Annotated in this window: 120 protein-coding genes, 1 tRNA gene and 2 pseudogenes (2 of these 123 only partly in view); 66 read left to right on the top strand and 57 right to left on the bottom strand. The window is 61.7% G+C overall.

Annotated elements, in window-relative coordinates:
• From NKJ01_RS05510 to NKJ01_RS05500, 3 genes are all read left to right on the top strand, one after another.
• Positions 1-153, top strand: the 3' end of a protein-coding gene (locus NKJ01_RS05510) for an LVIVD repeat-containing protein (RefSeq protein ID WP_352726685.1). Its footprint begins 1104 nt before the window's first position; only the last 153 of its 1257 coding nucleotides appear in the window; its start codon lies off the left edge, out of view; it ends in the stop codon at positions 151-153.
• A 71-nt stretch (positions 154-224) separates the two neighbouring features.
• On the top strand, positions 225-1754 hold the full coding sequence (locus tag NKJ01_RS05505) for a sugar ABC transporter ATP-binding protein (protein ID WP_352726683.1): 1530 nt from the start codon (positions 225-227) through the stop codon (positions 1752-1754).
• A complete protein-coding gene (locus tag NKJ01_RS05500; protein WP_352726681.1) occupies positions 1751-2767 on the top strand; it encodes an ABC transporter permease in 1017 nt (338 codons plus the stop codon). Before NKJ01_RS05505 ends, NKJ01_RS05500 begins: the two co-directional genes overlap by 4 nt.
• A 62-nt stretch (positions 2768-2829) precedes the next feature.
• Here NKJ01_RS05500 and NKJ01_RS05495 read toward each other — a convergent pair whose 3' ends face one another.
• A complete protein-coding gene (locus tag NKJ01_RS05495) occupies positions 2830-3864 on the bottom strand; it encodes a substrate-binding domain-containing protein (protein ID WP_352726679.1) in 1035 nt (344 codons plus the stop codon).
• A gap of 570 nt (positions 3865-4434) precedes the next feature.
• Here NKJ01_RS05495 and NKJ01_RS05490 point away from each other — a divergent pair.
• From NKJ01_RS05490 to NKJ01_RS05475, 4 genes are all read left to right on the top strand, one after another.
• On the top strand, positions 4435-5067 hold the full coding sequence (locus NKJ01_RS05490) for a PAS domain-containing protein (RefSeq protein ID WP_352726678.1): 633 nt from the start codon (positions 4435-4437) through the stop codon (positions 5065-5067).
• Positions 5068-5249: 182 nt separating this feature from the next.
• A complete protein-coding gene (locus NKJ01_RS05485; RefSeq protein WP_352602538.1) occupies positions 5250-5867 on the top strand; it encodes a PilZ domain-containing protein in 618 nt (205 codons plus the stop codon).
• A gap of 280 nt (positions 5868-6147) precedes the next feature.
• Positions 6148-6756 (top strand): transglutaminase-like cysteine peptidase, encoded by a 609-nt coding sequence (locus tag NKJ01_RS05480; protein WP_352726676.1) that lies wholly within the window; start codon positions 6148-6150, stop codon positions 6754-6756.
• Positions 6757-7010: 254 nt separating this feature from the next.
• Positions 7011-7571: an ankyrin repeat domain-containing protein gene (locus NKJ01_RS05475; RefSeq protein WP_352726675.1), complete on the top strand. Its 561-nt coding sequence runs from the start codon at positions 7011-7013 to the stop codon at positions 7569-7571.
• A 29-nt stretch (positions 7572-7600) separates the two neighbouring features.
• Here NKJ01_RS05475 and NKJ01_RS05470 read toward each other — a convergent pair whose 3' ends face one another.
• Positions 7601-8128 carry a gamma carbonic anhydrase family protein gene (locus NKJ01_RS05470; RefSeq protein WP_352602546.1) on the bottom strand — a complete coding sequence of 176 codons (528 nt, stop codon included), beginning with the start codon at positions 8126-8128 and terminating at the stop codon, positions 7601-7603.
• Between the two features lie 20 nt (positions 8129-8148).
• A complete protein-coding gene (locus NKJ01_RS05465) occupies positions 8149-8490 on the bottom strand; it encodes a DUF6949 family protein (protein ID WP_352726673.1) in 342 nt (113 codons plus the stop codon).
• Positions 8491-8606: 116 nt separating this feature from the next.
• Here NKJ01_RS05465 and NKJ01_RS05460 point away from each other — a divergent pair, with 116 nt between their 5' ends.
• A complete protein-coding gene (locus tag NKJ01_RS05460; RefSeq protein WP_352726671.1) occupies positions 8607-9332 on the top strand; it encodes a hypothetical protein in 726 nt (241 codons plus the stop codon).
• A gap of 68 nt (positions 9333-9400) precedes the next feature.
• On the opposite strand, the gene NKJ01_RS05455 is transcribed toward NKJ01_RS05460, so the two are convergent.
• Positions 9401-9604 carry a DUF3126 family protein gene (locus tag NKJ01_RS05455; RefSeq protein ID WP_006200852.1) on the bottom strand — a complete coding sequence of 68 codons (204 nt, stop codon included), beginning with the start codon at positions 9602-9604 and terminating at the stop codon, positions 9401-9403.
• Positions 9605-9754: 150 nt separating this feature from the next.
• Entirely contained in the window at positions 9755-10603 is an 849-nt protein-coding gene (cysE, locus tag NKJ01_RS05450; protein ID WP_352726670.1) for a serine O-acetyltransferase, read from the bottom strand.
• On the opposite strand from cysE, the gene NKJ01_RS05445 reads away from it, so the two are divergent.
• Together NKJ01_RS05445 and NKJ01_RS05440 are read left to right on the top strand one after the other, a co-directional pair.
• Entirely contained in the window at positions 10593-10769 is a 177-nt protein-coding gene (locus NKJ01_RS05445) for a hypothetical protein (protein WP_352726669.1), read from the top strand. The two genes, cysE and NKJ01_RS05445, sit on opposite strands and share 11 nt — an antisense overlap.
• Complete coding sequence (locus NKJ01_RS05440) at positions 10751-11353, top strand: HD domain-containing protein (RefSeq protein WP_352726667.1); 603 nt, start codon at positions 10751-10753, stop codon at positions 11351-11353. Before NKJ01_RS05445 ends, NKJ01_RS05440 begins: the two co-directional genes overlap by 19 nt.
• 33 nt (positions 11354-11386) lie before the next feature.
• Here the strand turns inward: NKJ01_RS05440 and NKJ01_RS05435 are convergent, their stop codons facing one another.
• The 3 genes from NKJ01_RS05435 to NKJ01_RS05425 are packed head-to-tail and all read right to left on the bottom strand — an operon-like array spanning position 11387 to position 13360.
• Positions 11387-12154 (bottom strand): alpha/beta fold hydrolase, encoded by a 768-nt coding sequence (locus NKJ01_RS05435; RefSeq protein WP_352726666.1) that lies wholly within the window; start codon positions 12152-12154, stop codon positions 11387-11389.
• A 20-nt stretch (positions 12155-12174) separates the two neighbouring features.
• On the bottom strand, positions 12175-12738 hold the full coding sequence (locus NKJ01_RS05430; protein ID WP_352726664.1) for a DUF192 domain-containing protein: 564 nt from the start codon (positions 12736-12738) through the stop codon (positions 12175-12177).
• A gap of 25 nt (positions 12739-12763) precedes the next feature.
• Positions 12764-13360 carry a cold-shock protein gene (locus NKJ01_RS05425; RefSeq protein WP_032907472.1) on the bottom strand — a complete coding sequence of 199 codons (597 nt, stop codon included), beginning with the start codon at positions 13358-13360 and terminating at the stop codon, positions 12764-12766.
• 218 nt (positions 13361-13578) lie between these two features.
• Between NKJ01_RS05425 and gloA the strand changes: the two genes are divergently transcribed.
• Positions 13579-14019: a lactoylglutathione lyase gene (gene gloA / locus NKJ01_RS05420; RefSeq protein WP_023759421.1), complete on the top strand. Its 441-nt coding sequence runs from the start codon at positions 13579-13581 to the stop codon at positions 14017-14019.
• A 131-nt stretch (positions 14020-14150) separates the two neighbouring features.
• Positions 14151-14444, top strand: coding sequence for a DUF2218 domain-containing protein (locus NKJ01_RS05415; RefSeq protein WP_352602558.1), 294 nt, complete (start codon positions 14151-14153; stop codon positions 14442-14444).
• Positions 14445-14502: 58 nt separating this feature from the next.
• Here NKJ01_RS05415 and NKJ01_RS05410 read toward each other — a convergent pair.
• Together NKJ01_RS05410 and ilvA are read right to left on the bottom strand one after the other, a co-directional pair.
• A pseudogene (locus tag NKJ01_RS05410) lies at positions 14503-15062 on the bottom strand (DUF1697 domain-containing protein).
• Positions 15059-16315, bottom strand: coding sequence for a threonine ammonia-lyase IlvA (gene ilvA, locus NKJ01_RS05405; protein ID WP_352726662.1), 1257 nt, complete (start codon positions 16313-16315; stop codon positions 15059-15061). The pseudogene NKJ01_RS05410 and the gene ilvA overlap by 4 nt, the downstream one beginning before the upstream one ends.
• A gap of 450 nt (positions 16316-16765) precedes the next feature.
• Here ilvA and NKJ01_RS05400 point away from each other — a divergent pair, with 450 nt between their 5' ends.
• Together NKJ01_RS05400 and NKJ01_RS05395 are read left to right on the top strand one after the other, a co-directional pair.
• The gene (locus NKJ01_RS05400; RefSeq protein WP_023759425.1) at positions 16766-17839 is read left to right on the top strand and encodes an alpha/beta hydrolase; all 1074 of its coding nucleotides are present in this window, start codon (positions 16766-16768) and stop codon (positions 17837-17839) included.
• A 142-nt stretch (positions 17840-17981) separates the two neighbouring features.
• The gene (locus NKJ01_RS05395; protein WP_023759426.1) at positions 17982-19145 is read left to right on the top strand and encodes an alpha/beta hydrolase; all 1164 of its coding nucleotides are present in this window, start codon (positions 17982-17984) and stop codon (positions 19143-19145) included.
• 155 nt (positions 19146-19300) lie between these two features.
• Here NKJ01_RS05395 and ade read toward each other — a convergent pair whose 3' ends face one another.
• A complete protein-coding gene (gene ade, locus NKJ01_RS05390) occupies positions 19301-21121 on the bottom strand; it encodes an adenine deaminase (protein WP_352485700.1) in 1821 nt (606 codons plus the stop codon).
• 196 nt (positions 21122-21317) lie between these two features.
• On the opposite strand from ade, the gene NKJ01_RS05385 reads away from it, so the two are divergent.
• The 4 genes from NKJ01_RS05385 (at position 21318) to NKJ01_RS05370 (ending at position 23464) form a co-directional block, all read left to right on the top strand.
• Positions 21318-21983: an outer membrane protein gene (locus NKJ01_RS05385; RefSeq protein ID WP_023759427.1), complete on the top strand. Its 666-nt coding sequence runs from the start codon at positions 21318-21320 to the stop codon at positions 21981-21983.
• Between the two features lie 234 nt (positions 21984-22217).
• Positions 22218-22303, top strand: a tRNA-Leu gene (locus tag NKJ01_RS05380).
• A gap of 245 nt (positions 22304-22548) precedes the next feature.
• Entirely contained in the window at positions 22549-22743 is a 195-nt protein-coding gene (locus NKJ01_RS05375; protein ID WP_050589529.1) for a hypothetical protein, read from the top strand.
• A gap of 418 nt (positions 22744-23161) precedes the next feature.
• A complete protein-coding gene (locus NKJ01_RS05370; protein ID WP_352726659.1) occupies positions 23162-23464 on the top strand; it encodes a helix-turn-helix domain-containing protein in 303 nt (100 codons plus the stop codon).
• Between the two features lie 547 nt (positions 23465-24011).
• Here NKJ01_RS05370 and NKJ01_RS05365 read toward each other — a convergent pair.
• Positions 24012-24248, bottom strand: coding sequence for a PilZ domain-containing protein (locus tag NKJ01_RS05365; protein WP_352726734.1), 237 nt, complete (start codon positions 24246-24248; stop codon positions 24012-24014).
• A 254-nt stretch (positions 24249-24502) separates the two neighbouring features.
• On the bottom strand, positions 24503-25081 hold the full coding sequence (locus NKJ01_RS05360; protein WP_352726657.1) for an NUDIX domain-containing protein: 579 nt from the start codon (positions 25079-25081) through the stop codon (positions 24503-24505).
• Positions 25082-25236: 155 nt separating this feature from the next.
• On the opposite strand from NKJ01_RS05360, the gene NKJ01_RS05355 reads away from it, so the two are divergent.
• The 4 genes from NKJ01_RS05355 (at position 25237) to NKJ01_RS05340 (ending at position 27470) form a co-directional block, all read left to right on the top strand.
• On the top strand, positions 25237-26340 hold the full coding sequence (locus NKJ01_RS05355; RefSeq protein WP_352726655.1) for an NADH:flavin oxidoreductase/NADH oxidase: 1104 nt from the start codon (positions 25237-25239) through the stop codon (positions 26338-26340).
• A gap of 123 nt (positions 26341-26463) precedes the next feature.
• Entirely contained in the window at positions 26464-26781 is a 318-nt protein-coding gene (locus tag NKJ01_RS05350; RefSeq protein ID WP_352726653.1) for an SH3 domain-containing protein, read from the top strand.
• Positions 26782-26922: 141 nt separating this feature from the next.
• A complete protein-coding gene (locus tag NKJ01_RS05345; RefSeq protein ID WP_032907483.1) occupies positions 26923-27201 on the top strand; it encodes a DUF982 domain-containing protein in 279 nt (92 codons plus the stop codon).
• A 29-nt stretch (positions 27202-27230) separates the two neighbouring features.
• On the top strand, positions 27231-27470 hold the full coding sequence (locus NKJ01_RS05340) for a DUF2188 domain-containing protein (RefSeq protein ID WP_023759465.1): 240 nt from the start codon (positions 27231-27233) through the stop codon (positions 27468-27470).
• A gap of 92 nt (positions 27471-27562) precedes the next feature.
• Here the strand turns inward: NKJ01_RS05340 and NKJ01_RS05335 are convergent, their stop codons facing one another.
• Together NKJ01_RS05335 and NKJ01_RS05330 are read right to left on the bottom strand one after the other, a co-directional pair.
• Positions 27563-27844, bottom strand: coding sequence for a hypothetical protein (locus tag NKJ01_RS05335; RefSeq protein ID WP_023759466.1), 282 nt, complete (start codon positions 27842-27844; stop codon positions 27563-27565).
• A 52-nt stretch (positions 27845-27896) separates the two neighbouring features.
• On the bottom strand, positions 27897-28910 hold the full coding sequence (locus NKJ01_RS05330) for an alpha/beta fold hydrolase (protein WP_352726650.1): 1014 nt from the start codon (positions 28908-28910) through the stop codon (positions 27897-27899).
• Between the two features lie 241 nt (positions 28911-29151).
• Between NKJ01_RS05330 and NKJ01_RS05325 the strand changes: the two genes are divergently transcribed.
• The 7 genes from NKJ01_RS05325 to NKJ01_RS05295 all read left to right on the top strand — a co-directional run bounded on the left by NKJ01_RS05325 (position 29152) and on the right by NKJ01_RS05295 (position 38119).
• Complete coding sequence (locus NKJ01_RS05325; RefSeq protein ID WP_352726648.1) at positions 29152-29895, top strand: competence/damage-inducible protein A; 744 nt, start codon at positions 29152-29154, stop codon at positions 29893-29895.
• 80 nt (positions 29896-29975) lie between these two features.
• Positions 29976-30809 (top strand): universal stress protein, encoded by an 834-nt coding sequence (locus NKJ01_RS05320; protein ID WP_023759469.1) that lies wholly within the window; start codon positions 29976-29978, stop codon positions 30807-30809.
• A 234-nt stretch (positions 30810-31043) separates the two neighbouring features.
• Positions 31044-31544 (top strand): xanthine phosphoribosyltransferase, encoded by a 501-nt coding sequence (gpt, locus tag NKJ01_RS05315; RefSeq protein WP_352726646.1) that lies wholly within the window; start codon positions 31044-31046, stop codon positions 31542-31544.
• 211 nt (positions 31545-31755) lie between these two features.
• Positions 31756-32244, top strand: a complete 489-nt coding sequence (locus NKJ01_RS05310) for an NUDIX hydrolase (RefSeq protein WP_352726644.1) — start codon at positions 31756-31758, stop codon at positions 32242-32244.
• Positions 32245-32337: 93 nt separating this feature from the next.
• Positions 32338-32643, top strand: coding sequence for a PilZ domain-containing protein (locus tag NKJ01_RS05305; protein WP_352726643.1), 306 nt, complete (start codon positions 32338-32340; stop codon positions 32641-32643).
• A gap of 685 nt (positions 32644-33328) precedes the next feature.
• Positions 33329-37105, top strand: coding sequence for a vitamin B12-dependent ribonucleotide reductase (locus NKJ01_RS05300; RefSeq protein ID WP_352726641.1), 3777 nt, complete (start codon positions 33329-33331; stop codon positions 37103-37105).
• Positions 37106-37111: 6 nt separating this feature from the next.
• Entirely contained in the window at positions 37112-38119 is a 1008-nt protein-coding gene (locus tag NKJ01_RS05295) for a DUF4238 domain-containing protein (RefSeq protein WP_352726640.1), read from the top strand.
• 16 nt (positions 38120-38135) lie between these two features.
• Here the strand turns inward: NKJ01_RS05295 and NKJ01_RS05290 are convergent, their stop codons facing one another.
• Positions 38136-38756 carry a hypothetical protein gene (locus NKJ01_RS05290; protein ID WP_352726639.1) on the bottom strand — a complete coding sequence of 207 codons (621 nt, stop codon included), beginning with the start codon at positions 38754-38756 and terminating at the stop codon, positions 38136-38138.
• A complete protein-coding gene (locus tag NKJ01_RS05285; protein ID WP_352726638.1) occupies positions 38749-39270 on the bottom strand; it encodes a hypothetical protein in 522 nt (173 codons plus the stop codon). The genes NKJ01_RS05290 and NKJ01_RS05285 overlap by 8 nt, the downstream gene beginning before the upstream one ends.
• 175 nt (positions 39271-39445) lie before the next feature.
• Here NKJ01_RS05285 and NKJ01_RS05280 point away from each other — a divergent pair, with 175 nt between their 5' ends.
• Complete coding sequence (locus tag NKJ01_RS05280; protein WP_352726637.1) at positions 39446-39805, top strand: hypothetical protein; 360 nt, start codon at positions 39446-39448, stop codon at positions 39803-39805.
• A 15-nt stretch (positions 39806-39820) separates the two neighbouring features.
• Here the strand turns inward: NKJ01_RS05280 and NKJ01_RS05275 are convergent, their stop codons facing one another.
• From NKJ01_RS05275 to NKJ01_RS05245, 7 genes are all read right to left on the bottom strand, one after another.
• Entirely contained in the window at positions 39821-40786 is a 966-nt protein-coding gene (locus NKJ01_RS05275; protein WP_352726635.1) for a DUF3592 domain-containing protein, read from the bottom strand.
• 506 nt (positions 40787-41292) lie between these two features.
• Positions 41293-42357 carry a glycoside hydrolase family 25 protein gene (locus NKJ01_RS05270; RefSeq protein ID WP_352726634.1) on the bottom strand — a complete coding sequence of 355 codons (1065 nt, stop codon included), beginning with the start codon at positions 42355-42357 and terminating at the stop codon, positions 41293-41295.
• A gap of 181 nt (positions 42358-42538) precedes the next feature.
• Positions 42539-43327 (bottom strand): phosphodiester glycosidase family protein, encoded by a 789-nt coding sequence (locus NKJ01_RS05265; protein ID WP_352726632.1) that lies wholly within the window; start codon positions 43325-43327, stop codon positions 42539-42541.
• A 71-nt stretch (positions 43328-43398) separates the two neighbouring features.
• Positions 43399-44271, bottom strand: a complete 873-nt coding sequence (gene uppP / locus NKJ01_RS05260) for an undecaprenyl-diphosphatase UppP (RefSeq protein ID WP_023759484.1) — start codon at positions 44269-44271, stop codon at positions 43399-43401.
• A gap of 182 nt (positions 44272-44453) precedes the next feature.
• Positions 44454-44651, bottom strand: a complete 198-nt coding sequence (locus tag NKJ01_RS05255; protein ID WP_023759485.1) for a hypothetical protein — start codon at positions 44649-44651, stop codon at positions 44454-44456.
• A 145-nt stretch (positions 44652-44796) separates the two neighbouring features.
• A complete protein-coding gene (locus tag NKJ01_RS05250; protein ID WP_352726630.1) occupies positions 44797-45195 on the bottom strand; it encodes a GFA family protein in 399 nt (132 codons plus the stop codon).
• Between the two features lie 263 nt (positions 45196-45458).
• Positions 45459-45707 carry a ParB N-terminal domain-containing protein gene (locus NKJ01_RS05245; RefSeq protein WP_013532091.1) on the bottom strand — a complete coding sequence of 83 codons (249 nt, stop codon included), beginning with the start codon at positions 45705-45707 and terminating at the stop codon, positions 45459-45461.
• A gap of 156 nt (positions 45708-45863) precedes the next feature.
• Here NKJ01_RS05245 and NKJ01_RS05240 point away from each other — a divergent pair, with 156 nt between their 5' ends.
• The 5 genes from NKJ01_RS05240 to NKJ01_RS05220 all read left to right on the top strand — a co-directional run bounded on the left by NKJ01_RS05240 (position 45864) and on the right by NKJ01_RS05220 (position 51569).
• Positions 45864-47504: a N,N-dimethylformamidase beta subunit family domain-containing protein gene (locus NKJ01_RS05240; RefSeq protein ID WP_352726629.1), complete on the top strand. Its 1641-nt coding sequence runs from the start codon at positions 45864-45866 to the stop codon at positions 47502-47504.
• Between the two features lies 1 nt (position 47505).
• Positions 47506-48885: an aminotransferase family protein gene (locus NKJ01_RS05235; protein WP_352726628.1), complete on the top strand. Its 1380-nt coding sequence runs from the start codon at positions 47506-47508 to the stop codon at positions 48883-48885.
• Between the two features lie 10 nt (positions 48886-48895).
• Positions 48896-49825 (top strand): 3,5-dioxohexanoate:acetyl-CoA acetone transferase, encoded by a 930-nt coding sequence (kce, locus tag NKJ01_RS05230; protein WP_352726627.1) that lies wholly within the window; start codon positions 48896-48898, stop codon positions 49823-49825.
• A gap of 206 nt (positions 49826-50031) precedes the next feature.
• Positions 50032-50544 (top strand): GNAT family N-acetyltransferase, encoded by a 513-nt coding sequence (locus tag NKJ01_RS05225; RefSeq protein ID WP_352726625.1) that lies wholly within the window; start codon positions 50032-50034, stop codon positions 50542-50544.
• Entirely contained in the window at positions 50541-51569 is a 1029-nt protein-coding gene (locus tag NKJ01_RS05220) for a histone deacetylase family protein (protein ID WP_352726623.1), read from the top strand. Before NKJ01_RS05225 ends, NKJ01_RS05220 begins: the two co-directional genes overlap by 4 nt.
• Before the next feature lie 18 nt (positions 51570-51587).
• On the opposite strand, the gene NKJ01_RS05215 is transcribed toward NKJ01_RS05220, so the two are convergent.
• From NKJ01_RS05215 to NKJ01_RS05205, 3 genes are all read right to left on the bottom strand, one after another.
• Positions 51588-52853 carry a cysteine desulfurase-like protein gene (locus NKJ01_RS05215; protein ID WP_352726622.1) on the bottom strand — a complete coding sequence of 422 codons (1266 nt, stop codon included), beginning with the start codon at positions 52851-52853 and terminating at the stop codon, positions 51588-51590.
• Positions 52854-52904: 51 nt separating this feature from the next.
• A complete protein-coding gene (locus NKJ01_RS05210; RefSeq protein ID WP_352726621.1) occupies positions 52905-53972 on the bottom strand; it encodes an aldo/keto reductase in 1068 nt (355 codons plus the stop codon).
• A gap of 116 nt (positions 53973-54088) precedes the next feature.
• Positions 54089-54550 (bottom strand): hypothetical protein, encoded by a 462-nt coding sequence (locus NKJ01_RS05205; RefSeq protein WP_352726620.1) that lies wholly within the window; start codon positions 54548-54550, stop codon positions 54089-54091.
• Positions 54551-54945: 395 nt separating this feature from the next.
• Between NKJ01_RS05205 and NKJ01_RS05200 the strand changes: the two genes are divergently transcribed.
• Positions 54946-55110, top strand: coding sequence for a hypothetical protein (locus NKJ01_RS05200; RefSeq protein ID WP_352726619.1), 165 nt, complete (start codon positions 54946-54948; stop codon positions 55108-55110).
• A gap of 57 nt (positions 55111-55167) precedes the next feature.
• Here the strand turns inward: NKJ01_RS05200 and NKJ01_RS05195 are convergent, their stop codons facing one another.
• Positions 55168-55674, bottom strand: a complete 507-nt coding sequence (locus NKJ01_RS05195; RefSeq protein WP_352726617.1) for a DUF1993 domain-containing protein — start codon at positions 55672-55674, stop codon at positions 55168-55170.
• 134 nt (positions 55675-55808) lie between these two features.
• On the opposite strand from NKJ01_RS05195, the gene NKJ01_RS05190 reads away from it, so the two are divergent.
• Positions 55809-56861: a DUF1176 domain-containing protein gene (locus tag NKJ01_RS05190; RefSeq protein WP_352726616.1), complete on the top strand. Its 1053-nt coding sequence runs from the start codon at positions 55809-55811 to the stop codon at positions 56859-56861.
• Positions 56862-56892: 31 nt separating this feature from the next.
• Here NKJ01_RS05190 and NKJ01_RS05185 read toward each other — a convergent pair whose 3' ends face one another.
• The 8 genes from NKJ01_RS05185 to NKJ01_RS05150 all read right to left on the bottom strand — a co-directional run bounded on the left by NKJ01_RS05185 (position 56893) and on the right by NKJ01_RS05150 (position 64762).
• A complete protein-coding gene (locus NKJ01_RS05185) occupies positions 56893-58065 on the bottom strand; it encodes an epoxide hydrolase family protein (RefSeq protein ID WP_352726615.1) in 1173 nt (390 codons plus the stop codon).
• A 100-nt stretch (positions 58066-58165) separates the two neighbouring features.
• On the bottom strand, positions 58166-59023 hold the full coding sequence (locus NKJ01_RS05180) for an alpha/beta hydrolase (protein WP_352726614.1): 858 nt from the start codon (positions 59021-59023) through the stop codon (positions 58166-58168).
• Between the two features lie 239 nt (positions 59024-59262).
• The gene (locus NKJ01_RS05175) at positions 59263-60873 is read right to left on the bottom strand and encodes an NTP transferase domain-containing protein (protein WP_352726613.1); all 1611 of its coding nucleotides are present in this window, start codon (positions 60871-60873) and stop codon (positions 59263-59265) included.
• A 66-nt stretch (positions 60874-60939) separates the two neighbouring features.
• Positions 60940-61677, bottom strand: a complete 738-nt coding sequence (locus NKJ01_RS05170; RefSeq protein ID WP_352726612.1) for an XdhC family protein — start codon at positions 61675-61677, stop codon at positions 60940-60942.
• A 6-nt stretch (positions 61678-61683) separates the two neighbouring features.
• Positions 61684-62022 (bottom strand): XdhC family protein, encoded by a 339-nt coding sequence (locus tag NKJ01_RS05165; RefSeq protein ID WP_352726611.1) that lies wholly within the window; start codon positions 62020-62022, stop codon positions 61684-61686.
• A 38-nt stretch (positions 62023-62060) separates the two neighbouring features.
• The gene (locus tag NKJ01_RS05160) at positions 62061-63305 is read right to left on the bottom strand and encodes a vWA domain-containing protein (protein WP_352726610.1); all 1245 of its coding nucleotides are present in this window, start codon (positions 63303-63305) and stop codon (positions 62061-62063) included.
• A 3-nt stretch (positions 63306-63308) separates the two neighbouring features.
• Complete coding sequence (locus tag NKJ01_RS05155) at positions 63309-64238, bottom strand: AAA family ATPase (protein ID WP_352602640.1); 930 nt, start codon at positions 64236-64238, stop codon at positions 63309-63311.
• A complete protein-coding gene (locus NKJ01_RS05150) occupies positions 64235-64762 on the bottom strand; it encodes a flavin reductase (protein ID WP_352726608.1) in 528 nt (175 codons plus the stop codon). Before NKJ01_RS05150 ends, NKJ01_RS05155 begins: the two co-directional genes overlap by 4 nt.
• Before the next feature lie 181 nt (positions 64763-64943).
• Here NKJ01_RS05150 and NKJ01_RS05145 point away from each other — a divergent pair, with 181 nt between their 5' ends.
• Positions 64944-66017: a branched-chain amino acid ABC transporter substrate-binding protein gene (locus tag NKJ01_RS05145; RefSeq protein WP_352726606.1), complete on the top strand. Its 1074-nt coding sequence runs from the start codon at positions 64944-64946 to the stop codon at positions 66015-66017.
• Entirely contained in the window at positions 66017-67042 is a 1026-nt protein-coding gene (locus NKJ01_RS05140; RefSeq protein ID WP_352726604.1) for a P1 family peptidase, read from the top strand. Before NKJ01_RS05145 ends, NKJ01_RS05140 begins: the two co-directional genes overlap by 1 nt.
• A gap of 14 nt (positions 67043-67056) precedes the next feature.
• Here the strand turns inward: NKJ01_RS05140 and NKJ01_RS05135 are convergent, their stop codons facing one another.
• The gene (locus NKJ01_RS05135; RefSeq protein ID WP_352629121.1) at positions 67057-67311 is read right to left on the bottom strand and encodes a DUF2171 domain-containing protein; all 255 of its coding nucleotides are present in this window, start codon (positions 67309-67311) and stop codon (positions 67057-67059) included.
• 134 nt (positions 67312-67445) lie between these two features.
• Here NKJ01_RS05135 and NKJ01_RS05130 point away from each other — a divergent pair, with 134 nt between their 5' ends.
• From NKJ01_RS05130 to purB, 3 genes are read left to right on the top strand one after another with little or no spacing between them, the layout of a single operon-like run.
• The gene (locus NKJ01_RS05130; protein WP_352726602.1) at positions 67446-68171 is read left to right on the top strand and encodes a DUF2259 domain-containing protein; all 726 of its coding nucleotides are present in this window, start codon (positions 67446-67448) and stop codon (positions 68169-68171) included.
• 56 nt (positions 68172-68227) lie between these two features.
• Positions 68228-68692, top strand: coding sequence for a hypothetical protein (locus NKJ01_RS05125; protein WP_352726732.1), 465 nt, complete (start codon positions 68228-68230; stop codon positions 68690-68692).
• Positions 68693-68751: 59 nt separating this feature from the next.
• Positions 68752-70059: an adenylosuccinate lyase gene (gene purB / locus NKJ01_RS05120; RefSeq protein ID WP_352726601.1), complete on the top strand. Its 1308-nt coding sequence runs from the start codon at positions 68752-68754 to the stop codon at positions 70057-70059.
• A 56-nt stretch (positions 70060-70115) separates the two neighbouring features.
• Here the strand turns inward: purB and NKJ01_RS05115 are convergent, their stop codons facing one another.
• Positions 70116-70928 carry a VOC family protein gene (locus NKJ01_RS05115; protein ID WP_352726599.1) on the bottom strand — a complete coding sequence of 271 codons (813 nt, stop codon included), beginning with the start codon at positions 70926-70928 and terminating at the stop codon, positions 70116-70118.
• Between the two features lie 250 nt (positions 70929-71178).
• Between NKJ01_RS05115 and NKJ01_RS05110 the strand changes: the two genes are divergently transcribed.
• On the top strand, positions 71179-71727 hold the full coding sequence (locus NKJ01_RS05110; protein WP_352726598.1) for an RBBP9/YdeN family alpha/beta hydrolase: 549 nt from the start codon (positions 71179-71181) through the stop codon (positions 71725-71727).
• 242 nt (positions 71728-71969) lie between these two features.
• On the top strand, positions 71970-73076 hold the full coding sequence (locus tag NKJ01_RS05105; protein WP_502905859.1) for an acyltransferase family protein: 1107 nt from the start codon (positions 71970-71972) through the stop codon (positions 73074-73076).
• A gap of 73 nt (positions 73077-73149) precedes the next feature.
• On the opposite strand, the gene NKJ01_RS05100 is transcribed toward NKJ01_RS05105, so the two are convergent.
• On the bottom strand, positions 73150-73923 hold the full coding sequence (locus NKJ01_RS05100) for an HpcH/HpaI aldolase family protein (RefSeq protein ID WP_352726595.1): 774 nt from the start codon (positions 73921-73923) through the stop codon (positions 73150-73152).
• Positions 73924-74093: 170 nt separating this feature from the next.
• Positions 74094-74414 (bottom strand): DUF1476 domain-containing protein, encoded by a 321-nt coding sequence (locus tag NKJ01_RS05095; RefSeq protein WP_023759518.1) that lies wholly within the window; start codon positions 74412-74414, stop codon positions 74094-74096.
• A 274-nt stretch (positions 74415-74688) separates the two neighbouring features.
• On the opposite strand from NKJ01_RS05095, the gene purC reads away from it, so the two are divergent.
• The 7 genes from purC to NKJ01_RS05060 all read left to right on the top strand — a co-directional run bounded on the left by purC (position 74689) and on the right by NKJ01_RS05060 (position 78509).
• A complete protein-coding gene (gene purC, locus NKJ01_RS05090) occupies positions 74689-75483 on the top strand; it encodes a phosphoribosylaminoimidazolesuccinocarboxamide synthase (protein ID WP_023759520.1) in 795 nt (264 codons plus the stop codon).
• 44 nt (positions 75484-75527) lie between these two features.
• Positions 75528-75770, top strand: a complete 243-nt coding sequence (gene purS, locus NKJ01_RS05085) for a phosphoribosylformylglycinamidine synthase subunit PurS (RefSeq protein WP_023759521.1) — start codon at positions 75528-75530, stop codon at positions 75768-75770.
• Between the two features lie 62 nt (positions 75771-75832).
• Positions 75833-76042: a hypothetical protein gene (locus NKJ01_RS05080; RefSeq protein ID WP_502905858.1), complete on the top strand. Its 210-nt coding sequence runs from the start codon at positions 75833-75835 to the stop codon at positions 76040-76042.
• Positions 76039-76707, top strand: coding sequence for a phosphoribosylformylglycinamidine synthase subunit PurQ (gene purQ / locus NKJ01_RS05075; protein ID WP_023759523.1), 669 nt, complete (start codon positions 76039-76041; stop codon positions 76705-76707). Before NKJ01_RS05080 ends, purQ begins: the two co-directional genes overlap by 4 nt.
• An 87-nt stretch (positions 76708-76794) precedes the next feature.
• Entirely contained in the window at positions 76795-77460 is a 666-nt protein-coding gene (locus NKJ01_RS05070) for a glutathione S-transferase family protein (protein ID WP_023759524.1), read from the top strand.
• A complete protein-coding gene (locus tag NKJ01_RS05065) occupies positions 77457-77864 on the top strand; it encodes a hypothetical protein (RefSeq protein ID WP_023759525.1) in 408 nt (135 codons plus the stop codon). The genes NKJ01_RS05070 and NKJ01_RS05065 overlap by 4 nt, the downstream gene beginning before the upstream one ends.
• 3 nt (positions 77865-77867) lie before the next feature.
• Entirely contained in the window at positions 77868-78509 is a 642-nt protein-coding gene (locus NKJ01_RS05060) for a Pr6Pr family membrane protein (protein ID WP_352726593.1), read from the top strand.
• Between the two features lie 67 nt (positions 78510-78576).
• Here NKJ01_RS05060 and NKJ01_RS05055 read toward each other — a convergent pair whose 3' ends face one another.
• A complete protein-coding gene (locus tag NKJ01_RS05055) occupies positions 78577-78828 on the bottom strand; it encodes a DUF1127 domain-containing protein (protein ID WP_352726591.1) in 252 nt (83 codons plus the stop codon).
• A 94-nt stretch (positions 78829-78922) separates the two neighbouring features.
• Between NKJ01_RS05055 and NKJ01_RS05050 the strand changes: the two genes are divergently transcribed.
• The 7 genes and pseudogenes from NKJ01_RS05050 to NKJ01_RS05020 all read left to right on the top strand — a co-directional run bounded on the left by NKJ01_RS05050 (position 78923) and on the right by NKJ01_RS05020 (position 86313).
• Positions 78923-80341, top strand: a complete 1419-nt coding sequence (locus NKJ01_RS05050) for an aminotransferase-like domain-containing protein (RefSeq protein WP_352726590.1) — start codon at positions 78923-78925, stop codon at positions 80339-80341.
• Between the two features lie 120 nt (positions 80342-80461).
• The gene (gene purL, locus NKJ01_RS05045; protein ID WP_352726589.1) at positions 80462-82693 is read left to right on the top strand and encodes a phosphoribosylformylglycinamidine synthase subunit PurL; all 2232 of its coding nucleotides are present in this window, start codon (positions 80462-80464) and stop codon (positions 82691-82693) included.
• Between the two features lie 7 nt (positions 82694-82700).
• Positions 82701-83260, top strand: a pseudogene (locus tag NKJ01_RS05040) (hypothetical protein).
• Between the two features lie 133 nt (positions 83261-83393).
• Entirely contained in the window at positions 83394-83627 is a 234-nt protein-coding gene (locus NKJ01_RS05035) for a BolA/IbaG family iron-sulfur metabolism protein (RefSeq protein WP_023759532.1), read from the top strand.
• Positions 83628-83653: 26 nt separating this feature from the next.
• Positions 83654-84388, top strand: coding sequence for a class I SAM-dependent DNA methyltransferase (locus NKJ01_RS05030; protein ID WP_352726588.1), 735 nt, complete (start codon positions 83654-83656; stop codon positions 84386-84388).
• A gap of 167 nt (positions 84389-84555) precedes the next feature.
• Positions 84556-84891 (top strand): Grx4 family monothiol glutaredoxin, encoded by a 336-nt coding sequence (gene grxD, locus NKJ01_RS05025; RefSeq protein WP_013532137.1) that lies wholly within the window; start codon positions 84556-84558, stop codon positions 84889-84891.
• A gap of 153 nt (positions 84892-85044) precedes the next feature.
• Positions 85045-86313 carry a multidrug effflux MFS transporter gene (locus NKJ01_RS05020; protein WP_352726586.1) on the top strand — a complete coding sequence of 423 codons (1269 nt, stop codon included), beginning with the start codon at positions 85045-85047 and terminating at the stop codon, positions 86311-86313.
• On the opposite strand, the gene NKJ01_RS05015 is transcribed toward NKJ01_RS05020, so the two are convergent.
• From NKJ01_RS05015 to rpsD, 4 genes are all read right to left on the bottom strand, one after another.
• Positions 86310-86717 carry a UCP034077 family protein gene (locus NKJ01_RS05015; RefSeq protein ID WP_352602681.1) on the bottom strand — a complete coding sequence of 136 codons (408 nt, stop codon included), beginning with the start codon at positions 86715-86717 and terminating at the stop codon, positions 86310-86312. The genes NKJ01_RS05020 and NKJ01_RS05015 overlap by 4 nt on opposite strands.
• 83 nt (positions 86718-86800) lie before the next feature.
• Complete coding sequence (locus NKJ01_RS05010; RefSeq protein WP_352726584.1) at positions 86801-87628, bottom strand: inositol monophosphatase family protein; 828 nt, start codon at positions 87626-87628, stop codon at positions 86801-86803.
• Positions 87618-88505: a tRNA 2-thiocytidine(32) synthetase TtcA gene (ttcA, locus tag NKJ01_RS05005; RefSeq protein WP_352726583.1), complete on the bottom strand. Its 888-nt coding sequence runs from the start codon at positions 88503-88505 to the stop codon at positions 87618-87620. Before ttcA ends, NKJ01_RS05010 begins: the two co-directional genes overlap by 11 nt.
• A 167-nt stretch (positions 88506-88672) precedes the next feature.
• Entirely contained in the window at positions 88673-89290 is a 618-nt protein-coding gene (gene rpsD, locus NKJ01_RS05000) for a 30S ribosomal protein S4 (protein WP_224664054.1), read from the bottom strand.
• Between the two features lie 376 nt (positions 89291-89666).
• On the opposite strand from rpsD, the gene NKJ01_RS04995 reads away from it, so the two are divergent.
• Positions 89667-89876: a hypothetical protein gene (locus tag NKJ01_RS04995; protein WP_352602687.1), complete on the top strand. Its 210-nt coding sequence runs from the start codon at positions 89667-89669 to the stop codon at positions 89874-89876.
• A 132-nt stretch (positions 89877-90008) separates the two neighbouring features.
• On the opposite strand, the gene NKJ01_RS04990 is transcribed toward NKJ01_RS04995, so the two are convergent.
• The 4 genes from NKJ01_RS04990 to NKJ01_RS04975 are packed head-to-tail and all read right to left on the bottom strand — an operon-like array spanning position 90009 to position 92321.
• The gene (locus NKJ01_RS04990; RefSeq protein ID WP_023759541.1) at positions 90009-90197 is read right to left on the bottom strand and encodes a DUF3008 family protein; all 189 of its coding nucleotides are present in this window, start codon (positions 90195-90197) and stop codon (positions 90009-90011) included.
• A gap of 60 nt (positions 90198-90257) precedes the next feature.
• Positions 90258-91046 (bottom strand): glutamate racemase, encoded by a 789-nt coding sequence (gene murI, locus NKJ01_RS04985; RefSeq protein WP_352602689.1) that lies wholly within the window; start codon positions 91044-91046, stop codon positions 90258-90260.
• Entirely contained in the window at positions 91039-91953 is a 915-nt protein-coding gene (locus NKJ01_RS04980) for an RNA methyltransferase (RefSeq protein ID WP_352726581.1), read from the bottom strand. The genes murI and NKJ01_RS04980 overlap by 8 nt, the downstream gene beginning before the upstream one ends.
• Entirely contained in the window at positions 91920-92321 is a 402-nt protein-coding gene (locus NKJ01_RS04975) for a hypothetical protein (RefSeq protein ID WP_352726579.1), read from the bottom strand. Before NKJ01_RS04975 ends, NKJ01_RS04980 begins: the two co-directional genes overlap by 34 nt.
• A gap of 238 nt (positions 92322-92559) precedes the next feature.
• Between NKJ01_RS04975 and NKJ01_RS04970 the strand changes: the two genes are divergently transcribed.
• From NKJ01_RS04970 to NKJ01_RS04955, 4 genes are all read left to right on the top strand, one after another.
• Complete coding sequence (locus tag NKJ01_RS04970) at positions 92560-93327, top strand: right-handed parallel beta-helix repeat-containing protein (RefSeq protein WP_352726577.1); 768 nt, start codon at positions 92560-92562, stop codon at positions 93325-93327.
• A gap of 80 nt (positions 93328-93407) precedes the next feature.
• Positions 93408-95792, top strand: coding sequence for a capsular polysaccharide synthesis protein (locus NKJ01_RS04965; RefSeq protein ID WP_352726575.1), 2385 nt, complete (start codon positions 93408-93410; stop codon positions 95790-95792).
• Positions 95793-96150: 358 nt separating this feature from the next.
• A complete protein-coding gene (locus tag NKJ01_RS04960) occupies positions 96151-97362 on the top strand; it encodes an NADP-dependent isocitrate dehydrogenase (RefSeq protein WP_352726574.1) in 1212 nt (403 codons plus the stop codon).
• 25 nt (positions 97363-97387) lie between these two features.
• Complete coding sequence (locus NKJ01_RS04955; RefSeq protein WP_352726572.1) at positions 97388-98014, top strand: glutathione S-transferase family protein; 627 nt, start codon at positions 97388-97390, stop codon at positions 98012-98014.
• 477 nt (positions 98015-98491) lie between these two features.
• Here NKJ01_RS04955 and alaS read toward each other — a convergent pair whose 3' ends face one another.
• On the bottom strand, positions 98492-101158 hold the full coding sequence (gene alaS / locus NKJ01_RS04950; RefSeq protein ID WP_352726571.1) for an alanine--tRNA ligase: 2667 nt from the start codon (positions 101156-101158) through the stop codon (positions 98492-98494).
• 294 nt (positions 101159-101452) lie between these two features.
• Positions 101453-102550, bottom strand: a complete 1098-nt coding sequence (recA, locus tag NKJ01_RS04945; RefSeq protein ID WP_057145834.1) for a recombinase RecA — start codon at positions 102548-102550, stop codon at positions 101453-101455.
• A gap of 284 nt (positions 102551-102834) precedes the next feature.
• Between recA and NKJ01_RS04940 the strand changes: the two genes are divergently transcribed.
• Together NKJ01_RS04940 and NKJ01_RS04935 are read left to right on the top strand one after the other, a co-directional pair.
• Entirely contained in the window at positions 102835-103779 is a 945-nt protein-coding gene (locus tag NKJ01_RS04940) for a carbohydrate kinase family protein (protein ID WP_352726569.1), read from the top strand.
• A gap of 76 nt (positions 103780-103855) precedes the next feature.
• Positions 103856-104773 carry a pseudouridine-5'-phosphate glycosidase gene (locus NKJ01_RS04935; RefSeq protein WP_352726567.1) on the top strand — a complete coding sequence of 306 codons (918 nt, stop codon included), beginning with the start codon at positions 103856-103858 and terminating at the stop codon, positions 104771-104773.
• A 210-nt stretch (positions 104774-104983) separates the two neighbouring features.
• On the opposite strand, the gene NKJ01_RS04930 is transcribed toward NKJ01_RS04935, so the two are convergent.
• Positions 104984-105307, bottom strand: coding sequence for a TfoX/Sxy family protein (locus NKJ01_RS04930; protein ID WP_352726566.1), 324 nt, complete (start codon positions 105305-105307; stop codon positions 104984-104986).
• Between the two features lie 90 nt (positions 105308-105397).
• Here NKJ01_RS04930 and NKJ01_RS04925 point away from each other — a divergent pair, with 90 nt between their 5' ends.
• On the top strand, positions 105398-105895 hold the full coding sequence (locus NKJ01_RS04925; protein ID WP_352726564.1) for a GFA family protein: 498 nt from the start codon (positions 105398-105400) through the stop codon (positions 105893-105895).
• A 33-nt stretch (positions 105896-105928) separates the two neighbouring features.
• Here NKJ01_RS04925 and sufA read toward each other — a convergent pair whose 3' ends face one another.
• The 5 genes from sufA to sufC form a co-directional block, all read right to left on the bottom strand.
• Positions 105929-106309, bottom strand: coding sequence for a Fe-S cluster assembly scaffold SufA (sufA, locus tag NKJ01_RS04920; protein WP_013532156.1), 381 nt, complete (start codon positions 106307-106309; stop codon positions 105929-105931).
• Positions 106310-106409: 100 nt separating this feature from the next.
• Positions 106410-106802 carry an SUF system Fe-S cluster assembly protein gene (locus NKJ01_RS04915; protein WP_352485723.1) on the bottom strand — a complete coding sequence of 131 codons (393 nt, stop codon included), beginning with the start codon at positions 106800-106802 and terminating at the stop codon, positions 106410-106412.
• Between the two features lie 21 nt (positions 106803-106823).
• Entirely contained in the window at positions 106824-108068 is a 1245-nt protein-coding gene (locus NKJ01_RS04910; RefSeq protein ID WP_352726563.1) for a cysteine desulfurase, read from the bottom strand.
• A 4-nt stretch (positions 108069-108072) separates the two neighbouring features.
• Positions 108073-109341, bottom strand: coding sequence for a Fe-S cluster assembly protein SufD (gene sufD, locus NKJ01_RS04905; RefSeq protein ID WP_352726561.1), 1269 nt, complete (start codon positions 109339-109341; stop codon positions 108073-108075).
• A gap of 19 nt (positions 109342-109360) precedes the next feature.
• Positions 109361-109586 carry the 3' portion of a Fe-S cluster assembly ATPase SufC gene (gene sufC, locus NKJ01_RS04900; RefSeq protein ID WP_023759796.1) on the bottom strand. 530 nt of this gene lie beyond the right edge of the window, so the window shows 226 of its 756 coding nt (coding positions 531-756); its start codon lies off the right edge, out of view; its stop codon occupies positions 109361-109363.

The following is a 109586-nucleotide window of genomic DNA, read 5'->3' as shown; positions in this document are numbered from 1 at the left end:
GCGCTGGTACCGCCGGCTCCCAGCCGCATGGTCGACAAGCGTCCGAACCGGCCACGAGTGATCCAGTCGACCGACGTGTTCGTCGACGCCAATGGCATCATCTATTCGCTCGATTACAATGCCGGGCTGGCAATCATGGAATATGGCGGTTGACAGGCGCGACCGTGCCCGTTGGCTTGCCTGCCTTTCTCAGTTCTCACCCAATCCATAACCGGCTGAACCACTTGTCCCTCACCGCCGCCCCCATTGCCGTCGCTGTCGCCGGGATCGAGAAATCTTTTGGGCCGACGCGCGCGCTCGCCGGAGCCGATCTTGCCGTCGCGGCCGGGGAGGTGGTGGCGCTGATGGGCGCCAACGGCGCCGGCAAGTCGACGCTGGTGAAAATCCTTTCGGGCTCACATGTGCCCGACGCGGGAACGATCACGCTTGGCGGCAGGTTCGTCGCCTTCGCCTCGCCCAGCGCCGCCAAGGCTGCCGGCATCGCGACCGTCCATCAGGCGACGGACCAGGCCGGCGCCGCTGGATTGACGGTCGCCGAGAATCTTCTGCTCGATGAACTTTGCCAGCCCGGCGGGCGCTTCTTCGTCTCGGCCGCGTCGATCCGCAGGCGTGCGCGCGCCATCGCGGCGCTGATCGATCTCGACCTGCCGCTCGACCGCGACTTCGTCGATCTGCGGCCGGCGGAACGGCAATTGGTCGCCATCGCCCGCGCCGTAGCGGCCAAGGCCTCGGTCCTCATTCTCGACGAGCCTACATCCAGCCTCTCGGCCACGGAAGCGGACCGGCTCTTCGCCATCATCCGGCGGCTGCGGGCCGGCGGCATGGCAATCCTCTACATCTCGCACAGGCTTGGCGACCTTGCCGCCATCGCCGACCGCGCCGTCGTCATGCGCGGCGGCCGCATCGTCGGCGCTTTTGCTAAGCCGATCGATTTCCCTGCCGCCGTTGCGGCCATGATCGGCCGAACATTGGAAGCCGCTATCCACGACGGCAAAACATCGACGGCCCCGATCGTCGCCTCCATCAAGGGCGCGCGGCTGATTCCCGGTGCGCGGCCTTTCGATCTCGACCTGCGCTCCGGCGAGGTCGTCGCGCTGACCGGCACGCTCGGCTCGGGCAAGAGCCGGCTGCTGCGCGCGCTTTTCGGCCTGGAAATGCTGGCGCAGGGCAGCTTCGTGCTCGATGGGAAACCGTGGCTTTCGAACGGACCGGCGCGATCGATCGAAAACGGCGTCTTCATGGTCGCCGAAGATCGCTGGGCATCGTCGCTTTTGCCAGCCGAGATTCCGGGCGCCTCGATTGCCGGCACGATCGCCCTGCCGCATCTGCGGCGTTGGTTTCCCAGCGGTCTGCTGCGGGCCGCGCGCGAGCGCAAGGTCGCCTCCGAGGCGATCGCCCGGCTCGGCATCAAGGCGCGCGGACCCGACGACACACTCGATGAGCTTTCCGGCGGCAACCAGCAGAAGGTCGTGCTCGCCCGCTGGCAAGCGGCACCTTGCCGGCTGCTGTTGCTCGACGAGCCTTTCCAAGGCGTCGACGTCGGCGCGCGTGCCGACCTGATCGCCGCTATCCGCAACAGCCAGAGCGATTCCGCCACGCTGATCGCGACAAGCGACACCGAAGAGGCACTGGAGGTTGCCGACCGCATCCTCGTCATGCGCGATCATTCACTTCACGAGGCCGGTGACGGCCATGGCTCGCTGACAGACCAGATCGGCAAGGTCGAGAGCGAAAAGGCCGGAGATCATCGATGACGAACCTGACGACCGAGCAACCGGCCGCCCCGCGCACATCGTTCTTTCGGGAGACGCGCCGCTACGCGCTCTTCGTGCTGCTGGCACTGATGGTGATCGGCTTCTGGTATGCACAGCCCGCCTTCATCCGCTCGGCCAACCTGTTCTCGATCCTGCAGGCGGTTTCTGTCGTGGCGATCCTCGGCGTCGGGGTCTCGATCACAATGTCGGCCGACGGCTTCGATCTCTCGGTAGGCAGTATCGCCGCCTCGTCAGTGATGGCGGCGAGCTACGCCATGGTCGTCTGGCAGCTGGACGCGGCTGAGACCATGGTGCTGGTCCTGCTGATGGGCGCCTTCATAGGCCTCTTGAACGGGCTGCTGATCGTGCGTGTCGGCGTCCCCGATCTTCTCGCCACGCTGGCGACCATGTTCCTGCTCGCCGGCCTGCAGCTGATCCCGACAGGCGGCCGCTCGATCACCGCCGGGATGGTGCTTCCCGACGGCTCATCGGTCACTGGCGCTTACGATCCAGCCTTCCTGATCCTCGGCCGGTCGCGGCTCTTCGACACGATCCCCTTGTCTGTCGTGGTCATGGCGGTCGTCGCCGTCCTCGCCTGGTTTCTGATGGAGCGTACGCGCTGGGGCCGCGTCTTCTATGCGATCGGCGGCAACGAAACGGCCGCGCATCTATCCGGCGCGCCGACCAAGGCATACCGGCTCTGGGCCTATATCCTGTCCGGCACTCTTGCTTCGCTGGGAGGTCTGATCGTCGCTTCGCGTGTCGGCCGAGGCGATGTCTCAGCCGGCAACTCGCTCCTGCTCGATGCGGTGGCCGCCTCGCTGATCGGATATGCCGTGCTCGACAAGCGTCGCCCGCATGTGATCGGCACTGTGGCCGGCGCAATCTTCGTCGGCGTCCTCCTGAACGGCCTCACCATGCTGAACGCGCCCTATTACACGCAAGATTTCGTCAAGGGCGTCGTGCTGGTTGGCGCTCTGGCGCTGACGTTCGGCCTGGGAAAGAAACGATAGTTCACGCCGGCACAGGCGTTATCTCCCCTCCTTCGCGGCGAAACGAGGGAGGGGAGAAAAGGTCAGTTGGTGGGGATCCAGCTTGCGGTCGCTGCGTCGCTCTGACCAAAAGCGGGCAACTTGGCATCGAGATCCTCGATCGTCTTGATGCCGTTCTTGCGCAGCTCCTCCTGTGTCAGCAGGACCGGCCTGACGACGATGTTGTGGCCGGGATCCTCTCCCGCGATCAGCTTTGCCGCCGCCCGCACCGAAACGGCGCCTACGACGGCCGGGTTGGTGGCCGCGGTGGCGACCCATGGACTGCCTTCCGCGGTGATCTCGGTGATATCGGCGGTCGACACATCGGCCGAATAGATCTTCACCTTGTTCGAGATGCCGAGCTCATCGGTGGCGAGTTTCACGCCGCGCGCGAACTCGTCATAGGGGGCAAAGACGACGCTGATGTCGGTATTGGCCTGGAACGCCGCCTTGGTCTGGTCGGCGGTCGACACCGCGGTCGTATCATTGACCGTTCCCCAGCGGGCTTTCTCGACGATCCCGGGATTGGCCTTCTTGGTCTCCTCCCAGATTTCATTGCGACGGTCGAGCGGCGCGAAACCGGCGACGTAGACATAACCCGCCTGGAATGAGGTGCCGTTGTCCTTGAGGGCCTGGCCGAGGGACGCCTTGGCCAACTCGTGATCGGATTGTTCGACTTGCGGGATTTTCGGATTGCCGAGATCGACGTCGAAAGCCACAACCTTGATGCCGGCGTCGAGGGCCTTCTGCGCGACATCCTTTAAAGCTTCCGGCTGGCCATGGTCGATGATGATCGCCTGGACGCCGAGATTGATCGCCTGTTCGATCTGGTCACGTTGTGCCGCCGCATCCTGCCGGCCGGAAAAGACCGTGAGATCGATGTCGAGCGCTTTCGCCTGTTTCGTCGCACCGGCCTGGTAGGCCTGAAAGAAATCGCCGGCGGAGATGAAGGTGACGAGTGCCACCTTCACGCCGCCCTTGTCGAAGGGCGCCGGCGCTCCGGCCAACCCGGCGGCCCCGGCCGGAATGGCACAGGCGAGCAGGCTGGCGGTGATCAGTCCAAGAACGGAAGTCTTCATGAAGGTCCCCAGAAAATAACGCCGACAAGGCGCGTCTCCGACCGCGGGATCGCCGCCGTCGCGCCTCAAGGAGCGAATGCGCAAGAGTACAGCGGCAATCGAGCCGTTCGGAACGCAGATTTTTCTCTTTCGAAGCGCGTGATTGGCAAATGTTGCCGTTGCTTGTCGCAGGCTTGGGCGATGCCGCGTTGTCGATCGTCGGGATTGTTCCAGCATCGCGGCGAGCGGAAATCTCAGCCCGCCGTTAACCCCGAATCGCTGGGCGCGAATCAAAAAAGAAGCCGTTCAAGGTTTCCCCTGAACGGCTGGTCGAGCCCCCTGCTCCCCTAAAACTCTGACTGAAGTGCTGCCGATCGTCGCGAAACGACCGCTTCTGGAGTGGTTTTTGTGTGCCACGGGGCTTGCTTCGATGCAACGTAAACCACTTGTTAACCTTAACGGCCCCGACCCGTGAACAAGTGTTAACGACGCTGGCACGCTTCCTGCTCCGCAACGCATGTAGGTCATCGGAGGGCGCCCTTCTGTTCACCGATGGGACATCAGACGACAGATTGCGCGGAGCAGCATAATATGAACCAGAATGGATCGATCACGCTGTTCCACTATTGGAATCGCCTGCGTGACGGACGCCCTGCCCCGAAGCGTTCGGAGGTCGAGCCGGCCGATATCAAGTCGCTGCTGGCCGACACCTTTATCCTGGAACGGGACACGCGCGGGCAAGCCGTGTTCCGGCTGGCCGGCACCAGGCTTTGCGCCTGCTATGGCCGCGAACTCAAGGGGTTTTCCTTTCCATCGCTGTGGCGCGAGAAGGATCAGCGGCTCGTCTCGCGGCTGATCCATGGTGTCTTCGAGCAGAAGTCGGTCGTGCTCATCACCTATGAGGGCTTCAGCCGCAACGGGCGCTCCAACAAGTTCGAGCTGCTCGCTTTGCCGCTTGACGGCGGCGTCGAAAATCCGCGCTGCCTGGGCGTCGTCAGTGCCGTGGAGAAGCCCTTCTGGCTGGGCGCCGACCCGATCACCGACGCGCTGATCGATTCGATCCGCGTCATCGACCCGGAGAAGGAGCTCCTGAACAACCGTCCGGCGATCGATGTTCCCTCGCTCGTTCCCAATGACCTCGGGGCACCCGAGACGATCTCGGCGCTCGGCCGGGCGCGCCGCATCCGTCATCTCGTCGTCTTCGATGGCGGGCGCGAGGAATAATCCGCAGTTTCGCGTCTCGGTAATGTCGCCCAAAAGTGCGCAGCGGTCTTGGAACAACGACATACATACAAGGGGACGAGCCTAAAAGCGCCCGCTTTTCCCCTTTGTTAACCTGCTTTGTTGTACTTCTTTGATGAAGTTCTCGCATGGACGCGTGGGACGCAAACAGGGTGAAGGCAGTCATGAGGTCAGCGGCGATCGACTATGCGCCGTCCCAAGCTGAAAGGCGTAACTTTCAGCGCGTCCGCGTCAAGATTTACGGGCGCTTCATGCTGGAAGACCGCACCGAGCACCCCTGCCAGGTCGTCGACATGTCGCCGGGCAATGTAGCATTTCGCACCGACCGCATCGGCATGCCCGGCGAAAAAGTCATCGCCTACATCGATCATATCGGCCGCATCGAAGGTGTCGTCACGCGCACCTTGCAGGACGGTTTCGCAATGACCGTCATCGCGTCGGATCGCAAGAAGGACAAGCTTGCCGCGCAATTGACCTGGCTTGCCAACAAGCATGAACTCGACCTGCCGGAAGACCGTCGCCACGAGCGCGTCGCGCCGCGCAATCCGACCAGCGTTCTGCAGCTCACCGATGGCCGCCAGTACCAGTGCCGTATCATCGACCTGTCGCTTTCCGGCGCCGCGGTCGAGATCGACGTCAAGCCGGCAATCGGCATCCAGGTCATGCTGGGCACCATGCGCGGGCAGGTCGTCCGCCACTTCGAGGATGGCGTCGCCATCGAATTCGCCGTCATCCAGCGTCCCGAAACGCTCGATTCCGAATTCAACGCGCCGCGCGTCTGACAAGACCAGCAACGCTTAATGAAGCCGGCCCTTTGCGGCCGGTTTTTGCGTTCGCGACATCGCCGATTGAGATGTTTCAGCCAGGCTCGAGGCCGTTGCCTGCAAGGCCTGCATGACATCGAGCCCGAGGACCAGCTTCGAAAGCCCAAATGATTTAATACTCAAATGATTCAAATTTTATGTTTATTCTACTGGCGTTTTACTCAATATCTACTTCGTGCTTTTGCCTCAAATAAATCCACATGTGGCAATGTCTCCTTCGAACGGGGAGACTACAACAATGAAGAAAACGAGGCGCAAGCTGTTGCTGGTGGCAATGGCGATGCAGCTTTCCGCTTGGGGATCAGCATATGCCGCGGGACCGGCCTATATGCACACCGGCGGACGTACCACGCAGCCTGTTGGCCATTATGAGTTCTGCCAGCGCATAGCTGGCGAATGCAGCGAAAGGACCGCCAAGGGCGCGCCGGTCGAGCTGACCCGCAAGCTGTGGGCGACGATCGTCAACGTCAACAATTCCGTCAACACCCGCATCAAGCCGCGCACCGACATGGAGAACTACGGTGTCGAGGAATACTGGGCCTATCCGGATAATGGCTATGGCGATTGTGAGGATTACGCGCTGGAGAAGCGTCGCGAATTGATGGATGCGGGCGTGCCCGCCGGCAATCTGCTGATGACCGTCGCGCGCCAGCCGAATGGCGACGGTCACGCGGTGCTGACCGTGCGCACCAGCCTGGGAGAATTCATCCTCGACAATCTGGAGACCAAGGTCCTGTCCTGGACGGACACCGACTACACCTATCTCAAGCGCCAGTCCGACCAGAATTCCGGCGTTTGGGTGACGATCAACGACGGCCGCTCCGACGCGGTCGCGAGCGTCCGCTAGATATCACAGATCAAGCGCGCCGCATGAGTGCGAAGCGCCTAAGGAGAAACCCGGTCGAGTCCCCACCCTCCCCGTCCCCAACGACCGGGTGAAAGGAGCCGGCCCCGTCCCCGGGCCGGCTCCGCCATTTCTGGCGATGACCGTTCGCAGACAGGCTGGAATATCTCAATCTCATTCAGTCGAATCGTCCCGCCTTTCCACCGGCAGGAGAACGGCGCACTGTAGGCCGTCAGTTCCACCTCTGGATCACCGCGATGTTGGAAATCCCGGAAGATCGCTGCGAGCGCCATCGCCTGTACAAGGCCATCGACGATGCCTTCAAGGCGGGCGATTTCGATGGCCTCGGCATGGCTTTGGGTGGCTCGCCCCGCTGGTTCGACGAGCGAATGCCGTTTGAGCTCGGGCTCGGGCATCCGCTGGAATATGCGATCTATTGGAGCCCGGTCGGCTTCATCTCGACCTTGCTGGATGCGGGCTCGGATCCGAATTATCAGGATCACGGCGGGTTTCCGTCTTTCATCGCGGCGCTGTCCACCGACCGGACCGACAGGCTGGACATCTTGCGGGTATTGATCGAGGGCGGTGCCGACCCCAACATGCGGGGTGTGAACGACTGGACGCCGCTTCACTATTCGGTGGCCATCGGCAGCGTCGATGCGATCCGCCTGCTTTTGGCGGCCGGCGCCGACCAGACGCTCGAAACCCGCATCGATCACTACAGGACAGCCATAGAGGAGGCCGACATTGCCGGCTTTGACGCCGGTGCGTCCTTGCTGCGCGATGCGATAGCCGGGCCCGGCTCCAACCGCCGGTGAGTTAGGCCGCGATGAAAGCCAAACTGGCCTCAGGCCTCCTTCAAGCCCGCCTTGAAGCGCTTGCCATTGGCAACGTAGTGTGCGGCCGAGCCGCGCAACTTCGCCACGGCCGCGTCGTCCAGCACCCTGATTGCCTTGGCAGGCGAGCCGACGATCAGCGAATTGTCCGGGAATTCCTTGCCTTCGGTGACCAGCGCACCCGCACCGACCAACGAATTCCTGCCGATTTTCGCGCCGTTCAGCACGATGGCGCCCATACCGATCAGACTGTTGTCGCCGATCGTGCAGCCATGCAGCAAGGCGCGATGGCCGATCGTGCAGCCCTCCCCGATCGTCAGCGGAAAGCCGGGATCGGTGTGCATGACCGTATGTTCCTGCACATTGGTGTCGGCGCCGATGACGATGGGCTCATTGTCGCCGCGAATGACGGCGCCGAACCAGAAGCCGGCATTGCGGCCGACCCGAACGTCGCCGATCAGCGTCGCATCGGGCGCGATCCAGTTGGTCTGCACATCCGCGAAACTGGGCCCCGTTCCATCGATCGCGTAGAGCGGCATGTCTTGGTCTCCGAATCGTCTCAGCCTGGCAAGTCGGAGCCTAGGAGACGGATCGTCCATGAGGCAATGGCAAGCACGACCACGCCCAGCGCCAAGGACCAGGCAATCGCCGTGCAGCCGCAGGACATCAGCGCCATCATCGAAATGCGGCGCTCGCGCCGGGCATCGATCGCATCGTTGACCAGCATGAAAGGGCCGGCACACGCGGTGGCGAGCAGCGAGCGCAAGATATGGGACGGCGACACATAGGGTTCCGTGAAAGCGACCTTGCGACCCGAAACCAGCTCCATGGCCGATCCGGCCAGCCCACAGGCGGTCAACCCGACGACAAAAGCGAAGAGCGTGAGTTCCAGCGGTCCCATCTTAACTTCCCATTTACCATGAAATTGCACAGTCGTTCCATGAAGGCTGCAAAAGCCATGCCGTGCGATGTGTGCCGCCCAGGGACATCGAGGCGGCCGGAGATCCAAGAACTGAGATGAAACAGGCAGCGCTCGCCAACGAACTCACCGTGGTCGATTCCAGGCTGATGAAGCGGGTGCTCTACGCGTTCGCGGCGCTGGCCCTGCTGTCGGTAGCGATCAGCCTCGGCGGCAAATGGTTCGGCCATTCGATCGCCATGGCCGGATACACCGACGACGTAACAATCCACCAGGTGGTGATCGGCAACAATGTCATTGCCGTGCCGGCCAACGCCATCCGTTTCGCCCAGGCCCGGCGCGACGGTATCGCCTCGCGGCTCGATCTCTATCTGCGCTATCCCCAGATGGACGGCTACAGCGAAGCCACGCGCGACGATTTCAACCACACCGGTGCTGTCAAGAACATCGTCTTCCTTTCCTTCGAACAGCGGATGATGTCGCGTGACATGAGTGGTCGCTTCGCGCCGATATACAGCGCGTTGATCACCAAACCCGGCATTGCGGGGCCTGGCGGCACGACCGTATATGGCTTCAACGAGAAATCAGGCTATTTGAACGAGGTGCTGGTTGTCGCCGAGCGCCCCGGCAAGGACCCGTTCGTGGCGCGTTGCCTGAGCGGGCCGAGTGCCGACGAATCGCTTGCGCCGTGCGAGCGCGACATCCAGGTCGGCGACGAGCTCAGCCTCACCTATCGCTTCCCAAGGGGGTTTCTGGGAGATTGGCAGACGCTTGACGCGTCGATTGCCACCGAAGCCGGGCGTGTCCTGAAAACAGGACATTAGGAAAGCGTCGGGAAACCTGGCTGGCCGGCCGCATTCGAGGCGCAGCCGGCCAAGCGCAAGGTGCTGGCTCAGGCCAGATCGATGTCGAGGATAGCCATCGAAAAATTGTAGTCGCCGTCGTCCTCGTCCTTGAAGACGATGCCGAGGAATTCGTCACCGACATAGACCTCGGCTGAATCTTCCTTGCGCGGCCGTGCCTTGACCTCGAGCTTTGGGTTCTGGAAGACGCGCTTGAAATAGGCGTCCAGCTTTCTGATTTCGTCCGGCTTCAACAGTCTTCTCCGATCATCGGGCTTGCTCGTTCGAGCGCGCTTCTGACACGTCGACAATGGCGATGTAAAGGCAAGCGGCCTGATAAGGCGAGACAACCGCCGCTCATGCCCGCGGCCGGAATCCGGCAGCAGGCGGCGGCCTTGTGAAAATCAGATGTCGAAGCTGACGACCTGATCCATCGTCTGCGACGGCAGAAGCTGGTCCATCTGGCGCGACGGCTGATCGCAGCCGGTCTCGCCAACGACGCGGGCCGGTACGCCGGCAACCGTCTTGTTGTGCGGCACTGGCGACAGCACCACCGAGCCTGCCGCAATCTTCGAGCAATGGCCGATTTCGATGTTGCCGAGGATCTTGGCACCAGCGCCGATCAGCACGCCGTAGCGGATCTTGGGATGACGGTCGCCGCCGGCCTTGCCGGTACCGCCCAGTGTCACGCCATGCAATATCGACACATCGTCCTCGATCACCGCGGTCTCGCCGACCACAAGGCCGGTGGCGTGGTCGATGAAGATGCCCTTGCCGATACGCGCGGCCGGGTTGATGTCGGTCTGGAAGACCGAGGACGAGCGGCTCTGCAGATAGAGCGCGAAATCCTTGCGGCCCTGGCTCCACAGCCAATGCGCCAGGCGGTGCGTCTGGATGGCGTGAAAACCCTTGAAATAGAGCACTGGCATGATGAAGCGGTCGCAGGCCGGATCGCGGTCGTAATAGGCTTGGATGTCGACGCGCACGGTCGTCGGCCAGTCCTTGTCGTCGGCCAGCATGGATTTGAAGGTCTGGCGGATGAGATCGGAGCCGATGTCCTGATGCGCCAGCCGTTCGGCCAGGCGATGGATGACCGCTTCCTCCAGGCTGTCCTGGTTGAGGATGGTCGAATAGAGGAACGCGGCGAGCAATGGGTCGCGGTTGACAGCCTCCATCGCTTCGTCGCGGATCGAACGCCAGATCGGGTCGACCGGCTTCAATGCGCCGTGTCGGGAAATGCTGATGCTGTTCATCGCCGTCTCGTCCTGCGCCCTGCCGGGCTTGCCTGTTGTGCTTGCCTGTTGTCCGGCCGCACATATAAGCCAGATCATAGCACGATTGAACTCAATTTTCCTCAATGCATTGTCAAATGGATTTGGTTCGCGGGAATTCAAGCAGCCATGGAAAACGAACCCTTGATCGACGACGCTCTGAAGAGCGAGCTTTCAGCACTCTACCGGGAACCAGGCCGCCACTACCACAACCTTGCCCATATCGAGGCGATGTTGGCGCTTGCAGGTGACTATCGAGCGGCGCTCGGCGACCCCGGAGCCGTCGAAGCGGCAATCTGGTTCCACGATGCCATCTATGACAGCAAGGCCAAGGACAATGAGGCGCAAAGTGCTGCCCTTGCCGAGAAGAAGCTAGCGGGCCGCGCGGACTCTTCCCGCCTCAACCGCATCTCGGCGATGATCGTCGCCACCGCCACACACCAGGTGCCGCCGTTTGACGACGCGACGAGCACACGGGACGCAAGTCTTTTCCTCGATATGGATCTGTCGATCCTGGGTGCCGCGCCGGACGCCTTCGACGCCTACGAGCGCGCCGTGCGACGCGAGTACGCCTGGGTGGAGGGGCCGATGTGGCGGGCCGGGCGCAGTGCCGTGCTGAGGAATTTCCTCTCCCGCCCACACATTTTCCACACGGAGGAATTCCGGCAACGCTTTGAACGCCAGGCCCGCGAAAACATGACGCGGTCGCTGGCGGCTCTCACCACAGGCTGAGGGCAGTCACGTCCCGCCCCCCTCGCCGTCCGCTCAGAGCGGATTTTCGGCATAGAACTCCAGCACACGCTGCTTGAAGGTCTTGTCCCCGACAGCCAGCATGTGGTCGCGGCCCAAGATGTGAAAGGCCCTGGCGTTCGGCATCAACGCCGCGAGTTCATCAGGCGAGCCGCCAATGTCGTCGGTCGTGCCGACAGCGACCAGCGTCGGCTGGGCAATGCGGGCAATATCCTGCTCGCTCAGCAGTTCGCGCGATTTGGCAATGCAGGCGGCCAACGCACGGCGATCGCTGCGGGTCTGGTCGGCGAAGACGCGAAACGATCGGCCACGCGGATGGCTTGTCGCGGCCGGATCATCGGCAAGCAGGGCCGCGGCGATCGGATCCCAATCGCCGACACCATCGATCATGCCGATGCCAAGACCCCCGAAAACCAGCGTCGCCACCTTGTCCGGATCCGACAGCGCCAGGAACGCCGCGATGCGCGCGCCCATCGAATAGCCCATGACATGGGCGCGCTCGATGCCGAGGTGGTCGAGCAAGGCGGCGGCATCCGAAGCCATCTTCGCCGGCGTATAATCGGCCTCCTCATAGCTCTTCGAAGACGAACCATGGCCGCGGTTGTCGAAGGCGATGGCGCGGTAACCGGCATCGTTCAGCGTCTTGAACCAGCCGGGCGACACCCAATTGACATAGTGGCTCGAAGCGAAGCCGTGGATCATGAGGACCGGGTCGCCCTCGCCCGATGCCGGCTGGCGGTCGAGGAAGGCAATGTCGAAGCCGTCGTGGGTGAAAAGCTGCATCGGCGATCCCGCCTGCCCACTCAACCGCCGCCGCCATTGGGCGCATCGCCATTGTCGGCGGGCGGCACGCCGGGGCTAGACGCTGTGCCCACGGCCGGATGGCGCACCAGGTCGCCATATTCGATGCCGTTGCTGGCGGCCGTGCCGGCCTTGAGTTCGAGCACGAAACGTACCGGGACACCTGGCGAAATAACGGCGTCGGATTGCGGCTCACCGCGCTTGATCGCCCGGATCTTGCCGTCCTGGCCGACAAAGATCAGATCGAGCGGCATCGGCGTGTTCCGCATCCAGAAATTGACCTGCTGTGGCATCTCGAAGACGAACAGCATGCCGTGATCGTCGGGCATGTCTTGGCGATACATCAAACCGGCTTCGCGCTCTGGATCGGTGTCGGCGATTTCGATGGAAAAGGAGCGATCGCCGCCTTTCGTCACCACGACCAGTGGCGTCGGGTCGACCGCAAGGATCATCGCCCGACTGTCCGCCGCGGTCGGCCTTTCGGAATAGAAGAAGGCGCCTGCGGCGACGATGACGGCAATCACGGCGCACACCACGCCCGCCGCCAGCCAGTTCCTGTGAGCCATTCGAAATCCTCAGCCGGAAATCGTCCTAGTGCGAGACCGGCAAGGTCCCCATATCGGGGTGAATTTCGGCGGCCATAAGGCCTTTGTCGCCGCGTCCGAAACGAACCAGCACGACCTGGCCGGGCCGAAGCTCGGTGATGCCGTAGCGGCGCAAGGTTTCCATATGGACGAAGATATCCTCGGTGCCCTCGCCGCGGGTCAGAAAACCAAAACCCTTGGTGCGGTTGAACCACTTCACCAAAGCGCGTTCGAGACCACTTTCCGGCGTCACCGCGACATGGGTGCGCTGCTCCTGCATCTCGGCCGGATGAACCGCTGTGGTGAGATCCATGGAGAGCACCCGGAAGGCCTGCAATCCGCGGTCGCCATGCTTGACGAGGCAGACCACGCGCGCGCCCTCCAGGGCCGTCTGAAAGCCGTCCTTTCGAAGACACGTCACATGGAGGAGGATGTCGCCCGAAATGCCGTCATCCGGGAGGATGAAACCATAACCCTTGGCCACATCGAACCACTTGATCACGCCGGCAATTTCGAGCAGGTCGGCGGCGTCACCGCCTTCGTCACGCTGCAAGGCATCGCCTAGAGGTTCGTCCCGCCCCATGAAAGAGGCCTTTTCCCCCATAAGAATGCCCCCTCTTTTAAAGAACACCGCAACTGATTCTTGGGGACCAGATTAACACTGCCGCTTCCGGTGTGTGCAAGACCTGCCGTGCCTTTTTTCACGGTTCAATGGGGTGAATACCGGATTTGTTCTTTGCCGGCATTGCGCGCTGCCGCATGATTGCCCTTTGACGGGGTCGACCCTATGTTGCACCGCAATGCAATTCACGAGGAATCCTCATGCGCTATCTGCACACCATGGTCCGCGTCGCCGACGTGGATGCCTCGCTTGACTTCTACTGCAACAAGCTCGGCCTCAAGGAGGTGCGCCGCTACGAAAACGAGCAAGGCCGCTTCACGCTGATCTTCCTCGCCGCGTCGGAAGACGAGCAAAGCGGCATCGCCGACAAGGCGCCGCTAATCGAACTGACCTACAATTGGGATCCGGAAGACTACAAGGGCGGGCGAAATTTCGGCCACCTCGCCTATGAGGTCGACGACATCTACGCCACCTGCCAGCATTTGATGGACAACGGCGTCATCATCAATCGGCCGCCGCGCGACGGCAATATGGCCTTCGTCAAGTCGCCGGACGGCATTTCGATCGAACTGCTGCAAAAGGGACCGGCGAAGCCCAAAGCCGAGCCTTGGGCCTCGATGCCGAACACCGGCACCTGGTAGCGATCACGCCATCTTGAGTGGGGCGGCCATGCGGACAAGCCGGCCGCCTTTGCCGTTCTGATCGACGGCACCTGTCTACCTGCTTATCGCGCCTGCCCGCCGAGGCCGGCGCTTACCAGGAGAATTCATTCATGCCGACCAGCCGTGCCGATATTGCCACCGAGCATGCCAGCCGCTACCTGCAGCAATTGTGCAAGCACTGGGCGCACAAATTCCCGGTCGAGTTCGATCCCGCCCATGGCACCATCGATCTCTCAATGGGCCGCACGGTTCTGGACGCAGACGCGACCGCGCTGCATATCACGGTTTCAACTGACGAAGCCGGATCGATCGAACGGCTGGAAAGCGTCGTCGCCGATCACATCAAGCGCTTTGCTTTCCGCGAAGAACTGACCTTCGACTGGAAACCCGCGCCGGCGGCATAAGCGCCTATTCGTGCACGACTTCTGGCGAAAACCGGCACCCACTTTTCGGGATCGTGCTTCACTTCCCATCGGCCTGAGCGGCCATCGCCAGCAGCGCCTGCACCGAGCGCCAGTTACGCGCCGTGCCTGGCACTTTCAGGGTGCGCGGGATCAGCCCGGCAAACACCGATTTGCCCAGTCCATCCGGCGCATGCAGGTAGAGCACATCGCCCTTGATCTCGAAGCGTTCGGGCCCTGTGCACTTTTCGGCCAGTCGTGCCACCTCATCGGCGGTCGGCTCGCGCTCCAGCACATAGGCATGGAGCTTCGTGTGGTCCGCAGCCATGTCCGGATAGGGATTTTCGTTCACCAGCCGCTCGAACCATGAGAGATCGCGCACCATGATGCGGGAATGGAAGCCCCATTTCTTCTCGAAGGCTGCTTCGAGCTGTTTCGTCAGCGTAACCGCATCGGCCGTCTTCGCGCGGAACACGGCATTGCCGCTCTGCACATAGGTGGCGACATCGGAAAAGCCGAGATCCTCGAAAAACGATCGCAACTCCGTCATCTTGCGATGCGGTTGCCGCCGACATTGATGGCGGAAAACAGCGCGACGAAGGTTTTTCTGGCACCCCTCATATGATGAACCCGGCCAAGGTCTCGTTATCGGTGATGTCCTGGTACTGGACGCCTTCTGCCTCGAAATTCGCCTTGAGCAGGTCGAAATTGCGGCGGTCCTTGGTTTCGATGCCGATCAGCACCGAACCGAAATTGCGCGCCGATTTCTTCAGATATTCGAAACGGGCGATGTCGTCGTCCGGACCGAGCAGTTCGAGGAAGTCGCGCAGCGCGCCTGGCCGCTGGGGGAAGCGGATGATGAAGTATTTCTTCAGGCCCTCGAAGCGCAGTGCCCGCTCCTTGACGTCGGGCAGCCGCTCGAAATCGAAATTGCCGCCCGAGACCACGGCGACAATGGTCTTGCCCCTGATTTCCTTTCTGGAGAAATCCTTCAGCGCATCGATCGCCAGGGCACCGGCCGGCTCCAGCACGACGCCCTCGACGTTGAGCATCTCGATCATGGTGGCGCAGAGCCGGTTTTCCGGGATCAGCCGCACGGTGTCGGCAGGAAAATCCTTGAGATGCCGTAACGGCTCGCGGCCGATCTCGGCCACTGCCGCGCCATCGACGAAATTGTCGACCTTGGCGAGCTTGAGCCGTTTTCCCGCAGCGAGGCTCTCTCGCAGGCTCGGTGCGCCGGCTGGTTCACAGAAGACGAAGCGCGCTTCCCGACCCTGATCGGCGAAAAAGTGGGTGACGCCGGCGGCGAGCCCGCCACCGCCGACCGGCAGCATGACGATGTCGGGCATGCGGGCGCCGGGCATCTGGTCCGCGATCTCATAGGCGACGGTCGCCTGGCCCTCGATGATGTCCTTGTGGTCGAAGGGAGGCACCATATGGGCGCCGGAACTTTCGGTGAATTCGAAGGCGGCGCGATAGCAATCGTCGAAAAAGTCGCCAACCAGCCTGATCTCGACGAAATCGCCCCCGAACAGCCTGGTCTTGTCGATCTTCTGCTGCGGAGTCGTCACGGGCATGAACACCACACCCTTCTTGCCGAAATGGCGACAGACGAAAGCAAAGCCCTGCGCATGGTTGCCGGCGGACGCGCACACGAACAGTTCGGCCTCGTTGCCCGCCGCCAGCGTTTTGCGGAAGAAATTGAAGGCGCCGCGGATCTTGTAGGAACGCACGGGCGACAGATCCTCGCGCTTCAACAGCACCCGCGCGCCGGTCTTTTTCGACAAATAGTCGTTTTCCTGCAGCGGCGTTTCCGGGAAGATCTGACGGATCGCGGCAGCAGCGGCGGCAACGCGGGAAGAGAAACTGTTCATTGAAAACCCCCTCGCGGCGCATGTCGTCCGCAGACCTCATCACCGATCCGGCCGCGCACCGTCAGTTGTTGGCGTTACGCTACGATGCCGCACGAACCCGCCTATTGCATATCCGGCCTTGCGACGCCATCGTCCCGCCATTCATGTCCTCTCGCAACGGGCGTTCGCAAAAGCTTTGCAATCTCTTGAAGGCGTTTGTTAATGCTTCGGCGGCGGTCGGCCTGAAATCCTGTCTTTGCCGAAATCGGCGCGTCTACGGTGGATGTGGCTCATTGCGCGCACCAGGGAGGCGTTCCTCGCGTCATTTTGGCTTTCGCGCAACACTGCGGCGGCTGTAGCCGGGCGCTGATCACATTTCGATGGGACACGACTTAGTTCCGCCGCACTCTCCCTGTCCGGGAGGTGTCGCGGGGGTAGACAGGCCTTTCGGCCGGAGTTGGAATTTCAAGCGTGCCTTTGAAGAAGATCTTTACCGTTGTCCTTGCCTTGTTCGTCACCGGCTGCGCCGGCTCGCAAACACAGGAACTGCTGGGTAGCGCCATGGTGTCCGCCCCGGTGACGGAGATCGCCGGCAACCACAGCATCTTTATCGCCACGACGCGCAAGAAATCCGACGATCCCAATAAGGTTTTCGACGGCGAGCGCTCGGCGACGCTTAACTACGCGCGCGTCAACGTCACCGTTCCGGGGATCCACGAGACCGGCCAGATCGAGCGGCGCTCGCGCGGCAAGTCGGACGACCCGGCCAAATATTTCATGGCCTCCGAGGTCGTCGGCTACGACACGCAGCCGAAATTCTCCAGCGCCCTCAACGCCGACATCGCGGCGCGCGGCGGCCGCGTCATGGTCTTCGTGCATGGCTACAACACCGGCTTCGACGCCGCCGTCTATCGCCTCACCCAGATTGTCCACGATTCCGGCTATCCCGGCACGCCCGTGCTGTTTTCCTGGGCATCGGGCGCCAGGACCACCGACTATGTCTACGACAAGGAAAGCGCCAGTGCTGCCCGCGACCAGCTGGAAGTGACGCTCAGGATGCTGCAGCAGTCGGGCGCCCGGCGCATCGACATAGTCGCCCACTCAATGGGAACCTGGGTGACCATGGAAACGCTGCGCCAGATGGCCATCAGCGGCGACCGCGATCTCGGTGGCAAGCTCGGCGACGTGGTGCTGGCCTCACCCGACATCGACGTCGACGTGTTCAAGAGCCAGATGCGGCGCTACGGCAAGCCCGACAAGCCGTTCATCCTGCTATTGTCCGACGACGATCGGGCCCTGAGGCTCTCAGGCCTGATCGCCGGTTCGCGGCCGCGCGTCGGCGACTACAAGGATGCCGCCGATCTTGCCTCCTACGGCGTGACCGTCGTCGACCTCTCCACGGTCAAGGGAAGCGACAGCTTCAACCATACGAAATTCGCCGACAATCCAACGCTGGTGAAGATGATCGGCCAGCGCCTGCGCGAGGATGACGGCTTTGCCAGCGACCGTGACGTGACCGACCGCATCGGCCTGCTCGGCCAATAGATGGGGTCCCGCGGTTTCGCCGTGCCTGTTCAGTATTGCGGACGTATGGACTCACTTTGAACTGGACCGCGCCGGTGTCTGGCTCTATCGGAGTAGCCAGCGACGTCACGCGTTTGACGTCCCCCCTTACGGGAGCTGGCGCGTGACCGTGCGTTCGAAGAGTTGCCTCGTCGTTGCTATCGCGCTCGCCGTGACCGGCTGCGCCGGCCAGAACACGCATGACCTGCTCAACAGGACCGCTGTCTCGGTGCCCGCTTCCGACATCGCGGCGACGCATGAGATCTTCGTTGCAACGACCCGGCAGAAGGCAATCAAGGATCCGCGACAGGTGTACGACGGCGATCGCTCGCTGACCACCAGCTTTGCCCGTGTCGACGTCACCGTTCCGAAAAGCCATCAGGTCGGCGCCATAGAGCGGGCCAAAGGATCGGCAAATAGCGCTCCGGCCAAGGACTTCACCGCCAGGGACGTAACCTTCTACGAAGGCGCGCCGCAATTCGCCAAGGCGGTCGGCGCAGACATCGCCATGCGCGGAGACCGTGTGCTGGTTTTCGTGCATGGCTTCAACAATGGCTTCGATGACGGCATCTATCGGCTGACGCAGATCGCCCACGACACGAAATATCCAGGTACGCCGGTGCTGTTCTCATGGGCGTCGAGCGGCAAGACCACCGGTTACATCTACGACAAGGAAAGCGCCAACGCGGCGCGCGACGACCTCGAGGCGACGCTCAGGATGCTAGCCAAGACTAAGGTCAAGAGCATCGACATCATCGCGCATTCGATGGGAACCTGGGTGACCATGGAGGCGCTGCGCCAGCTCGCCATCACCGGCGACCGCGATCTCGGCGGCAAGCTCGGCTACGTCATCCTGGCCTCGCCCGACATCGATGTCGATGTGTTCAAGAAGCAGATGATCCGCTACGGCAAACCCGATAAGCCGTTCGCCATTCTGCTCTCCGCGGATGACCGGGCTCTCAAGCTTTCCTCCCTGATCTCGGGCGACAAGCCACGTGTCGGCGACTACGGCAATGCGGCCGACCTTGCCAGCTATGGCGTGTCGGTGGTCGATCTTTCCCAGGCCAAGGGCGGCGACCGGCTCAACCACGCCAAATTCGCCGACAACCCGATGCTGGTGCAACTGCTCGGCGACCGGCTGCGGGCGCCAGCTGGCCTGGCCTCGGACGAACCCGGCCCGACACAGCTCAACAATCTCGGTCAAGGCCTCGGCAAGGCCGTCGGCTCGGTCGCCGAGATCGTCATCACCACGCCGTTCAAGGTGCTGACCATAGCCACCGGCGGGTGAGCGAGCCATCAGCCAGGATTGGTCGAGATTCAGGTCAGGCCGAGCCGAAAATGGTGGTGTCCGAGAACCGGAGCGGAGCGTACTTAAGTACGTGAGCACCGGAAGCGCAGGAAACCGGCGTTTGCAGGCCGGCATCACCTGAATATCGACCAATCCTAGACGAACAGGTCGACCTTCTGGAAAGTCGTCACATCGATCAGGCCGACATCGGAAATCCTGAGCTCGGGAATGACGACCAGCGCCAGCAGCGAGTGCTGCATATAGGCGTTGTTTAGCGAACAGCCCATCTTGCGCATCGCCTCGGTGAGCTTGTCCGCCTTGGCCGCGACGATTTCCGCCCGCTCGTCCGACATCAGCCCGGCGATCGGCATTTCGACCAGCGCCAGTTCCTTGCCCTTGGAGAACAGCACGACGCCGCCGCCGACCTCGCCCAGACGGTTCACGGCCAGCGCCATGTCCTGCTTGTTGGTGCCGACGCAGATAATGTGGTGGGCGTCATGCGCCACGCTGGACGCCATGGCGCAGTCGGCCATGTAACCGAACCCGGAGACGAAGGCGTTGGTAACGCCGCCCGTGCCTCTGTGGCGCTCGACAAGCGCGATCTGGCAGACATCGTTGCGGCGATCCATGGCGACCAGCCCGTCCTCGACCGGCAGATCGGCCTCCAGTGCCCGCGTCGGCGCCTGGTTCTCGATGACGCCGATGACGCGCACCCGCACCTCGTTGGCGCCCTTGGGAGCCACGATGTCGAAGTCGCCGCCCTTCAGCTTCTTGCCGAGCTTGACGGTATTCTTCGCCGTCTTCGGGTAATCATAGGCCGGAATATCGATTTCGAGCTTGCCGCCCTTGGCCAGCCTGACTCCGCGTGAATAGACCTCGTCTATGGTCATTGCGGCGAGATCCGAGACGATCAGCAGATCGGCCAGCCGACCCGGTGCAATCGAGCCGATCTCACGTTCCAGTTTGAAATGCCGGGCGGTGTTGAGCGTCGCCATCTGGATCGCCGTCACCGGCTTCAACCCCTGTTGGATGGCGTGGCGCACCACGCGGTCCATGTGGCCTTCATGAACCAGCGTGCCGGAATGGCTGTCGTCGGTGCACAGGATGAAGTTGCGCGGGTCGATCCCGCTCTCCGTCACCGCCTTGATCTGCGAGGCCACGTCGTACCAGGCCGAACCCAGCCGCAGCATCGCCTTCATGCCCTGGCGAACACGCGCAATGGCATCCTCGGCGCGCGTGCCCTCGTGGTCGTCTTCCGGGCCGCCTGCGACATAGCCATGGAACGGCAGACCGAGATCGCGCGAGGCATAGTGGCCACCGACCGTCTTGCCTGCCTTGACCGTCGCGGCGATCTCGCCCGACATGACCGGATCATTGGCGGCGACGCCGGGGAAATTCATCACCTCTCCCAGTCCGATGATGTTTTCCCAAGTCATCGCTTCCGCCACATCGGCGACCGTCAGTTCGGCGCCGGCATGTTCCAGCCCCGGCGCCGAAGGCACGCAGGACGGCATCTGCACATGCACGTTGATCGGCATGGCGACGGCCTCGTCATGCATCAGCCGCACGCCTGGCAGCCCCAGTACATTGGCGATCTCGTGCGGATCGATGAACATCGACGTGGTGCCATGCGGAATGACAGCCCGGCAGAACTCGGTCACCGTCACCATGCCACTCTCGACATGCATGTGCGCGTCGCAGAGGCCGGGCACCAGATAACGCCCGCCTGCGTCGACCACCTTGGTGACGCCCTGGCCGATGGCGTGGCTTGCATCAGGCCCGCAAAAGGCGAAGCGCCCGCCGGCAATGGCGATGTCGGTGCCGGCGATGATCTCGCCCGAATGGACGTTCACCCAGCGGCCGTTGCGGATAACGAGATCGGCGGGTTTGCGCCCCATGGCGACATCGACCAGATGCGTCGCCATCTCGGTCCAGGGTTTGGGTTTCGTCGCATGCCCCGACGGCTTCTTTGTCATGAAAGACTCCTGTTTGCCCGACTGTGCCAAGCCGATGTGGTTTTGGCCAGCGCTGAACGGTCTTTGCTCCTGTCGATCAACGGATTACGCCGTCTTCACCACATATTGGTCGCAGTCGGAATGGAATTCCGTTTTGTGGCAAATCAGGTTACCCTTTCCGCAAGGACATTTCTGGATCGCCATTTCGGGGAGTTCGATGCGTCGCCTGATGGTCGCAAGTGCCGTTTTTCTTGTCGCTTCGGCCGTGCCGGCTTTTGCAGCCGACCAGATGGTCGACGTGCCGATGACAGCGCCCGGCTTCGACTGGACGGGCTACTACGCCGGTCTGCAGGGCGGCTATGGCTGGGGCCGATCCGATATATCAACGACGGAAGGCGCGCCGTTTTCCATCACCCCCGATATTGATGGCGGCTTCGTCGGCGGCCATGTCGCCGGCCTGTGGCAGTTCGACCAAGCGGTGCTCGGCGCCGAGGCAGAGCTCAACTATTCGTCGATCGAAGGCACGACGGAATCGGGCCTGGGAAGCCCATTCGGGACCGACATCAAATGGTTCGGGTCGGTCAACGCCAAGGCCGGCTACGCCATGGATCGCCTGCTGGTCTACGGTATTGGCGGCGTCGCCTTTGCCGGCATCGAGACATCGCAAGTCGCGGGTCCGGCGTTCGCCAGCACGCGCACAAATGTCGGTTGGACCGTGGGTGCCGGCGTCGACTACGCACTGACCGACAAGTTCGTCGTCGGCGCGCAGTATCGCTACTATGATTTCGGCTCCGAGCACTACGACGTGGCGGAACCCTTCAACGATCGCGATCAGAACGTGAAGCTCAACACGGTCGGGATCAATTTGAGCTATAAGTTCTGAACCAGCCCACTGTTATGGCTTTGCCGGCCAGAAGGGGAGCTTGAGGAACCACCTCAAAAGAGTTGGGGCGGCCGGCGCTCCGTATGGGCGGGGGAATGGGTTGGGCCTGAGAGGCGCCGGCCTCGCGGATTATCGCGCCAGTATCGCCAAGCCGCCCGGCCTGTTTGCACGTTCGGCCAAGGCCAAAGAACACGACTTGACGGCCTGTGTCTGGCGTCTGAAAAGGGCTGGCCTGCGGACGTGGCGGAATTGGTAGACGCAAGGGACTTAAAATCCCTCGATCTCTGATCGTACGGGTTCGATTCCCGTCGTCCGCACCAGATTGAATTCCAACGACTATAGCATTCTGAGGTGGTGGATGCCCAAGGAGATCATTCGTGGGAAGCCGTGCGGGTAGCCGGAGCGTGCGCAAGATTTGACTTTGAGCGGGAATCGGAGCTTGCCTTGAATCTGACCTGGCCCTGCCACGAAACTACACCAATGCAAGAGCTCTTGAATCTGCCGGCGCCGAGGTCACCGCCGAGAACGGCGGCGGCGCTGACTTGAGGCTGCGGAAGGATCGGGTATGATTGCCACGATGTTTCGATGGGGCGCGATCCTTGGCGTCATCGGCTTTATCGGCGGGTTCGTGGGGCCGATTGTCTTCACGCCCGAAGCAAATCAGGGCCCGCTGCTCGGCATCTTCATCACAGGTCCGCTGGGCTTCGTGCTCGGCCTGATTGTCGGGCTGGTGCTTTCACTTCAGCCGAGGCGTTACTGAAATCGTCCAGCACTTCAGTGCGATCGAATCCGCATGCAGCGTGCCTCGTCCTGGCGTTGATAATCAGGCACGCAGGTGAAGAACACCGGCCGGCGGTCGCGGCCCGACTCGCAAATAACGATTCAATTAGCGCGCGCTTAATCAGATCCGGAGGATTTTAACGAATCGTTGACCGCGCTGTCCCAGAATAGGACGGCGCGGTCAAACCCAACCGGACTGCGCAGGCGGCTCCGGCACTGAGCGCCCGCCGGACTGTCGGAGCCGCCACCTTACACTACAATATACCAGCAATGGTTGAATCAACTGTTACCGCACGTTCATTCGAGCGCGCGCCGCACCGAGGGGGCCGCCCTGCTTTCGGCGGCGCTTTGCTCTGGGACCGTTGCTTCGCGGGACAGGACTTAAGTCGCAGCTGAAAATGTTGTCGGAACCTTCCGCCCATTCCGCTGTTCTTGCAGCAGGTTTTTCGGGACGGAGGCATCGCTTGCAAAACGTTACGGCAGAGCAGTCGCGAGCAGCACGAGCGCTCTTGAATTGGTCGCGCGTTCGACTTGGCGCGAGGTCCGATGTTAGCGAAGACACCATCCGCGAATTTGAGAATGGCAACAGGATTCCCCGCAACGGCAATCTTACTCGCATTCGCCGAGCATTGGAGGCCGCCGGTATTGTCTTCACCTCTGGATCGCCGTCGCTAAACTACCCCTCTGGTGATGCGGTTTAGCATAGGCTGCTCAAGGAAATGGAGCCGCCTTTGGCAGGTGCTCCTCGACCCCAACAATTGAATTGAAAATGCGGTGTCGAGGAACGCGCCCTTGCTAGCGATTTGCGCGATCCTTCGCCATGACGTTGAAAAGTACAAAGCATGCCATCAATGATACGAAAGCGCCTATGAGGTCGTCGCCGGCCAGCCCCGAATTATAGACCAAAGCAAACGCCAATACGGACATTTTCCCTACCCGGGTTTGAAAGCCTCGATTAGGAATTCAACTTTCACGCAGCGCTAATGTTCCACTGCAGCGGCCCTATCGCTGGAACGAAGACGACTGTGCCGAGCACAATGCGTTTGGCCGTTGCATGAAAAGTCATGTCCAAGCCCTAAGGTTGCAGCCGGCGTTCTATGTCCGCAACCAGAAGCTGCATTGCTTCAAATCAAAATCATCGGCAGACTGACAAAACCGAATGAACGCGCGCCAGATGGCCGCGCGCAGGTGAAATTGAGAATCCCAGCTTCCGTTGCTTTTCTGCGGATGGGCCTGCGGCATTCCAACTCAATATATTTGAATGCCAAGGCGCTCACGCCTTCGCCACCTCACCACAGCTCGATAGCTGGCGTCATCTTCAGGCACTTGAAGGGTAAAACGGTCGGGAATTGTGATGCCGGGGTCAACCCGCAATTCCGCACCGTGAGCGTGTTGATTCCGAACGCAGCAATCGATCTTCGCATCGTCCGTGATGATGGTCGCATCCTTCAGGACAATCCCACGAGTGTGAGAGCGTCGCTCCATCGGCGGATCGGTTGGGGTCATCGCGTTTTCTTCCCGTAAATCAGCGGTGAACGGTCGATGACTTCAACGCATGACTCGCAAAACCATAATTCAATCAGCTATCACTAAAATGGTTGCCAAAACGCAAAGCCGACGCCCTTCTCGGTTTGTCTTCTCGAGAAGACCTCCGGTGGCTGTCCATGTCAGTTGGTCTGCTTCGGTGACGCCGTGGTCCAGCGCTCGATGCCTGTAGGGCGCCGGATCGCCGCCAAGGGTCAGGCGGGGATCGGGTTCAGCTTCAAGTGCTGAATCAGAATGATGGTCTTGGCGTCGATGATGCGGCCGTCGGCAATGCCGGCCAGCGCCTCGTCGAGCGGCATTTCCAGAACCTCGATGTCCTCGCCTTCGTCCGCCGCACCGCCGCCTGCCGAGATGCGGTCAGCGGGCGAATAACGGGCGATGAAGAACCAGAGCCGTTCGGTGACGCTGCCCGGGCTCATATAGGGCGAAAACAGCCGCTCCACATTCTGCAGCCGGTAGCCGAGTTCCTCCTCCGCTTCCTTGCGGATACAGGTTTCCGGATCGTTTTCGTCGAGCAGCCCGGCACAGGCCTCGATCAGCGGCTCGCGGTGACCGGTGACGTAGGCGGGATAACGGAACTGGCGCACCAGGAGCACGGTCGAGCGCGAGGGATCGTAAGGCAGGATCACCGCGCCGTCGCCGCGATCATAAGTCTGGCGCACCTGCGTCTCCCACTCCCCGTCACGCCGGCGGTAGTCGAGGACGGTCTTCTTCAGAACGGCCCAGTCGTCGGAGAGAATTTCCTCCGAACGGATGCGAACGCGATCTTCCATCATGATCTCCATGCTTTCGGGTCGAGGCCTAGCCGCGAACCAGCGTTTCGGCAATGCCCTCAGTGTTTGGTCCAGAACCCGTTTCACCGCCTCGTGTCTGGCGTAGACGCGAACGGTTGCCTAAATAGCTGCTACCCCTCCCCGGAGCGCTTTTCATGACAATATCGCTTTTCCAGCCGATCACCCTCGACGGCCTTACCTTTCCCAATCGCATCGCTGTCGCGCCGATGTGCCAGTATTCGGCCGAAGACGGCTCGGCCGGCGACTGGCATCTCTACCATTGGATGAACCTTGCCATGTCCGGTGCCAGCATGGTCACCGTCGAGATGACCGATGTCGAGCGGCGCGGACGCATCACGCATGGCTGCCTCGGCCTCTATTCCGAAGACAATGAGGCAGCTGCCCGCCGGGCGCTCGACGCGGCAAGACGCGTCGCCGCTCCCGGCACGAAGTTCGGCTCCCAGCTTGCCCATGCCGGCCGCAAAGCCTCGAATCGCAAGCCGTGGGAGGGCGGCGGACCGCTGCAACCTGATGAAGACCCCTGGCAGACAGTCTCGGCCTCGGCCATCGCTTACGACACCGGCTGGAACGTGCCACGGGCGCTGGAGGACGAAGAAATCCTGCAGCTCATCGAACGCTTCGCAGACGCGGCAAGGCGCGCCGAACGCGCGGGCTTCGACTTCCTCGAACTGCATGCCGCGCATGGCTATCTGATCTTCCAGTTCCTGTCGCCATTGTCCAACCAACGCACCGATCGCTGGGGTGGCTCGCTTGAGAACCGCATGCGTCTTGTCGTCGAAATCGCCAAGGCGGTGCGGAAGGCGACGCCAAAACTGATGCTGGGTGCGCGGCTTTCGGTGAAGGATTGGGTCGATGGCGGCTTCGACGTGGAGGATGCGATCGAAGTGGCGAAAGCACTCAAGGACGCTGGCGTCGCCTATCTCTGCTGCTCGAGCGGCGGCAATTCACCGTTGCAGAAATTGCCCACCGGTCCCGGCTACCAGGTGCATCTGGCAGAGGCTGTGCGCAGGGGCGCCGGCATTCCCACCCGTGCAGTTGGCCTGATCGACGACCCGAAGCAGGCCGAAGCGATCGTTGCCGAAGGCCGCGCCGACATTGTGGCGTTGGCGCGCGCCTTCCTCGCCGATCCGCGCTGGGGCTGGCGTGCGGCGGCGACGTTCAGCGAGACAATCCACCCGGCGCCCCAGCTTGCGCGCTCAGTGACCACGATGCAGCACTGGATGAAGGCGGCGGGCTGATCGGCCCGTTCTGCCGGTCCAACCTGCCCTCTACCCTGGACAGTTCGCCCCGCTTCAATTCTCGCCGCAAACTGTTACGGTCGGTGAGGCTGCGGCGGGCGCGGTCGGGCTTGGGAGGAAATCATGTCGTTGAGGGCATTCTTGCCGGTTGCAGCGCTGACCGTTGTGGCCGGACTTTGGATCGGCACATCGGCGCCGGCCGGCGCACAATATTGCGAGGGCACGGTGCACGGCCTCTCCGGTCGCTACAATCCGGCGACCGGCAGCGGCTTTCTCGCCGTGCGGACGCGGCCGAACTCGTCGTCGCGGATGGTCGGGCAGCTGTTCAATGGCGATCATACCGAGATCTTCGACCGACGCGGCAACTGGTATCAGGTCGAAATCGGCGGCCGGACCGGCTGGGCAAACGCACGCTGGCTGCGCAACGACTGTGGCTACTGAGACGCCGGTGCATGTCACCCAAAAGTGGATCCGGTTTTTACGACATGCATCAAACGAAGACCTAAGGAAACGCGACGCGACTTTTTCGACGCAGGCTGAAGGCCATGGTTGCAACCAAATTGACTGCTTTGCGTTGCGGCCATCATGGACGACAAACCTTTTGAAGTGCCGGTCGTCGTCGAACTTGGCCACGTCGGCAAATATCGCCATATCCGCAGCGCCAAGGAAGCGGCGGAATGCTTGATGACAGTGTGGCCGCTCAATCGCGGGCCGCGCCATCGTGATGCCCTCGACACTTGCCTCAAAGTGCTGGAAGGTTATCGTTCGACAGCGGATGCGCGCCGGGCGCTGATCGAAGCTGCCAAGGAATCGGAAGTTCTGGTGCCCGACGACAAACTGCCCGACGACCGGCTGCATTGAGCGGTCGGACCTTTCAACTGGAGGCTTTCATGGCGAAACTGACTTACAAGATCGTCGAGCATGACGGCGGCTGGGCCTACAAGGTTGGAGCGACCTTCTCGGAGACGTTTCCCACCCATCAGGACGCATTGCGCGCCGCCGAAATCGCTTCGGCCGAGCAACGGATCGCCGGAGCCACGGACGGCATCCAGTACGAGGATGCCGATGGCGAATGGCATGAGGAACTGGCCGACGGTCGGGATCGGCCGCAGACAGAGGTTTCCGATTAAGTCTACAGTCAATTTTTGGCTGCATTGAGCGGGACGCCAGCCGCAGACGTCCGGAGAGGAAACGTCCCGCAGCCAGCAGCCGCTACGTGGCCCTATTTGCCGCAGTACTGATCGTTGACGTTCTGCCTGGAATTAGCGTCTGGACCGGGCGTGTGATCGGCACATGGGCCAATCCCGCCGGTGTTGCCCAAAGTGTTCAACCCGGACCTATCTGCATTGATGCTGCCGGTGGTGTTGGTATCGACAGCCGTCCGATCTTGATTGCCGAACAACCACCAGCGATGGTTGGAATAGTTGCTGTCCGACGACTGCGCCATCGCCGATGTGGCGAGACCGATGGTCAGGACGGATGCTGCGAGAAGTTTTGTGTACATCGCTTTTACTCCTATCTTGGTCGCCTTGGAGCGACAGGATAAAAGCCAGCAGTCAGCCGAACGGTTCCTTGAAATTGTCGTGAAGCCGGTTTGATATCGAATCGGAGAACGCACGGGTCGCAAGGCGTTTGATGAAGGCAATGACCCGGTCCGGCTCGACGAATTGAGGCATGTGGCCGACGCCGTCGATCGATTCAAAATCAAGTCTTTCGATCGTGCTCCGCAATGGCTCGCCATGGGTACGGATATCGATGACGCGGTCGGCCGTTCCGAAGAGAATGCCGGTCGGCATGACGATTTCGCCATAGCGCCGCTCGATGCGACCGAGATCTTGCTCGACCGCGACGACATCGGACGACGTGGCGTAGAAATGGGCCGGCCTCAGCCCGAGCCAACCACCTGCGTCGACCATGTAGTCAGCAGAAAAAACCTGAGGCGCGAAGATGAATTCCATTGTCGGCCGCGCATATCGGAGACTTGTCGGTATCGCCATGGTGTAAGCCATGATCCAGCGCCGCAGACGCGAGGGAATGTAGAGCAAGCCGGACTTTTCGCGCATGCCGGCCTCCAGATGGGTCAATGGCGCCAAAAGCGCGATGCCGGAAATCGCCTCGGGGTGCTCCACGGCCAAGGTCAGCGCGACGGCGCCGCCCAGAGAGTGGCCGACCACCAGCGGCCTTTCCAACCCCAGGGCTTCAATGAAGCGTCGCACGATCTCGGCCTGTTCGGGCAGCCGACCCGTGGCGCCGCTCGCGCGCCCCGAATAGCCCGACCCCGGCCGATCGAGCGCGATCAACCGGTAGCCCGGGCCGAACCGCCCGAACAGAGTGTACCGGAAATGATGGAGTTGAGCGCCAAGCCCGTGCACAAAGACGATCGGCCGCCCCTCACCCTGGTCGACATAATGGATGCGGTTGCCGTCGATCTCGATGAATTTTCCGACCGGCGGCACCAGCCTTTCGGCTTTGGCCGCGATCCACAGCGTCGCGACCACCAAACTGGCGACCCCCAGGATCGCTATCAGGAGCAGCGTGCCCAAAAGCCATGACAGAACCGGCAAGATCATCGTTCACCCGCACCTGAGCCCGCATGAGCTTACCTGCCTCCGATCCAGGTGCAACCTTCCCCTCGAACCGCGAGCGCGAAGGCCGCACACTTCGACGGTCGACTTCTGTGGCGCGGCACCCTGTCGGGCATGCAATGGATATATCTCGGTTTATGGGTGCAGATTGTTCACTGTCCGGGGCGGCATTGCGGCCGCCGCCGAGCCGCGCTATCTCAGGCTACCCGTCATGCCGGAGCCTTCCATGCCTGAAATCGTAACCGCCGCCATGCTCGTCATCGGCGATGAGATTCTGTCTGGCCGAACCAAGGACAAGAACATCGGCCATCTCGCTGATATCATGACGGCGATCGGTATCGACCTGAAGGAGGTGCGCATCGTCCCGGACGAGGAAGACGAAATCATTGCTGCGGTGAATGCCGTGCGCGCCCGTTACACTTACGTGTTCACCACCGGTGGCATCGGCCCGACGCATGACGACATCACGGCCGATTCCGTCTCCAAGGCTTTTGGCGTGCCTTGCGAATACGATGCCAAGGCCTATGCACTGCTGGCGGCAAGCTACGCCGCGCGCGGCATCGAGTACACGGAGGCCCGCAAACGCATGGCACGCATGCCACGCGGTGCCGATCTCATCGACAACCCGGTGTCCGTCGCACCCGGCTTCCGTATCGGCAACGTCCATGTCATGGCCGGTGTGCCGTCGATCTTCCAGGCCATGCTCGACAATGTCGTGCCGACGCTAAAGGCGGGTACGAAAATGCTGTCGGCAACCGTGCCCTGCCCATTCGGCGAAGGCCTCATCGGCGGGCCGCTTGGCGATATCCAGAAAGCGCATCCCGACACGATCATCGGCTCCTACCCGAAATATGGCGACGGCAAGTTCTGGACCGAACTGGTCGTGCGTGCCCGCAGCCAGGCGGCCCTGGATGCCGCGCGTGCCGATGTCGAGGCAATGGTCACCGGGTTCGCAAGCAATTCCGGTTGATCTGTCCAGACCGGAACCAAGCACGACGCTGCAACGTTTCCTCGGCACGAGTTCGGTAGCTCGCAGATTGAGGGATTATCATGCGCTTCAAAACCATCGTCGCCATACTGCAGAACGAGCAGGACGCGGAGCGCGTGCTCGACTGCGCCATTCCGCTCGCCACCCGGTTCCAGAGCCATCTGATCGGTATCCACGCCGAAACGCTTCCCGTGCCTTACACTTCGGCCACGGGCTTTCCGGACACGGAATTCCTGCAGGTTTCGGCCGACATGAACCGGGAGCGCGCTAAAAAACTGGAAGCGACTTTCCTCAAGCGTATCGAGGATTCCGGCCTGTCCTTCGAGTGGCGAAGCCTTGAGAGCTTTTCGGGCGACAGCGCGCTGACCGGCATTTCGAGCGTGCGCGCCGCCGATCTGATCATTGCGGCGCAGCGCGAAACGGGCGGTGACCCGAGCGCGGATGTCGACACGCTCGTCTATGATGCCGGCCGGCCGGTGCTGGTGGTGCCGCATGGGGGCCCGCTGATCACCACCTTCAAACACGTGCTGCTCGCCTGGAACGGCAGCAAGGAGGCGGCGCGCGCCGCCTTCGACGCGCTGCCCTTCATCATCGAAGCCGAGAAGACCGACATATTGGTCATCGACCCGCCTGAAACGCTCGACGACAGCCCGGAGGCGGCCGGCGCCGAAATCGCGTCGGCGCTGTCGCGCCACGGCGCCACCGTCAGTGTCTCGCTGCAACAGTCGGGCGGCAATTCGATCGATGACATCATTCAGACCAGGATCGCGGAGACCGGCGCCGACCTGCTGGTGCTCGGAGCCTACAGCCACTCCTGGCTGCGACAACTTCTGTTCGGCGGCGTGACCCGCAGTGTGCTGCGCACCGCGCCGGTGGCAGCCTTCCTGTCGCGTTGATTCATGTCGCGCAAAATGGTCGAGACAGCGATATGCAGACTTGAAGCGGATCGCATGAATCTGTTTTGACGCGACGCGTTTGAAGTCCACGGCGATCGCTCAGGCCTGCCCTGGCCAAGACCCCTGCTCTTGCCAAGACCGCTGCTCTTGCCAAGACGGGGGCTTTCCAGCTAATTCCGCGCGCATTCCCCTGTTTTCTTGCGCGCGATCCCCGCGTGCTGCGGAGTGCGCGACATGTCCCTTCCCGAAAAAGCCTTTCCGGTCTCCTGGGACCAGTTCCATCGTGATGCCCGCGCGCTCGCCTGGCGGCTTGCCGGCGCCAATAAGGGCCAGTGGAAAGCGATCGTCTGCATCACCCGAGGCGGGCTGGTTCCCGCTGCGATCATCTCACGCGAACTCGGCATCCGGGTCATCGAGACGGTCTGCGTCGCCTCCTACCATGACTATACCAGTCAGGGGCAGATGCAGGTCCTCAAAGAGATTACACCGACCTTGCTCACCGAAGATGGTGCCGGCGTGCTGATCATCGACGACCTGACCGACACCGGGAAGACGGCGGGCATCGTGCGCGCGATGATGCCGAAGGCGCATTTCGCCACCGTCTATGCCAAGCCGAAAGGCCGGCCGCTGGTCGACACATTCATCACCGAAGTCAGCCAGGACACCTGGATCTATTTTCCATGGGACATGGGCTTCACCTACCAGAAGCCGATCGCCGACGACCACGCCGGCTGATTCGCAACAACCTGCCTGTTACAGATCAGCAGCTTGCACCGGGCGCTATTTGCTTTCGCAAACGGGCCCGGCGGGCCAGATATTTTGTGAAATCGACATCTATCGACGGAACTCAACCGGGCGAACGAAATTTTTTACTTTTATTGCCGACAATTAGCCGTAAGATTCGTGAGACGGCAAACGATTCCGGAGGCTGGGGCTAGCTTCTTCGATGTTGACGAGGCCAACGACGCATAATCATCTGGCCGAAAGGGTCCGACGGCTCTTCGGCACGGCGCCGTGCCGGCTGCAGGTTGCCGCCCTACCCTGGCGCGATACCGGAAACGGTGTCGAGATCATGCTGATCACCAGCCGCGACACCGGCCGCTGGGTATTGCCCAAGGGTTGGCCCGAGGCCAGGGAGCCGCTCTGCGAGGCGGCTGCGCGCGAGGCCGGCGAGGAAGCCGGACTGCGCGGGACTGTCTCTCATCTCGAAGCCGGCCGCTACTTCTACGCCAAGATGCTGGCTTCCGGCGAAGAAGTGCCGTGCGAGGTCCTGGTGTTCCCGCTGCACGTCGACAAGGTCGCCGACCGCTGGAAGGAAAAAAACTCCCGCACCCGCAAATGGGTCAGTTCCAGCGAAGCGGTGCGCATGATCAACGAACCCGACCTTTGCCAGATCATCGCCTATTTCTGTGCCGACCCGCACAGCTTCCCCTGAAGGGACATTGAACGGCCACGGCGCCGCGCCTCAACGTGAATGCTTTGCTAAGGAATCGAGGCTACGATTCGGCAGCTCTGGTATTTTTCATCGATGGCGAACCCTGCAAATCCGAACCAGTCCGGCCAGCCCCGGCGCGAGCATCGTCCGCGCGTGCTCAAGGGCGGGTCGATCATTACCGGAATTTCGAATTCGGAAGTCGGTTGCACGCTGCGCAATCAGCACGAAAGCGGCGCCGAACTGAAGATACCGCTCGAAGCCCGCGTTCCCGATCGCTTCCTTCTCTATGTGCCGCTCGACGGCATTGCCTATCGATGCGAGGTTCGCTGGCGGCACAACGACCGCCTCGGAGTGCAGTTCACCGGCACCGAGCCAAAACCCCGGCTTCACTACGGCTGATCCTGCCTGGACCTGGCGTGGCAAGCTTGGGCCTCAGCCCCGAGCCGCTGGCAATCGAGCCACTGGCAATAGTGTGAGCCTTGCCGCATCCACGTTTCTCATTGGGTGGCAAATTGCGATCGCAGCGCCGGCTTTCTATCCCCGTTATCCACATGTGTGACACACAAGATGTTGGGGTCACAAAAGCAACGCAAACGAATCCTTGACGGCGCAAAACGAGTCGCCTTTTATAGGCCATGCGCTTCTGTTGAGAGTGCGACCGGAAAGTTCTGAGCCCGGTCTTTTTCCCGGATTATGTGCGTTTTTGCTCGCATTTCCGCCCGTTTACGAGGCCGGCGGAAGCGTTGGAATTGTGGGGCGGTTGGGGACAATTGGGACAATTGTCGGGCTTGAATAAATTGTCTGTTAATACTATATTTAGTGTTTGCAGGTAGGTTCGACGCTAGATAGTGTGAATTTCCCTCAAATGAGGGAATCGAAAAAAATCAGTTTTGAGGGACCCGTGGGTTCGTCGGCGCGTTGGACAGTTACTTCGCAAGGAGTTTTGACCAGCAGGCCGGCGGAGACCGCGAAATGGAGAGCCGGCCGTTTTCGAACGCCGGCAGACGGCGGACATGCGCGTCTCGCATTGGGGGCAGAAATCCCCTGACGAAAGCGCTATATATAGACAAAAGGGACCGGACCAATGCGCATCGAGCGTCGTTTCACCAAGCCAGGACAATCAGCCTATGCGGAGATCGAATTCCGCAAGGCGCTTTCGGAGATCAAGAATCCGGATGGTTCGGTGGTGTTCCGCTTGGACAACATCGATGTGCCGGCGCAATTCTCCCAGGTTGCCGCCGACATCCTGGCGCAGAAGTATTTCCGCAAGGCAGGTGTCCCCGCGCGCCTGAAGAAGGTCGAGGAGAACGACGTCCCCTCCTTCCTGTGGCGCTCCGTCGCCGACGAGGCCGAACTTGCCAAGCTGCCGGAAGCCGAGCGCTACGGCTCCGAGATCGACGCCCGCCAGGTGTTCGACCGGCTGGCCGGTACATGGACCTATTGGGGCTGGAAGGGCGGCTACTTCAAGGCGTCGGAGGAAGACGCGCGCGCCTTCCGTGACGAGCTTGCCTATATGCTGGCGACGCAGCGCGTGGCGCCGAATTCACCGCAATGGTTCAACACCGGCCTGCACTGGGCTTATGGCATCGACGGCCCGAGCCAGGGCCACTTCTATGTCGACCCGTTCACCGGCAAGCTGACCAAGTCGAAATCCTCCTACGAGCATCCGCAGCCGCACGCCTGCTTCATCCAGGGCGTGCAGGACGACCTCGTCAACGAGGGCGGCATCATGGACCTCTGGGTGCGTGAAGCGCGTCTGTTCAAATATGGCTCCGGCACCGGCTCCAACTTCTCGCTGCTGCGTGGCGAAGGCGAAAAGCTGTCGGGCGGCGGCCGCTCGTCCGGCCTGATGAGCTTCCTCAAGATCGGCGACCGCGCGGCAGGCGCCATCAAGTCGGGCGGCACGACGCGCCGCGCCGCCAAAATGGTCATCGTCGACGCCGACCACCCCGATATCGAGGAATTCATCGACTGGAAGGTCAATGAAGAGCAGAAGGTCGCCTCGCTGGTGACCGGCTCCAAGATCGTCAAGAAGCATCTCGAAGCGATCATGAAGGCCTGCGTCAACTGCGAAGGCAATGGCGACGATTGCTTCGATCCGTCGATCAACTCCGCGCTGAAGCGCGAGATCAAGGCGGCCAAGAAGTCCGCCGTGCCGGAGAACTACATCTACCGCGTCATCCAGTTCGCCAAGCAGGGCTACAAGTCGATGTCGTTCAAGACTTACGACACCGACTGGGATTCGGATGCCTACCTCACGGTTTCGGGCCAGAACTCCAACAATTCGGTGTCGCTGAAGGACAATTTCCTGCGCGCTGTCGAGGACGATGGAGACTGGCACCTGACCGCCCGCAAGGACGGCAAGGTGCTGAAGACGCTGAAGGCCAGGGATCTCTGGGAAAAGATCGGCTACGCCGCCTGGGCATCGGCCGATCCGGGCCTGCATTTCAATACGACGATGAACGACTGGCACACCTGCGCTTCCGCCGGTGCGATCCGGGCCTCCAACCCGTGCTCGGAATACATGTTCCTCGACGACACGGCCTGCAACCTGGCCTCGATCAACCTGCTCCCCTACCGCAATGCCGACGGCACGATCGACATCGCCGCTTACGAGCATACCGTACGGCTGTGGACAATCGTTCTCGAAATCTCGGTCATGATGGCGCAGTTCCCGTCGAAGGAGATTGCCAAACAGTCTTATGAATACCGCACGCTCGGCCTCGGCTATGCCAATATCGGCGGCCTGCTGATGACCTCGGGCATTCCCTACGATTCCGACGAGGGCCGCGCCATCTGCGCCGCACTCACCGCGATCATGACGGGTGTCGCCTATGCCACATCGGCCGAGATGGCTTCCGAGCTTGGCGCCTTCGCCGACTACGACCGCAACGCGCAGAACATGCTGCGCGTCATGCGCAATCATCGCCGTGCCGCCTATGGCGAGAGGCAGGGCTATGAGAAGCTCGCCGTCAATCCGGTGCCGCTGGTCGCTTCCGACCTGAAGCAGCAGGAGCTCGCCACCCACGCCAAGGCCGCCTGGGACCGCGCCATCGAGCTTGGCGAGGAGCATGGCTACCGCAATGCGCAGGCGACCGTGATCGCGCCGACCGGCACGATCGGCCTGGTCATGGATTGCGACACCACCGGCATCGAGCCCGACTTCGCCCTGGTGAAGTTCAAGAAGCTCGCCGGCGGCGGCTATTTCAAGATCATCAACCGCGCCGTGCCGGAGGCGCTGCGCACGCTCGGTTACTCCGAAGCCCAGATCGGCGAGATGGAGGCTTATGCGGTCGGCCACGGCAATCTCAACCAGGCGCCCGCCATCAACCCCGGCGCGCTCAAGGCAAAGGGTTTCACCGACGAGAAGATCGCGGCGCTCAACGCAGCCTTGAAGTCGGCCTTCGACATCAAGTTCGTCTTCAACCAGTGGACGCTCGGCGCCGACTGGGTGAAGGAGACGTTCGGCTTCACCGACGAGCAGCTCAACGACTTTTCGTTCGAGATGTTGCCGGCGCTCGGCTTCTCCAGGAAGGACATCGAGGCCGCCAACATCCATGTCTGCGGTGCGATGACGCTGGAAGGCGCGCCCTTCCTCAAGCCCGAACACCTGGCTGTGTTCGACTGCGCCAGCCCGTGCGGCAAGATCGGCAAGCGCTCGCTGTCGATCAACAGCCACATCCAGATGATGGCGGCGGCGCAGCCCTTCATCTCCGGCGCCATCTCCAAGACCATCAACATGCCCAACGATGCCACGGTGGAAGACGCCAAGGGCGCCTACATGCTGTCGTGGAAGCTGGCGCTGAAGGCCAACGCGCTCTATCGCGACGGCTCGAAGCTGTCGCAGCCGCTCAATTCCTCGCTGCTCGCCGATGTCGAGGACGACGAGGACGAAGCTCTTGAGCAGTTGATCGCCGCACCGGCGGCAGCGCGCGCGGCACAGATCACCGAGCGGATCGTCGAGCGCATCATCGAACGCGTGTCGCGCGAGCAGGAAAAGCTGCCCAGCCGCCGCAAGGGTTACACGCAGAAGGCCAAGATCGGTGGCAACACCATCTTCCTGCGCACCGGCGAATATGACGATGGCCGCCTCGGCGAAATCTTCATCGACATGAACAAGGAAGGCGCGACGCTGCGTGGCCTTCTCAACAACTTCGCCATCGCCATCTCGCTCGGCCTGCAATATGGCGTGCCGCTCGACGAATATGTGCACGCCTTCACCTTCACCAAATTCGAGCCGGCCGGCATGGTGCAAGGCAACGATGCCATCAAGAGCGCGACGTCGATCCTCGACTACGTGTTCCGCGAACTGGCGATCTCTTATCTCGGCCGCAACGACCTCGCCCATGTCGACCAGTCGGACTTTTCCAACACCGCGCTTGGCCGTGGCATCAGCGAAGGCAAGACGGATGCGGTCTCCAAGGGCCTGACCCGTGGCGCCTCGCCGGTGAAGCTGGTGTCGCGCGTCAGCGGCAACGATCCGAAAGGCTTTGCAGCCCCTTCGGGAGCCCCTGCCCGCTCGGTGCCGACAGCCTTTTCCGGCTCCAACGTGCTGGCGCTGAAACCGGCAAGCGACGAAGCGGTCGCCTACAAGCGCGACTACGAGGAGCGGGCGAAGGAACTGGCCGAGGATATCGCCTTCGAGGAGGCGGCTGCAGCCGACGCCACGGCAGGCTTGTTCACCGACGCCGCGGCCGTCGAGGCGGCCGAAGCCAAGAAACTCGCCAACGACCGCCGCGCCAAATCGCTGCTCCAGGGCTACACCGGCAATGCCTGCTCCGAATGCCAGAATTTCACCATGGTGCGCAACGGGACGTGTGAGAAATGCGATACCTGCGGCTCGACGAGCGGGTGCAGCTGAGAGCTGATGCCTCGCGAGAACCAGCATTATGTTCCACAATTCCTTCTGCGCAATTTTTGCGCAGAAGGACAGTGCCATGTCTTTGACAAATCGACCTGCAAAGAATTTCGAACTAACCCACGCAACATCATGGGTGAAGCCGACTACAATGTGGTTCAATTAAAAGATGATTCTTATCTAGATTTTGAAAGTAAATTTACATATTTGGAGAATTTGGCGAAGCCAGTTCTTGAAAGCATAATTGCCAACGAAACCGTATCTTTCTTAAGCCCTATGGATTTGGCAACGCTCTGTTGTTTTGTTGTCGTGCAACATCTCCGTTCGAAGTCCTCGCGTCAAAGCTATTCTGGCATATTCCAAGAAGCCAAGCTTCGATTCCCCGGTCTGAAAACGAATGACATTCCCGAGTATTTTTCAGACGAAGAATATGAAAAATTTTGTCTTCTCAAGATAAATCTTGGTAAAATAGACGAGATAGCGGCACACTTGATAAACAAAAAATTGATCTTGTTGAAAAAGCGCTGCGCTGGGGAATTATACATTTCGGACAATCCGCTTGTAATGCACAACTACAATGATTTTGGACCATATGGAAACATCGGACTAGGTGTACCAGGAATCGAAATTTACTTGCCGATATCTTCAGACTTAGTCCTAGGCTTTCTATGCCCTTCGATCATTGATGGTTTTCATAAAGAACGCGCCAAGGCTGAGCAAAAAATAAGCGAGATGCAGCTTAAGGTTTTCGTAGAGGGCGCCCTACCGCTTCAAAGCGGTGTATCAGTCATCTTAGATGCAAAGGAAAGACTACGGCAGGCGAAGGCCAAGATCGCTATGCTCGTCGATTCTCAATACGCACCGATATCTCAAGATATCCTTATTTTTCTGAATGGTCTTCAAATCCAATGGGCCAACAGATTTATTGCGGCAAGAAGGAAGGATTTTTCTTTTGCGCACAAGGTGATGAAAGAAAAGCCTCACTGGCGCGAGCACCCGCGATTTGAAGTAGCCTAAAGCTCGGATCCATGGCCTACCCGGCCGGCAACACCCGCAGCGTCTGCTCGTCAAACAACGGTTCGTCCTGTCCTATCCGCACGAACAGCACTTTCCGCGCCTCACCCTCATGCACATCGAAATACTGGATGCCGTCCGGCATTTCGCCCCAGTCGCCGCAGGGCGGTTCTGCAACCTCGTCGGGATCGGCAAGCGCTTTCAGCTCTTTCGCATAGTCGGCGTCGGGGCTGAATGTGTAGCGCTTGACGCCGGCGGGCACTGGGCCCTCCGTGTAGGGCGCGAGCACGCAGCGCGCGCTGACAGCCTTGTCGGTCTTTTCCAGGAACAGGCGCTGCAATGCGGCCTCGGCGGTTTCGCCTGATATGATGTCGAAGACCTCGACAAGAGGGTCGGCCGCGCCGCCATCGCTGTATTTGATTGCAAGCGCGTTGCCCGCGAATTCGAAGTGGATCTGGCGGAAGCCGAAGTCGCAGCGCTGTACCCAGGCGGCGAGTCCGACAGCCTCGTCGGCCAGTTTCTCCCAGACGCATTTGTCGATCGGTGGGCGCGATGGAGCCGGCTCATCCGCCACGGCGGGTATCGTCGCGGATGCAAGCAGGGCGTAGGTCAAGCCGATCGATCTGATGGCGCTATTCATCGGTGCATCCCGTCAAAGTGAAGGCATCCCACGCCGAGCCGTCTGGATTGGCATTGGCGAAATCGGGCCATTCGGTGAAAGCCACGCCGAAATCCGGCAAGAGCAGCCCTTTCGGCGCCGGTGTCGCTTCGCGCGAATTCAACTGCTCGGCGCCGCCGCCGGTCAAAGCGTAGACCTGCCCATCCCATATCCTGCACAGCCCGCTGCCATCCTGCAGGCCCGCTTCGCGATCGTCGTCGGTGCAGGTGTGGCGGATGGTGCCGAGCGGAAACGAATTTTTGCCGTTGGTCCAGGTGATGTCGGCCGGCAGGCTTGTGCCGGTGTTGGGCACGGTCAGCGAAAACACTTCGGCCGTCAGCGCCGCAGGTTCATTGTCGAGCGGCCGAAATTGCATGACGGCGCCCGAGCGCGGTTCCCGATAGGTGGCGTGGCTCAGCAGACAGTCCTTGGCGTTAGCCGCCTGCATCGGGCCAAGCAGGCCCAGAAAAACGAAGGCCAGTGTGCGGGTGATCATCAGATGTCCCTGGGAAAGCGTTGCCTGGGTACTGGCCCGCACAGTCGCATCATCCGGGCAAAAGCATAAGCGAAATCCGGAACAGCTGCGTTTATCCGCTCCTGGACGAAACATATACCTTGATGCTCAACAGCCTGTATGGTCGAGCGCAACGGCGATGGGGAAAAATCCGGTGATGCAGCGTTTGGTAATGATGATGGCGATATCCGCATTCGCGGGCAGCACGGCACTGGCGGCGGCGCCCTATGTCGGGACATGGTCGAGCGACAGGTTGAACTGCCACGCGGCCGCCGACGTCCAGAGCAAGACCGTCTTCACCGTGGAACAGACCGCGTTGTCGCTTCCCGAATTCGGCTGCGAGCACGCGACATTTCGCAAAAACCCGACGGGCTGGGTGGTGAAGGCAAGCCAATGCTACGGCTCTGACCCGTCGATCGAGGAGCCGTTCACGCGTATCATTCATATCGCGAGATATGGCGCCACGCTGCGGTTCACCTGGCCTGGCTTCGACAGCGGCCCCCTCGTCCGCTGCTGACGGCATCCCGGCGCCTCAGAACAGCCCGACCAGAAAGGCGGCGCCGCCGAGCAAGCCAGCAGAACACACCCACAGCATCCAGAGCCCGCGCACCCGGCATTCGAGCACCGCCGAACCGGGATTGGCGGGGTCATAGTGCACGTCGACCTTGCTGCCCTCGACATACTGCCGTGCCTGACCGCCGACAAGGCCGGGCAGCGAAGCCGTCACCGTGGCGCCAAAGGTCACGCGATCGGCGCTGTAGCGCTGACCGGAGACGCCATAGGAGTAGACGATGCAGGATTTGAAGACGGTCCGCCAGTGTCGATAGCCTTCATGGGTTCGCAGCGCCTGCAGGCCTGACGAGTCGATGCGGCCGGCGGCGACCGGCCATTTTGCCGCCTGCTCCGCAAGCGACTTCTGGGCGAAGCCCATGCGCAGGGCGAACAGGCCCATGAACAACAGCAGCGCACCGGCGCCGAGGTTCTGCGGCTTGGGTAGATGCGGGCCGATCGCCTCCAGGATGCCGCCGACGGAAAACACCAGCACCAGCGCGCCGATCACCAGCCCCGCCGAAAGCTGGACCATGAACTTGAAGGCGCCTTCGGGCATGGTGCGCTCGATCACGGCTTTGCCCGGAGCCGCCGGATCATAGAACACCGTCACCTGAGCGCCCTTGGGAAACCGCGCAAGCGTCTCCGTGACTTCGAAATTTCCAAGGTTCTCCTGAACGCTGTAGCGCGAACTTTGAAATGTCTTGCCGCCAACCTTGTACTCGAAGGTGATGGCCGGGAAATTGCGCATCTCGGTGGAATCGCTGCTATCCGAGCCGCTGCCAGAGCTGCGGACCTCGCGTGCCTCGACGCGCGAGGAGATGATCTTTCCCGGCGCCGGTAGCCAGCGGCTGAGCGCCTGCACCTCGCGCCATTTCAAGAAGGTAACGAGCGACAACATGGCGGCGACCGCGCAGGCAAAGCCGACAAGCAGAATCTTGAGCTCCAACTCGTCTCCCCCCAGGAGTGCAGGAACCTGCAAATAGACAGCAAGGCGGTGGCAATGTCTTGTCTATTCTCCAAACCTCCCCTTCGGAATTAGAAACGACTGTCTTTCCATTGATCTGGATCAACGCACATTCACCGCGTGTGCTGTCTTCTCGATATCAATCGAAGGGAGAACCAACGTGTCGACTTACGACCTCATGATCACCGCTGCTGTCTTGACCTATTTCGGATCATTCTCCGCGGTCCTGGCCTATGTCACCTTCGATGAATCGCATCGCCGGCCACGCTGATAGGATGGGCATATGCGGCGACTGCTCATCGCGGACAGACACCGGCGTTCAGCTGACGCGATAGTGGCCCCTAGCAGCGCAAACAGCACAGTCCGCGGCGCGTCACGATGGCCTCACGGCCAGGAACTTGTTCCATTCTTCGCCATCGCAGCCGGCGTAGCCCCGATCCCGGTCGCATCATCCAACATAGCGAAGGATTCCGGACCTGTGGACTGCGTCAGTTGGCGTCGGCGACGGAAACCCGCCCATCGGCCCAGGCGCGCCATTGCCGCTCGTCGCCATGGAAAACGTTGAGATCGATGCGGCCGGTGACGCCATGCGACAGGCCGGAGCCGGAGTACTGCCAGAACAGCCATTTGCGGTCTGGGTAGACCTTTGAGGGGTGGCGCGCCACCGCCCGCACCCAAAACGGATAATCGAGAAAGGCGCCGCGCAGATTGTCGCGATAGAAATCGGGCGCGGTGTAGATGATGGGCCGCTGGCCGTAATAGCGCTCCAGCCTGTCCATGAACACCTGCATCTTCTCCAGCACCTTCTCGCGCGAGGGCCGCCGCTTGCAGCTGGACTCGCCGTTCCATTCGACGTCGATCACCGGCGGCAGCGCGCCTTCGACCCTGGGCACGTTGCGGATGAACCAGTCGGCCTGCTCGCCCGCCGTGCGGCACCAGTAGAAGAAGTGATAGGCACCGCGTTTCAGGCCGGCGGCGTCGGCATTGCGCCAGTTCCTGTTGAACATCGGATCGAGATGGTCGCCGCCGTCGGTCGCCTTGATGTAGGCGAAGTTGGCGCCCTGCGCGCGTAGCTTTTCCCAGTTGACGTTGCCTTGCCAGCGCGAGACGTCGACGCCGTGCACGGCGAGGTGGCGGGGCGAAGCCTTGCCGAAATTGATCGGCTTGGCGTCGCGAAAACCATAGCGCGTGACGGGCCCGGCAAGCATCGGCGGTGCTGCGCGGCTCAGCAGCCTCGGCGGTGATACCAGGGCCGCCGGCTCGACCATCGGATCGACGCTGTCCGACGGGTCAGGTGCTGAAAGTGCCACCGTCTCTTCTTCGGCCAGGCCGAAAGGCCGGGGGCTCTCGTCTACCGGCGCCGTTTCCGCCCGTGGCGCGCGTCTGGTCGCGGACGCAGGTACTGCCGCGATGGGTGCCGGCGGCCGCACCACTGAACTGGTTGTTTCGCTCGACGGTTTCTGCAAATCCAGGGCATCGACGCCGGCCGTCGACGTGCAGCCGGCAAGGCATAGCGATGCGATCAAGAAACTGACGGCGCCCGGAATCCGCATCTGGACCTGTACTCAAAACACAACAGACCGAGGGCAAAACGACGGCCAACGGACAAACCGGACCAGTTATGAATGAGAAATTACCAATAAAGTTTGAATCAATTTTTTTCACGTAGGTCAAACAGCGAAATCTGACTCTCCGCGCAAGGGATCCGCCGGCCTTGTGGGGTCGGCAAAGCCGCTAGGGCTTCCTGAAAACGCCGATCATCGGCCCCAGATTCCAGTAGTCGTCATTGCGGCCGATGGCCGGCGCGAAGAGGCTTGATATCGTGCCGTCGAGGAACAGCGCATTGTCGCAGCCGAGCGCGTCGCGGAAAAGACGGGCGAAGGCATGGAAGGTCACCGTGCCGTTCGAAATCGCGAAGACGACGACGCCATCCCTACGCACGCCGACACCATCGCGGGTTTTTCGCGAGGTGCCGTCGGCCTGGAATTTAGGGTGCAGCTTGCCGTCGATCACCAGCATCGGCCCGGATTGCGTCGCATAGTCGACGGGCGGACGCCTTTTCACAAAATCCTTGGTGGCGCGGACCGCCGCCTTGCCGTCGCGCATGTAGAAAATGCCGTTCGGCTGCAGCGAAAAATTGCCGGTTCCCGACCCGGTCTTCACAGAAGCCATTTCCTGGCCCTGCTCGACATAAAGACCGACCGGCGCGAGGTTCGGATGATACATGCCGGCATTGATGCCAAACAGCATCGTGCGCCCGGCGGCCTGCTGCGAGGAACTGAGATTGTGCAGCGACTGAAACGGCTTGCCCGCCGGGTCCTTCCAGAACAATTCGACCTGATATCGTTTCGGATCGACCTCGCACACGAGATAGCTGGTCGCCTCGAAGGCGAAGTCCCGGCATGGCGGCAGCGAGGCAACCCACTGGCCAAACCCCATGCCGAGTGCCGCCACCGACGGCAGCGCGCTCTTGGCCAGCGCCAGCAGCGGCGGCACCGATTGCAGAAGGGTCAAAAAATCCATGCGCGTACCGGAATCCAGATTCGGGGTCCGGTACGGATATAGCCCGTTTCAAGCGAGACTGTGAAAGTGCCCTAAACGAGCCAGCCCATCGCGACGCCCAGCAGCAGGACGACGCCGAGCACGCCGCGATAGATGACGAACGGCCAGGCCGAAAAACGCTCCAGCACACGCATCAGGCCCCAAATGGCGAAGAAGGCGGAGATCGAGGCGACGACCAGCCCGACGGCAAGGACCGACCAGCCATGGGCGTCGAGATGGACCTTGTGCAGTTCCCAAAGCTCCTTGAGGCCGGCGAGCGCAATCGCGGGCAGCCCGAGCAGGAACGAGAAACGCGCCGCCTCGGCCCGCTTGAAGCCGAGCCCCAGTGCCGCGGTCAGGGTCGAACCTGAGCGAGACACGCCCGGAATCAGTGCGCCGATCTGGGCGATGCCGACAAGCAGCGCGTCAGCCAGCGAGGCTTCGTCCACAGTGCGCCGGTGGCGGGCAAGAATCTCGGCCAGCGCCAGCAGGATCGCCATGGCGATGCAGGCCCAGCCGATCACCGTCAGGCTACGCAGCGGCGAATTACAGGTATTGAGCAGGCCCGACAGCGCCACCCCGGCAATAACGATCGGGATCGTCGCCAGCACGATCCACAGCGCCAGCTTGAAATGCCGGTCAGCGAAATCGCGCCGCGCCAGGGCATCGAGCGAACCAAACAGGATGCCCCTGACGTCACCCCAGAAATAGCTGATCACCGCGGCAAGAGCCGCGAGTTGCATGGCGGCGGAGAAGGCGGAACCCGGATCCTGCCAGCCAAGCACAGCCGGCACGATGCGCATATGGGCGGTTGAGGAAATCGGCAGCAATTCGGTGATGCCTTGCACCACGCCAAGGATCGCCACCTTGGCATAGCCCAGGCCGACGAAGCCCGTGTCCAGGCCTTGAGTGCAGATGTCGACCAATGGCGAATTCCATGCATGAGAGATCGGCTGGTGCGGACCGACCGGTCGAGGTCAATCCCCGGCAAGCCTTATAGTCATGGGCCAGATAATCAATTTACGGATTTGTAAGCTGGTGCGTCGGGGTGTGAGCGATTGAAAACCGGCCCAGCTTGGGCCGGCTTTACAGGAAAATCGCAAGGCGATTACGGGCAGAGCCAGAGTTTCTGGCATGCCCTGGCGATCACGTGCGCCGGCGGAACGACGGGCTCATCGACGGCAGGCCGGCGAACCCGTTCGAGCAGCATGCGCACCTGTTCGGGGCGCACACGATCGCGCTCCATTACAAGCAGGACCATCGGATCGCTCAAAAGCTCGTCCAGGGTGCTGATGCTGTCGTTCATCCGTCGTCTCCTCGTTACCCGCACCCCGTAAATAGGAAGACAAAGATGGCCCGCCAATGACGCTTTGCCGGCTATCTCGTGTTGATTTGGATTAAATTTTGTTCAGGGGATTCTTTCCTTTCACACAAGAGGAGAAGGAAAAGCGTCAACCTGGCGGCGGGGCGCCTTCGTGCTGCGGCAGGCCGTCATCGAGCACCAGCCAGGGCTGCTTCGAGGCCGTGAAGATATGCATTTGCGGTTTGAAAACTGTGGGGTCGTCGAGTGAACCGGAGGTGATGCCGATGATGCCTGCGGAATCGCGGCGAGAGAACATCGTCGTGCCGCAACTCGGGCAGAAGCCACGCTTGAGGTCCGGCGAGGAGTTTATCGTCGCCAGCGGCCCGTCGACCGTCAAATCGTCGATGCGAAACAGCACGCGTGCGTTGAACGCGGCGCCGATCGCCTTCTGGCACACCCGGCAATGGCAGACGCGTTCGTTGATGGGAGCCGCGTCCGTGCGGTAGCGCACCGCCTTGCACAGGCATCCGCCTTCATATCTTGCCATCGCCGGGATCCGTTGCTGGGGAGAATAAGCCGCAAGGGTAGCGGCGGAGCCGATTGGGTCAATTCAAAAGCTTTGATACAACGTCATCGATTATGGTGATGTGGGTGGGACTGAAGTCATGATGGCATCTTCGGCGGAGTAATCGCGGCTCTGGCGCATGAAACCGCCGAGCGAAGCGATGGGCGCGTTTCCGCCGGTCGCCGGGGCATTCGACTTGTTAAGACAGCATATCTGATCGAGAAACCGGTGTTCTTGTCGACGTGTCAGTGGCGCTTGGCTTGCACCAGATAGGCCTCGATCTCGGTCTCGCCGAGCCACTTTGCCGCTTCCAGCCGATGCAGGCCCTCGACGAGGATATGACGCTTGCCGTCATGGCGGACCTGGATCGGTGTCTTCATGCCGTTTTCGAGAATGTCCTCGGCCAGATGGCGGACAGTCTCGGGATGCAGCGTCTTCTTGCGCGCCGTCGGCACGTAGATCTCGTCGACCTTGACCTTTTGCACTCTGAGCATGCCGACCCCCGTGGCGGAAACGCCGCCCTTTGTGGAGATAGTCTCTTTGACCACGGGGGCCAAGGGCGCGGCTAACGAATGCTGGCCCGATCGTTTCCATTTGACGCTGGACCGGCAGATCGCCGAAATGGCGGCCTTCGAACTTCTCCGGTGTTCATGACCCAACTGCCGACCGAGTTCCCCGATTTCGGACTGACGCCCGAGCAGCGCCGGCACGCGGTGCGCGGCCACTACTATGAATGGCCTGGCATGGATGGCGAGCGCGGCGAGATCTGGTGCTACAGCGACCGGTTTTCCTATCGCGCCGGCGAAACGGCAGCGCTCCATGTCAGTTCGACGGCCTCGCAGTTCAACATTGAGATCGTCCGAGACGGTGGCACCGAGACCAAGGTGTTCGAGAAGACGGGTATCGCGGCGCGCAGGCAGGACACGCCCGACCAATGTTCGGTCGAAGGCTGCGGCTGGGACGCCTCGTTCGAATTCCGCGTCGAGGCGGACTGGCCATCCGGCGCCTACCGGGTGACGCTGACCGCCGATGGCCGTGACCGCAAGCCGATCCATTGCCACCATATTTTCATCGCCGCGCCCCTGCCCGGAAAGAAGCCCGGCCGTGTGCTGCAGGTGGCGGCGACCGGGACCTGGCTCGCCTACAACACCTGGGGCGGCTCCAACCACTACCAGGGTATCACCGGGCCGGACCGCAACCAGTATTCGCCCATCGTGTCGACGCAGCGCCCCTGGTGCCGCGGCTTCGTCGTGCTGCCGAAGGATGCGCCGCGCGTGCCGCTGGAAGTCGCCGTGCCGCCGAAGACGGTGCCGCGCTATCCGCACATGGAATGGGCGCTCGCCACCGGCCATTCGAAGAAATACGCTTCGTCCGGCTGGGCCAGTTATGACAGCCACTTCTTCCGCTTCGCCGAACGGGCCGGCTATGAGGTCGATCTCGCCAGCCAGCACGATCTGCATTTTTCGCCGGAAATTCTCGACGGCTATGACTGCGTTGTCTTCGTCGGCCATGACGAATACTGGACCTGGGAGATGCGTGACGCCGTCGACACCTATGTGACCCGCGGCGGCCATGCGGCGCGTTTTGCCGGCAATTTCATGTGGCAGACGCGGCTGGAGGATGAGGGTCGCCGGCAGGTCTGCTACAAATACCGCGCGCGCGCCGAAGATCCCGTCTATCGCGGCGGTGATGTCACCCGCGCCACCAATTCCTGGGAAGCGCCGGAAATCGGCCGGCCTGGTTCGGCGACCTTCGGGCTCAATGCGACGCGCGGCGTCTATGCCGGCTGGGGCGGTTGCGCGCCGCGCGGCGTGCGCGGCTTCCCGGTCTACCGGCCGGAGCACTGGGCCTTCGCCGGCACCGGCATCTACTATGGCGACCTGCTGGGCGCCGACAGCCATGTCTATGGCTATGAGGTCGACGGGCTCGACTTCGAGATACGCGACGGCCTGCCCTACCCCACGGAAACCAGCGGCGCGCCTGATGGCCTGCAGGTTCTCGCCGTCGGCATGGCCAGTCAGGTGGAAGAAAGTGCCGATATACCAATCGAGGACCAGTTCCTCACCGATGAGGATGGTCGCTTCACCGCCGAAACGCTGTTCGGCGAGGCGAGCGATGCCAATTTGGAAAAGGTCAAACGCGGCAACGGCATGATCGTCAATTTCCCGCGCGGCAAGGGCGAGGTGTTCCACGCCGGAAGCTGCGAATGGGTCGCCGGCCTGCTAAGACAAGACCCGATGGTCGAACGCGTCACAAAAAATGTCCTCGATCGTTACCTCGGAAAGTCCTGACATGTCGAAAGCCCAGACCGCCGCTCAAGACACGGAAGCCCGGCGAGAATCGCATTTGTTCTATCTGTCGAGCCTGCGCCGGCCGCTGATCGACCGCGCCGAGGGCATCTACATGTGGACGCAGGACGGCCGCCGCTTCATCGACGGATCGAGCGGCCCGATGGTCGCCAATATCGGCCATTCCAACCGCAATGTGCTGGACGCCATGAAGCGGCAGATGGATCGCGCCACCTTCGCCTACCGGCTGCATTTCGAGAACGAGCCGGCGGAGGAGCTTGCGCGGGAGCTCGCCGGCAAGCTGCCGGAAGGCATGGACCGTATCTTCTTCGTCTCGGGCGGCTCGGAAGCGACGGAATCCTGCATCAAGCTGGCGCGGCAATGGGCCGTCGCCACAGGCCAGGCCACCCGCTGGAAGGTGATCACCCGCTTTCCCTCCTATCACGGCGGCACGCTGGGTTCGCTGTCGATCACCGGCGACGATGCGCTTGCCGAAACGTTCGAGCCGATGATGCGGGTGATGCCGTCCGTGCCGGCGCCGAACGCCTGGCGCGACCGCGACAACCTTTCTATGGAACAGCGCGGCATCCGCTATGCCGACATGCTGGAGGAGAAGATCCTTGCGGAAGGCCCAGGCAGCGTGGTCGCATTCATCATGGAGCCGATCGGTGGTGCTGCCACCTCAGCCCTGGTGGCGCCGGACAGCTATTATCCGCGCATCCGCGAGATCTGCGACCGCTACGGCATCTTGCTCATCCATGATGAAGTGATGAGCGGCGCCGGCCGCACCGGCAAATTCCTCGGCGGCGATCACTGGAACTGCAAGCCCGACATTGTCGCGCTGTCCAAGGGACTTGGCTCGGGCTATGCGCCGCTTGGCGCATTGGCCGCACCGATGCGGCTGGTGCAGCCGCTGCTTGCCTCCGGCGGCTTCCAGCACGGCCATACCTATGCCGGCAACCCGCTGGCCTGCGCCGCCGGCCTGGCTGTCCTTGGTGAAATGGACCGGCTCGACCTGATCGCCAACGCGGCTGCCATGGGCGACGTGCTGATGGATGGGCTGAAGGCGCTGGCCAAGCGGTTTCCGTTCATCGCCGACGTGCGCGGCAAGGGCCTGCTCACCGGCGCCCAGATGGTCGCCGATCCCGAGACCTTGAAACCGATCGACCAGACCAAGAAGGCCACGGAGAGGCTGCTCGACCTCGCGTATGGGCGCGGGCTGATCATCTATGGCCGCAAGGTCAAGGGCGGCGTCGACGGCGACAATTTCATGGTCGCGCCGCCGATGATCGTCACAAGGCAGCAGGTCGCAGAGATCGTCTCCATCATCGGCGACTCGTTGGACGTTCTCGCCTCCGAGCTCGACCTGCCGGTCGAAGGCTGAGGGGAACGGAATGGCCTCGCGAAAAGTCATCATCACCTGCGCCGTCACCGGCTCGGTGCACACGCCGTCGATGTCGCCCTATCTGCCGGTGACGCCGGACCAGATCGCCGCCGACGCGATCGCCGCGGCCGAGGCCGGCGCATCGATCCTGCATCTGCACGCCCGTGACCCCAGGGATGGCCGCCCGACCGCCGATCCGGACGTCTATATGCAGTTCCTGCCGCGCATCAAGCAGGCGACCGATGCGGTGATCAACATCACCACCGGCGGCTCGTCGCTGATGACCTTGGATCAGCGGCTGGCTGCCCCTTTGCGCGCCGAGCCAGAAATGTGCTCGCTCAACATGGGTTCGATGAATTTCGCGCTGTTTCCCATGCTCGACAAGCCACGGGAATGGCAGCACGAGTGGGAACCGAAGCTGCTGGAAGCGACGCGGGACACAATCTTCAAGAACACCTTCGCCGACATGGAAGGCGTGCTGGAAAGGCTGGGCAAGGGCTGCGGCACGCGCTTCGAATTCGAATGTTACGACGTCGGCCATCTCTATTCGCTGGCGCATTTCCGCGACCGCGGGCTGGTGTCGGGACCGCTGTTCATCCAGTTTGTCCTTGGCATTCTCGGCGGCATCGGCGCCGACCCGGACAATCTCGTCCATATGAAGCGGATCGCCGACAAACTGTTCGGCGACAGCTACCAGTTCTCGGTGCTGGCCGCCGGCCGCCAGCAGATGCCGCTGATCTCGATCGCCGCGGCGATGGGCGGCAATGTCCGCGTCGGGCTGGAGGACAGTCTCTATGACGGCCGTCAACTGGCGAAATCCAATGCCGATCAAGTGCGCCGCATCCGTGGCATTCTCGATGGGCTGTCGCTCGAGGTCGCCACCCCCGCCGAAGCGCGCGACATGCTGGCGCTGAAGGGCGGCGACCGGGTGGCGTTTTGAGATGTGATTGAGATGATGGCGTCCAGTCCCGCCCCCCTCTGTCCTGCCGGACATCTCCCCCTCAAGGGGGGAGATTGGCTGTCACAACGGCTTTCGCAAATCTCCAACGTCAGGGGATGGGTGGCAAGGCCAAAGCTGCGAATCTCCCTCCTTGAGGGGGAGATGTCCGGCAGGACAGAGGGGGGCGCCCGGACGCCGGACCTCCGATGACTGCCTCGCCCAAAATCGCCCTCCGCCCCGGCCGGATCGACGACGTGGATAACATCCACGCATCGATCCTGAAACTTGGGACCCACATCGGGGCACCGGAAGAGATCATCTCCACGCCAGACGACCTACGCACCTACGGCTTTGGCGAAAAACCCGCCTTTTCGACCCTGATCGCCGAAGTCGGCGGCGAGTTCGCCGGTCTCTGCCTATATTTCCCGATCTTTTCGACCTGGATGGGGCGGCCTGGTGTCTATGTGCAGGACCTCTATGTCGAGGACCGTTTTCGCGGCCGCAAGATCGGCGAGCGGCTGCTGCGGCACGTTGCGGCGCAGTGCCGGAAAGACGGCGGCGCCTATCTCCGTCTGTCCGTCGACACCGACAATGAGGGTGCCAAGTCCTTTTATGAAAGGCTTGGCATCGCCTGGTCGAGCTACGAGCAGACGCAGAAGATCACCGGCGAGGCCTTTTTCGCCTTCGCCGATGCGACCGAAAATGGGGAGCAGGTATGAAAGCTTTCTATGCCGAGGAACAGAAGCGCCACGATCCCAAGGCCTTTCTTTCGAGCGGTGCGGCGCGGCCCAATCCGGAACAGCCGGAACGCGTCGAGAGATTGTTGGCCGGCGCAAAAGCAGCCGGCTGCGAGATCGTGCGGCCGCGCAATCACGGGCTCGGACCGGTCGCAGCGGTGCATACACCGGAATATCTGGATTTCCTCGAGCATATCTACACGCGCTGGCAGCGCATCGACGGCGCGTCTGCTGAAGTGATCCCCAACATCCACCCGATCGCGCGCAGCGGCTCCTATCCGGCCTCGGCGGTCGGCCAAGCCGGCTACCACATGGCCGACACCGCCTGCCCGATCTCCGGCGAGACATGGCAGAGCGCGCTGTGGAGCGCCTGGAGCGCGGTCGAAGCCGCTGAAGTGGTAATGTCAGGCGCGCCGGCCGCCTACGCGCTGTGCCGACCGCCCGGTCACCACGCCTTTGCCGATGTCGCCGGCGGCTTCTGTTTCATCAACAACTCGGCTGTGGCCGCGCAGGTTTTGCGCAGGACAGCTTCGCGCGTCGCGATCCTTGATGTCGACCTTCATCACGGCAACGGCACGCAAGGCATCTTCTATGCACGGCCTGATGTTCTCACCGTCTCGCTGCATGCCGATCCGGTGCGCTTCTATCCGTTCTTCTGGGGCCATGCCGACGAGCGCGGCGAAGGGGCTGGCCTCGGCTACAATTTCAACTTGCCGCTGCCGCGCAAATCCACTGATGCGGCGTTTCTCGAAGCGCTCGAGGTGGCATTCCAACGCATCCATGCCTTTTCGCCCGACGCGCTGGTCGTGGCGCTCGGCCTCGACGCGTTCGAGGGCGACCCGTTCGGCGGACTTTCTGTGACGACACCGGGCTTCGCGCGCATCGGCGAGGCCATTGCCAAGCTCGGCCTACCGACGGTGATCGTCCAGGAGGGCGGTTATCTCTGCGACGAACTCGGCGACAATCTCACCGCCTTCCTCACCGGCTTCGGCGGCAAGTCGCGGTGATCTCACCCTGGCCAGGCGTCAGGGTCGCTGCTGCCTGAGCATAGCGATGACCCGATGCACGCTCTCCAGCGTCTCGTCGATTTCGGCCGCCGTATTGTAGTGGGCAATGCCGATGCGCACGACACCTTGCTCGGCCGGAATGCCGAGCTGGTGGACGATCTCCCAGGCATAGTTGTGCCCGGACCACAGGAAAATGTTTTCGGCGTTCATCTGCCGCACGATCGTCTCCGGCACGATGCCGTCGACGGTGAAGGAGACGGTCGGCACGCGCTCGCCAATCCGCTTCGGATCGGTGATGCCGTGGATGGTCAGACCCTCGATATCGGACAGGCCTTCGATCAAGCGTTGCGCCATCGGGTTTTCGTAGGCGATCGACATCTCGAACGCCTTGGCAATCTTCTGCCTTCGCGATCCACCCTCGCCCGATGCCGTGCCAAGATCGGCAAAGTAATCAATCGCAGCCGTGAGACCGGCCATCAACTCGATTTGCGGCGTGCCCAGTTCGAACCGCTCCGGCAGCCCATTCGACGAGCAGCGGCATTTGTAAGGTTTCAGGCCATCGATGACGTCGCGCTGCCCCCACAAAATGCCCATGTGCGGACCGAAGAACTTGTAGGCCGAGCAGATCAGGAAATCGCAGCCAAGCTCCTGCACGTCGATCAGGCCATGCGGCGCGAACTGGACGGCGTCGACATAGACCAGCGCACCGGTCTGTTTCGCGATGGCGGTCAGCGCCTTCACCCGGTTGATCGAGCCGGTCAGGTTGCTGGCATAGTTCAAGGCGACCAATCGCGTCCTGTCTGAAAGTAGGCTAGCGAGCGTTGCTTCTTCGACCTGCCAGCTCTTTTCATCGAACGGCAGCCAACGCATGACGAGCTCGAGATCCTCGGCCAGTTGCAGCCAGGGCGAGACGTTGCCCTCGTGGTCCATGCGGGTGAGGATGATCTCGTCGCCGGGCTGCATCGCGCGGCCGAGCGTGCGCGACATGTGATAGGTCAGCGTCGTCATGTTGGCGCCGATGATGATTTCCTCGGAGCTCGCCGCACCGAGGAAATCGGCCATCGCCTGATGCGCCTCGTCGACGACGGCCTGCGCGGCAATCGTCGTTTCGAAATAGCCGCCAAGGTTGGCGTTGGTGGCCAAGAGACAGCGCGACACTGCATCCGCTACTGCCTGTGGCACCTGCGTGCCGGCAGGGTTGTCGAGATAGATGCGGCGACGGCCCTTGTCGGTCAGGGACAGCGCCGGAAATCGTTCGCGGACCAGCTCTATCGGAAAATTCATTGTCGCCCGCTCCCTTGGAATTATCGAGTATTCGGCCACATCCAATTCCGTTCAGGGACAGGGATTGCCGACGCGCTGGTGGATCGCATCCACGGCCTTCTGCATCTCTTCGGTCCAGACGATTTCCACGGAAGAAAGCGCCATCTCGAGCTGCGAAAGGGTCGTCGCACCGACGATGTTGGAGGTAACGAAGGGCCGGCTTGAGACATAGGCGTTGGCGAACAGTGCCGGCTCCAAACCAAAGGATCGCGCCAGTCCATTGTATTCGAGTTGTGCTTCGGCGGCACCTGGCGTCTCGTAGCGCTGGCCGCGGTTGAACAGCTGCGAGCGCGACCCCTGCGGGCGCGCGCCATGATCGTATTTGCCGGTCAGATAACCCTGCGCCAGCGGCGAATAGGGAAGCAACGATACCTGCTCGCGTTCGCAGACCTCGGCGAGGTTCACCTCGAAAGTGCGGTTGACGAGATTGTAGGCGTTCTGGATCGACGCAACGCGCGGGCCGATCCCTTTGTCAGCCTCGGCAAGGAAACGCATCACGCCCCAGGAACTCTCGTTCGACAGGCCGAAATGGCGGATCTTTCCCGCCTTCACCAGATCGTCGAACACGGCAAGCGTCTCGGCGATCGGTGTTTCGTCGGCCGGTGCGCCGACAGAATCGGCGCGCGGCGATACAGCACCGATGCGTGTCGGATTGGCGCCCCAAGGGATGTCCCGTTCCGGCCAATGGATCTGGTAGAGGTCGATGTAGTCGGTGCCGAGCTTGGCCAGCGATTTTTCGATGGCGTCAAAGATATCGGCGCGCACCAGTCGCGACGGCCTGTCGCCGCGAAACCACCGGTTGGCCGTGCGACCGACGACTTTGGAGGCAAGGATCACCTTATCGCGGTTGCGGTTGGCCTTCATCCAGCTGCCGATGATCTTTTCGGTCCACCCTTGCGTCTCCGCCTTGGGCGGGATCGGGTAAAGTTCGGCGGTGTCGATGAAATTGACGCCGCGCGAGAAGGCCAGGTCCATCTGCGCATGGCCTTCGGCCTCGGTGTTCTGCTGGCCCCAGGTCATGGAGCCCAGGCAGATCTGGGTAACAAGAAGGTTGGTCCGACCGAGACGGCGTTTGTGCATGGAAATCTGCTCCGGAGGAAAATGGTGCGGCAGCGCGGGGAGGAAGTCCCATCCTACGGAAACCAGAGGCGCTCTCCAAGCCTCGCCAGACCGACTTTTGCGTGAGCCAGCGGCGTTCAGCGGCGAGCGGCGGCCACCGCGCGCCGCTTGGCCTCATCGATCAGCATGTTGGCGACCTGCATGCGGATCATGGCGCGCTGGCGCAGATGCGGCGCGACGCGGTCCGGATGATTGGCAAAGGCAAAACTGCGGCGCATACGGCTGAAATCGGCGATTTGCTTGGGCTGGTTGAGACCAAGTTCGACGGAGATGGATTCCGGATCGATCGGCGGCAGCTCCTCCTCGGGCTTTGGCTCTTCGCCTGCCAGAGCCAGCTTCGCATGATCGAGCAAGGCGGCGAATTCGGACGCCAGATCGGCGCCGGCCTCGCGATATTCGGTGGGGGAAACTCTTATGCGGCCGGAATGAAGTTCATCGGCCACCGAGAGATAATCGAACGGGATGGATGGACGGGCGCCGGCATCGTCGATCCCAACTCCGTCGCCCTTGTCGGAGGCAACGAAGAGGTCGTCGAGCAACGAAGCGAAATCACGCTTGGCGCCGGTGCCGATGTCTGCCTCCCCTTGCCCAACTGTGCAAGCTTCAGAGCATATAACCGGCTCGTTAAAATTGCATGCCGTCGATCTTAACGAATTTAGCCGTTGCGCGGGTTCGCCGCTTCAACTCCTCAACCCCAGAAATGAGAAGCCGGACCGCACTTTCATGCGGTCCGGAATTCGCCAGGAGTGGCGAGGAAAACCGGCCATGTAGCCAGCATTCGAGGCTACGATACGCGTCGGCCAAAAGTTTCGGTCGGTTCAGGAAATGGCGAAAAAACTTCGCCAAGCATGGCAGGCATGCAAATGCTGCACTGCACAATCGTCACGATTCAGCTATACTGGTGGCCGTGGAGGACCAATTAGGGGCTTGAATCATGGGTTTCTTCACTGAAATGTTCGCCCGGCCGCGGCCGCAGGAGCATCTGAGATACCGTTCGGCGCTCGCACTGCTCTATGCGATGAGCAACGCCGACCGCGCCGACATCGGTATCAAGCCGGCCGATTTCCCCCGCGTCGCCCGCGAAATGTCCGCTCGCTAAACGTATCGAGCCGCGAGATGTCCCGGATCAGTCGGGACATCTCCAAATCTCAATTCCTTAACGCGATCCCAGGAATGTCGCCTTGCCCAGCGGCACGCCGTTGTGGCGAAGGATGTCGTAAGCCGTGGTGAGGTGGAAATAGAAGTTGGGCATGGCCACATGCAGCAGATACTGCATGCCCGGCATCGAGCTTTCGCGCCCGCCAAGCTTCAATTCGATTATCTTGTCATCGGAACCGTCGAACTCGGCCGCCGAAAATGTCGCCAGAAGCTCCAGGGTCTTCGTGATGCGCGCCTGGACATCGGCGAAACTCGCCTCATTGTCCTCGTATCTGGGCACCTCGCGGCCGGCCAGCCGTGACGGCGCCCCCTTGGCATGGTCGGTGGCGATCTGCACCTGTCGGGTCAAAGCATACATGTCGGGCGCCAACCGCGACGTCAAAAACACCTGCGGGTCGATCTTGCGGTCAATCGCATTCTGTTCGGCGGTCGCAAGCACATTGGAAAGTGCTTTCAGCCTGGCCGAAAACACAGGCACGGATGCCTCATACATCGATATTGCCACGTCAAATCTCCTGTCCGGCCGAACGCCGGCGGACGCGAGGTAGCGCCTTCGCGCACGATTCTTCAAGACCGCCGACGCTGCGTCACCACGTTGCCGCAATCGCCATAGACTCTCCTATCGAGCGGAGATTCCCGATGAGACGCGCCCTTTTCGCAGCGACTGCCTTTCTCGCCCTTGCCCCGATCGGCCTGACGGCCCTGGCCGCCGAAGATACCCCCGAAACGCCCTATGTCGATGATCGGTCGAGCGCCGATGCGGTTGTCCGCTCGCTCTACAGCGCCATCAACCGGCATGAATTCGCCCGCGCCTGGGGCTATTTCGGAGATACGAAGCCGGCTAAGGATTTCGACAGTTTTGTCAAGGGTTATGACGGCACCGACAAAGTCGAGGTCGAGACTGGGGCCGTTTCGAACGAAGGCGCCGCGGGCAGCATTTTCTACAACGTCCCCGTCGCCATCCGCGCCACCGACAAGAGCGGCGGCGAGAAGGTCTTTGCCGGCTGCTATACGCTGCGCCAGGTGAATGCCCAAATCCAGGCCGCGCCGCCCTTCGATCCGATCCACATCGAAAAAGGCGCGCTTAAGCCTTCCACCGCCGATTTCGAAGAGGCATTGCCGCCAAGCTGCGGCGACGGGCCGCCGCCGCCGAGGAAGGACATGGCACTGGAAAAGGCCAAGAAGGCCTTTCTGGCGACGTATGGCGACCAATGCGACAAGCAGTTCCTGGCCGATGAGCCGGAGGTCTTTTCGATCAAATACAAGGACAAGAATGCGCAGCCCGGCGATCCTGACAAGGAAACACGGCTGTTTCATTTTTCGTGTTCGGCCGCCGCTTACAATGAAAATTCGGTCTACTACATGACCGACGAGCTTTCGGCGGTGCAGCAATTGCAGTTCGCCGAACCGGAGACCGATATCCGCTACGAGAACAACGACAGTGACGGCAAGCTGTTGAGCGTGACGGTGATCGGCTTCCACACCACGGGATGGGCCACCAATTCCGACTATGACCCGGACGCCCATACGATCACCACGTTCAACAAATGGCGCGGCATCGGCGATGCCTCCGACTCCGGCACGTATTTGTTCCGCAACGGTGATTTTTCGCTGGTCCAGTACGACGTCGATGCATCCTATGACGGCGAGGAAAATCCGCAGACGGTTGTCGACTACAACACCGCGCCGTAGGCAAGACTCGATTCAAGAACGCCGCGTTCGTTCACATTCTCGTTTCAGGCCGCGAACGCATTGGCCGAAAGAAGGCGCGAATGTCCTGGACCAGAAGTTTCGGTTCCTCCAGCGCAGCGAAATGGCCGCCGCGCGGCATCGGCGTCCATCGCTGCACGTCGAAGACCCTCGCCACCCAGGAGCGCGGCGGCATTGGCAACTCGCGGGGGAAAAGCGCTACCCCAAGAGGCGGCGAAACGCGTTCCTGCGCCTTGAACGCAAGAGGGGAGAGCCGATTCTCCTTGTAGAGCCGCAAGGATGAGGTGAGCGCATTGGTGAACCAGTAGAGAGAAACGTCCGTAAGGAGCGCGTCCATGCCAAAGGCGCGTTCCACGTCACCGTCGCAATCGCTCCAGGAACGGAACTTCTCGATCATCCAGGCTGCGAGGCCGATCGGCGAGTCAGTCAGCGCATAAGTGAGCGTCTGAGGCTTCGTGCCCTGCAGATGGGCATAGGCACCCTCTGTTGCCGCCCAAGCCGCAGCCTTGTCCAGAAAGGCCTGTTCCTCAACGGTGACAGGCGGCTGATCTGCACCCAAGGGTGGCCGATAGCTCCCGGGAATGTAATTGACGTGGACGCCAAGCACGTTTTCAGGAAAGAGCCGTGCCATCCAGGCGGAGACGCCGGCGCCGATGTCGCCGCCCTGACAAGCGAAGCGCTCATAGCCGAGCCCGCACATCAACTGCACCCATAGCTCCGCGATGCGGCCGGAGTGGAAGCCGGGTTCCGTCGGCGCCTGCGAGAAGCCGTATCCGGGCAACGAGGGAACGACAACGTGGAAAGCGTCGGCCGGGTCACCACCATGGGCAGATGGATCCGTCAGCAATGGAATGATGTGTTCCATTTCGATGAAGGAACCGGGCCAGCCATGCGTGATGATCAGCGGCAGCGGCGCCGGTCCGGTGCCCAGCTGGTGGACAAAATGGACATCCAGGTTGTTCACCCTAGCCAGATATTGCGGCAGCCTGTTCAGCCGCGCCTCTTGCGCTCTCCAGTCGAAGCGATCTCGCCAGTAATCCGCAAGGCGCTCCATGAACGGCAGGTCGGCCCCATCGTTCCAGCCTGTTTCGATTAGCGGAACTGGCCATCGCGTTGCGTGAAGACGGTCCTGGAGCTCCTCAAGTTGTTCGTTCGGAATCTGGATATTGAAGGGGCGAGCGTCCATCGCCGTGCTTCCGAGTTGTTGGATCATGTCAGTCTACACCAGCAAGAGGATATCGGCCGAGCCATGATCGCCAAACCCACTGCACTTTGGCCGATATGCATCAAGGCGCCTTCGACAGCATCCAGTTGAGCGTGCCGCGCCAGTCGGTCATGCGGATCGGGGTGCCATGGGTGCCGGTCTCGAAACGGACGAAGCGGGTCGGATACGGATAGGCTTTCGATCTGGCGATGATCGAGCGGAAAAATGCTTCCTGCTTTTCGATCGGGAAAACCACGTCATGGCTGCCCTGGCCGAAGAAGACCGGGACGTGACGCTTGAAGGCGGGGCTTGCCAGGAAACTCTCGTCCCATAGCGAGCCGAGCAGCAGCAGCCCGTTGATGCGCCGGCCGGCATCATTGCGGGCGGCGAGCTTCCAACACAGGGCACCGCCCATCGAGCCACAGGCGACGAAGATCTTTGCGCCCGGTGATTGTTCGGCATAGTGATTGATCAGGGCCGCCACCTGCGCGGCGCCGGTGTCACCGAAATCGGAAAAATCCGGGCTGAGGTAGAGGCCGCCATTGCCGGCCATCAGGTTCTTGAGTCGGTTGAAATTGCCGCCGAAGGTGAAGTCGTCGACGCCTTGCTTGCGGCTGCCGCCCTGCCCGTGCAGATAAAGCACGATGATGCCGGCGCCCTCGGTCTTGCCGACGGCAATATGCCTGACATCGCCGGCATCGGTCTTCAAGAGCAGGTCCTGCTGCACCTTGCGAACGCCGGTGTCGGTGTATTGGGCGTTCACCCGGCGCTCCGGCACCTGGTCACGCTGGTTGATGTCGCGCATCTCGCGATAGTCGATGACGGTGTAAGCACCATTGGTGTCGGACGACAGCGTGGCCGGATAGGCGAAGAGATCGTCCTTGAAGGGTTTTAGTTCGAGCGCATTGGCGTGGGTGGCTGAAGAAACCAAGAAAAGCATTGCTGTGAGGAACGCGCGGCACGCCCCCCTCTGGCCTGCCGGCCATCTCCCCCTCAAGGGGGGAGATTGGATGCGCCTTCGGCTTTCGCCAATCTCCAAAGTTGCAGATCGAGCACCATCGGCGAAACTGCCGATCTCCCCCCTTGAGGGGGAGATGGCCGGCAGGCCAGAGGGGGGTAAAAGCGCCAACATGGAAGATGAAGTCATCCCTCTGGCATGCGTAATTCGGCTCGGGTTTGTCAATCCTGCAGCACGCCGCCGGCGCTTTCCAGCGCCTCGCGGGTGTCGACATCGACAGACGCCGCCGCACCGATCTCGACATCGATGACATCGAGCCCTTCGGTCTCGACCAGATGGCGTGCGCCGGTGTCGCCTTCCAGATGGGCGATCGCCGGAAACAGCGAACGCGGCAAAAGCACCGGGTTGCCGCGCTTGCCATTATGTGTAGCGCGAACCACCGAATTGCCGCCGGCCTTGCGGAAGGCGTCGATCAACCTGTCGAGATCGTCGGACGCGACTCCCGGCATGTCGCCGAGAACGATCATCACACCGGCGGAGCTCTCGGGCAGATAGGCAATGCCGGCCTTCAGCGAGGTGGACAGGCCCTCGGCAAAATCGGGATTGTCGGCGAAGGTCACGTCGAGGCCCGCCAGAGCGGCGCGCACCCGCTCGCGCTGATGGCCGGTGACGACAATCGTGCCGGAAGCCTTCGAGCCGAGCGCCCGCTCGGCGGTGCGTTGCACCAGCGGCTTGCCGTCGAACAACGCCAGCAGCTTGTTGGGTCCGCCCATGCGGCTCGACCGACCAGCCGCCAGCAGCACGATGCCGACCTTGAGCTGGCTTTTCGCCGGCAGCGGTTCGCGCGGCTGCGGGCGTGTCGGGATCTCCATCAGCAGCCCGCCGACCCCCATGCCGGCAATATCCTTGGCAGTCACGTCAAGGCCGGCGATCAACCGATCCAGAACCCAGTCGAAGCCGTTCTCCTTGGGACTGCGGGCGCAACCGGGCGCGCCGATGACGCGCTTGCCGTCGAGCGTGCCGAGCACCAGCAGATTGCCGGGATCGACCGGCATGCCCGCGCGGATGACAGTCCCACCTGCCCTCTCGATGGCCGCCGGAACCACGTCGGCGAAATCGCTCATCGCCGAGGCGCCGAAGATCACCACCATGTCGTTGTCTCGCGCCAGCGAGGCCGTGGCTTCCGCCACCGGTGCGATCTCATGCGGCGTACGATGCTCCGCCGTCAGCCTGCCGCCCGTGCGCGCCAGCCGCGCTTCGGTAACGCGCAGCGTCTTGTCCAGCACACTTGGCTTGATGCCCGGCAGAACCGTCTGGATGACGCCGACACGCACCGGCTGGTAGGCATTGACGACAAAGATCTCGCCGCCGGCGCAGATTTTTGTCGCGGCGTCGACCAGCGCCGAACTGACCGCGAACGGAATAATCTTCACCGTCGCGACCATCTGGCCCTTCTCGACCGGCGCATGCTGCGCCAGCGTGGCGATGGTGATGGCTGGATCGATGGCATTGAGGGCGTCAACCATCGCGGCATCGACCGTGAAGATGCCCGACGCGTTGGCATGGAGATTGACCCGCCCGGTCGCGGCCGACCTGGCCTCTATGCCGCGAAAGGCCATGCTCTCGGCGACCGCTTGCGCGGCGGCATCCTCGCCGAGGTCGTCGGCAGCCAGCACAGCCGCAACGATCTCAGAAATACCGGCGGCCCGCAGCAGCGCCACGTCTTCGGCGCTCAGCCTGTGCGCCTTGCGGAAGCGCCGTTCACCAGCGGTGGTGGCATGCGCCAGCACCGCGCCTTCAGCCGCCTCGATCGGGATAGGCCCGAATTTCACGCCGCCGCGCCCGTAGAGCGCCGCGCGTCCTTTTGGACGCGCAAAGGACGCTCTACTACTTTGAATCTACGCATCGTGCTTTTCCAAAATCGATTTCGATTTTGGAGCCGATGCGGAGGCATCGAGACCGCGCGAACGGAAGGCGTGGATTGCTTGCGCCAGCACCGCAACAGCGATCTCGGCCGGACTGGCAGCACCAATATCGAGCCCGATCGGCGCGTGAATACGAGCGATCTGTTCGGCAGTTGCGCCCAGCGCCAGCAGGCGTTCGACACGCTTGGCGTGCGTCTTCCTGCTGCCGAGCGCTCCGACATAGAAGCAGTTCGCATCCAGCGCGGCCTTCAGCGCGAAATCATCGATCTTCGGGTCATGGGTGACGGCGGCAAGTGCGGTGTAGCTGTCGAGCGGCTGTCGCTTCAGAACATCCTCCGGCCATTCGGCATGGAGCGCCACGTCGGGAAAGCGGTCCGGCGTGGCGAAAGCGGTGCGGGGGTCGACGATCTCTACGGGGTAACCGGCGATTTTCGCCATCGGCGCCAGCGCCTGGCTGATGTGAACCGCGCCGATCACCACGAGACGCGGCTGTGGCAGATGTGCATTGAGAAAGAAGGTTCGTCCTTCGGCCTCGACCGAACCGGAACTGCCGGTGCGGAGCGCTTTTGCGATTGCGGCTCCAAGATCGCCGGCGACCTGATCGCCCTCGCGCACAATGCGGTCGCGGCCGTCACCGAGATCGGTGACAAGAATCGCCGCGCGACGGGCGCGTCGTTCGGCGTTAAGCGTCTTCAGCGCATAGGGATCCATTCGAGATCAGCCCAGTCTTTCCACATACACCTTGATGCGGCCGCCGCAGGACAGGCCGACCTGCCAGGCGGTTTCGTCGGCAACACCGAACTCCAGCATCCTGGCCTTGCCGCTGTCGATGACGTCGATGGCCTCGGTCACCACCGCGCCTTCGACGCATCCGCCCGAAACCGAGCCGTGGAAATTGCCGTCTGCGTCGATGACCAGATGGCTGCCCACAGGTCGGGGCGCCGAACCCCAGGTCTCGACCACTGTCGCGATGGCCACGTCCTTGCCGTCGTTCATCCAGCCTTCCGCGATGATCAAGGGGTCACGGGCTTCATCCAGATAAATGCTGCTTTCCATGATCGTTTCTCTGAGAGTATGTTTTTCCAGATATATGGCTATGCGGCACGTCTCGCGCCAACTTCCATCCATCGGCGCGGGTCGACCGACTGTGCCGACTTCTTGTCCAGCGACGCGCAGAGGTCGGCGAGCGCATCAAGATTGTGCACCGAGCGGAACTCGTCGACATGCGGCAGCATCGCCATGACACCGCGGGCGCGCGCCTGGAAGCCATCGAAACGCAGCAACGGATTCAGCCAGATCAACCGCCTGCAGGATTTGTGCAGGCGCTCCATTTCCTCCGACAGGCCGGCGACATCGTCGCGCTCCAGCCCGTCGGTGATCAAAAGCACGACCGCACCCTGCCCCAGCACGCGGCGCGACCATATCAGGTTGAACTCGGCCAGCGTGTCGCCAATGCGGGTGCCTCCCGACCAGTCCCTGACCGCCGTCGAACAATCGGCAAGGGCGGCATCGGGGTCGCGGTGGCGCATCTGCCGGGTCAGGTTGGTCAACCGGGTGCCGAAAACGAACGTGTGCACGCGCCGGCGTTTTTCCGTCAGCGCATGCAGGAAATGCAGGAAGATGCGCGTGTACTGGCTCATCGAGCCGGAAATGTCGGCCAGCACAACCAGCGGCGGATGAACTTCGCGAGCTGAGCGGAATTTCGGCAGGATCAGTTCGCCACCGGTGCGCGCGGCTGAGCGCATCATGGCGCGCGGATCGACGCGGCCGCCCTGCGCATCAGCTTTGAAGCGCCGCGTCCGCACCATGTCGAAAGGCAGCCGCAGCTGCGCGATCGCCTTCTTGGCGTCGGCCATCTCGATCGCGTTCATCTGGGCAAAATCCTTGCCTCGCAGCACCTCGTTGCCGGAAAAAGTGAAGCGGGCGTCGACCTCGATCTCAGGGATTTCCTGGGCTGGCTGGTTCTTCTGGTGGCCTTCGAACATCGCCTGGCTGACGCGGTTTTCGCCTGCGCGGGGCTTCTGCTTTTCCCTGTTGTCAGGCGCCACCGGCGAAAACATCGCCAGCATCTTTTCGATCAGTTCACGCGATTTCCAGAACAGCCGGAAGGCTTCGTCGAAAATGGCGTGATCCTCATGCCTGGACACCAGCACGGCGTGCAGCGTCCAGTAGAAATCGTCACGCGAGCCGATGCCGGCGACGAGAACCGCCTCGATGGCATCCTTGACCGAGGCGGGCCCGACCCGCATGCCGGCCTTACGAAGAGTGCGGGCGAAATAGACGATGTTGTCGGCGATCCGCCCGTCGACCTTCGCTTGTTTCGGCTCCTGGATCGGCATCGCTTACTCCGCCGCCGAAAGCTCGGCCTTCACCTCGTTGAGGATGCGCCGGCCTTCGCCCTGTTCGATGCGGGCAATGTCGTCCTGGTATTTCAACAGCACGCCGATCGTGTCGGATACGGTTTCAGGATCGAGCGCCACCTTGTCGAGCTCGGTCAGCGCGCCGGCCCAGTCGATGGTTTCGGCGACGCCCGGCACCTTGAACAGCTCGATCTGGCGCAGCTTCTGGATGAAGGAGACCACTTCGGCCGAAAGACGTTGATTGGCCTGCGGCACCTTGCGGCGCACGATTTCCAGCTCGCGCTCGGCATTGGGATAGTCGACCCAATGATAGAGGCAGCGCCGCTTCAGCGCATCGTGGATCTCGCGGGTGCGGTTGGTCGTGATGATGACGATCGGCGGCTCGTCCGCCTTGATGGTGCCGAGTTCAGGCACCGTGACCTGGAAGTCCGACAGGATTTCGAGCAGGAAGGCTTCGAACGCCTCGTCGGTGCGATCGAGCTCGTCGATCAGGAAGACCGGAGCAGCCCCCGCCTTGCCGGTAAGCGCATCGAGCACCGGGCGGCGGATAAGATATTTTTCGGAAAAGACGTTGCGCTCCATGGCGGAGCGCTCGACCTTGCCGACCGCCTCCTCCATGCGGATCTCGATCATCTGCGCGGCGTAGTTCCACTCATAGACGGCGGACGAGACGTCGAGGCCTTCATAGCACTGCAGGCGGATCAGCCGACGGCCGAGCGCCTGCGCCAATACCTTGGCGATTTCGGTCTTGCCGACGCCGGCCTCGCCCTCAAGGAACAGCGGCCGCTTCATGCGCAACGACAGGAACAGTACGGTCGCCAGCGACCGATCCGCCACATAATCCGCGCCGGTCAGGAGATCGAGCGTCTCATCGATCGTCCGCGGCGCGGCGCGCGGTTTCAGCTCGGTCATTCTTTCTCCGTGAACGCCGGCGCTCCGCTTTCCAGAACGTGGTAGCCGCGGGCGTGGTAGATCAACGGCCGCAAATTATCGCCCATCCGCAGGCCTGTCACCTTGCCAAAAAGCACACGATGAGTGGCCAGGTCCTTGGTGTCGATCAATTCGCAGTCGAACACGGCGAGCGCGCCCTTCAGAGTTGGCGCGCCGGTGGAAATCACGTCCCATTCGCCAAGCGCGAAGCGCTCCTCGACCGGCAGGCCGGTGATGCCGGAAAAGCCGATCGACAGCGGCTCCTGGTGCGAGGCCAGCGTGTTCAAGGCAAATCTGCCGTTTTTCACGAACGGCTCATTCTTGGGATTTTCACGGTTGAGACAGACCAGAATGGTCGGTGGGGTATCCGACACGGAACAGGCCGCAATCACCGTCGCACCGCGCTTGCCGGCCGGCCCATCGGTGGTGACAACATGGACGTGGCCGGCAAAATGGCTCATGGCGTCGCGGTAGGCCTGCGGCCCAATTTCGTTCTTCTTCAGCACCGTATATTTTCCATGGTCAGGATCCTACCGACATATATGGCCATACATAGCCTGCCACAAGCGAAGTGCTTGAGCCATATCCCGAAATTCGCGTGTTGCACCAAGGTCGGGCAGGCTTTAGGTCTTGGCGATAAATAGGTGCCAGCAGCATAAGACCGGCACAGAGGACCTCATCGCTCGAATGCGACCCAGGACAAGAACGATAGCGGCGCTGTTCTGGCTGTTTCTGGCCAGTGATGCGAATGCCCAGACGCTGGTGGTCGGCGTCTCAGCGCCTCTCTCTGGACCATCGGCCATTCTCGGCAAGCAGATCGAGGCCGGCACCGGTCAGGCGGCCCTAGCGAACGGCATAGAACTCAAGATCGTGGATGACGCCTGCACTGCGGACGGAGGCGCTGCCGCGGCCAGGGAATTCGTCGCAGCCAAGGTCAATGTCGTGGTCGGATTCCTTTGCACCGAGGCGATCGAGGCGGCGATGCCGATCCTCAAGGATGCCAACATTCCAGTCATTACCGTTGGCGTGCGAACCGAAAGCCTGACCGACCGCCGCGCCAAGACCGGCTGGCCGGTCTTTCGCCTCGGGCCACGCGGCGACGATGAGCGCAACGCCGTCGCCTCCACCCTCACCCATCTGTGGCAAGGCGAGTTGTTCGCAGTCATCGACGACGGCACCATCTATGGCCGCGAAATCGCCGAGACGTTGCGGGCGGCGGCCGAGCAGGCAGCGCTGAAACCGGTATTCGTCGACACGTTCCGGCCGCAGCTCGATAATCAGATCGGCATGATCGGCCGGCTGAAGAAGGCCGGCGCCACGCATGTGTTTGCCGGCGGCGACGGCGACGACATAGCCATCATGGGCCGGGATGCCGCACAGCTCCAGGCCGGCATCGTCTTTGCCGGCGGGGAGAACCTCCGCACACCGACCGGCGACGTGCCCTATGCCGTGGGAACATTGATGATCGCACCGCCGGAATGGGCCGATGTCGCCGACCCCAAACTATTGTCGGCGTTTGCCACGCAGAAGGTCGTGCCAGACGGTTATACGCTGCCCGCCTACGCGGCGATCGAGATCGCCAAAACGGCGTCAACCTTGTCCGAGGGCTCGGGCAAGCCACTGACCGAGGCCCTGACCGGACAGGATTTCACCACTGCGATCGGGCCGATCCGCTTTGATGCAAAAGGCGACCTGAGCCAGAGCCCCTACCGCGTCTTCCGATTCGACGGCACGCGCTTTGCGCCTTTGGAAAGCAACTGATGTTTCGCACCGGCCCGCGCAACCTGATCACCGACGTTGCCGGACTGCGCGTCGGCAACGCGTCCGATGCCAAGCTGAAATCCGGCGTGACGACCGTGCTCTGCGATGGACCGACGGTGGCTGGCGTTCAGATCCTGGGCGGTGCGCCGGGCACCCGTGAGACCGACCTGCTCGAACCGCACAATTCGGTCGATGTGGTGCACGCCGTGGTGCTTTCGGGCGGTTCGGCTTTCGGCCTCGACGCTGCATCCGGCGTGCAGGCGGCACTGCGCGAACGCGGCATCGGCCTGGAGGTCGGAGGCTTTCGCGTGCCGATCGTGCCGTCGGCGATCCTGTTCGACCTGCGCAATGGCGGCGACAAGGATTGGGGCCTTTATCCACCCTACCGCGAGCTTGGCTATGAAGCCGCGCAAACCGCCGCTGCCGATTTCGAGCTCGGCACCATTGGCGCCGGCACCGGTGCGCTGACTTCGGGGCTGAAGGGCGGCCTCGGCTCGGCTTCGACGCTGCTGGACAACGGCATCACCATCGGTGCGTTGGCCGGCGTCAATCCGACCGGGTCGGTGACAACAGGCCGAACCCGCCATTTCTGGGCAGCACCGTTCGAAATCGGCGACGAATTCGGCGGGCTTGGTTATCCCTCGCCGATGCCGGACGACGCGAAGCAGATCCTGCTGAAATACCGCGACAAGCACATGGGCAGACAGATGGAGACCGGCGGCAACACCACCATCGCCGTCATCGCCACGGACGCGGTTCTCACCAAGGCTGCCGCAAAGCGCCTGGCAATCTCGGCGCATGACGGCTTCGTGCGCGCCATCTGGCCAACGCACACGCCGGCCGATGGCGACCTGGTATTTGCGCTGGCAACTGGCACGAGCGGTATCGAACTCACCTCCGACGCGGCAATCGACCTCTATGCCGCAGCCGGCGCCACGATGGCACGCGCCATCAGCCGCGGCGTGTTTGCCGCGATGCCGGCCGAAAACGATCTGTTTCCGGTCTGGTCATCGCGCCTGAGATAAACAGACGCCCTCGATCATACCCGATCGGATTTTTCTTCCTCGAAGGTTACCGCGACATCGGAATTCGCGGACAGCCACACCTTGTTGCCGTCGACCTCGGCAATGAGGCTCACGGGAACATAATGGTGATGGCCCTTGTGAGCGCCCTGACCGCTATCGGCCTTGGTCAGCTTGATGCGCTGGCCGTCGACCTTGTCGACGGTGCCGACATGCACGCCATCGGCGCCGACGACTTCCATATGTTCACGAATTTTGCTGGTGTCGGTCATGGTGGTTCTCCATTGGGACTGCCGACGATAACAAATGACGGGCCGATTGGATGCATCGGGCTTTGGCACTGCGCGACGTTTTGATTCCGTCGTGGTAGTGGATGGAGACGATCACGGCCGAGGGGTGAAGACCGATGCGAATGCTCTTTCTGTTTGCAGTTGCCCTGATTGGACAGTTTGCGACATCGATGGCTGCCCGTGCCGGCGACGTTGCCCAACTTGAAATCCTGGGCTTCACCAAGGACGGCGGTGTCTTCGCTTTCGAGGAATATGGCGTGCAGGACGGATCGGGCTTTCCCTACGCCAACCGCTATTATATCGACACCAGCACCGACAGCTTTCTCAAGGGCACGCCGATCCGGGTACGGCTCGAGGACGAGAACGCCAAACTGGAAGCAGCGCGCCTTCAGGCCCGGCAAAAGGGCGAAGCCATTGTCGGTGAGGCGGAACTGAGCGCCAACCGCGGCATAACAGCTGGTTTCAACCCGGTGACCGAGCTTTCGGCCGATCCGCACCGGATAGCGGTCAACCCGCGCCCGATCTTCTCAGCCGTCGACCAGCCGCTCGAGTTCCGGCTGGACGAGTTGGGCATGAACAACACCCAAGGCTGCGAGAGCCAGGGCGAGATCAACGGTTTTCGCTTGCTGCGTATCGAAGCGCAGGATGGCGGCACCACCAAGCTGCTGCATGAGGACAAGGCAATACCGAAAAGCCGGGGTTGCCCGAATGGCTATCGCATCGGCGCTGTGCAAACCTTTTCAATGGACAGTCTCAGCGCCTACGCGGTGCTGATCGCGGTGCGCCAATACGGTTTTGAGGGGCCGGACTTTCGCTGGATCGCGGTGACCGGCCGCCTGTGACACTCCCTGTTCAACCCGCCAGGCGCGACCGCGTCTTGAGCCGCGTTCGCCACGCGATGCCAGAACTTCGCATCGCATTTTTCGGCGCCTTGATGTGGGCGGCGACGATGGGGGCCAGCGCACTCGTCAACCTGTTCTTGGACGAATGGGAGACGCCGGCGAAAATCCGCATCGTCACCTTGCTGTTTGCTGTGGGAGGTGCGCTGGCCTTTCCGATTGGCCTGTTTGCCGCGAAGCTGGTCTCACAGGGCAGGCGCTGGGAGGTCGCCTTCGCGGCGGCCTTCGTGTGCCTCGCCGCAGCGACGGTCGGCTTGACGGCGGGGCTGTTCGCCCTGCAGTACCGCTCCTACTATGCGGAGTGGCATGCACCTGCTTTCACCCATACCTGGGCCCTGCAGTTCGTCTTCACGACGTTGATTGCGCTCTATCAGTTCGTCGTACTTGGCATCCGGCTTTATTTTCCGCTTGGTTTCGTGGCCTTGTTTGCCGCGAGCGTCTGGTTTGCGCGCCAGCGGCGTTGAGCATTTTGCCCGCCTCTGTTAGGACGCGGGAAAACCTCTCGATACGTCAGGACTGACCGATGATCCCTCGCTATTCCCGGCCGGAAATGGTTGCCATCTGGTCGCCCGAGACCCGGTTTCGCATCTGGTTCGAAATCGAAGCCCATGCGTGCGACGCGCTGGCCGAACTCGGCGTCATCCCCAAGCAAGCGGCAAAGACCATATGGGAAAAGGGCAGCGCTGCGAAATTCGATGTCGAGGCGATCGACGAAATCGAGCGCGTCACCAAGCATGACGTCATCGCCTTCCTGACCCATCTTGCCGAATTTGTCGGGCCGGACGCCCGTTTCATTCACCAGGGCATGACCTCGTCGGATGTTCTCGATACCTGCTTTGCCGTGCAGCTTAGCCGCGCCAGCGACATCCTGCTCGCCGACATCGACGCCCTGCTCGCCGCGCTCAAGCGCCGTGCGTTCGAACACAAGGACACCGTCACCATCGGCCGCAGCCACGGCATCCATGCCGAGCCGACGACCTTCGGCATCAAGCTGGCGCAGGCCTATGCCGAGTTCTCACGCTGCCGCGAGCGGCTGGTTCATGCGCGCGAAGACATCGCCACCTGCGCGATATCGGGCGCGGTCGGCACCTTCGCCAACATCGACCCCTATGTCGAGGAACATGTGGCGGCAAAGCTTGGCCTGAAGCCCGAGCCGGTGTCGACGCAAGTGATCCCGCGCGACCGTCACGCCATGTTCTTCGCCACGCTCGGCGTCATTGCCTCGTCAATCGAACGGCTGTCGATCGAGATCCGGCATTTGCAGCGCACCGAAGTGCTGGAGGCGGAAGAGTATTTTTCGCCCGGCCAGAAGGGCTCGTCGGCAATGCCGCACAAGCGCAACCCGGTGCTGACCGAAAACCTCACCGGCCTTGCCCGCATGGTCCGGTCGATGGCGCTGCCGGCGATGGAGAATGTGGCGCTCTGGCACGAGCGCGACATCTCGCACTCCTCCGTCGAGCGCATGATCGGGCCGGACGCCACGGTGACGCTCGATTTCGCGCTGTCACGGCTGACCAGCGTCGTCGACAAGCTGCTTGTCTATCCCGACAACATGCTGAAGAACATGAACAAGTTCCGCGGTCTCGTGCATTCGCAGCGCGTCATGCTGGCGCTGACCCAGGCCGGCCTGTCGCGAGAAGACTCCTACCGGCTGGTGCAACGCAACGCCATGAAAGTGTGGGAGCAAGGCGCTGATTTTCTTGAAGAACTGCTCGCCGACAAGGAAGTGACCGCAGCGCTGCCGGAAGCTGAAATCCGCGAGAAATTCGACCTGGGCTATCACACCAAGCATGTCGACACGATCTTCAAGCGGGTGTTCGGAGAAGCCTGAGACGCGCTTTCTACCCGCACGATACGGGGAGAAAGACGCTCTCGCCAAAATAGCAATCAGGCCTTGCCGGGAACAGTCCTGATCACCGTGCCCCAGGGATCTTCGCGGGTTATCGGGCTGGTCACATTGTCCGAACGCATTTCGACCCAAGCCAGACCGGACCTGCTTGGATCGCGGCGACCGGCGCCCGAACTCTGCCAGGCGTTGGCGCCGATATGGTGGTGGTAGCCGCCGGACGACAGGAACACCGCCTGGCCGCCATATTTGGCCACCGTGTCGAAGCCGAACTCCTGGTTCCACCAGGCCTCGGCGTCTTCCGGCCGGCCGACCCGCAGGTGGACATGGCCGATAATGCTGTTTTCCGGCGCGCCCTGCCAGCCGGCGTCACCCACCGGCACTTCGGCAACGACCGACGGAATGTTCAACCGCTCAGTCGCCATGGCAATCTTGTCGCCATTCCACTTCCAGTCCTGCGGACGGCGGTCGGCATAGATCTCGATGCCGTTGCCTTCGGGGTCGGTCAGATACAGCGCTTCGCTGACCAGATGGTCGGAGGCCCCTTCGATGGCGATCTTGTCGGCGATGGCGTGGTTGATCCAGCGGCCGAGATCGGCGCGGCTGGGCAGCAGGAAGGCCGTGTGGAACAGGCCGGCGCTGCGCGGATCATCCGGCTTGGCAGAAGCATCGGCCTCGATGACCAGCAACGGACGGTTGGCTGCGCCCAGCGTAATAGCGCCTTCGGCACGGCTCAATTCCTGCAGGCCGACGACGCTGCGATAGTAAGCCGCGAGACTTTCAGCGTCGCGCGCTTTCAACCCAACACGGGCAACGCTGACCGGCGTGGTGGCGGCAAAGGGCAGTTCACTCATCAAATGCTCCGATCGACCGGCCTTCGGTGAAGCTCCCAAGGCAAGAAGCCCGCACCGCCGATCATCATACGTCGTGCCAGTTCCAGAAGAGAGGGCTTCCGCACACGGCTGTTTCTTTTCCTGGCCACCTTTCGTCCATCGGTATCGTTCACACAAGACGTGAAGAAGCGAACATCCTGTTCACTATTGTGATCAAGAGCACTGTTCATGACCTGTTGCACGAAGCGACGCGGCTCGCTATCTCAGCGCCATGAAGGTCAAGGAAGCAGATATTCTCATCGTGCCGGGCTATACCAATTCCGGCCCCGACCATTGGCAGAGCCGCTGGCAATCGAAGCTGTCGACGGCGCGCAGGGTCGAGCAGGCCGAGTGGTCGAAGCCGGTGCGCGACGACTGGACAACCAGCGTGGCCAAGGCGGTCAACGAAGCCGAGAAGCCGGTCGTCATCGTCGCGCACTCGCTCGGCGTCGCCACGGCGGTGCAAGCCATCCCGCAATTCCGCAAGCCGGTTGCCGGGGCTTTCTTCGTTGCGCCGCCCGATGTCGCCAATCCCGAGATCAGGCCGAGGCACCTGATGACCTTCGGCCCCTACCCGCGCGAGCCGCTGCCCTTTCCGTCCATCGTGATCGCCAGCCGCAACGATCCGTTCTGCGCCTTCGATGTGGCCGAGGATATTGCCGGAGCCTGGGGCTCGCTGTTCGTCGATGCCGGCGAGACCGGTCACCTCAACGCGGATTCGGGCTTTGGTCCCTGGCCCGAAGGCTCGATGACCTTCGCCAAATTCCTGACGGACCTGTAATACGTCGCTGTCAAAGCTTCCGCACGGACCCGCCCGGATAGGCCCGGCTGTGCTTGTGTGAACAATAATTTAATGCACATCGGGGTAAGATCTTCGGTGACGGCACGCTCTGTTCACCTGGAAGATTATTCTCGTGCGCTAAACGCGCAATTTTCCAAGAAAAAAGGCCCTAGTTGCGCAAGGATGCTTCACTCGAATTGTTGAGAGGTGTCGCGGCACTCATTGTTCTGAATGGGCACTGTTTGCGTGCTTTTGCGCCGTTGGCGATAGGAGAGGGAGACAAGGCGGCGCAATCGCTCAAGACAAGTCCGGCTTTCATCGCCTTCAATGGCGGCTCCGCCGTCTACTTGTTTTTCGTGCTCTCTTCCTATGTGCTTGTGAAGCGTTATTTTCAGACCCGCGAGGCGCAAGACCTGTGGCTGGGTGCCATAAAACGTTTGCCTCGTCTGGCTGGACCCGTGCTTGTCGTGGTTCTCTTGTCCTGTGTCCTCTTCAAGCTCGACCTGTATTTCTTCGAGGATGCGGCGGCGGTCACCCAATCTGAGTGGCTCGGCAGATTCGGCAATGCTCCAAAGGTGCTGTCGCGGGAGACAGCGAGTTTCTCCGATGCGTTCCTGCAAGGGGCCTGGCGGACGTTCATTTACGGCGACAAATATTATGACAGCAGCCTGTGGACCATGACGGTCGAGTTCTGGGGCAGCATGCTGACCTTCGCACTCGCCCCGATCGTCTTTTTCTTCCATGGCCGCGGGACGCTGGTATCCTGGTTTTGCATAGCGACAGGCGCATTCCTGGCGGTACAAGTCAGCTACTTCTTTTGTGCCTTTCCGGCCAGCCTCCTGCTCTATCCGCTTCTCGCCATGGGATTTCGTCCGAATCCCTGGGTGAGAGGCGCCATGGCGATGATTTCCCTGGCGCTGCTGGGTTATGCGGGGGATGCGGTAGGCATATATCGGCCCTTTGCACTGCTTGAGGCTATGGTGCCCGATGATGTAGGCCTGCGGCAATCCTGCGTGGCCATTCCGGCCAGCATCATGTTGGTCTATGCCGTGCTGAGTACGGATGAGCCGCCGTCATGGTCTTCGGGCAAGGCGGCACGTTTCCTGGGCGATCTGTCCTTCCCACTCTATCTCGTGCATGTACCCGTCATCTGCTCGCTCGGGTCATGGGTCCTGCTGGCCAGCGGCTCCGCCGCGCTCGGCGCCGCCGCCGCCATACCGGGTTCGATCCTCGCGGCATTGCCGCTGATGGCCTTCAACAATTGGTGGGTCCGAGCACTCGGCGTCGTGTTCAACAAATTCAGACGCAGCAGACCAGCCGCGACGATGACCGCGGCAGCACGGGCCTGACGACACGATGCTGCAGCGACAATTGGGCTTCTAGCGACAATTGGGCTTCTAGCGACAATTGGTCCGTTCGGGTTCAGGACCCGATCGAATCCCTGACGCTGTTGATCAGGGCCTTTGCCCCGAGTCCGATCAGCGCGTGTTCCGATCCCATGGCCAGCAGCCGGTAGCCCATCGATACGACACGACCGGCAATTGCCGGGTCGACAACATAGATCGCCGCATATTTGCCGGCCTTGCGGGTGCGCTCGGCGACCGACGCCACTGTCTCCATCATGCTTTCCAGTGTGGAATCGACCGTGGTGCCATTGCTCCAGGCGATCGAGAAATCCGATGGGCCGAGGAAGATGCCGTCGATGCCGGGCGTGTCGAGAATGCCATCGAGCGCATCGAGGGCGGCGCGCGTTTCGACCATGGCGAAGGCCAGCACGCGCTGGTTGGTGTCGCGCAGCCATTCGGCCTGGTCGCCCTTGCCGTGGCGTGGAAACGCGTAGGTCGGGCCCCAGGAACGCTCGCCGACCGGCGGGTATTTCATGGCGGCGGCGAACAGTTTGGCGTCAGCCGCCGAATTCACCATCGGCGCAATGACCGCCTCGGCGCCAAAATCGAGCGCACGGCTCGCCATGTCGAAACGTCCGACCGGAATGCGCACCAGCGCCGGCTTGCCGGCAGCGAGCACCGGCACCAGCCCACGCAGCACGCTATCCTCGTGATGGCCGCCATGCTGCATGTCGAGCGTGACGGCATCAAAGCCCTGCTTGGCGACGATTTCGACGGTCAGGGCATCCGGCACGCCAGACCATGCGGTGAACAGCGTTTCATCGGCTGCAAGACGGGACTTCAGAGACATCTAATCGCTTCCTTGTTAACGACAGCAGTTTCAGCCGGAAACCGCGGCAAAGGCAAAGAAAAACCGCCCGGATGGGCCGGGCGGTCGATTGGTCCAGTCATTCTCTGGTCTGTCGCAGGTTCTCTGTCGCAAAGCCGTTGGCCACTTTTGCGGAACCTGCTTCGGCCGGATCAGGTGTTCTTGATCTCTTCGATCGCCTGCGCCATCAACTCGTCCATGGTGCGGCGGATCTGATGGTCCGACTGATCTACGCCGGCGGCATCGAAGTCCTTTCGGATCTTGCGGAACACGTCGTGATCGCCGGCTTCCTCGATGTCGGAAACAACCACTTCCCTGGCATAAGCGTCGGCGTCGGTGCCGGACTTTCCAAGCTTTTCGGCAGCCCACAGGCCGAGCGCCTTGTTGCGGCGCGCCGAGGCCTTGAACCGAAGCTCCTCGTCGAAAGCAAATTTGCGCTCGAAGCCCTCTTCGCGGTCTTTCATGCTGCTCATGGCGTCCCTCCGGGTCAAATTCGATTCGTTGGCGGTGGATATGTGTGTTGCCAAAGCACAAACCAAAAGGTCGCGGGCCGGTCAATACGCTTCGTCGCATGCTGCGCTGCGGCATTTCGGTCCCGAAAGCGGTTGATTGGAAGGATTTGCCGATTGAGCAAACGATGTGATTGGGATAGACCCGGCATTGAACCCTACCGTAAGCCGCACTATTTCAGGCAGACGGACAGGAAATGGCCAATTGCCGCTGTCCGGAACCCCAGAGAAAAATCAGATGAAAAATCGCCGCCGCATTTATGAAGGCAAGGCCAAGATCCTCTATGAGGGACCGGAGCCGGGTACGCTCATCCAGTTCTTCAAGGATGACGCCACCGCGTTCAACAAGAAGAAACATGAAGTCGTCGACGGCAAGGGCGTGCTCAACAACCGTATTTCGGAGCACATCTTCAACCACCTCAACCGCATGGGCATCCCGACCCACTTCATCCGCCGGCTCAACATGCGCGAGCAGCTGATCAAGGAAGTCGAGATCATTCCGCTCGAGGTGGTCGTGCGCAACGTCGCCGCCGGTTCGCTGTCCAAGCGCCTCGGTATCGATGAAGGCACCGTTCTGCCGCGCTCGATCATCGAATTCTATTACAAGGCCGACGCGCTCGACGATCCGATGGTGTCGGAAGAGCACATCACCGCGTTCGGCTGGGCGAGCCCGCAGGAGATCGACGACGTCATGGCGCTGGCCATCCGCGTCAACGACTTCCTCTCCGGCCTGTTCATGGGCGTCGGCATCCAGCTCGTCGATTTCAAGATCGAATGCGGCCGCCTGTTCGAGGGCGACATGATGCGCATCGTTGTCGCCGACGAGATTTCGCCGGATTCCTGCCGCCTGTGGGACGTGGCGACGCATGACAAGCTCGACAAGGACCGCTTCCGCCGCGACATGGGCGGCCTCGTCGAAGCCTACCAGGAAGTTGCCCGCCGCCTCGGCATCATGAACGAGAACGAGCCGCCGCGCCCCACCGGCCCGGTGCTTGTCGCCTCGACCGACGGCCTCAAAGGCAAGCCGCACTGAATAGTGGCTTGCAACCCGATAGTCAGAACAGGAGCACGTCCAGCGTGATCAAGGCCCGCATTACCGTCACACTCAAGAACGGCGTGCTCGACCCGCAAGGCAAGGCGATCGAACACGCGCTGTCCGGACTGGGTTTTGGCGGCGTCGGCGCGGTACGGCAGGGCAAGGTGTTCGACGTCGAGCTGGCGGAAAGCGACAAGGCCAAAGCCGAGGCGGACCTCAAGGCGATGTGCGACAAGCTGCTGGCGAATACGGTGATTGAGAATTATAGTGTGGCGATTACCTGAGGTTGCGCCGGAGGCACTATGCCGGAAGTCACGAATGAGCTGATGACGAGCTTCTTAAGCGCGTGCATCATGAAATTGGTGAACTTCGTCAGGATGGTTCCGAGACGAAGCGGGAATTGAATGTGATGCGGGGTCACATGGTGGCGACGCAAAGCGATATCCATAACATTTATGGCATTCTCGCCCGTCAGGACGAGCGCCTCGAACGCATAGAGCGACGCCTCGACTTACGCGAACTCGCCGAAAACCAAAGGCCTTTCGAACCGAAATGAAATCAGCTGTCGTCCTTCTGCCTGGCCTCAACCGCGACCGTGACATGATCGCGGCGCTGACCAAGATTTCGGGAAAGCCGCCGATCACTGTCTGGCAGACCGACACCGAAATCCCCGATGTCGACCTGATCGCCATTCCCGGCGGTTTTTCCTTTGGCGATTATCTGCGCTGCGGCGCGATTGCCGCGCGCATGCCGGTCATGCGGGCGGTGGCCGAAAAGGCAGCCGCGGGCGTGACAGTCATCGGCGTTTGCAACGGTTTCCAGATCCTGGTCGAGGCCGGCCTGCTGCCGGGCGCCTTGATGCGCAACACATCGCTGAAATTCGTCTGCCGGCAAGTGAAGCTTGAGATCACCAACGCCAACACCATGTTCACCCGCCGCTACCAGCCAGGCCAGATCATCCGCACGCCGGTTGCGCATCATGACGGCAATTATTTCGCCGACGCCGACACACTCGCCCGTCTCGAAGGCGAAGGCCAGGTGGTGTTCCGCTATGCGGACGGCACCAATCCCAACGGCTCGATCAACGACATTGCCGGCATCATCAACGACCGCGGCAATGTGCTCGGCCTGATGCCGCACCCGGAAAACCTGATCGAAGCAGCTCATGGCGGTACCGACGGCCGTGGACTGTTCGAAAGTGCGCTTGGCATCGCCGCCTGACCTCTTCGAGGCAAGCGTCTTGAAAACATCCGGACATTCCTGTCTCTTTGTCGAGGCAAGTCCAGTTCATGGGGGAGAAAAACGGTCATGAAACTCTATTCGCGGCCGTTGTCGCCCTACTCGTCGATCGTGCGGGCGCTGGCCTACATCAAGGACGTGCCGCTCAAGATCATCGCGCCGCCGCCCGGCTTTCCCATCCCGGAAGGATTTCGCGCCATCTCGCCGATGAACCGGATTCCGGTGCTGATCACCGGCTCTGGCGAAACGATCGTCGAATCTGTGGTCATTGCCGAGTATCTCGAAGAGCGGTTTCCGGAACCGGCTCTGCTGCCGCCCGATTCCAAGGACCGCGCGCTGGTGCGCATGTTCGCCCGCATCACCGATCTCGATGTGCTGACCCCGATGATGAAGCTTTTCGAGCTTCATTCCATGCCGAAGCGAAACAGTGCCGAGATCGACGCCCAGTTCATCCGCCTGCACCACGGGCTGGCAGCGATCGAGGAGCGCATGGCGCACGGGCCCTTCGCGCTCGGTGACGATATCAGTTTCGCCGATGCCTGGCTGACGCCGACGCGGTTCATCTTCAACAATTTCCGCGCCATGACAGGACGCCGCGACCTGCTCGACGCCTACCCGAAATTCGACGCCTATGAGCAGATCGCCTCGCAGCACCCGGCATTGTCGCGGGTGTGGGGCGAGATGTCCGACGGCCAGAAGATGTTTCTGTCCGAGCTTGAGATGGGTGCCGCTTGACCAGGAGCAAGGCGATCGCGCTGGTTGCCGCGGCGGCTTTCGCTCTCACATCCTGCCAATCGACCCCGAAGAGCACGCCTGTGCCCTCGGGCAAGAGTGCAGCGCTGCTGGCCATGGAACAGGTGGCGATATCGGCCCATAAATGCTGGATCGCCAGCAAGGACCCAGCCTTCAAACAGTATCAGATGGCCAATGAACTGAATTCGTTCAGCGGCACGCCGCGTTTCCTGCTGGTGCCGGCCAAACACTATGGCGGCAAACCGTTGCTGGTGGTCCAGGCGCAAGGCAATTCAAGCCGCGTCGATGTGTTCGGGCCGCTGATGAACGATCCGCTCGGTGCCCGCATCGGATCGGACATCGCCCGCTGGCAAGCCGGCAATCCGGCCTGCGCCGCGACCGCCTAGCCCATGGGCCGCTTTCTGCAGATGACGGGGCTGGCCATCGGCCTGGCCGGGCTCGTCCTGCAGTTCTGCATCAGCATTCCGGCGTCGATGGAGGCAGGCCGCAGCCTGCTCGGCTCCATCGTTTTCGTTTTCAGCTTCTTCACCATCCTGACCAACATCGGCGCGGTGCTGGTGTACACCTCGCTGCTGTCGCCCGCCGGCTATGCCTGGCTGCCGGCCTTCGCCGGGACGCGCATACGGGCCGGCGTTGCCGTTTCGATCGCATTGGTGTTCATCATCTACGCCGCGGTGCTGGCACAGCTCTGGCAGCCGCAGGGACTGTTCCTGCTCTGCGACGTCCTTCTGCACTATGTGACGCCGCTGCTGTTCGTGTTGTGGTGGCTGACATCGGGCGCCGACGGTCGGACGCGCTGGAGCGACATCTCCTGGTGGGTGCTCTATCCCGTCGCCTATCTGATCTATGCGCTGATGCGGGCGCCGTTTGCAGGCGAGGTGCCCTACCCGTTCCTGGACGTCGCCAGGAACGGCCCGGCCAGCGTTGCCATCTCGGCGGCCGCCATCACCGGACTTTTTCTCGTGCTGTGCGTGGTTGCCGTCCTTGCGGACCATGGCGTTGCGCGCACCCGGCTATCGAGCGTCCGCTAGAGCGGCATGCATTGTGGCACCTCTGCGACGCCAAGCGAATCCGCTTGGCTGCAAAATGCCTTGGCTGTCAGTCCCAGAAGGGCCTGATACCCTCGCGGTGGGCATCGCAGCGCGAGACTCCGATATCCTTGAGTTGGTCATCGGTCATTTCCAGAAGCGCCAGCCTGCTGCGCCGACGCTCCAGCAGATGGCCGATCCATCTCGCCAGCGACCCGACCAAGCGCACCAGACGGGTAACAAAGCCGCCTTGGCTCGATGGGCGTGCCGATTGACCTGATAGTCCGGCTCTCGAAGGACGGATTGTAGCGATTGTGCTCATTATCTTTCTACCCGAATTCCAACTTGCACCCTTTTTTGGCGCAGTTACGATATGTATTGACTCACAATTCGGTGCAATATAGAAAATTGTCACCATGACAAATTGGCTTCCAGATCTCACTGCCGGCTCCGGCCCGCTGTATCAGCGCCTGGCGGATTCAATCGAAACGGATATCGATCGGGGTGTGATCGAAGCCGGAGCAAAGCTGCCGCCGCAACGCGACCTCGCCTACGACATCGGCACCACGGTCGGCACGGTCGGCCGGGCCTATCAATTGCTGCGCGAGCGCGGGCTGGTGAGCGGCGAAGTCGGGCGTGGAACCTATGTACTCGGTCAGCGCGCCGACGGCGCAAAACCGAACCTGCCGGCGCCGGTCAGCAGTGGCGAAGGCACTCGCCATATCGATGCACCGCGCGGCAAATTGCGTTTCGACAGCACGGCAGCGCCAGACATCGGCCAGGGTGCTGATATCGCCGACATCCTGTCGCGCACGACGCAGGACCACCCGCATGAGATTTCAAGCTATACCAGGGACTTCCCCGACCGCTGGTACGAAGCCGGCGCCCGCTGGCTATCGCGCAATTCGTTCAGACCTAATGCCGAGACCATCGTCCCCACGCTCGGCACCCACGCTGCGGTGATGGCGGCGATCGCGGCGCTCACCACACCTGGCGACTATGTCGCCTTCGAGCACCTCACCTACTCGCAAATTTCCCGCAGCGCCGGCCTGATCGGCCGACGCACCGCACTGGTGGCATCGGACGACGAAGGTATCGACCCCCAGGATTTCGAGCGCGTCTGCGCGCAAAAGCATCCCAGGATGATCTTCCTGATGCCGACGGCGCAGAATCCCACGCTGGCGACCTTGTCGGCGGCGCGGCGCGAGGCAATCGCGCGTGTCGCGCGCGAATACAATGTCATCCTCATCGAGGACGATCTCTACGGCAATTTGACCGACGATCCGACACCGTTGCTGGCCGAATATGCCCCTGAACGCACCATTGTCGCCGGCGGCCTGTCCAAGTCGGTCGCGGCTGGCGTGCGCGGCGGTTGGCTTTCCTGCCCGCCCGCCTATCGCCATCGTATCCGCGTCGCCCACAAGATGATGACCGGCGGCATGCCTTTCCTGCTGGCCGAGGTGAATACAAGGCTGGTGCTGTCTGGCCAGGCGGATGAGATACGCAAGCGCAGCATCGGCGAAATCCGCGCCCGCATCGCAATCGTGCGAGAGACTTTGGCCGGCTTCGCGTTCAAGGCACACGACAGGGTGCCTTTTGTCTGGATGACCCTACCCGATCCCTGGCTTTCCGGCACCTTCAAGAACGCCTGCCTCGAACATGGCGTGCTGATCGACGACGAGGACGAGTTCAAGGCCGGCCGTTCCGAGCAGGTTTTCCACGGCGTCCGCTTCGGCATTTCGCAGCCACGGCAGCGCAATGACATCGCCGAGGGAGTCGCGGTGATCCGGCGACTTCTCGATGAAGGCCGTGCCGGCTACGACAGCTTCTCCTGACGCCCTGTGGTTTTGTCCGGTTTTCCGTCGTTTTCGTCGAACCATGGGTGTATCGGCCTTAAAGCTTGCGATAAGACGTGACTCAAAATCCCAACGCGCCCCGGATAAAAATCGCTGCCCATGACCATTTCCAATTCCGTGCCGATCACCCCTGAGCTTATCGCCGCGCACGGGCTGAAGCCCGACGAGTATCAGCGCATTCTCGATCTTGTCGGGCGCGAACCGAGCTTCACCGAACTCGGCATCTTCTCGGCGATGTGGAATGAGCATTGTTCGTACAAATCGTCGAAGAAGTGGCTGCGCACGCTGCCGACCACGGGCCCACAGGTCATCCAGGGCCCAGGCGAGAATGCCGGCGTGGTCGACATCGGCGACGGCGACTGCGTCGTCTTCAAGATGGAGAGCCACAACCACCCGTCCTACATCGAGCCCTATCAGGGTGCGGCGACCGGCGTCGGCGGCATATTGCGCGACGTCTTCACCATGGGCGCGCGGCCGATCGCTGCGATGAATGCACTGCGCTTCGGCGCGCCTGACCACCCCAACACCAGGCATCTCGTTTCGGGCGTGGTTTCCGGGGTCGGCGGCTATGGCAACGCCTTCGGCGTGCCGACGGTCGGCGGCGAGGTCAATTTCGACGCCCGCTACAACGGCAACATCCTGGTCAACGCTTTTGCGGCCGGCATTGCCAAGACCGACGCGATCTTCCTGTCGGAAGCCAAGGGCGTCGGCCTGCCTGTCGTCTATCTCGGCGCCAAGACCGGCCGCGACGGCGTCGGCGGCGCCACCATGGCTTCAGCTGAATTCGACGACAAGATCGACGAGAAGCGCCCGACCGTGCAGGTCGGCGATCCTTTCACCGAAAAGTGCCTGCTGGAAGCCTGCCTCGAACTGATGGCCTCGGGCGCCGTGATCGCCATCCAGGACATGGGTGCCGCCGGTCTGACCTGCTCGGCGGTCGAGATGGGTGCCAAGGGCGACCTCGGCATCGAGCTCGATCTCGATAAGGTGCCGGTGCGTGAAGAGCGCATGAGCGCCTACGAAATGATGCTGTCGGAAAGCCAGGAGCGCATGCTTATGGTGCTGCGCCCCGAAAAGGAACAGGAAGCCGAGGCGATCTTCCACAAATGGGGGCTCGACTTCGCCATCGTCGGCAGGACCACCGACGATCTGCGTTTTCGCGTGCTGCACCAAGGGGATCAGGTCGCCGACCTGCCGATCAAGGATCTCGGCGACAAAGCACCGGAATATGACCGGCCGTGGGTCGAGCCGAAGAAGCCGGCGCCGCTGGCCGCCGATGACGTGCCGCAAGCCGACGTGGCCGATGCGCTGTTGAAGCTGCTCGGCGGACCGGATCTTTCCTCGCGCCGTTGGGTCTGGGAGCAATACGACACACTGATCCAGGGCAATTCGCTGCAGCTTCCCGGCGGCGATGCCGGTGTGGTGCGCGTCGACGGCCATCCCACCAAGGCGCTCGCTTTTTCGTCCGACGTGACGCCACGCTATTGCGAGGCCGACCCTTATGAGGGCGGCAAGCAAGCGGTGGCCGAATGCTGGCGCAATTTGACCGCCACCGGCGCCTTGCCGCTGGCCGCCACCGACAATCTCAATTTCGGCAACCCGGAGCGGCCCGAGATCATGGGTCAGCTGGTCGGTGCGGTGAAAGGTATCGGCGAGGCCTGCCGCGCACTCGGCTTCCCGATCGTCTCCGGCAATGTCTCGCTCTACAACGAAACCAACGGCCAGGGCATTTTGCCGACGCCGACAATCGGCGGCGTCGGTCTGATCGCCGACTGGTCGAAGATGGTGCGGACCGGCTTTGCCGCGCAAGGCCAGATGATCCTGCTGGTCGGCGCGCCGGACTCCTGGGGAACGCATCTTGGCCAGTCGGTCTATTTCAGGGACATCCACGGCCGCACCGATGGCCCGCCCCCGCCGGTCGATCTGGACCATGAAAAACGCGTCGGTGACCATGTGCGCGCTCTGATCGCATCCGGCATCGTCACGGCGGCGCATGACGTGTCCGATGGCGGTATCGCGGTGGCTTTGGCCGAAATGGCGATGGCCTCCGGCATCGGCGCGACCGTTCCCGGGCTTGTCGGGACCGATCCCATTCCGGTGTGGTTCGGTGAGGATCAGGGCCGTTATCTGCTGACGCTGTCGATCGACCCGCATGGCGATGAATGGGACGCCATCCGCAAGCAGCAGGGCGAACTCGGCATCTTCGCGCCGTGGATCGGCTCTACCGGCGGCAGCGCGCTGAAGCTTGGTGAGGCGCGGGCAATCCCGGTCAGCGAACTGACCGGGGCGCACGAGGGCTGGTTCCCGCGCTTCATGGGTCAGGCCAGCTGACCGGAGCATGATCCCGAAAAGTGGAAACCGGTTTTCGGAAAAAGGTCATGCTCAACCACAGAAATTGGCTGCCCGGGCGCTGCTTGCAGTCGTCTTCTGGCCGTCGCTGTTCTTCTTCTGGTTCCTCGGGCCGTTCGTCTTCTTCCTGCTGTCGACGACCTCAAGCGAGGTTGCGCCCGGCTGGAAACGCGCGCGCAGTTTCTTGCCGCGGCCAACGGCGCCATCCCGATGCTCATCGCGCAGAACCTCATCTACGCGGTTCCGATCGTCTGCCTGGTGCTTTGGGGCCGCCTTTTCCCGGATCCGGAACGGGCAAGACATATCGTCACCTGCATCAAGCTTTTCGCCTGCGCGGTGGTCATAGGGGCGCTGTGGGAGTACGGCTCTTCGCTCGTCTGCGACGGTTACGGTCAACCGTTCTTCTCGCCAGCCTGGCAGATGACGAGTTATCTCCCCATAATCAGCCTGATTATCAACATTCCCCTCTATGTGCTGACTTTCAGCCTTGGCCGTGCTTTTTCGACACGTGAGGACGTCGCCGAGAATGAAGCAAGCCCACGGGCCTAAATCTTCCCTGATGTTCCCGGATCGTCTTGCCCTTGACGGGACAGAACGGCTTCAATCCGGACCGGAAAGGCTTTAGGCTCGCCCGACTCTCATCTACTGGCCGGTTAGCGGCCACTCGAAACAGGATTCTGCCATGGCAATGGATGCCCGCGACATCGAAAAACTGATCAAGGACGGCATTCCGGACGCCAAGGTGACGATTCGCGATCTCGCAGGCGACGGCGACCATTATGCGGCCGAGGTGGTGGCCGAGAGCTTTCGGGGAAAAACCCGCGTGCAGCAGCACCAGATGGTCTATGACGCGCTGAAGGGCAATATGGGCGGCGTGCTACACGCGCTCGCGCTGCAGACCAGCGTTCCCGACTAAAACGCACAAGAACGAAGACGGCAACCATGACCAGCAGCAGCGATACGCCAATCGCTAGGCGAGCTTACGCCTCGTTTGCCGATCGCTATGATGCGTTTGCTCCAGGCAAGCCGCACAATGCCCTCTATGAGCGCCCGGCGTCGCTGGCACTTGTTGGCGACGTCGCCGGGCTCGACCTTCTCGATGCCGGCTGCGGGTCCGGCATCTGCTCGGAAAAGCTGGCACAGGCCGGTGCGCGCGTCAGGGCATTCGATGTAACGCCGGAGATGGCGGCAATCGCCAGCCAACGATGCGCCGGGCTCGATATCGAGATCCGTGTCGGCGACATGACGAAACCTCTGGACTGGCTCGCCGATCAGAGTGTCGACGGCGTGCTGTGTGCGCTGGCGCTCGACTATGTCGAGACCCTCAAGCCGGTTTTCTCGGAATTCCATCGCGTCGCACGACCAGGCGGCTGGCTGGTCTTCTCGATGGGTCATCCGATGCGCGACTGGGCGGATGCCCGCAGTCGGGGCGAGAAGAGCTATTTCGAGACCAATCGCTGGGGCATGCACTGGGGCGGTTTCGGGGAACCCAATCCCTATGTCGAATGCTACCGCAGGCCACTCGGCGACATTCTCAACGGCCTTGTCGACACCGGCTGGACACTCGACCGTTTTGTCGAGCCACTTCCCTTGCCGGAAATGGAAACCGTCGATCCCCGTCACTTTGCCGAATTGAGCCTGGCGCCGGCGTTCATCTGTGTTCGCGCGCGCAAATAACATTGCCCGACCGGCAACAGGGTTGCAACGGCCGCTTGGCCCAACACAGCCCATCCTTTGCGCCATTTCAGCCACGGCACGGCTAAAGTCTTGTTTCGAGCAATCGTTGGGTTTATTTGAATGGAAATGTTTCGAGCCTGACTCCCACAGGCGGGAAAGGATATTCAATGAGCGGCATCAACGACTACATCGACAACGAAGTGAAGGGCAACGACGTCGTCCTTTTCATGAAGGGCACGCCCGGTTTCCCGCAATGTGGGTTTTCCGGCCAGGTCGTCCAGATTCTTGACTATATCGGCGCGGACTACAAAGGCGTGAATGTTCTGGACTCCGCAGAACTGCGCCAGGGCATCAAGGAATATTCCAACTGGCCGACGATCCCGCAGCTTTACGTCAAGGGCGAATTCGTTGGCGGCTGCGATATCGTGCGTGAGATGTTCCAGGCGGGCGAACTTCAGACATTCCTTGTCGAAAAGGGCGTCAGCGTCAAAGGCGCCGCCTGACTCTTGTTTTCGTGCATGTCGGCCGCCTAACCGCCGCAAACATGCATGAAACGCCAGGGCACCCTCGGCAATTTTCATGTCCTGAACTCAGGACCAAGACGAGCCAATGCGCCGGCCCGCCGGCGCATTTTCGTTTGAACGATCGGACTTGCCGTGGACCAGCAAAAGTCAGCGCCGCAATCGGCAAGCAAACTGCCCATTCCTCGCTGGGAATTCATCGCGCTGTGCGCCGCGCTGATGGCGCTGAACTCGCTGGCCATCGACATCATGCTGCCCGCACTGCAGCAGATCGGCGCCTCGCTTGGCGTCGAGAACGAAAACCACCGGCAATATGTGATCACCGCCTACATTCTGGGCTTCGGCGGCGGCCAGCTGTTCTTCGGGCCGATCTCGGATCGCTTCGGCCGTCGCGCGCCGCTGGTCGCCGGGCTGGTGGTCTATGTCGCCGCGGCCGCGGCGGCCGCCGTTGCACCAAGTTTTGAAACACTGCTCTTGTGCCGGGCCGTGCAAGGCATTGGTGCTGCCGCGACCCGCGTCATCGCCGTCTCGATCGTGCGCGATACGTTCGACGGCCGACGCATGGCCGAAGTGATGTCGCTGATCTTCATGGTGTTCATGGCGATACCGGTCATTGCCCCCGGCATTGGCCAGTTCATCATGCTATTAGCGACATGGCACTGGATCTTCGTCACCATGGCCGTCGGTGCACTCATTGTCTCGGCGTGGTCGCTGCTGCGCCTGCCCGAAACATTGCGTCCCGAACATCGCCGGCTGATGACCGTCAACTCCATTGTCGGCGGGTTTCGCATCGTGCTCACCAACCGCGTTGCGATCTGCTATGCCTTCGCCAGCACCTTCATTTTCGGCGCCATGTTCGGCTTCATCGCCTCGGCGCAGCAGATCTATGTCGGCATATTCAATGTCGGCGAGATGTTCCCGGTCATCTTCGCCGGGGTTGCGGGCGTGCTTGCTTTCTCCAACTTCCTGAACTCGCGCCTTGTCGGCCGCATCGGCATGCGCCGCCTGTCGCAGAGCGCGCTGCTGCTGTTCCTGGTCATTAGCCTTGCTTGGCTGGTCGTTTCGCTGGAAATGAAGATGCCGCTCTGGCTGTTCATCACCTTCTTTGCCTGCGCCATGCTTCCGTTCGGCGCGCTCGGCGCGAATTTCAACGCGCTGGCCATGGAGCCGCTCGGCCAACTGGCCGGCACGGCGTCGTCCATCCTGGGTTTCATGCAGACTTTTCTCGGCGGCATTCTTGGCACGCTGATCGGCCAGGCGTTCAATGGCACGGTGACGCCGCTGGCCGCCGGCTTCTGCAGCGTCTCGGTGGCAGCGCTGCTGATGATTTTCATCGCCGAGCGCGGCAAGATGTTTCAGCCGCAGAACCCGCCCGTCTCTGGGCACATCACCGACTTGCATTAGGACGCACCCTCAAGGGCTGCCGTGAAGCGAGGGGCAAGCATACGCCCCGCGATGGCTTCGCCCATGCTGTCCGAAAAGGGCAATGGCAGGGCGTCGTCGAGTGCCCTGAGGATTGAAGCCACGAAGGCCCGGCTGAGCTGGGCATCGGTCCCCAGATCGGAATACGTGGCGCGAGGCTTGCCAATCAGTGTGCCGTTGCGACGAAGCGAGAATCGCAGCGTCAAGGACATGCCGGCGGTTCCGGGCGGCGGCTTCCAACAGGCGTAGATTGCGTCGGACATCTCCTTTATCGTGTCGACGGGATCGGGACTGCGACAGGTGCGCTCTTGCGATCTTGCCTCGTTGGAGCTGGCAAACAAGGCGGCGGCAAGGGCCGCCGCGACAATTGCGAACCGAGGTTTCATTCGAGAGCCTCCGGATTTGCGTGAGATTGCACCGCTCCTTCAGCCGGACACCGGCGGTTCGGACACTGGCCGCAGGATTGATCCTATTGCGCCCAGAGTTCGCGGCGCAATTCCTGCCAGCTTTCCCGATCGGGCGCGACAAGCAGGCCGCCGCCGAGATGCGAGGGCAGATAGGCGCTGCCATCGAAACGTGCGGCATGACCACCGGCTTCGGCATGGATCAGCACACCGGCCAGATGGTCCCACGGCATCAGCTTGTTATAGACGACGAAGTGGGCATGGCCGCTGGCCAGCAGGCGGTATTCGTGCGCCGCGCAGCGATAGGCGAATTGCGACAGGATCTTGGTCTGGTTGCGCGCCAGCCGCGACCGCTCCGGCTCGGGCATATATTGCCAGGAGACAGAGCCGGTCATTTCCGAGATCGGCGAGGGTGCCGCGACATGGACCTTCTCGATGCTGCCATGCGCATGCCGGATATGGCTGCCGGCGCCTTTGGCACCGATCAGCCAGTCCTTGCCGACGGGATCGTGGATGATGCCGGCAACGGTCTCGCCCTTGACCACGACCGCCAGCATGACGCCGAACAAGGGCACGCCGGAGGCGAAGTTGAAAGTGCCATCCACCGGGTCGATGACGAACGCCAGATCGGCATCAACGAGGCCATCAAGCAGTGCCGGATTGTCGGAACAGGCCTCCTCGCCGACGACCATCGCCGAGGGGTAACGCTCACGCAGCCGCTCGGTGATGAGCCGCTCGGCATCGACGTCGGCTTCCGTCACCAGGTCGGCGGCCGAGGTCTTCTGGCGGATGTCGCCCTCGCCCAACCGGCGAAAGCGCGGCATGATTTCGGCTTTCGCGGCATCGGATAGAAGGCCAGCGAGCCAGTCGATCGCAGTATCGTCAAATGTCATCGGCTTGCCTTGTGCCGACGGTCTCATTGAGCGCCGCGAAATCGAACAGCTTTCTATCGAGCAAATGCGATGGCCTGCTGTTCGACAGCGCGCGCAGCATCGTGTCCTTGCGGCCGGGCATGCGCTTTTCCAGGTCCTCGAGCATGGCCTTCATGGCGTTGCGCTGGAGACCCTCCTGGCTGCCGCAGAGATCGCAGGGAATGATCGGGAATCGCATCGCGGTGGCAAATTTTTCGAGATCGCCCTCGGCGCAATAGCTCAGCGGCCGCAGCACCATGACGTCGCCGTCGTCGTTGAGTAGCTTTGGCGGCATGGCGGCGAGACGGCCGCCGTGGAACAGGTTCATGAAGAAGGTCTCGAGAATGTCCTCGCGATGGTGGCCGAGCACCAGCGCCGAGCACCCCTCCTCACGCGCTATACGGTAGAGATGGCCGCGCCTGAGCCGCGAACAGAGCGAGCAATAGGTGCTGCCCGCAGGCAGCTTGTCGGTGACGACGGAATAAGTGTCCTGATATTCGATGCGATGCGGGATGGCGTATCTGTCGAGATAATCGGGCAGAATGTGCTTGGGGAAATTCGGTTGGCCCTGGTCGAGATTGCAGGCTAGCAATTCGACCGGCAGCAGCCCGCGCCATTTGAGATCAAGCAGCACGGCGAGCAGCCCGTAGGAATCCTTGCCGCCCGACAGCGCGACCAGCCAGCGTTGGCCGGGCTTCACCATCGAAAAATCCTCGATCGCCTGCCGGGTCAGCCGCAACAGCCGCTTGCGCAATTTGTTGAACTCGACCGAGGACGGCGCATCGGCGAAAAGCGGATGGAAGCCGCCCGCGATGTCGGCTGCTGGTTCAAGCGATTCGGCGTCTGGCAACATGTTCATCGCGTCAGTTCCAAAACCCGGGAGCAACGACGGTTCGGCACTTCGTTGCGCCCGGGAGTAGCGGACATGGCCGAGAAAGAAAAGGCAGACAAAGAAAAGGCCGCCTCGACGGCGGCCTTTGAATGGTATCGCAAATGCGTTCGCTCAGCGCGAACGGAATTCGTCGCTTAGCGCGAATAGAATTCGACGACCAGGTTCGGTTCCATCTGCACGGCGAACGGAACATCCGCCAGGCCGGGGATGCGCGAGAAGGTCGCGACCATCTTGTTGTGATCGGCTTCGATGTAGTCCGGCACGTCGCGCTCAGCGAGACCGACCGCTTCCAGGACGATGACCAGCTGCTTCGACTTTTCGCGGACTTCGATGACGTCGCCCGGCTTGCAGCGGTACGAGCCGATGTTGACGCGCTTGCCGTTGACGTTGACGTGGCCATGGTTGACGAACTGACGGGCGGCGAAAATGGTCGGCACGAACTTGGCGCGGTAGACGACCGCGTCGAGACGCGATTCGAGCAGGCCGATCAGGTTCTCCGAGGTGTCGCCCTTGCGGCGGTCCGCCTCTTCATAGACCTTGCGGAACTGCTTTTCCGAAACGTCGCCATAGTGACCCTTCAGCTTCTGCTTGGCGCGCAGCTGCAGGCCGAAATCGGAAAGCTTGCCCTTGCGGCGCTGGCCATGCTGGCCGGGGCCGTATTCACGCTTGTTGACCGGGGACTTCGGGCGGCCCCAGATGTTTTCGCCAAGACGGCGGTCGATCTTGTACTTCGCGGATTCGCGCTTGCTCATCGCATTCCCTTTTCAAAACAACACACCCGGAACCTCATGGTCCGGGTGAAGGAAACGCGCCCTCCTCTGGCCTCCGTTTTCGAGACCTGACAGGGTTTTCCCACGCAACGCGGCGGAAAACCCACGGGACACGTCAGTTCAAACAAGATAGCAGAATTGAGTTTCCACGCATCTTGCGCACATAAAGAAAACCACCGGGCATTGCGGCCCGGTGTTGGCGCGCTGATTAAACGGAGATTTAACCGGTGTCAAGCTTGCTGCTGGCCCTGGGTTTAGCGGCGATATAGCGTCTCTGGGTTGAGTGCGGTGCCGCACGTGGCGGGAGGTTGCGCCAACGGCATTAGGAAGGGACTTGAGCAAAGGAGCCACAATTCGCATGAAGAAGTTCTTCCTTACCCTGACGGGAGCCGCGGTGTTGGCGGGATCCATGGCGGTCATGACGCCGGAGCCGGCAATGGCGCGGCACTGGAGTGGCCACCGGCAGCACGAGGTCTGCCGCATCGTGGTCAAGAAGAAGATTGTCTGGCGGCACGGCCACAAGAGGGTCATCCGTTACAAAGTCAAGCGCTGCTGGGCGCGCTGGTAGGCTCCCGGTTCGGTCTCAGGCGGCCGACATATCGTTTCAAGGCCCGCGGTCTTGGCCGCGGGCTTTTTCATTCCAGCTCATGTTCTTATGGACGAGCTTGTTATCGATGGCGAAACGCGGATGCCCTGATCCCTAATGTTTCGATTTCTTCTCCGGCAGGCTTTTGCGCTTCGTCTCGGCGAATTCCTCAAGTTGCTTCTCGCTCATCGATTCGTACATTCCCTTGGAAGCGCCCTTGAGTTCGCCCTTCTTCATCTCGCCGCGCTTGGCCGACAAGGCGGCGCCAGCGGCTTTCTGCTGGGCTTTCGAGGTGGCTGGCATGGCTGATTCTCCCTTCATTGCCTGAGAGAAAACGCGACAAGCCAGCCAATGTTCCGGATATCAGGCGACCGTCAGGCCAAAGCCCTGCATGAGCCGGCTGGTAGCGAAGTCCACCTTGCCGGAGGTGAAGACTGCAATGTCGGGCTCACCCACCGGCAGCGGTCCGTCGACCGGTGCAAGCAGCGACATGGCGCGGCGGGCGATCGCTTCGGCCGGGTCGATCCAGTCGACCGGCCAGGGTGCGGTCTTGCGCATGCGGTTGGCCAGGAACGGATAGTGCGTGCAGCCGAGCACGACGATGTCGGTGCGGGCGCCGTCCTTCTCGACAAAGCATGGTGCGATCTCCTGACGCACGATCTCCTCGTCGACGAACCCCTCGCGCATGTAAATCTCGGCCAGCGGGGCGAGCCGGTCCGAGCCGACGAGCCGCACATGGCATTTCTGCGCCCATTTGCCGATCAGGTCGCGCGTGTATTGACGCTTGACCGTGCCGGGCGTCGCCAGCACCGAGACCAGCCCGGAGCGCGTGCGCTCCGCCGCCGGCTTGATCGCCGGCACCGTGCCGACAAAGGGATGGCCCGGGAATTTCGCGCGCAGCGCATCGATCACCAGCGTCGACGCGGTGTTGCAGGGGATGACCGAAATCTCGGGCCGAAATTTTTCCAGCAGCGCGCCGAACAGGCCAAGGATATGGGCGTTGAGGGCCGGTTCCTCCCAGGCGCCATAGGGGAACGCGGCGTCATCGGCGATATACACAAAGCGGCGATCGGGCATCAGCACGCGCGCCTCGCGCAGCACGGTGAGCCCGCCGATGCCCGAATCGAACATCAGGATCGGCCGCTCAGTCATTGTCGGTGCCCTTTCCGCCGAATGGCGGTACGTCGTCGTCCTTGCCGGTGTCGGCAAGGCGATTGCCTTCCGCTTTGCGGGCGCGCGCGGCGGCCGCGGGCAACCGCCTTGGATCGTCGCCCGGGGAACCATCGCCGCGCGGCATCGCCGGCGAAAATCGGTCGAGCGACGAGATGATGCCGCGCAGCACCTTGAGCTCCGGTTCGGCAAATCCGGGGCGTGTCAGTACAGCGCGCAGATTGTCGACCATCTTCGGCTTCTTCGGGGCCGGCCGGAAATAGCCGCGCGCTTCCAAGGCACCTTCGAGATAGGCGAACAGGCCGTGCAGTTCTTCCTTGCTTGCCGGCTTCATATCCGGGCCGGAAAAATTGGTCCTGGTCTCGTCTTCCAACCCGGACTTCATCCATTCGTAGGACATCAGCAGCGCGGCCTGGGCGATGTTGAGCGAGGAGAAATCGGGATCGACCGGAAAAGTGACGATCTCGTCGGCTAGGCCAACCTCGTCATTGTAGAGGCCGAAGCGCTCGCGTCCGAACAGGATGCCGGTGCGCTGCCCCATTGCGTGACGGGCCCGAAGCATCCTGCCCGCTTCCACCGGGCCCCGCACGGGTTTGAAGCCGTCGCGCTGCCTGGCCGTGGTGGCGAAAACGAAGTTCAAATCGGCGAGCGTCGAGGCCAGATCGTCGAAGACGGTGACTGCGTCTATGACATGATCGGCGCGGCTGGCCGCCGCGCGTGCTTTCTCGCTCGGCCAACCGTCACGCGGGTTGACCAGTCGCAGCTCGACCAAGCCGAAATTGGCCATGGCGCGCGCGACCATGCCGATGTTCTCGCCGAGCTGCGGCTCGACGAGGATGATCGCCGGGCCGGTGGTCACGAGGCCGCGCTGAAAGTCCGTTCCTGCCATGTGTTCCAGATGATTGCGCTACGAAGTCTCCGCGTCCTGCCATATCGATACGGCTTTTTGAAGAGCGGTCGGCCGCCCCGACTGAGAAATAACCGTAGCGCGTACCTGCCGCTTCCCTTGGTTGCGTTAAGAAATCCGGTGGTCGCACTCTTGATGCACGCGACCGTCGGGCTCGCGAAAGTCGCCACACGTGGCTGGGCAAGCCAGTCGTCGCACGGCGTATGAAAAAATGACGAGACTGGCTCCTCAGTGTTTATAACGGAATAAATCCGATCTTTTTTACTGCCTTGTCCCACCAAACCCGCATTCCAAATCGCCGACAGATGTACCGTCTCATGCTCGCTGCCGGCATCGACGATGTTTTGCATTCTTAGAAATCATCTACGATCAGGGTGCATATTTGTTTACGATGACGCAGCGCGTCACTGGAAAATTAGATTAGGACAATATAATATCCGACCCGCTTGGGGTTCAATGTGTATCGACGAATGGTATTTGGAAGGCGGAGTGCGCCTTGCATACTCCCGTCATTTTATCTGCGCCCCAGCATTTCGACACGGGTTTCAGCGGCCGACGAGGGCGTTGGCCATAATCTAGGAGGGGCAAATGAAAGTGGTACGGTTTTTCCTTTCACTCGCTGTGTTGCTTGTGGCGTCAGTTTTCCTGATCGCGCCAGCTTCCGCGCAGGCGACACGGACGTGGGTTTCCGGTGTTGGTGACGACGCCAATCCTTGCAGCAGAACGGCGCCTTGCAAGACCTTTGCCGGCGCGATTTCCAAGACGGCGACGAGCGGCGAAATCAACGTACTCGATCCAGGCGGTTTTGGCGCCGTGACGATTACAAAGTCCATCACGATTCGATCCGATCATATCGAGGCAGGCGTACTCGTCTCAGGGACCAACGCGATTATTGTCAATGCTGGAGCCACCGGCAAAGTGGTGTTAGAGGGGCTCGACATTGAAGGCCTCGGGACAGGTCTTAATGGCGTGAACATCCTCAGCGGGCAGGCTGTCTACATCATTCGATGCGACATCCGACGCTTCACGCAAAATGGTGTCAATTCCATCAGTAGCACAGCGGGAGCGAGGGTCTTTATCCAAAACTCTACGATAAATATGAACAACGGCGGCGTGAACGTGAAGGGAACCGGCGTTGGAAATGCGGTCGCTATCGTCGACACTCTGATCGATGGAAACGCGAATTTTGCGGTGCAGGCGGACGGAGCCGGCAACATACTTGCCATCGCCAGAAGCTCTCTAACCGGCAGCCCAACAGCGGTGAGTCTGCTCAATACGGCGACTGCAACGTCTTTCGGGCCGAGCAGTGTTGTGACAGGCGGCGGTGCATTTACGACCACGACACCGTTCAAGTAGCGTAAATTCATCCGAGCGTGGCGCTTGCCTGCAAACGCCGAACCTCGCATAAGACGCCTAGGCTTAGGTGTTGGCGATGAATGAGAAGTCCGCGAACCGAATCATTCGCGGACTTCGTCAGTTTTTTAGTGATGGCCGTTTTGCAAAAGACAATCTGGACGTGCTGGTTTCAGGGACGAGATCAAGCGCCGGAAGTTGTTCGAAAATGTATCGCGAGTTGGGAGACCAAGAACCCCCAATGGGATTTTCGCTGCCTCGACGCCGGCTCCATTGAGCGCTACGTCAATCTTGGAAAACATGTCGACCTATCAAGCCAAACAATCACAGCGGCATCGCTTTCCGACATTTTACGTTTGTTGTTGCTCCACGAATATGGCGGCGTTTGGGTCGACGCGACGACTTACTGCCATATGCCTTTAGATGACTGGCTGCCGTTGGCCACCAGCAGCGGATTCTTTGCCTTTTCGAAGCCAGCCGAGGATCGCGAACTGGCGAGTTGGTTTCTAGCGGCCCATGTCGGAAGTGCACTGCTGGATAAATGGGTAGCACGCACAATTGCCTACTGGCGCGGCCGGCGAAGCACACGCGATTACTTCTGGCTTCATCATCTATTTGGTGAACTTTGCGCCACTGATCCGGATGCAAATCGGCTTTGGCAGAAAACCCCACGTATTAGTGCCGACGGCCCCCATTCGGTTCAGAACGTAGGTATGTACAAGGAATACGACCTTCACAAAGATGAGGTCGACTGGACGGCGCCCGTTTTTAAACTGACCCACCGAGTTGAAGCGGACAGGCTTGGCGGCACCACGCTCGTTGGGCGCCTTTTGGGTGTAAATGGAGAACCTTCGGCGGTGCTGGATTTGCCGGTGCCATCAGGAAATCAAGCCAACCGGAAATTTGGCATTCTGAGCGTTGCGACCGAAAATCTTGGTGACCATATCCAGATACTTGCCGGAGAGGCGTTGATGCGCCGAGCGGGATTCGAACCCTCCTTTCTTGTCGATCGGGACAACGGCATCGCTCATCCCCCACCTGCACCTCCCAATGAGCGCGTAGGCATTCTGCTGAACGGTTGGTTCAAAACAAATCCGGCAGAGTGGCCTCCGCACCAATCATACGACCCGATCTACCTTGGATTTCATATACGCCTTTTTCAATCACCTAGCCTTGTCGCGCCCGCTGCCATTGAATATTACAGCAAGCATGGTCCGATCGGTTGCCGGGACAACTACACGCTCGCGCTTCTTAAGAGCTACGGGCTTGACGCATTTCTGAGTCATTGTCTAACCCTTACTTTTACGCGTCGAACACATGATCCGGAGAACCAAGACAAAATTTTTGTCGTTTCACGCGACAAGAGAATACTTGACTACCTCCCTTCATCTCTCGGCGATTACGAATTTATCAGCCACTACTCTGGAGAGCACGATTTTTTGCGTAACAAAGCGCGCGCAGAGGAGCTTCTCGAAAAATACCGAAAGCACGCAAAGCTAATAGTTACGACCCTGCTTCATTGCGCCTTGCCCGCCATCGCTATGGGTATACCGGTTGTTGTATTTTACCCTCTGAATGACGAGCTTGGCCGGCGGTCTGATCGAGAACGTTTATCGTCACTTGCAGCGATGGTCCGAATTCACGAGCTGAATGAAGTGTCTTTGGTGGACTGGAGCGGAACTACCATTGACATTGGCTCCCTGAAACTGGCGCTCATCGATCAGTTTTTTTCCATGGCCGAGCGCTGGGGCTCAGCCGCCCCTCCCCGCATTGAAGGCATTGCTCCGTCGTCAACCTTGCCTCCGATCCTTGACAGCAACCCCTATAGATATTTGGACGACCCAGAACGCCTGGGGCGGCTCGCAAAGACCGGATCACCGGATCGCGAGAGGTGGGGGGCTCTATCCAGCTACAAAGCAGATTGGTCGATGCGTGGAGAGATCACTGCCCGCTTCATTCCTGACGGTGCCCGCATTCTTGAAATCGGAACGGGAACGGGCGCTTTTCGGCGGATGGTCATGGATCGTTGTCATTATTCTGGGGCCGATCTTAGCCCGCTCGACCAACAAACGCTTGTTTTGAACCTTGAGAACGATCCAATTCCCCCTGGCGATTGGGATGCAATCGTTCTTCTTGGGGTTATCGAATATCTTCATGACCCCCTTCAAGCGCTCACAAAAGTGTCTGCCGCTGCTCGGATGGTCATCCTTTCCTACTGCGTCCCCCGCAACGTTGAAGATCCTGCGTCACGTCGCGCACGAGGTTGGGTGAACGAACTAACAGAACGAGATTTGATAAGCCATTTGGCTCTTTCGAGGCTTTCGCTGAAAGTCATCGAACCCGTCAATTCGAGCGATGACTTTGATCAAAAACTTTTTGTTTTTGAGCGTGCGCCATTTCCAAGAAGGGTTAGGCACCTCATAGACCATGTGCGCAATTATTTCGCCAAGCATTCAAAGATCGCCTGATTAGAGCGACGCTACTTGACCTCGGCGAAAGCTGCACTGACGAAAATTCGTGCCTTTAGGGGGCGACCCGCAGATTGTCGTGTCGCCGGCTTCGCTGCGCAAGTCGCAGCGCATATGCAAGCCTCCCGACCATCACCGGGCTTTCTGACGCGCGTCCGCCGGATGCTGTGAGCCTCATGCCGTTTTCTGGAAACGTCGGTTCGAGCCACATGTTCCCGTCGCCGTCGATCTTGACGATGCTGGTCACGACGACCACTACGGGATGTATTTGCACATCCGACAGCCAGTGCTATAGGGGGGCGAATCCCTCTCCCCTTGCGGCACTGGCCGCCCTACCCGCTCAAACGAGGCCCGTTCCATGGCGAAGATCAAGGTGGCGAACCCGGTCGTCGAACTCGACGGCGACGAGATGACCCGCATCATCTGGCAGTTCATCAAGGACAAGCTGATCCACCCTTATCTCGACCTCAACCTCGAATATTATGACCTCGGCGTCGAGCATCGCGACGCGACCAACGACCAGGTGACTATCGATTCGGCCAACGCCATCAAGAAATACGGCGTCGGCGTGAAGTGCGCGACCATCACCCCCGACGAGCAGCGCGTCGAGGAATTCAAGCTGAAGAAGATGTGGAAGTCGCCGAACGGCACCATCCGCAACATCCTCGGCGGTACCATCTTCCGCGAGCCGATCATCATGAAGAACGTGCCGCGGCTGGTGCCCGGCTGGACCAAGCCGATCATCGTCGGCCGTCATGCCTTCGGCGACCAGTACCGCGCCACCGATTTCCGTTTTCCCGGCAAGGGCAAGCTGACGATCAAGTTCGTCGGCGAGGATGGCAAGGTGATCGAGCACGATGTCTACGACGCGCCCGGCGCCGGCGTCGCCATGGCCATGTACAATCTCGACGAGTCGATCCGCGAATTCGCCCGCGCCTCGCTCAACTACGGCCTGCTGCGCAACTATCCGGTCTATCTGTCGACCAAGAACACCATCCTCAAGGCCTATGATGGCCGCTTCAAGGACATTTTCCAGGAAGTCTACGAGGCTGAATTCGAGGCCGAGTTCAAGTCGAAGAAGCTATGGTACGAGCACCGGCTGATCGACGACATGGTGGCTTCCAGCCTGAAATGGTCGGGCGGCTATGTCTGGGCCTGCAAGAACTATGACGGCGACGTCCAGTCCGACACGGTGGCGCAGGGTTTCGGCTCGCTCGGCCTGATGACCTCGGTGCTGATGACGCCGGACGGCAACACGGTGGAAGCCGAAGCCGCGCACGGCACCGTCACACGCCATTATCGCCAGTACCAGAAGGGCGAAGAAACCTCGACCAATTCGATCGCCTCGATCTTCGCCTGGACGCGCGGCCTCGCCCATCGCGCCAAGCTCGACGACAATGCCGAGCTGAAGCGCTTTGCCGAGACGCTGGAACGGGTCTGCATCCAGACCGTCGAATCCGGCTTCATGACCAAGGACCTGTCGCTGCTGATCGGCCCCGACCAGCCCTGGCTTTCGACCACCGGCTTCCTCGACAAGATCGACGAGAACCTGCAGAAGGCGATGGCCTGACCTCTCGAGGTTCGGGAGGGCCAGCATGGGCAAGCCCATCGTCTACGGGGCGGATTACAGCGTCTATGTGCGCATTGTCCGCCTCGTGCTCACGGAAAAAGGCATCGACTACGAGCTTGTGCCGGTCGATGTCTTTGCCGCCGAGGGTATTCCCGCCTGGTATTTCAGGCACCACCCGTTCGGCCGCATCCCGGCTTTCGAGCATGATGGGTTTCGGCTGTTCGAGACGAACGCGATTGCCAAATATATCGACGAGGCGTTTGACGGGCCGAGCCTTCAGCCGGCGGGACTCCGCGTCCGCGCAACGATGAACCAGATCCTCGGCATGCTCGACGCTTATGCGTACAGATCCATGGTCTGGGATGTCGCCGTCGAGCGGCTTGAGAAGGAAGCCCCTGACGAAGCACTGATCGCCAACGGGCTTTCGCAGGCAAGCAAGGCGCTTCAGACGCTTTCCTCGCTGATATTGCCAGGGCCGTGGCTGCTGGGCGACCAGCTGACCCTGGCCGATCTCCATGCGGCGCCGATCATCGGCTATTTCGTCAAGGTCGCCGAAGGGCAAAGCCTGCTCGCTGAATTTCCCGAGATTCAGGCTTGGTGGGAGCGGATTTCAGTTCGTCCAAGCTTTGTCAGAACCGAAAAGACCGAGTGATCTGCGGTTTCGCCGTGCCAATGTGACGCTGGTGCCGCCCCTCATTGCCCTGCCGGGCATTTCTCCCCGTAAACGGAGAAAGTGGCTGGCCGCGATCTCTGCGGCTACCCTTCAACACTGGCAATTAGCGAAATCGTCCGCGAAAGCGCCCTTCTCTCCTTCACGGCAGGGCTATCGCATATGGATTCTTGCGAAGAAGAACCCCACCCTAACCCTCCCCACAAGGGGGAGGGAACGCTGCCGCGTGCCTTTAATTCTTCTTGGCGCCGAAAAGAAGGCGATTCTCCTGGGTCAGCGCCAATGGAAGTCTCCCTCCCCCTTGTGGGGAGGGGTTAGGGGTGGGGGTCCGTGCCGGGCAGACATCTCAGGAATTCCATATGCGATAGCCCTGCCGTTCACGGGGAGAAGATGGCGGCAGCCAGATGAGGGGCAGCACTACCCAGCAAAGATAGGGCTCCCCGCCGTGACGGCCGTTAGTCAGGCGGCTTCGAGTGCAGCCTTTACCGCGGCGATCGCATCATTGGCCCTGGATGCATCCGGACCACCGGCCTGGGCCATGTCTGGCCGCCCGCCGCCGCCCTGCCCGCCCAATGCGGCGGAGGCCACGCGCACCAGATCGACGGCGCTGAAACGGCCGACGAGATCGTCGGTGACAGCGACCACAACGCTCGCCTTGTTGTCCTCACCGGCGCCTACGAAGACGACGACGCCCGAACCGAGCGAGGTCTTGCCGGCATCGGCCAGCGGCTTCAAATCCTTCGGCGAAACACCGGAGACCGCCTTGCCGAGGAAGCCGACACCCGCCACCGTCTCGTTCTCGGCTGGCGCACCAGCCCCTGCACCGCCGCCCAGCGCCAACTTCTTGCGCGCTTCGGTCAGTTCCTTTTCGAGCTTCTTGCGCTCGTCGAGCAGCGCCTCGACACGTGCCGGCACATCGGCCGGCGAAATCTTCAGCGTCGCCGCGACCGATTTCAGACGTCGGTCCTGCTCATCGAGATGTTTTCGCGCCGCCTCGCCCGTCAACGCCTCGATGCGGCGCACGCCGGCGGCGACCGCGCTGTCCGACACGACACGCACCAGACCGATATCGCCGGTCGCCCTGACATGCGTGCCGCCGCAGAGCTCGACCGAATAGGGCCGGTTGGCCTTGGCGCCATGCACGCCGGTGCCCATCGAAACAACGCGCACTTCGTCACCATACTTCTCGCCAAACAGCGCCATGGCGCCTTCGGCGATGGCATCGTCGACCGACATCAGGCGCGTGTTCACCGGGCCGTTCTGCACCACGATCTCGTTGGCCATGCGCTCGACCTCTTCGAGATCCTCCGGTGAAATCGGCTTGTTGTGCGAGATGTCGAAGCGAAGACGTTCCGGCGCCACCAGCGAGCCCTTCTGCGCGACATGGCTGCCCAGCACCTCGCGCAGCGCCTCATGGATCAGATGCGTCGCGGAATGGTTCGCACGCAGCCTGGAGCGCCTGTTGTGGTCGACCTTAAGCTCGACCGCCGCGCCGGCCTTGACCGTGCCGCTGGCCACCTTGCCGATATGGACGAACAGCCCATCGGCCTTCTTCTGCGTATCGGAGACCTCGATCGAGAACCCTTCGCCTGAAATGATACCGGTGTCGCCCATCTGGCCGCCGGACTCTGCATAGAACGGCGTCTGGTTGACGACGATCGCCACCGCATCGCCCTTGCCGGCGCTGTCGACGGTCTTGCCGTCCCGGACAAGCGCCTGGATGATGCCTTCGGCAGCTTCAGTCTCATATCCAAGGAACTCGGTGGCGCCCGCCTTTTCGCGTACTGAAAACCAGATGGTCTCGGTGGCCGCATCGCCGGAGCCAGCCCAATGCTTGCGCGCCTCGGCCTTCTGCTGCTCCATCGCATGGGTGAAGCCGGCAAGATCGACCGAGATGCTGCGCTGGCGCAGCGCGTCCTGCGTCAGGTCGAGCGGGAAGCCGTAGGTGTCGTAGAGCTTGAAGGCCGTCTCGCCGTCCAGCATGTCGCCGGCATGTAGCGTTTCCGTCGCCTCCGAAAGCAAGCCGAGGCCGCGCACCAGCGTCTTGCGAAACCTGGTCTCCTCGAGCTTCAGCGTCTCGGTGATCAACTGTTCGCCGCGCACAAGTTCCGGATAGGCCTGGCCCATCTCGCGCACCAGCGCCGGCACCAGGCGCCACATCAACGGATCGCGGGCACCGAGCAGCTGCGCATGACGCATGGCGCGGCGCATGATGCGGCGCAGGACATAGCCGCGGCCTTCGTTCGACGGCAGCACGCCATCGGCCACCAGGAAAGCGGACGAGCGCAGGTGATCGGCAATGACGCGGAAGGACGCGACCGTCTCCTTGTCGGGACCCTGTCCAAGCGCTGACGACGCCGCCTCGATCAGATGACGGAACAGATCGGTCTCGAAGACGCTTTCCACCCCTTGCAGGACAGACGCCATGCGCTCCAGGCCCATGCCGGTGTCGATCGACGGACGCGGCAGATCGATGCGCTCCTCCTTCGTCACCTGTTCATACTGCATGAACACCAGGTTCCAGAATTCGAGGAAACGGTCGCCGTCCTCTTCCGGGCTGCCGGGAGGTCCGCCCCAGATGTGTTCACCGCGGTCGATGAATATCTCCGAGCACGGCCCGCAAGGTCCGGTGTCGCCCATCGCCCAGAAATTGTCCGAGGTCGCGATGCGGATGATGCGGTCGTCCGAAAAACCGGCGATCTTCTTCCAGAAGCCGGCTGCCTCGTCATCCGTGTGGTAGACGGTGACCAGCAGCTTGTCCTTGTCCAGGCCGAATTCCTTGGTGATCAGGTTCCAGGCTAGCTCGATGGCGCGCTCCTTGAAGTAGTCGCCAAAGGAGAAATTGCCGAGCATCTCGAAGAAGGTCAGATGGCGCGCGGTGTAGCCGACATTGTCGAGGTCGTTATGCTTGCCGCCGGCGCGAACGCTCTTCTGGGCGGTCGAGGCGCGCGAATAGGGCCGCTTCTCCAACCCGGTGAAGACGTTCTTGAACTGCACCATGCCGGCGTTGGTGAACATCAGCGTCGGATCGTTGCGCGGCACCAGTGGGCTCGACGCGACGATCTCGTGACCTTCCTTGCGGAAGTAGTCGAGAAATGTCGACCGGATTTCGTTCACGCCACTCATGAATGCTGCCTTTTCGAGAGAGCCGCCGGCAAACCGGCGGAAAATGGGCTCTGCGTTTCCAGAGATAGAGTTGGCCTTTTAGCCGCCGCGCTTCACCCTGTCCAGAAACACGGAATTGGTCCAATCGACGGCCTTTGCCGGCTGTCCGAGCCAGGCCCCGTTTCCTGCCAAGACGTAAAAAAACCGCCGGCGCTAGGCCGGCGGTTCAAAACGCAATTAACACGGAACTCGATTACATAAGCCTGAGATAATAGAGCGAGATTATGGCCGAACTCCGGCCATCGCGCTCGGCTCTCACATCGCGCCGGATTCCTCCTCGAAACCGTCGTCGCCACCTTCGGAGCCGCCATTCTCAAGGAATTTCTCGGCGATCAGCCCGGCATTCTGCCTGAGCGCGAGTTCGATCTCGCGCGCGGTGTCGGGGTTGTCGCGCAGGAACAGCTTGGCGTTCTCGCGGCCTTGGCCGAGACGCTGCGAATTGTAGGAGAACCAGGCGCCCGACTTCTCGACCACGCCGGCCTTGACGCCGAGATCGACCAGTTCGCCGGTCTTGGACACGCCTTCACCATACATGATGTCGAACTCGACCACCTTGAAGGGCGGCGCCAGCTTGTTCTTGACCACCTTGACGCGGGTCTGGTTGCCGACGACCTCGTCGCGGTCCTTGACCGAGCCGATGCGGCGGATGTCGAGACGCACCGAAGCGTAGAATTTCAGCGCGTTGCCGCCTGTGGTGGTTTCGGGCGAACCGAACATGACGCCAATCTTCATGCGGATCTGGTTGATGAAGATGACCATGGTGTTGGAACGCGAGATCGAGGCGGTCAACTTGCGCAGCGCCTGGCTCATCAGGCGGGCCTGCAGGCCGGGCAGCGAATCACCCATCTCGCCTTCGATTTCGGCGCGTGGCGTCAGCGCAGCGACCGAATCGACCACCAGCACGTCGATGGCGCCAGAGCGCACCAGCGTGTCGCAGATTTCCAGCGCCTGCTCACCGGTATCGGGCTGCGAGATCAGGAGGTTTTCCAGATCGACGCCAAGTTTGCGGGCATAGACCGGATCGAGCGCGTGTTCGGCATCGACGAAGGCGCAGATGCCTCCCTTCTTCTGGGCTTCGGCCACCGTGTGCAGGGCCAGCGTCGTCTTGCCCGAGCTTTCCGGCCCGTAGATCTCGACGATGCGGCCGCGCGGCAGGCCACCGACGCCAAGTGCGATGTCGAGGCCAAGCGAGCCGGTCGGCACCGTTTCGATCTCGACGACCTGCTCGTTCGCGCCTAGCCGCATGATCGAGCCCTTGCCGAAAGCCCGCTCGATTTGCGACAGCGCCGCATCCAGAGCCTTTGATTTGTCCACCGCTTTGTCCTCTACCAGCCGCAAAGAATTCTGAGCCATGATACATCACCCCTTGGTCGTCAATGAAGGCCGGACAATCCGTAATCCCTGCCCCAATTTGTACCTTTTTTGTTCTCGTTTGGCAAGAGGGGTCAAATATCTGAAAAACAATAAATATCCAGATCTGTTCTTTTTTTGTCTCACGATTTGGCTTCACGATGTCTAACGCAATGGCCAGGCGGCTCGATTGTTTCGATCCGCCGAATCGCTACCTTCGCGTTGCGAAACTCGGTCACGCAGCCTAGCGCTTGTGCGACTGGAATAACAAAGGTCATATCGCCTGCATGCTGAAATCCGCGAGAATACTGGCCGTAGGTGGCGCCCATATCGACCGGCGCGGCCAAGTGTCGGGCCCGTACGTGCCGGCCGCCTCCAATCCGGGCACGATGCGCGAGGATGTCGGCGGCGGCGTTTTCAACGCGCTGCGCAGCGCGGTTCGCCGTGGCGTCTCCGCGTCGCTGCTGTCGGTGCGCGGCGGCGATGCCGCTGCCGATACCGTTTCACGGGCCATCGCCGCGGCAGGCATTGCCGACCTGTCCGCGGTGTTCCTCGATCGCACCACGCCCAGTTATACGGCGCTCATCGACAGCGAGGGCGAATTGATCGTCGGCTTTGCCGACATGGCGCTCTATGACCTGGCCTTTCCCAAGCAGATCAGGCGCTCCAGGGTCCGCGAGGTAGTCGCGGCGGCCGATGCCATTTTCTGCGATGCCAACCTGCCGACGGCGGCACTGGAGCGGCTGGTTTCTCTTGCCGCCGGCAAACCCGTCTTCGCCATTGCCATTTCGCCGGCCAAGATCGTGCGTTTGAAGCCGGTGCTTGGCGATCTGGAAGTCGTCTTCATGAACCGGCGCGAAGCGATCGCACTGGCAGACCTGGACGCGGCGGCTTCCCCGCAAGACATCGTCGATGGGCTGAGACGCGCAGGGCTCAAGAGCGGCGTGGTGACGGCGGGCGGCAGTGCCATGTTGGGCTTCGATGAAGCCGGCGCCTTCTCGATCCGGCCGCCGCCGCCAAGAAAGGTGGCTGACGTCACCGGCGCCGGCGATGCGCTGGCCGGCGCAACGGTCGCTGCCTTGCTGCACGGCCTGCCGCTACGGGTGGCCCTGCGCGAGGGCATTGCCGCGGCGACGCTTGCCATTGAAAGCGCCGACGCCGTGCCGGATTTCACCGCGGCGACCTTCGCGGAGGCCTTGGCTCTTGTGCCGGACGCGCAGGAAGTGGCATGAGACCGGCAAATTCACAGTGCCGGAATCTTTTCGCACGCCCCATGTGGATGCGCTTCATTCCGGGTTGGAGATCCAGATGACCCCAGAAACCGCCCGCCCCTTCATCGATATCCACGCGCCGGTGGCGCAAGCCCTGGCCGCCAGCCGGCCGGTGGTGGCGCTGGAAAGCACCATCATCACCCATGGCATGCCCTACCCCGACAATGGCGCCATGGCGGCCGATGTCGAAAAGATCATCATCGATGGCGGCGCCGTGCCGGCGACGATCGCCGTGGTCGGCGGCCGCATCAAGATCGGGCTGTCGGACGGCGAGCGTGAGTCCCTTGCCATGACAGGCGACGCCATGAAGCTGTCGCGCGCCGACCTCGGTTTTGCCGTGGCGCAAGGGCGCACCGGCGGCACCACTGTCGCCGCCACCATGATCGCGGCGCATATGGTCGGCATAAAGGTGTTCGCCACCGGCGGCATCGGCGGCGTGCACAAGGGTGCCGAAAAGAGCTTTGATATTTCCGCTGATCTCGACGAACTGGCGCGCACGCCGGTCATCGTCGTGTCGGCCGGCGCCAAGGCCATCCTCGACATCGAAAAGACGCTGGAAGTGCTGGAAACGCGCGGCGTGCCGGTGATCGGCCATGGCTGCGAGACGATGCCGGCCTTCTGGTCGCGGCATTCGCCGTTCCGCGCGCCGCTGACCCTACACAAACCGGAAGAGATCGCGCATTTCTACCAGACTCGGGCTTCGCTGGGGCTCGCCGGCGGCATGCTGATCGCCAATCCGGTGCCCGAGAACCACGAAATCCCGGCCGAAGAGATGGCCGGCTACATCGAAGCCGCGCAGAAGGCCGCCGAGGCGCTCAACGTCACCGGCAAGGCGGTGACGCCGTTCCTGCTGTCGAAAATCCTCGAACTGACGGGCGGCAGGAGCTTGAAGACCAACATCGCGCTGGTGGAGAACAATGCGCGGCTTGCGGCAAGGATTGCGAAGGCGCTGTAGCCGTCAACGTCGGCGGGACAGCACCCCCCTCTGTCCTGCCGGACATCTCCCCCGCAAGTGGGGAGATCGAATGTCATCGACGCCTCCGCCAATCTTCAACGTTGAAAAAAGCAAGCAGACGCCGAAGCTGCCAATCTCCCTCCTTGCGGGGGAGATGGCCGGCAGGCCAGAGGGGGGTGCTGGCCCGCCGACGTTCCCAAATATTGCGCGTCACTTCCCCGCCCGCCGTCCCGCCTCATACGCTCGCCTTACCCAGACCGTCATCTCGTCGGGATCATCGAAAGCGCTGTCGGGAACGCTCCAGTAGGGCATGGAGACCTGCTTGCCATGGCGGGAGCCGGTATAGGTCCATTGCGTGCAGCCGGCGGCTTCGAACTCGGGTGCGCTTTGCTCGTCGGCCTTCAGCATCAATTCGCCGCGCAGCACGATGGCGACGATGACGCCGTCGAAATAGATGCCCTTGCCGCCGAACAGCTTGCGGATACTGACCGGGCCGAGGCCCTCGAACAGTTCGGCGATGCGTTCATTGTCCATGCCGCGATCATGTCACCGGCATTTGACCTTGTCATCGCCGCAACCAAAATCATGCTGACAGGTTGAGAGCCATCCGTTGGAGTTTTTGCCATGCCGCTTCTGCTCAAAGGATCCTGCCGCTGCAATGCCGTCCGCTTCGAGGTGGAGAGCCACACGCCGGTGCCGTTCATGCTGTGCTACTGCTCGATCTGCCGCAAGCAGCAAGGCGGCGGCGGCTTCACCATCAATCTCGGCGCCGACTACGAAACGCTGAATATCAGGGGCAAGAGAAGCCTTGGCGTCTACCGGGCCGAGATCGAAGACGACGAGCACCCGCAGTGCGAGATATCGACCGGCGAACGCAATTTCTGCAAGAAGTGCGGATCGGCGCTGTGGCTCTACGATCCGACATGGCCGGAACTGGTGCATCCCTTTGCGTCAGCTATCGACAGCGACCTGCCCATTCCACCGAGCCGGGTGCATTTGATGCTGAAATACAAGGCGAACTGGGTCGAGCCCGATATCGGCAAGGGCGACAAGGCGTTCGACGTCTATCCCGAGGAATCGATCGCCGACTGGCACAAACGGACGGGAATGTGGGTGGAGTAGTCTTCTTCGCCCCGTCTACGGGGCGAAGAAAGATCAGGCCGAGGCGCGTGCTTCCGCCAGCGCCTTGAGGTCCGCCGGCTTCAACTCGACGGATTCGCCGCAGCCGCAGGCCGAGCTCTGGTTCGGGTTGTGGAAGGTGAAGCCGGTGCGCAGCGTCGTCTGCTCGAAATCCATCTCGGTGCCGAACAGGAATAGCGCTGCCTCAGGCGCCACATAGACATGGGCGCCGTCGCGCTCGATATGGTCGTCCTTGGTGTTGGGCTCGGTCACCAGATCGACCGTGTATTCCATGCCGGCGCAGCCGCCCTTCTTGATGCCGAGGCGAATGCCATGCGCATTGTCGCGGGTGGCAACGATCTCGCGCACCCGGTCGGCGGCCTTTTCGGTCATCGTGATGACGGCGAAGCGTCCCATTCTTTTTCCTTCCATTCCATGCAGGTTCAAGGCCTGCCGAATGATTCTTCACCTAAAATGGTGAAGTTTTATGACTGGCGCAAGTGTGCCAGCCTCGACGCTAATACCAACCCACCGCGACCTGCGCCTCTTCCGACATGCGATCGGGCGACCAAGGCGGATCGAAGGTCATGTTGACTTCGACGCCGGACACGCCTTCGACGGCGCCGACGGCGTTTTCCACCCAGCCGGGCATTTCGCCGGCGACCGGGCAGCCCGGTGCGGTCAGCGTCATGTCGATCTTGACGGCGCGATTGTCCTCGATGTCGATCTTGTAGACGAGGCCAAGCTCGTAGATATCGGCTGGGATTTCCGGGTCGTAGACGGTCTTCAGAGCCGAGACGATGTCGTCGGTCAGCCGCGCCAGTTCGTCGGCGGGAATCGCCGAGGCGGAAACCAGCGGATTGATGGCCGCTTCCGGTGCGGTCTCGGTGGTGTGGCTCACATCATCCATGGTCGTCACCCAAAAAAATTCTCACCCGAAGAATTTGCGCGCTTTCTCAAGCGCCTCGGCCAAAGCGTCGACTTCGGCCCTGGTATTATACATGCCGAACGATGCCCTGCATGTGGAGGTTACGCCGAAGCGTTTCAACAGCGGCTGGGCGCAATGGGTGCCCGCGCGGACGGCAATGCCTTGCCGATCAATCACCATCGACACGTCGTGCGCGTGAATACCCTGCAATTCGAACGAGATGATGGCGCCCTTATCCGGTGCGTCGCCGAAGATGCGCAGCGAGTTGATGGCGCGCAGCCGCTCATGCGCATAATTCTTGAGGTCGGCCTCATGAGCCGCGATGCGCTCGCGGCCGATCTTTTCCATATAGCCGAGCGCGGCGCCCAGTCCGATCGCCTGGACGATCGGCGGCGTGCCGGCCTCGAAGCGGTGCGGCGGCTCGTTGTAGGTGACGATGTCTTCCATCACCTCCTCGATCATCTCGCCACCGCCCATGAAGGGGCGCATGCCCTCAAGAACGTCCTTCTTGCCGTAGAGCACGCCGATGCCCGAGGGGCCGTAGACCTTGTGGCCGGTGAAGACGAAGAAGTCGCAGTCGAGGTCCTGCACGTCGATCGGCATATGCACTGCGCTCTGGCTGCCGTCGACGAGTACGGGAATTCCACGCGAATGCGCAATGCGCACGATCTCCTTGATCGGCGTCACCGTGCCCAGCGCATTCGACATCTGCGTGATGGCGACCAGCTTTGTCTTGCTGGTCAGCCGCTTCTCGAATTCCTCGATGTGAAAGACGCCGAGATCGTCGACCGGTGCCCAGACCAGCCTGGCGCCCTGCCGCTCGCGGATGAAATGCCACGGTACGATGTTGGAGTGGTGCTCCATGATCGACAGCACGATCTCGTCGCCCTCGCCGATGTTGGGCATGCCATAGCCATAGGCGACCGTGTTGATGGCCGAGGTCGTGTTGGAGGTGAAGACGATGTTGTCGGTGCTTGGCGCGTTGAGGAAACGGCGCACCGTTTCCCGCGCCTTTTCGTAGGCGTCGGTCGCGGCATTGGAAAGAAAATGCAGGCCGCGATGGACGTTGGCGTATTCTTGGGAATAGGCGTGCTGTATCGTGTCCAGCACCACCTGCGGCTTCTGTGCCGAGGCGCCATTGTCGAGATAGACCAGCGGCTTGCCATAGACTTCCCGCGACAGGATCGGGAAATCGCGGCGGATCGCTTCGACGTCGTAGAAATCTCCGATCTTGCCCGGCGCGTTCATCACTTCACCCGTGTGCCACAAACCAGCCGTCGAGCCGCGCTTCGAGCGCCTCGACAATCGCCTCGTCGTCCAGTTCCTCGATCACCTCTGCCACGAAGGCCTTCACGAGCAACCCCCGCGCGGTCTTCTCGTCGACGCCACGTGCCATCAGGTAGAACAAATGGTCGTGGTCGATCTCGGTGACAGTCGCGCCATGGCCGCAGATGACGTCGTCGGCGAAGATTTCAAGCTCGGGCTTGGTCGAGAACTCGCCGTCGTCCGACAGCAGCAGCGTGTTGCAAGCCATCTTGGCATTCGTCTTCTGCGCGTATTGATGGACGTTGATGCGGCCCTGGAAGGCGCCCCGCGCCTTGCCCGTCACCACATTGCGGATCACTTCCGTGGAGGTCGTGTGCGGCACGGCATGGTCGAGAACCATGGTCACGTCGGTGTGGGTGTCGCCGGCCAGAAGATTGATGCCGCGCAGTTTGAAGTCGGCGCCTTCGCCCGTCGTCCTGACCATGATCTCCTGACGCACAAGCTTGCCTCCGGCGTTCATGACGAACAGCGTCAGCTTCGCATTCTTGCCGATATGGGCCTTGAACTGCGCCAGATGCGTCGCGGTTTCCGGCTGTTCCTGCACGATCAGCCACGTCACCTCGGCGCCCTCGCCCAGCACGAGCTGGCTGACCGAGCTGACCAAAGCAGCCCCGTCACCCGTCTGACGCTCGACGATGACGGCCTTGGCGCCAGCGCCGATACGCACCGGCAAACGAACATGCGTCTGGCCGCCGGCCTGCAAATTCTGCAGTTCGATCGGCTTTTCCAGTTCAGTGCCATCGGCGATATCGACGAAATAACCGTCGGCGACAAAGGCCGTGTTCAGCGCGCCGATGGCATCGTCGCTGCCATAGGGATCGAGCCCCGGCGCGATGCTGCCATCGATCAGCTTTTCCGACAGAGGCTGGAAGGCGACGCCTTCAAGGGCCGGCATTTTCGCGTCGGACTTGCCATTCAGGATCGACACCACAGCAGAACCATCGACGATCGGCGCAACGGCCTTGGCCATGGCGGCCGGGTCGAAGTCCGGCACCGCACTCAACAGCCGGCGCAGGTCGGTGTAATGCCAGGATTCGATGCGCCGCGTCGGCAGGCCATGCTTGATCGCCTCGATGGCGTCGTCGCGCTTCAGCATCACCGCGCCGTCGCCCGGCAGCAGCGACAGTCGGTCGCCGAACGCGTCGATCAACGCTGTCTCGGCCGGTGTCCGCTGCGGTTGTGTGTGCATATTCATCAATCTGCCCTCTGGCATCTCACGCGGCTTCGCCGATCACGCCGGCATAGCCATTGGCCTCGAGATCGAGCGCCAGCGACTTGTCGCCGGACTTGATGACCTGGCCCTTGTAGAGCACGTGCACGCTGTCCGGCACGATGTGTTCGAGCAGGCGCTGGTAATGGGTGATGACCAGGAACGCCCGGTCCGGTGCGCGCAGCGCGTTGACGCCGTCGGATACGATCTTCAGCGCGTCGATGTCGAGG

Source organism: Mesorhizobium sp. M0276 (assembly GCF_040321755.1).
Classification (GTDB): Bacteria; Pseudomonadota; Alphaproteobacteria; order Rhizobiales; family Rhizobiaceae; genus Mesorhizobium.
This window is presented reverse-complemented; position numbering and strand designations above follow the sequence as displayed.

Bases quoted from the DNA above. Each gene is read 5' to 3' on its own strand.
- NKJ01_RS05425 (WP_032907472.1), bottom strand. From the start codon at position 13,360: ATGGGGGAAAAGGCCTCTTTCATGGGGCGGGACGAACCTCTAGGCGAT.
- NKJ01_RS05430 (WP_352726664.1), bottom strand. From the start codon at position 12,738: ATGGCTCACAGGAACTGGCTGGCGGCGGGCGTGGTGTGCGCCGTGATT.
- NKJ01_RS04975 (WP_352726579.1), bottom strand. From the start codon at position 92,321: ATGCAAAACATCGTCGATGCCGGCAGCGAGCATGAGACGGTACATCTG.
- NKJ01_RS05340 (WP_023759465.1), top strand. From the start codon at position 27,231: ATGGCGAAACTGACTTACAAGATCGTCGAGCATGACGGCGGCTGGGCC.
- NKJ01_RS05370 (WP_352726659.1), top strand. From the start codon at position 23,162: ATGTTGTCGGAACCTTCCGCCCATTCCGCTGTTCTTGCAGCAGGTTTT.
- NKJ01_RS05165 (WP_352726611.1), bottom strand. From the start codon at position 62,022: ATGGAAAGCAGCATTTATCTGGATGAAGCCCGTGACCCCTTGATCATC.
- NKJ01_RS05010 (WP_352726584.1), bottom strand. From the start codon at position 87,628: ATGACATTTGACGATACTGCGATCGACTGGCTCGCTGGCCTTCTATCC.
- NKJ01_RS05125 (WP_352726732.1), top strand. From the start codon at position 68,228: ATGCCAGAACTTCGCATCGCATTTTTCGGCGCCTTGATGTGGGCGGCG.
- NKJ01_RS04915 (WP_352485723.1), bottom strand. From the start codon at position 106,802: ATGGATGATGTGAGCCACACCACCGAGACCGCACCGGAAGCGGCCATC.
- ade (WP_352485700.1), bottom strand. From the start codon at position 21,121: ATGACAAAGAAGCCGTCGGGGCATGCGACGAAACCCAAACCCTGGACC.
- NKJ01_RS05095 (WP_023759518.1), bottom strand. From the start codon at position 74,414: ATGAGCAGCATGAAAGACCGCGAAGAGGGCTTCGAGCGCAAATTTGCT.
- NKJ01_RS04990 (WP_023759541.1), bottom strand. From the start codon at position 90,197: ATGCCAGCCACCTCGAAAGCCCAGCAGAAAGCCGCTGGCGCCGCCTTG.
- gpt (WP_352726646.1), top strand. From the start codon at position 31,044: ATGTCCCTTCCCGAAAAAGCCTTTCCGGTCTCCTGGGACCAGTTCCAT.
- NKJ01_RS05475 (WP_352726675.1), top strand. From the start codon at position 7,011: ATGTTGGAAATCCCGGAAGATCGCTGCGAGCGCCATCGCCTGTACAAG.
- cysE (WP_352726670.1), bottom strand. From the start codon at position 10,603: ATGAACAGCATCAGCATTTCCCGACACGGCGCATTGAAGCCGGTCGAC.
- NKJ01_RS05225 (WP_352726625.1), top strand. From the start codon at position 50,032: ATGACTGCCTCGCCCAAAATCGCCCTCCGCCCCGGCCGGATCGACGAC.
- NKJ01_RS05375 (WP_050589529.1), top strand. From the start codon at position 22,549: ATGATTGCCACGATGTTTCGATGGGGCGCGATCCTTGGCGTCATCGGC.
- NKJ01_RS05385 (WP_023759427.1), top strand. From the start codon at position 21,318: ATGCGTCGCCTGATGGTCGCAAGTGCCGTTTTTCTTGTCGCTTCGGCC.
- NKJ01_RS05250 (WP_352726630.1), bottom strand. From the start codon at position 45,195: ATGGCAAGATATGAAGGCGGATGCCTGTGCAAGGCGGTGCGCTACCGC.
- NKJ01_RS05485 (WP_352602538.1), top strand. From the start codon at position 5,250: ATGAGGTCAGCGGCGATCGACTATGCGCCGTCCCAAGCTGAAAGGCGT.
- NKJ01_RS05115 (WP_352726599.1), bottom strand. From the start codon at position 70,928: ATGAGTGAACTGCCCTTTGCCGCCACCACGCCGGTCAGCGTTGCCCGT.
- NKJ01_RS05220 (WP_352726623.1), top strand. From the start codon at position 50,541: ATGAAAGCTTTCTATGCCGAGGAACAGAAGCGCCACGATCCCAAGGCC.
- grxD (WP_013532137.1), top strand. From the start codon at position 84,556: ATGAGCGGCATCAACGACTACATCGACAACGAAGTGAAGGGCAACGAC.
- NKJ01_RS05490 (WP_352726678.1), top strand. From the start codon at position 4,435: ATGAACCAGAATGGATCGATCACGCTGTTCCACTATTGGAATCGCCTG.
- NKJ01_RS05500 (WP_352726681.1), top strand. From the start codon at position 1,751: ATGACGAACCTGACGACCGAGCAACCGGCCGCCCCGCGCACATCGTTC.
- ilvA (WP_352726662.1), bottom strand. From the start codon at position 16,315: ATGAACAGTTTCTCTTCCCGCGTTGCCGCCGCTGCTGCCGCGATCCGT.
- NKJ01_RS05185 (WP_352726615.1), bottom strand. From the start codon at position 58,065: ATGGACGCTCGCCCCTTCAATATCCAGATTCCGAACGAACAACTTGAG.
- NKJ01_RS05215 (WP_352726622.1), bottom strand. From the start codon at position 52,853: ATGAATTTTCCGATAGAGCTGGTCCGCGAACGATTTCCGGCGCTGTCC.
- purL (WP_352726589.1), top strand. From the start codon at position 80,462: ATGACCATTTCCAATTCCGTGCCGATCACCCCTGAGCTTATCGCCGCG.
- NKJ01_RS05245 (WP_013532091.1), bottom strand. From the start codon at position 45,707: ATGCTCAGAGTGCAAAAGGTCAAGGTCGACGAGATCTACGTGCCGACG.
- recA (WP_057145834.1), bottom strand. From the start codon at position 102,550: ATGGCTCAGAATTCTTTGCGGCTGGTAGAGGACAAAGCGGTGGACAAA.
- NKJ01_RS05365 (WP_352726734.1), bottom strand. From the start codon at position 24,248: ATGGAGCGACGCTCTCACACTCGTGGGATTGTCCTGAAGGATGCGACC.
- kce (WP_352726627.1), top strand. From the start codon at position 48,896: ATGGCCTCGCGAAAAGTCATCATCACCTGCGCCGTCACCGGCTCGGTG.
- NKJ01_RS05180 (WP_352726614.1), bottom strand. From the start codon at position 59,023: ATGCTTTTCTTGGTTTCTTCAGCCACCCACGCCAATGCGCTCGAACTA.
- NKJ01_RS05300 (WP_352726641.1), top strand. From the start codon at position 33,329: ATGCGCATCGAGCGTCGTTTCACCAAGCCAGGACAATCAGCCTATGCG.
- NKJ01_RS05035 (WP_023759532.1), top strand. From the start codon at position 83,394: ATGGCAATGGATGCCCGCGACATCGAAAAACTGATCAAGGACGGCATT.
- NKJ01_RS04910 (WP_352726563.1), bottom strand. From the start codon at position 108,068: ATGAACGCGCCGGGCAAGATCGGAGATTTCTACGACGTCGAAGCGATC.
- purC (WP_023759520.1), top strand. From the start codon at position 74,689: ATGAAAAATCGCCGCCGCATTTATGAAGGCAAGGCCAAGATCCTCTAT.
- NKJ01_RS05060 (WP_352726593.1), top strand. From the start codon at position 77,868: ATGGGCCGCTTTCTGCAGATGACGGGGCTGGCCATCGGCCTGGCCGGG.
- NKJ01_RS04930 (WP_352726566.1), bottom strand. From the start codon at position 105,307: ATGGACAATGAACGCATCGCCGAACTGTTCGAGGGCCTCGGCCCGGTC.
- NKJ01_RS04935 (WP_352726567.1), top strand. From the start codon at position 103,856: ATGACCCCAGAAACCGCCCGCCCCTTCATCGATATCCACGCGCCGGTG.
- purB (WP_352726601.1), top strand. From the start codon at position 68,752: ATGATCCCTCGCTATTCCCGGCCGGAAATGGTTGCCATCTGGTCGCCC.
- NKJ01_RS05265 (WP_352726632.1), bottom strand. From the start codon at position 43,327: ATGGATTTTTTGACCCTTCTGCAATCGGTGCCGCCGCTGCTGGCGCTG.
- NKJ01_RS05210 (WP_352726621.1), bottom strand. From the start codon at position 53,972: ATGCACAAACGCCGTCTCGGTCGGACCAACCTTCTTGTTACCCAGATC.
- NKJ01_RS05100 (WP_352726595.1), bottom strand. From the start codon at position 73,923: ATGTCTCTGAAGTCCCGTCTTGCAGCCGATGAAACGCTGTTCACCGCA.
- NKJ01_RS05145 (WP_352726606.1), top strand. From the start codon at position 64,944: ATGCGACCCAGGACAAGAACGATAGCGGCGCTGTTCTGGCTGTTTCTG.
- NKJ01_RS05305 (WP_352726643.1), top strand. From the start codon at position 32,338: ATGGCGAACCCTGCAAATCCGAACCAGTCCGGCCAGCCCCGGCGCGAG.
- NKJ01_RS05335 (WP_023759466.1), bottom strand. From the start codon at position 27,844: ATGTACACAAAACTTCTCGCAGCATCCGTCCTGACCATCGGTCTCGCC.
- sufD (WP_352726561.1), bottom strand. From the start codon at position 109,341: ATGAATATGCACACACAACCGCAGCGGACACCGGCCGAGACAGCGTTG.
- rpsD (WP_224664054.1), bottom strand. From the start codon at position 89,290: ATGAGCAAGCGCGAATCCGCGAAGTACAAGATCGACCGCCGTCTTGGC.
- NKJ01_RS05030 (WP_352726588.1), top strand. From the start codon at position 83,654: ATGACCAGCAGCAGCGATACGCCAATCGCTAGGCGAGCTTACGCCTCG.
- sufA (WP_013532156.1), bottom strand. From the start codon at position 106,309: ATGGGACGCTTCGCCGTCATCACGATGACCGAAAAGGCCGCCGACCGG.
- NKJ01_RS04955 (WP_352726572.1), top strand. From the start codon at position 97,388: ATGGGCAAGCCCATCGTCTACGGGGCGGATTACAGCGTCTATGTGCGC.
- NKJ01_RS05240 (WP_352726629.1), top strand. From the start codon at position 45,864: ATGACCCAACTGCCGACCGAGTTCCCCGATTTCGGACTGACGCCCGAG.
- NKJ01_RS04925 (WP_352726564.1), top strand. From the start codon at position 105,398: ATGCCGCTTCTGCTCAAAGGATCCTGCCGCTGCAATGCCGTCCGCTTC.
- NKJ01_RS05435 (WP_352726666.1), bottom strand. From the start codon at position 12,154: ATGCAGCTTTTCACCCACGACGGCTTCGACATTGCCTTCCTCGACCGC.
- NKJ01_RS05170 (WP_352726612.1), bottom strand. From the start codon at position 61,677: ATGGATCCCTATGCGCTGAAGACGCTTAACGCCGAACGACGCGCCCGT.
- NKJ01_RS04940 (WP_352726569.1), top strand. From the start codon at position 102,835: ATGCTGAAATCCGCGAGAATACTGGCCGTAGGTGGCGCCCATATCGAC.
- gloA (WP_023759421.1), top strand. From the start codon at position 13,579: ATGCGCTATCTGCACACCATGGTCCGCGTCGCCGACGTGGATGCCTCG.
- NKJ01_RS05270 (WP_352726634.1), bottom strand. From the start codon at position 42,357: ATGCGGATTCCGGGCGCCGTCAGTTTCTTGATCGCATCGCTATGCCTT.
- NKJ01_RS05440 (WP_352726667.1), top strand. From the start codon at position 10,751: ATGGAAAACGAACCCTTGATCGACGACGCTCTGAAGAGCGAGCTTTCA.
- NKJ01_RS04960 (WP_352726574.1), top strand. From the start codon at position 96,151: ATGGCGAAGATCAAGGTGGCGAACCCGGTCGTCGAACTCGACGGCGAC.
- NKJ01_RS05465 (WP_352726673.1), bottom strand. From the start codon at position 8,490: ATGGGACCGCTGGAACTCACGCTCTTCGCTTTTGTCGTCGGGTTGACC.
- NKJ01_RS05110 (WP_352726598.1), top strand. From the start codon at position 71,179: ATGAAGGTCAAGGAAGCAGATATTCTCATCGTGCCGGGCTATACCAAT.
- NKJ01_RS05200 (WP_352726619.1), top strand. From the start codon at position 54,946: ATGGGTTTCTTCACTGAAATGTTCGCCCGGCCGCGGCCGCAGGAGCAT.
- NKJ01_RS05015 (WP_352602681.1), bottom strand. From the start codon at position 86,717: ATGAAACCTCGGTTCGCAATTGTCGCGGCGGCCCTTGCCGCCGCCTTG.
- NKJ01_RS05445 (WP_352726669.1), top strand. From the start codon at position 10,593: ATGCTGTTCATCGCCGTCTCGTCCTGCGCCCTGCCGGGCTTGCCTGTT.
- NKJ01_RS05360 (WP_352726657.1), bottom strand. From the start codon at position 25,081: ATGGAAGATCGCGTTCGCATCCGTTCGGAGGAAATTCTCTCCGACGAC.
- NKJ01_RS05155 (WP_352602640.1), bottom strand. From the start codon at position 64,238: ATGACCGAGCTGAAACCGCGCGCCGCGCCGCGGACGATCGATGAGACG.
- NKJ01_RS05050 (WP_352726590.1), top strand. From the start codon at position 78,923: ATGACAAATTGGCTTCCAGATCTCACTGCCGGCTCCGGCCCGCTGTAT.
- NKJ01_RS05160 (WP_352726610.1), bottom strand. From the start codon at position 63,305: ATGCCGATCCAGGAGCCGAAACAAGCGAAGGTCGACGGGCGGATCGCC.
- NKJ01_RS05470 (WP_352602546.1), bottom strand. From the start codon at position 8,128: ATGCCGCTCTACGCGATCGATGGAACGGGGCCCAGTTTCGCGGATGTG.
- NKJ01_RS05480 (WP_352726676.1), top strand. From the start codon at position 6,148: ATGAAGAAAACGAGGCGCAAGCTGTTGCTGGTGGCAATGGCGATGCAG.
- NKJ01_RS05495 (WP_352726679.1), bottom strand. From the start codon at position 3,864: ATGAAGACTTCCGTTCTTGGACTGATCACCGCCAGCCTGCTCGCCTGT.
- NKJ01_RS05415 (WP_352602558.1), top strand. From the start codon at position 14,151: ATGCCGACCAGCCGTGCCGATATTGCCACCGAGCATGCCAGCCGCTAC.
- ttcA (WP_352726583.1), bottom strand. From the start codon at position 88,505: ATGAACATGTTGCCAGACGCCGAATCGCTTGAACCAGCAGCCGACATC.
- NKJ01_RS04995 (WP_352602687.1), top strand. From the start codon at position 89,667: ATGAAGAAGTTCTTCCTTACCCTGACGGGAGCCGCGGTGTTGGCGGGA.
- NKJ01_RS05055 (WP_352726591.1), bottom strand. From the start codon at position 78,828: ATGAGCACAATCGCTACAATCCGTCCTTCGAGAGCCGGACTATCAGGT.
- alaS (WP_352726571.1), bottom strand. From the start codon at position 101,158: ATGAGTGGCGTGAACGAAATCCGGTCGACATTTCTCGACTACTTCCGC.
- NKJ01_RS05310 (WP_352726644.1), top strand. From the start codon at position 31,756: ATGTTGACGAGGCCAACGACGCATAATCATCTGGCCGAAAGGGTCCGA.
- NKJ01_RS05460 (WP_352726671.1), top strand. From the start codon at position 8,607: ATGAAACAGGCAGCGCTCGCCAACGAACTCACCGTGGTCGATTCCAGG.
- NKJ01_RS05350 (WP_352726653.1), top strand. From the start codon at position 26,464: ATGTCGTTGAGGGCATTCTTGCCGGTTGCAGCGCTGACCGTTGTGGCC.
- NKJ01_RS05330 (WP_352726650.1), bottom strand. From the start codon at position 28,910: ATGATCTTGCCGGTTCTGTCATGGCTTTTGGGCACGCTGCTCCTGATA.
- NKJ01_RS05235 (WP_352726628.1), top strand. From the start codon at position 47,506: ATGTCGAAAGCCCAGACCGCCGCTCAAGACACGGAAGCCCGGCGAGAA.
- NKJ01_RS05255 (WP_023759485.1), bottom strand. From the start codon at position 44,651: ATGAACGACAGCATCAGCACCCTGGACGAGCTTTTGAGCGATCCGATG.
- murI (WP_352602689.1), bottom strand. From the start codon at position 91,046: ATGACTGAGCGGCCGATCCTGATGTTCGATTCGGGCATCGGCGGGCTC.
- NKJ01_RS05320 (WP_023759469.1), top strand. From the start codon at position 29,976: ATGCGCTTCAAAACCATCGTCGCCATACTGCAGAACGAGCAGGACGCG.
- NKJ01_RS04970 (WP_352726577.1), top strand. From the start codon at position 92,560: ATGAAAGTGGTACGGTTTTTCCTTTCACTCGCTGTGTTGCTTGTGGCG.
- NKJ01_RS05140 (WP_352726604.1), top strand. From the start codon at position 66,017: ATGTTTCGCACCGGCCCGCGCAACCTGATCACCGACGTTGCCGGACTG.
- NKJ01_RS04980 (WP_352726581.1), bottom strand. From the start codon at position 91,953: ATGGCAGGAACGGACTTTCAGCGCGGCCTCGTGACCACCGGCCCGGCG.
- NKJ01_RS05135 (WP_352629121.1), bottom strand. From the start codon at position 67,311: ATGACCGACACCAGCAAAATTCGTGAACATATGGAAGTCGTCGGCGCC.
- NKJ01_RS05325 (WP_352726648.1), top strand. From the start codon at position 29,152: ATGCCTGAAATCGTAACCGCCGCCATGCTCGTCATCGGCGATGAGATT.
- NKJ01_RS05130 (WP_352726602.1), top strand. From the start codon at position 67,446: ATGCGAATGCTCTTTCTGTTTGCAGTTGCCCTGATTGGACAGTTTGCG.
- NKJ01_RS05280 (WP_352726637.1), top strand. From the start codon at position 39,446: ATGCAGCGTTTGGTAATGATGATGGCGATATCCGCATTCGCGGGCAGC.
- NKJ01_RS05070 (WP_023759524.1), top strand. From the start codon at position 76,795: ATGAAACTCTATTCGCGGCCGTTGTCGCCCTACTCGTCGATCGTGCGG.
- NKJ01_RS04965 (WP_352726575.1), top strand. From the start codon at position 93,408: ATGAGAAGTCCGCGAACCGAATCATTCGCGGACTTCGTCAGTTTTTTA.
- purQ (WP_023759523.1), top strand. From the start codon at position 76,039: ATGAAATCAGCTGTCGTCCTTCTGCCTGGCCTCAACCGCGACCGTGAC.
- NKJ01_RS05290 (WP_352726639.1), bottom strand. From the start codon at position 38,756: ATGAATAGCGCCATCAGATCGATCGGCTTGACCTACGCCCTGCTTGCA.
- NKJ01_RS05285 (WP_352726638.1), bottom strand. From the start codon at position 39,270: ATGATCACCCGCACACTGGCCTTCGTTTTTCTGGGCCTGCTTGGCCCG.
- NKJ01_RS05190 (WP_352726616.1), top strand. From the start codon at position 55,809: ATGAGACGCGCCCTTTTCGCAGCGACTGCCTTTCTCGCCCTTGCCCCG.
- NKJ01_RS05355 (WP_352726655.1), top strand. From the start codon at position 25,237: ATGACAATATCGCTTTTCCAGCCGATCACCCTCGACGGCCTTACCTTT.
- NKJ01_RS05295 (WP_352726640.1), top strand. From the start codon at position 37,112: ATGCCTCGCGAGAACCAGCATTATGTTCCACAATTCCTTCTGCGCAAT.